The sequence below is a fragment of the Ensifer sp. LC11 genome, from assembly GCF_001695835.1.
Classification (GTDB): domain Bacteria; phylum Pseudomonadota; class Alphaproteobacteria; order Rhizobiales; family Rhizobiaceae; genus Ensifer.
In genome coordinates this window covers 112978-201315 of sequence record NZ_MBSO01000001.1, presented here as the reverse complement: position 1 = coordinate 201315, position 88338 = coordinate 112978, and the positions used below count along the sequence as shown (strand labels likewise).

At 62.1% G+C, this 88338-nt stretch carries 86 protein-coding genes and 1 tRNA gene (1 of these 87 only partly in view); 38 read left to right on the top strand and 49 right to left on the bottom strand.

What is annotated here, in order from left to right; all coding sequences use genetic code 11:
• Window positions 1–70: 70 nt before the first annotated feature.
• The 3 genes from BBX50_RS00975 to BBX50_RS00965 form a co-directional block, all read right to left on the bottom strand.
• Window positions 71–949 carry a DMT family transporter gene (locus BBX50_RS00975; protein WP_065773444.1) on the bottom strand — a complete coding sequence of 293 codons (879 nt, stop codon included), beginning with the start codon at window positions 947–949 and terminating at the stop codon, window positions 71–73.
• 182 nt (window positions 950–1131) lie between these two features.
• Window positions 1132–1587 (bottom strand): GyrI-like domain-containing protein, encoded by a 456-nt coding sequence (locus tag BBX50_RS00970; RefSeq protein ID WP_065773443.1) that lies wholly within the window; start codon window positions 1585–1587, stop codon window positions 1132–1134.
• A 77-nt stretch (window positions 1588–1664) separates the two neighbouring features.
• Window positions 1665–2534, bottom strand: coding sequence for a LysR family transcriptional regulator (locus tag BBX50_RS00965; protein WP_065773442.1), 870 nt, complete (start codon window positions 2532–2534; stop codon window positions 1665–1667).
• Window positions 2535–2614: 80 nt separating this feature from the next.
• On the opposite strand from BBX50_RS00965, the gene BBX50_RS00960 reads away from it, so the two are divergent.
• From BBX50_RS00960 to BBX50_RS00945, 4 genes are all read left to right on the top strand, one after another.
• Window positions 2615–3700: a YeiH family protein gene (locus BBX50_RS00960; RefSeq protein WP_065773441.1), complete on the top strand. Its 1086-nt coding sequence runs from the start codon at window positions 2615–2617 to the stop codon at window positions 3698–3700.
• A 278-nt stretch (window positions 3701–3978) separates the two neighbouring features.
• Window positions 3979–5373, top strand: coding sequence for a circularly permuted type 2 ATP-grasp protein (locus BBX50_RS00955; RefSeq protein ID WP_065791956.1), 1395 nt, complete (start codon window positions 3979–3981; stop codon window positions 5371–5373).
• A gap of 4 nt (window positions 5374–5377) precedes the next feature.
• Window positions 5378–6316 carry an alpha-E domain-containing protein gene (locus tag BBX50_RS00950; RefSeq protein WP_065773439.1) on the top strand — a complete coding sequence of 313 codons (939 nt, stop codon included), beginning with the start codon at window positions 5378–5380 and terminating at the stop codon, window positions 6314–6316.
• A gap of 15 nt (window positions 6317–6331) precedes the next feature.
• Window positions 6332–7186: a transglutaminase family protein gene (locus BBX50_RS00945; RefSeq protein ID WP_065773438.1), complete on the top strand. Its 855-nt coding sequence runs from the start codon at window positions 6332–6334 to the stop codon at window positions 7184–7186.
• 225 nt (window positions 7187–7411) lie between these two features.
• Here the strand turns inward: BBX50_RS00945 and araD are convergent, their stop codons facing one another.
• From araD to chvE, 6 genes are all read right to left on the bottom strand, one after another.
• Window positions 7412–9157, bottom strand: a complete 1746-nt coding sequence (gene araD / locus BBX50_RS00940; RefSeq protein ID WP_065773437.1) for an L-arabinonate dehydratase — start codon at window positions 9155–9157, stop codon at window positions 7412–7414.
• A gap of 55 nt (window positions 9158–9212) precedes the next feature.
• Complete coding sequence (locus tag BBX50_RS00935) at window positions 9213–10646, bottom strand: aldehyde dehydrogenase family protein (protein ID WP_065773436.1); 1434 nt, start codon at window positions 10644–10646, stop codon at window positions 9213–9215.
• A gap of 58 nt (window positions 10647–10704) precedes the next feature.
• Complete coding sequence (araD1, locus tag BBX50_RS00930; RefSeq protein ID WP_065773435.1) at window positions 10705–11700, bottom strand: AraD1 family protein; 996 nt, start codon at window positions 11698–11700, stop codon at window positions 10705–10707.
• A gap of 170 nt (window positions 11701–11870) precedes the next feature.
• Complete coding sequence (gene mmsB, locus BBX50_RS00925) at window positions 11871–13079, bottom strand: multiple monosaccharide ABC transporter permease (RefSeq protein WP_065773434.1); 1209 nt, start codon at window positions 13077–13079, stop codon at window positions 11871–11873.
• Window positions 13079–14614, bottom strand: coding sequence for a multiple monosaccharide ABC transporter ATP-binding protein (gene mmsA / locus BBX50_RS00920; protein ID WP_065773433.1), 1536 nt, complete (start codon window positions 14612–14614; stop codon window positions 13079–13081). Before mmsA ends, mmsB begins: the two co-directional genes overlap by 1 nt.
• Before the next feature lie 99 nt (window positions 14615–14713).
• Window positions 14714–15781 carry a multiple monosaccharide ABC transporter substrate-binding protein gene (gene chvE / locus BBX50_RS00915; RefSeq protein ID WP_065773432.1) on the bottom strand — a complete coding sequence of 356 codons (1068 nt, stop codon included), beginning with the start codon at window positions 15779–15781 and terminating at the stop codon, window positions 14714–14716.
• A gap of 286 nt (window positions 15782–16067) precedes the next feature.
• On the opposite strand from chvE, the gene BBX50_RS00910 reads away from it, so the two are divergent.
• Window positions 16068–17039 carry a LysR family transcriptional regulator gene (locus tag BBX50_RS00910; RefSeq protein WP_065773431.1) on the top strand — a complete coding sequence of 324 codons (972 nt, stop codon included), beginning with the start codon at window positions 16068–16070 and terminating at the stop codon, window positions 17037–17039.
• Between the two features lie 120 nt (window positions 17040–17159).
• A complete protein-coding gene (locus tag BBX50_RS00905; RefSeq protein ID WP_065773430.1) occupies window positions 17160–17609 on the top strand; it encodes a hypothetical protein in 450 nt (149 codons plus the stop codon).
• Between the two features lie 3 nt (window positions 17610–17612).
• Here BBX50_RS00905 and BBX50_RS00900 read toward each other — a convergent pair whose 3' ends face one another.
• Entirely contained in the window at window positions 17613–17861 is a 249-nt protein-coding gene (locus tag BBX50_RS00900; protein WP_065773429.1) for a hypothetical protein, read from the bottom strand.
• A 344-nt stretch (window positions 17862–18205) separates the two neighbouring features.
• Here BBX50_RS00900 and iolG point away from each other — a divergent pair, with 344 nt between their 5' ends.
• Window positions 18206–19198 (top strand): inositol 2-dehydrogenase, encoded by a 993-nt coding sequence (gene iolG / locus BBX50_RS00895; protein WP_065773428.1) that lies wholly within the window; start codon window positions 18206–18208, stop codon window positions 19196–19198.
• 90 nt (window positions 19199–19288) lie between these two features.
• Here the strand turns inward: iolG and BBX50_RS00890 are convergent, their stop codons facing one another.
• Both BBX50_RS00890 and BBX50_RS00885 read right to left on the bottom strand, forming a co-directional pair.
• The gene (locus BBX50_RS00890; RefSeq protein WP_065773427.1) at window positions 19289–21655 is read right to left on the bottom strand and encodes an EAL domain-containing protein; all 2367 of its coding nucleotides are present in this window, start codon (window positions 21653–21655) and stop codon (window positions 19289–19291) included.
• Window positions 21656–21774: 119 nt separating this feature from the next.
• Window positions 21775–23001 (bottom strand): ROK family transcriptional regulator, encoded by a 1227-nt coding sequence (locus tag BBX50_RS00885; RefSeq protein WP_065773426.1) that lies wholly within the window; start codon window positions 22999–23001, stop codon window positions 21775–21777.
• 345 nt (window positions 23002–23346) lie between these two features.
• Between BBX50_RS00885 and xylF the strand changes: the two genes are divergently transcribed.
• From xylF to BBX50_RS00870, 3 genes are all read left to right on the top strand, one after another.
• Window positions 23347–24384: a D-xylose ABC transporter substrate-binding protein gene (xylF, locus tag BBX50_RS00880; protein ID WP_065773425.1), complete on the top strand. Its 1038-nt coding sequence runs from the start codon at window positions 23347–23349 to the stop codon at window positions 24382–24384.
• Window positions 24385–24612: 228 nt separating this feature from the next.
• Window positions 24613–25938 carry a sugar ABC transporter permease gene (locus BBX50_RS00875; RefSeq protein ID WP_065773424.1) on the top strand — a complete coding sequence of 442 codons (1326 nt, stop codon included), beginning with the start codon at window positions 24613–24615 and terminating at the stop codon, window positions 25936–25938.
• Between the two features lie 12 nt (window positions 25939–25950).
• Window positions 25951–26736, top strand: coding sequence for an ATP-binding cassette domain-containing protein (locus BBX50_RS00870; RefSeq protein WP_065773423.1), 786 nt, complete (start codon window positions 25951–25953; stop codon window positions 26734–26736).
• A 66-nt stretch (window positions 26737–26802) separates the two neighbouring features.
• On the opposite strand, the gene BBX50_RS00865 is transcribed toward BBX50_RS00870, so the two are convergent.
• On the bottom strand, window positions 26803–27246 hold the full coding sequence (locus BBX50_RS00865; RefSeq protein WP_161490840.1) for a GtrA family protein: 444 nt from the start codon (window positions 27244–27246) through the stop codon (window positions 26803–26805).
• A 189-nt stretch (window positions 27247–27435) separates the two neighbouring features.
• Between BBX50_RS00865 and BBX50_RS00860 the strand changes: the two genes are divergently transcribed.
• Genes BBX50_RS00860 through BBX50_RS00850 form a run of 3 tightly spaced genes read left to right on the top strand, consistent with a single transcriptional unit; the run spans window position 27436 to window position 30329 of the window.
• The gene (locus tag BBX50_RS00860; RefSeq protein WP_065773421.1) at window positions 27436–27834 is read left to right on the top strand and encodes a hypothetical protein; all 399 of its coding nucleotides are present in this window, start codon (window positions 27436–27438) and stop codon (window positions 27832–27834) included.
• A complete protein-coding gene (locus BBX50_RS00855; RefSeq protein WP_065773420.1) occupies window positions 27797–29269 on the top strand; it encodes a GMC family oxidoreductase in 1473 nt (490 codons plus the stop codon). Before BBX50_RS00860 ends, BBX50_RS00855 begins: the two co-directional genes overlap by 38 nt.
• 31 nt (window positions 29270–29300) lie before the next feature.
• Window positions 29301–30329 (top strand): NAD(P)-dependent oxidoreductase, encoded by a 1029-nt coding sequence (locus tag BBX50_RS00850; protein ID WP_065773419.1) that lies wholly within the window; start codon window positions 29301–29303, stop codon window positions 30327–30329.
• On the opposite strand, the gene BBX50_RS00845 is transcribed toward BBX50_RS00850, so the two are convergent.
• The 3 genes from BBX50_RS00845 to BBX50_RS00835 are packed head-to-tail and all read right to left on the bottom strand — an operon-like array spanning window position 30313 to window position 33601.
• Window positions 30313–31074, bottom strand: a complete 762-nt coding sequence (locus tag BBX50_RS00845) for an HAD family hydrolase (protein WP_065773418.1) — start codon at window positions 31072–31074, stop codon at window positions 30313–30315. The two genes, BBX50_RS00850 and BBX50_RS00845, sit on opposite strands and share 17 nt — an antisense overlap.
• Window positions 31071–32078, bottom strand: a complete 1008-nt coding sequence (locus BBX50_RS00840; protein WP_083213502.1) for a UbiA family prenyltransferase — start codon at window positions 32076–32078, stop codon at window positions 31071–31073. Before BBX50_RS00840 ends, BBX50_RS00845 begins: the two co-directional genes overlap by 4 nt.
• A gap of 56 nt (window positions 32079–32134) precedes the next feature.
• On the bottom strand, window positions 32135–33601 hold the full coding sequence (locus tag BBX50_RS00835) for a glycosyltransferase family 39 protein (RefSeq protein ID WP_065783872.1): 1467 nt from the start codon (window positions 33599–33601) through the stop codon (window positions 32135–32137).
• A 391-nt stretch (window positions 33602–33992) separates the two neighbouring features.
• On the opposite strand from BBX50_RS00835, the gene BBX50_RS00830 reads away from it, so the two are divergent.
• Window positions 33993–34069, top strand: a tRNA-Arg gene (locus BBX50_RS00830).
• A 198-nt stretch (window positions 34070–34267) separates the two neighbouring features.
• Here the strand turns inward: BBX50_RS00830 and BBX50_RS00825 are convergent.
• Window positions 34268–35131: a methyltransferase domain-containing protein gene (locus BBX50_RS00825; protein WP_065773416.1), complete on the bottom strand. Its 864-nt coding sequence runs from the start codon at window positions 35129–35131 to the stop codon at window positions 34268–34270.
• Between the two features lie 31 nt (window positions 35132–35162).
• Window positions 35163–35813 (bottom strand): TetR/AcrR family transcriptional regulator, encoded by a 651-nt coding sequence (locus tag BBX50_RS00820; RefSeq protein WP_065773415.1) that lies wholly within the window; start codon window positions 35811–35813, stop codon window positions 35163–35165.
• A 200-nt stretch (window positions 35814–36013) separates the two neighbouring features.
• Between BBX50_RS00820 and BBX50_RS00815 the strand changes: the two genes are divergently transcribed.
• The gene (locus BBX50_RS00815) at window positions 36014–36907 is read left to right on the top strand and encodes an NAD(P)/FAD-dependent oxidoreductase (protein WP_065773414.1); all 894 of its coding nucleotides are present in this window, start codon (window positions 36014–36016) and stop codon (window positions 36905–36907) included.
• Window positions 36908–37258: 351 nt separating this feature from the next.
• Here BBX50_RS00815 and BBX50_RS00810 read toward each other — a convergent pair whose 3' ends face one another.
• On the bottom strand, window positions 37259–40516 hold the full coding sequence (locus tag BBX50_RS00810; protein ID WP_065773413.1) for an ATP-binding protein: 3258 nt from the start codon (window positions 40514–40516) through the stop codon (window positions 37259–37261).
• Between the two features lie 316 nt (window positions 40517–40832).
• Between BBX50_RS00810 and BBX50_RS00805 the strand changes: the two genes are divergently transcribed.
• Window positions 40833–41984, top strand: a complete 1152-nt coding sequence (locus tag BBX50_RS00805) for a hypothetical protein (RefSeq protein ID WP_065783874.1) — start codon at window positions 40833–40835, stop codon at window positions 41982–41984.
• Window positions 41985–42033: 49 nt separating this feature from the next.
• On the opposite strand, the gene BBX50_RS00800 is transcribed toward BBX50_RS00805, so the two are convergent.
• The 5 genes from BBX50_RS00800 to BBX50_RS00780 all read right to left on the bottom strand — a co-directional run bounded on the left by BBX50_RS00800 (window position 42034) and on the right by BBX50_RS00780 (window position 45338).
• Window positions 42034–42588, bottom strand: a complete 555-nt coding sequence (locus tag BBX50_RS00800) for an OmpA family protein (RefSeq protein WP_065791954.1) — start codon at window positions 42586–42588, stop codon at window positions 42034–42036.
• Entirely contained in the window at window positions 42585–43262 is a 678-nt protein-coding gene (locus BBX50_RS00795) for a L,D-transpeptidase (protein ID WP_065773410.1), read from the bottom strand. The genes BBX50_RS00800 and BBX50_RS00795 overlap by 4 nt, the downstream gene beginning before the upstream one ends.
• Window positions 43263–43704: 442 nt before the next feature.
• The gene (locus tag BBX50_RS00790; protein WP_065773464.1) at window positions 43705–44040 is read right to left on the bottom strand and encodes a hypothetical protein; all 336 of its coding nucleotides are present in this window, start codon (window positions 44038–44040) and stop codon (window positions 43705–43707) included.
• A gap of 199 nt (window positions 44041–44239) precedes the next feature.
• Entirely contained in the window at window positions 44240–44710 is a 471-nt protein-coding gene (locus tag BBX50_RS00785; RefSeq protein WP_065773463.1) for an aminoacyl-tRNA deacylase, read from the bottom strand.
• An 82-nt stretch (window positions 44711–44792) separates the two neighbouring features.
• On the bottom strand, window positions 44793–45338 hold the full coding sequence (locus tag BBX50_RS00780) for a dTDP-4-dehydrorhamnose 3,5-epimerase family protein (protein WP_065773409.1): 546 nt from the start codon (window positions 45336–45338) through the stop codon (window positions 44793–44795).
• Window positions 45339–45527: 189 nt separating this feature from the next.
• Here BBX50_RS00780 and BBX50_RS00775 point away from each other — a divergent pair, with 189 nt between their 5' ends.
• From BBX50_RS00775 to BBX50_RS30195, 10 genes are all read left to right on the top strand, one after another.
• Window positions 45528–46280 (top strand): CmcI family methyltransferase, encoded by a 753-nt coding sequence (locus tag BBX50_RS00775; RefSeq protein ID WP_065773408.1) that lies wholly within the window; start codon window positions 45528–45530, stop codon window positions 46278–46280.
• Window positions 46265–46819 carry a GNAT family N-acetyltransferase gene (locus tag BBX50_RS00770; RefSeq protein WP_244513086.1) on the top strand — a complete coding sequence of 185 codons (555 nt, stop codon included), beginning with the start codon at window positions 46265–46267 and terminating at the stop codon, window positions 46817–46819. Before BBX50_RS00775 ends, BBX50_RS00770 begins: the two co-directional genes overlap by 16 nt.
• Before the next feature lies 1 nt (window position 46820).
• Window positions 46821–47546: a WbqC family protein gene (locus BBX50_RS00765; RefSeq protein WP_065773407.1), complete on the top strand. Its 726-nt coding sequence runs from the start codon at window positions 46821–46823 to the stop codon at window positions 47544–47546.
• A complete protein-coding gene (locus BBX50_RS00760) occupies window positions 47543–48400 on the top strand; it encodes a phytanoyl-CoA dioxygenase family protein (protein ID WP_065773406.1) in 858 nt (285 codons plus the stop codon). The genes BBX50_RS00765 and BBX50_RS00760 overlap by 4 nt, the downstream gene beginning before the upstream one ends.
• Window positions 48397–49548, top strand: a complete 1152-nt coding sequence (locus BBX50_RS00755; protein ID WP_065773405.1) for a class I SAM-dependent methyltransferase — start codon at window positions 48397–48399, stop codon at window positions 49546–49548. The genes BBX50_RS00760 and BBX50_RS00755 overlap by 4 nt, the downstream gene beginning before the upstream one ends.
• A gap of 114 nt (window positions 49549–49662) precedes the next feature.
• Window positions 49663–50772, top strand: coding sequence for a DegT/DnrJ/EryC1/StrS family aminotransferase (locus BBX50_RS00750; protein WP_065773404.1), 1110 nt, complete (start codon window positions 49663–49665; stop codon window positions 50770–50772).
• A gap of 97 nt (window positions 50773–50869) precedes the next feature.
• Window positions 50870–51637 (top strand): glucose-1-phosphate cytidylyltransferase, encoded by a 768-nt coding sequence (gene rfbF, locus BBX50_RS00745; RefSeq protein WP_065773403.1) that lies wholly within the window; start codon window positions 50870–50872, stop codon window positions 51635–51637.
• Window positions 51634–52701, top strand: coding sequence for a CDP-glucose 4,6-dehydratase (gene rfbG, locus BBX50_RS00740; protein WP_065773402.1), 1068 nt, complete (start codon window positions 51634–51636; stop codon window positions 52699–52701). Before rfbF ends, rfbG begins: the two co-directional genes overlap by 4 nt.
• Before the next feature lie 8 nt (window positions 52702–52709).
• Window positions 52710–53942, top strand: a complete 1233-nt coding sequence (locus tag BBX50_RS00735; protein WP_065773401.1) for a class I SAM-dependent methyltransferase — start codon at window positions 52710–52712, stop codon at window positions 53940–53942.
• A 43-nt stretch (window positions 53943–53985) separates the two neighbouring features.
• The gene (locus tag BBX50_RS30195; protein WP_161490839.1) at window positions 53986–54135 is read left to right on the top strand and encodes a hypothetical protein; all 150 of its coding nucleotides are present in this window, start codon (window positions 53986–53988) and stop codon (window positions 54133–54135) included.
• Window positions 54136–54207: 72 nt separating this feature from the next.
• On the opposite strand, the gene BBX50_RS00730 is transcribed toward BBX50_RS30195, so the two are convergent.
• From BBX50_RS00730 to BBX50_RS00705, 6 genes are read right to left on the bottom strand one after another with little or no spacing between them, the layout of a single operon-like run.
• Window positions 54208–54975, bottom strand: coding sequence for an ABC transporter ATP-binding protein (locus BBX50_RS00730; protein WP_065773400.1), 768 nt, complete (start codon window positions 54973–54975; stop codon window positions 54208–54210).
• Window positions 54972–55805: an ABC transporter ATP-binding protein gene (locus BBX50_RS00725; RefSeq protein WP_065773399.1), complete on the bottom strand. Its 834-nt coding sequence runs from the start codon at window positions 55803–55805 to the stop codon at window positions 54972–54974. Before BBX50_RS00725 ends, BBX50_RS00730 begins: the two co-directional genes overlap by 4 nt.
• Window positions 55802–56734, bottom strand: a complete 933-nt coding sequence (locus BBX50_RS00720; RefSeq protein WP_065773398.1) for an ABC transporter permease — start codon at window positions 56732–56734, stop codon at window positions 55802–55804. The genes BBX50_RS00725 and BBX50_RS00720 overlap by 4 nt, the downstream gene beginning before the upstream one ends.
• The gene (locus BBX50_RS00715; RefSeq protein WP_065773397.1) at window positions 56731–57792 is read right to left on the bottom strand and encodes an ABC transporter permease; all 1062 of its coding nucleotides are present in this window, start codon (window positions 57790–57792) and stop codon (window positions 56731–56733) included. Before BBX50_RS00715 ends, BBX50_RS00720 begins: the two co-directional genes overlap by 4 nt.
• A gap of 42 nt (window positions 57793–57834) precedes the next feature.
• A complete protein-coding gene (locus BBX50_RS00710) occupies window positions 57835–59475 on the bottom strand; it encodes an ABC transporter substrate-binding protein (RefSeq protein ID WP_065773396.1) in 1641 nt (546 codons plus the stop codon).
• 47 nt (window positions 59476–59522) lie between these two features.
• Window positions 59523–60578: a dipeptidase gene (locus BBX50_RS00705; protein WP_065773395.1), complete on the bottom strand. Its 1056-nt coding sequence runs from the start codon at window positions 60576–60578 to the stop codon at window positions 59523–59525.
• Between the two features lie 301 nt (window positions 60579–60879).
• Between BBX50_RS00705 and BBX50_RS00700 the strand changes: the two genes are divergently transcribed.
• Complete coding sequence (locus BBX50_RS00700; protein WP_244513085.1) at window positions 60880–62205, top strand: alpha/beta hydrolase; 1326 nt, start codon at window positions 60880–60882, stop codon at window positions 62203–62205.
• Here BBX50_RS00700 and BBX50_RS00695 read toward each other — a convergent pair.
• The 6 genes from BBX50_RS00695 to BBX50_RS00670 all read right to left on the bottom strand — a co-directional run bounded on the left by BBX50_RS00695 (window position 62202) and on the right by BBX50_RS00670 (window position 68556).
• Window positions 62202–63245: a Gfo/Idh/MocA family oxidoreductase gene (locus BBX50_RS00695; RefSeq protein ID WP_065773394.1), complete on the bottom strand. Its 1044-nt coding sequence runs from the start codon at window positions 63243–63245 to the stop codon at window positions 62202–62204. The genes BBX50_RS00700 and BBX50_RS00695 overlap by 4 nt on opposite strands.
• A 5-nt stretch (window positions 63246–63250) precedes the next feature.
• Window positions 63251–64036: a ThuA domain-containing protein gene (locus BBX50_RS00690; protein WP_065773461.1), complete on the bottom strand. Its 786-nt coding sequence runs from the start codon at window positions 64034–64036 to the stop codon at window positions 63251–63253.
• A gap of 107 nt (window positions 64037–64143) precedes the next feature.
• On the bottom strand, window positions 64144–65172 hold the full coding sequence (locus tag BBX50_RS00685) for an ABC transporter ATP-binding protein (protein ID WP_065773393.1): 1029 nt from the start codon (window positions 65170–65172) through the stop codon (window positions 64144–64146).
• Window positions 65173–65292: 120 nt separating this feature from the next.
• On the bottom strand, window positions 65293–66123 hold the full coding sequence (locus tag BBX50_RS00680) for a carbohydrate ABC transporter permease (RefSeq protein ID WP_065773392.1): 831 nt from the start codon (window positions 66121–66123) through the stop codon (window positions 65293–65295).
• Window positions 66123–67106: a sugar ABC transporter permease gene (locus BBX50_RS00675; protein ID WP_065773391.1), complete on the bottom strand. Its 984-nt coding sequence runs from the start codon at window positions 67104–67106 to the stop codon at window positions 66123–66125. Before BBX50_RS00675 ends, BBX50_RS00680 begins: the two co-directional genes overlap by 1 nt.
• A gap of 187 nt (window positions 67107–67293) precedes the next feature.
• Window positions 67294–68556 carry an ABC transporter substrate-binding protein gene (locus BBX50_RS00670; RefSeq protein WP_065773390.1) on the bottom strand — a complete coding sequence of 421 codons (1263 nt, stop codon included), beginning with the start codon at window positions 68554–68556 and terminating at the stop codon, window positions 67294–67296.
• A 360-nt stretch (window positions 68557–68916) separates the two neighbouring features.
• On the opposite strand from BBX50_RS00670, the gene BBX50_RS00665 reads away from it, so the two are divergent.
• From BBX50_RS00665 to BBX50_RS00655, 3 genes are all read left to right on the top strand, one after another.
• The gene (locus BBX50_RS00665) at window positions 68917–69939 is read left to right on the top strand and encodes a substrate-binding domain-containing protein (RefSeq protein ID WP_065773389.1); all 1023 of its coding nucleotides are present in this window, start codon (window positions 68917–68919) and stop codon (window positions 69937–69939) included.
• Between the two features lie 236 nt (window positions 69940–70175).
• On the top strand, window positions 70176–70568 hold the full coding sequence (locus tag BBX50_RS00660; protein ID WP_065773388.1) for a group II truncated hemoglobin: 393 nt from the start codon (window positions 70176–70178) through the stop codon (window positions 70566–70568).
• A 6-nt stretch (window positions 70569–70574) separates the two neighbouring features.
• Complete coding sequence (locus tag BBX50_RS00655; RefSeq protein ID WP_065773387.1) at window positions 70575–70943, top strand: DUF423 domain-containing protein; 369 nt, start codon at window positions 70575–70577, stop codon at window positions 70941–70943.
• Window positions 70944–71021: 78 nt separating this feature from the next.
• On the opposite strand, the gene BBX50_RS00650 is transcribed toward BBX50_RS00655, so the two are convergent.
• The 5 genes from BBX50_RS00650 to BBX50_RS00630 form a co-directional block, all read right to left on the bottom strand.
• Window positions 71022–71336, bottom strand: coding sequence for an antibiotic biosynthesis monooxygenase (locus BBX50_RS00650; RefSeq protein WP_065773460.1), 315 nt, complete (start codon window positions 71334–71336; stop codon window positions 71022–71024).
• Between the two features lie 167 nt (window positions 71337–71503).
• The gene (locus BBX50_RS00645; protein WP_065773386.1) at window positions 71504–71773 is read right to left on the bottom strand and encodes a hypothetical protein; all 270 of its coding nucleotides are present in this window, start codon (window positions 71771–71773) and stop codon (window positions 71504–71506) included.
• A 33-nt stretch (window positions 71774–71806) separates the two neighbouring features.
• A complete protein-coding gene (locus BBX50_RS00640; protein ID WP_065773385.1) occupies window positions 71807–72220 on the bottom strand; it encodes a DUF2325 domain-containing protein in 414 nt (137 codons plus the stop codon).
• Between the two features lie 198 nt (window positions 72221–72418).
• Window positions 72419–73327 (bottom strand): energy transducer TonB, encoded by a 909-nt coding sequence (locus BBX50_RS00635; protein ID WP_065773384.1) that lies wholly within the window; start codon window positions 73325–73327, stop codon window positions 72419–72421.
• Window positions 73328–73390: 63 nt separating this feature from the next.
• On the bottom strand, window positions 73391–73828 hold the full coding sequence (locus BBX50_RS00630) for a hypothetical protein (protein ID WP_065773383.1): 438 nt from the start codon (window positions 73826–73828) through the stop codon (window positions 73391–73393).
• Window positions 73829–74102: 274 nt separating this feature from the next.
• Here BBX50_RS00630 and hemP point away from each other — a divergent pair, with 274 nt between their 5' ends.
• From hemP to BBX50_RS00595, 7 genes are all read left to right on the top strand, one after another.
• On the top strand, window positions 74103–74216 hold the full coding sequence (gene hemP / locus BBX50_RS31015; protein WP_320410495.1) for a hemin uptake protein HemP: 114 nt from the start codon (window positions 74103–74105) through the stop codon (window positions 74214–74216).
• A gap of 10 nt (window positions 74217–74226) precedes the next feature.
• Entirely contained in the window at window positions 74227–75288 is a 1062-nt protein-coding gene (locus BBX50_RS00620; protein WP_065773459.1) for a ChuX/HutX family heme-like substrate-binding protein, read from the top strand.
• 11 nt (window positions 75289–75299) lie between these two features.
• Window positions 75300–76250, top strand: coding sequence for a hemin ABC transporter substrate-binding protein (locus BBX50_RS00615; protein WP_065773381.1), 951 nt, complete (start codon window positions 75300–75302; stop codon window positions 76248–76250).
• Complete coding sequence (locus BBX50_RS00610) at window positions 76237–77355, top strand: iron ABC transporter permease (protein ID WP_065773380.1); 1119 nt, start codon at window positions 76237–76239, stop codon at window positions 77353–77355. Before BBX50_RS00615 ends, BBX50_RS00610 begins: the two co-directional genes overlap by 14 nt.
• Before the next feature lie 8 nt (window positions 77356–77363).
• Window positions 77364–78155, top strand: coding sequence for a heme ABC transporter ATP-binding protein (locus tag BBX50_RS00605; protein ID WP_065773458.1), 792 nt, complete (start codon window positions 77364–77366; stop codon window positions 78153–78155).
• A gap of 201 nt (window positions 78156–78356) precedes the next feature.
• Entirely contained in the window at window positions 78357–78725 is a 369-nt protein-coding gene (locus BBX50_RS00600) for a DUF883 family protein (protein WP_065773379.1), read from the top strand.
• A 73-nt stretch (window positions 78726–78798) separates the two neighbouring features.
• A complete protein-coding gene (locus tag BBX50_RS00595) occupies window positions 78799–79230 on the top strand; it encodes a hypothetical protein (protein ID WP_065773378.1) in 432 nt (143 codons plus the stop codon).
• A 41-nt stretch (window positions 79231–79271) separates the two neighbouring features.
• Here the strand turns inward: BBX50_RS00595 and BBX50_RS00590 are convergent, their stop codons facing one another.
• From BBX50_RS00590 to BBX50_RS00580, 3 genes are all read right to left on the bottom strand, one after another.
• Window positions 79272–80774 carry an HWE histidine kinase domain-containing protein gene (locus tag BBX50_RS00590; RefSeq protein ID WP_065773377.1) on the bottom strand — a complete coding sequence of 501 codons (1503 nt, stop codon included), beginning with the start codon at window positions 80772–80774 and terminating at the stop codon, window positions 79272–79274.
• Window positions 80775–80986: 212 nt separating this feature from the next.
• Window positions 80987–81541 carry an RNA polymerase sigma factor gene (locus tag BBX50_RS00585; RefSeq protein WP_034794051.1) on the bottom strand — a complete coding sequence of 185 codons (555 nt, stop codon included), beginning with the start codon at window positions 81539–81541 and terminating at the stop codon, window positions 80987–80989.
• 8 nt (window positions 81542–81549) lie between these two features.
• Window positions 81550–81744 (bottom strand): NepR family anti-sigma factor, encoded by a 195-nt coding sequence (locus BBX50_RS00580; RefSeq protein ID WP_065773376.1) that lies wholly within the window; start codon window positions 81742–81744, stop codon window positions 81550–81552.
• A 136-nt stretch (window positions 81745–81880) separates the two neighbouring features.
• On the opposite strand from BBX50_RS00580, the gene BBX50_RS00575 reads away from it, so the two are divergent.
• Window positions 81881–82675, top strand: a complete 795-nt coding sequence (locus BBX50_RS00575; protein WP_065773375.1) for a response regulator — start codon at window positions 81881–81883, stop codon at window positions 82673–82675.
• A 339-nt stretch (window positions 82676–83014) separates the two neighbouring features.
• Here the strand turns inward: BBX50_RS00575 and BBX50_RS00570 are convergent, their stop codons facing one another.
• From BBX50_RS00570 to BBX50_RS00550, 5 genes are all read right to left on the bottom strand, one after another.
• A complete protein-coding gene (locus BBX50_RS00570) occupies window positions 83015–84598 on the bottom strand; it encodes an FGGY-family carbohydrate kinase (RefSeq protein WP_065773374.1) in 1584 nt (527 codons plus the stop codon).
• Between the two features lie 249 nt (window positions 84599–84847).
• Window positions 84848–85516: an HAD family hydrolase gene (locus BBX50_RS00565; RefSeq protein ID WP_065773373.1), complete on the bottom strand. Its 669-nt coding sequence runs from the start codon at window positions 85514–85516 to the stop codon at window positions 84848–84850.
• Between the two features lie 93 nt (window positions 85517–85609).
• Complete coding sequence (locus BBX50_RS00560) at window positions 85610–87094, bottom strand: mannitol dehydrogenase family protein (protein WP_065773372.1); 1485 nt, start codon at window positions 87092–87094, stop codon at window positions 85610–85612.
• A 39-nt stretch (window positions 87095–87133) separates the two neighbouring features.
• Entirely contained in the window at window positions 87134–87907 is a 774-nt protein-coding gene (locus BBX50_RS00555; protein WP_065773371.1) for an L-iditol 2-dehydrogenase, read from the bottom strand.
• Window positions 87904–88338: the final stretch of an ABC transporter ATP-binding protein gene (locus BBX50_RS00550; RefSeq protein ID WP_065773370.1), read on the bottom strand. The gene runs 570 nt beyond the window's last position; the window shows 435 of its 1005 coding nt (coding positions 571–1005); the start codon falls outside the window, past its right edge; the stop codon is at window positions 87904–87906. Before BBX50_RS00550 ends, BBX50_RS00555 begins: the two co-directional genes overlap by 4 nt.

The window sequence follows — 88338 nt, the reverse complement described above, 5'->3', positions numbered from 1 at the left end:
CCGCCGTTTTCGTTTTGGTTGTTCGCATGTCGTTATCGCAAAACCGCCGCACACTTTTGCGCGACATGCTTCATGCCTGCTGTTTGCGATTGGTGAGATAGACGCCGGCAACGGCGATGACCGTTCCAATGACCATCGGCAGCGTCAGCGCCTCGCCGAAGAAGAGCCACGCCTGCATGGCGGCGAGTGGCGGCACCAGATAGATCAGCGAGGCTGCGCGCGACACCTGGCCGCGTCTAATGAGATAGAGCAGCAGCGCGATCGCCCCCATGGAAAGGCCGAGCACCGACCAGGCGAGCGCAAGCACGACCTGGAGGTTCCAGGTGACATGCAGATCCTCCAGCATCAGGGCAAGCGGGATCGTCACGATCAGTGCGCCGAGATACTGAAGCGCTGCGATGGTGCGAATGTCGCCACTCTGCAGATGGCGCTTCTGATAGAGCGTGCCATAGGTGACGGCAGCCATGCCGAGCACGTTGACGACAACAGGCAGGATGTGGATCGGCGTCGCGCCGGTATCGATCGCCAGCACCTTCGGCAGGACGGCAAGCGCAATGCCGAAGAAACCGAGGACGAGGCCAAGCTTCTGCGGCGTGCTCAGCCTCTCGTCGATCACGAAAGCCGCCGCGACCGCCGTCATCAGCGGCTGCAGGCCGGCAATGATGCCGGAAATGCCGGCGGGCACGCCCTCGCCGATCGCCCACCACACCGCACCGAGATAGAGACCGTGCAAAAACATGCCCGACACCACCGCATGGCCGGCCACTGTCCAGGACTTTGGCCACCGTGCACCGGTCACAACGCAGAAGAGGATAAAGAGCACGATCGCCAGCGTGTAGCGCAACACCAGAAAGGTCAGCGGATCGGCATAGACGGCGGCGTATTTCGCAACGACCCAGCCGGTCGACCAAAGCAGAACGAAAATGGCGGGAGCCAGACGGGCGAGCATGACGGGTATCCGGACGACGGTGGCAGACTGGCAGTCTACAGCCCACTCCTCGAAGGCGGCTTCAAGTCGCTGTAATACTTTGATCTGCCGGATGATTTCGGCTCAAATCCTGACGAATTGAGCACTCACGCAAGTAGATGCGGAAACGTTGATGGTCAAAGCAATTTTTCTGATGGAAAGGTTCAGCCAATCGGAACCATCAGCCTGAGCGAGGAGAGCGACAGCGACACGAAGCCGGGCTCATACTCCTCGCGATAGTGCAGCAAGGCAGTATCGACCGCGTGTCCCTCGGCCCTGATCCAGTCGAACATTTTCTGGTAGTGGGCAAAGACGTCGCCGCTTTCCGGATGATGCAGGGCGGTGACGAAACGCATGGCCGGCAGGTCGACATGTCCGGGGTGAACCGTCGCCTCGGCCTTTTTGGAAACGTAGCCGACCAGATAGCGGAAGCCGTCCGGGCGATCATTCCAGGAAAGGCCGACAAGGGTTGCATGGTCGCCGGGATGCATGTGCCGATGATGGGCCTGCATCTCGGAAATCAGCCGGCGCACAGCACCGTCGGCTGCTTCGCCGAACGTTCCTTCCCAGAAGGCGCCGGCTACCCGCTGAGCCGGTCTTTGCACAATTTCGAACACCATCGCTACCTCTTCCAGCGAAACACGCGCATCGTCGAACGGCGATGCCCCTGGCCATTACAAACGACAATGCACGCACTTCAAAGCAGTTCCACAAAGGCTCGCGCCGCATGGCTGAATTGCCGTTCGCGATGCGTCAGCAATTCGAAACTGCGCTCTGCCAGCTCAAACGGCAACTCGACCAGCCGGCCGCTGTCGACAAAGGGCTGGGCCGCAAGCCGGGAGACGGCAGTGACGAAGGGGCCACTCCCGACTGCCGTCAGGACGGCCTCGTTCGAAGGCAGCTCGAGCTCGACCTTCAATCGGTCAACGTCCGCTCCATGATCCCTCATCGATTGCAGGAACATTGCCCGCGTCCCTGAGCCTTCCTCGCGCAGGACCCAGCGCGCGGCAAGCAGCATCTGCAGATCGATCGCGGTACCAACGAGCGCGTGGCCGGGCGAAGCATAGACGGCGATGCGGTCGATAGCGACGCAACGATGGTCGAGCTTGACGCCATCGACCCTGCCCTCGACGAAACCAAGCTGGACCGTTCCCTCCTCCACCGCCTCGGCAACGACGGCCGTGTTGCGCACGGTCAATTTGACGTCGACCTGGGGATAGTCGTGGGTGAAGCGGGCGAGCCGCGCCGGCAGCCAGTAGCTTGCGACGGTCTGGCTGGCGGCAATCGAGAGTTCGCCGCGCCGAAGCTGCGAGAGGTCGTTGAGGCAGGTCGTGGCGGCCTTCGCTCTGGCGAGAACTGCCCTTGCCTCCGGCAGGAACGCTTTGCCCGCCTCCGTCAGTGTCAGGCCACGGCCGACGCGATCGAACAGGCGCACGTCGTGTTGCGTTTCCAAGGCCGCGATTGCGGCGCTTGCGGCCGATTGCGTCACGTTCATCGCCTCGGCGGCCTTGGTCATGTGCAGACGCTCAGCGACGGCGACAAAAATTCTAAGCTGATCGAGTGTCATGGCAAATCAATCGCAAAAAGCGATCAGAATGACAAGAATAATCCGTTAGACTGATTCATGGAACGGACTAGGTTGCGGCCATGTCCAGATTGCATTCCCCATCCCGCTCCGCTTTTTCATCCGTCACCGCCCGCCTGGCATCCACTCTTCCGGGCCTCGTCCTCTGTTGCCTCGTGGCCCTTGCAGCCATTGGCCTTGAATGGGTCGAGTGGCGCTGGACCGGTCGGGCATGGCTCGAGGCGCTGGTGCTGGCGATCCTGCTTGGCGCGATCGTCCGCACGTTCTGGACACCCGGTCACCGTTTCGTCGCCGGCATTCATTTCTGCGCGAAGTATCTCCTCGAGGCCGCAATCGTCTTGATCGGCGCGATGCTGAGCTTCGATGCGATTGCCGCGAGCGGGCCCACCCTGCTCGTCACCATCGTCGCCATGGTGCTGCTGTCGATCGCGACCGGCTACCTGATCGCACGCCTGCTTGGCCTGCCAAGGCGGCTCGCGACCTTGATTGCCTGCGGCAACGCCATCTGCGGCAACTCGGCGATTGCCGCCGTCGCCCCGGCGATCGGCGCCCGCGGCGAAGAGGTCGCGGCCGCCATCTCGTTTACTGCCATCCTCGGCATCGCCGTGGTGCTTTCGCTACCGCTCGTCGGCGGCTGGCTCGGCATGACGCCACAGGGCTATGGCGTCTTTGCCGGCATGACCGTCTATGCCGTGCCCCAGGTGCTGGCCGCGGCCAGCCCCTTCAGCCCGCTTTCCGTCCAGGTCGGTACGCTCGTCAAGCTCGTGCGCGTGCTCATGCTCGGCCCCGTCGTCTTCTGTTTTTCGTTGATCGGTGGCCATAGTGCCGAGCCCGCCGCGGCGGCCGGCGAGAGCCCACGCCACGGATCGCGCCTGGCGACCATCGTTCATTTCGTCCCCTGGTTCATCCTCGGCTTTCTGGCGGTCGCGATCGCCCGCAACAGCGGCGCGATCCCCGATGCCCTTGCAACGGGCGCCGTCAAGATCTCCACCTGGCTGACCGTCATCGCCATGGCCGCCCTCGGCCTCGAGGTCGATATCCGCGCCCTCGCCGATGCCGGCCCGCGCGCGAGCGCCGCCGCCATGCTGTCGCTGCTGATGCTCTGCATTCTGTCGGCGCTGGCAATCGCCTGCCTGGGTCTCGGCTAGAGAGCGCCGCCAACAGCGGGGTGGTGCAAGACCCGGATTTGCGACACCGAAAGGCCCGCTCAATTTTAGAGCATGTGCATGTTTTGCAGCCACCCGTTCGCCACGCCTTTCGGCGGCCGGTTGTCACTGCACTGTCATTGGGCAGTTTTCGCCGCGATCGGGCGGCAGGAACCGCGCCAACTTTCTTTTCCGGCGACTGAGCACGCTTCTTGCATTGCAACCAACGTTGTACTCAAATGGTCAAAAATAAGGGGACCACGCCTTTGGCATTTGACGAAATGATGAATGCGGACAGCAGCCCGCGCCAGCCATATTCGACCTATCATGAATGGTATGCCAGCCAGGACAGAAATCGGCTTATAGCGAAATCCAAGGAAGCCGAGAACATCTTCCGGAAAACCGGCATCACATTCGCGGTCTACGGACACGCAGACAGCTCCGAAAAGCTCATCCCCTTCGACCTCATCCCCCGCATCATTTCCGGCCGAGAATGGCGCAAGCTCGCTCAAGGCATCGAGCAGCGGGTCATCGCCCTTAACGCCTTCCTCGACGACATCTACCACAAGCAGGAGATCATCCGCGCCGGCCGCGTGCCGCGCGAGCTGATCGAGAAGAACGTCGCCTTCCTGCCACAGATGATCGGTTTCCGCCCGCCGGGCGGCGTCTACACTCACATCGTCGGCACCGACATCGTGCGAACGGGCGAAGACCAGTTCTACGTGCTGGAAGACAATGCACGCACACCGTCCGGGGTCAGCTACATGCTGGAAAACCGCGAAACGATGATGCAGATGTTCCCGGAACTCTTCCATCAGAACCGCGTGCGCCCGGTCGAAAACTACCCGAACCTTCTGCGCCAGAGCCTGGCGTCGCTCGCCCCTCCCGGCTGCAGCGGCAAGCCGCGTGTGGCGGTGCTGACCCCCGGGATCTATAACTCCGCCTATTACGAACACGCCTTCCTCGCCGACATGATGGGCGTCGAGCTGGTCGAAGGATCGGACCTGCGCGTCATCGACGGCAAGGTGAAGATGCGCACCACGCGCGGCTACGAGGCAATCGACGTGCTCTACCGCCGCGTCGACGACGACTTTCTCGATCCCCTCACTTTCCGGCCGGATTCGGCCCTCGGCATCCCCGGTATCATGGACGTCTACCGCGCCGGCAACATCACCATCGCCAACGCGCCCGGCACCGGCATTTCCGACGACAAGGCGATCTACTCCTACATGCCCGAGATCGTCGAATTCTACACCGGCCGCAAGCCGCTCTTGGAAAACGTGCCGACCTGGCGCTGTTCCGAGCCGCAGAGCCTCAAATACGTGCTCGAACATCTGGAAGAGCTGGTGGTCAAGGAAGTGCATGGTTCCGGCGGCTACGGCATGCTGGTCGGCCCGACCGCCAGCAAGAAGGAGCGCGCCGTCTTTGCCGAAAAGCTCAAGGCCCGCCCGACCAACTACATCGCTCAGCCGACGCTGTCGCTGTCGACCGTGCCCATCCTCGTCAACAAGGGCATCGCGCCCCGGCACGTGGATCTTCGTCCCTACGTCCTTGTCTCCGACAAGGTGCAGATCATTCCCGGTGGCCTGACGCGCGTCGCCCTCAAGGCTGGTTCACTTGTCGTGAATTCCAGCCAGGGCGGTGGGACCAAGGACACCTGGGTGCTGGAGGACTGAGACCATGTTGGGAAGAACTGCAAACGGTCTCTACTGGATGTTCCGCTACATCGAACGCGCCGAAAACAGCGCCCGGCTGATCGATGCCGGTCTGCGCATGGCGCTGACCCGCAGCGAGGCGACGGAGGGCGACTGGGACGGCGTGCTGCAAAGTGCCGGCGTGCGCGAGCTCTACGACGAGGTGCACGAGACGCTGACGAGCATCGACGCGATCGACTTCCTTTTGCGCGACCGCGCCAACCCGTCGAGCGTGATGTCCTGCATCGAGGCGGGACGCCACAATGCCCGCATGGTCCGCACCGCGCTGACGCGCGAGACCTGGGAAGCGACCAACGAATGCTACCTCGAGATGAAGGCGGTCCTTTCCAAGAAGGCGCGCCCGACCGACATGCCGGAGATCATCGACACGATCAAGCGCCGTGCCGGCCTCATCCGCGGCGCCTTCCACGGCACGATGCTGCGGAACGAGATCTTCAACTTCTCGCGCATCGGCACCTTCATCGAGCGGGCCGACAATACCGCCCGCATCCTCGATGTGAAGTATTACGTGCTGCTGCCGGCCGTCGCCGCCGTCGGCTCGTCGATGGACAATGTCCAGTGGGAATCGATCCTGCGCTCGGTCTCGGCGCATCGCGCCTATGGCTGGGTCTACGATGCCGAGCTTCGCCCCGCCAACATCGCCGACTTCCTGATTTCCAACGGCCGCATGCCGCGCTCGCTTGCCTACTGCTACGAAAAGATCGCCAGCAACCTCGGCTATCTCGAACGGGAGTATGGCGAGCGCCACGCAGCCCACGACACGGCCGACCGCACGCTCGCGTCGCTGCGCAGCCAGTCGATCAAAGACATCATGGACGAGGGCCTGCACGAATATCTGGAAGACTTCATCAGCCACAACAATCGTCTGGGACAGGAAATCTCCGACGGCTATAGGTTCAACTGAGTTCGGGAGGATGGCATGCACCTGAAGATCAGCCACACGACCGAATACCACTATGACGAACCCGTGCAATACGCACTGCAGCGCCTGCGGCTGACGCCGCTCACCCAGGCCGGCCAGACGGTGCTCGGCTGGCAGACGCTCGTCGATGGCGCTGCGATCGAAGTGAGCTACGACGATCACTTCGGAAACCGGGTCCATCTCGTCAGCGTCGACGGCGACCGCGAAGCGATCCGCATCACCGCCTCGGGCGAAGTTCATACCGAGGATCGTGCCGGCGTCTTCGGCCCGCACCAATCCTACGTGCCGCTCTGGCTCTATGCTCGCGAAACGCCGTTGACCAAGGCCGGCAAGTTGGTTCGGGAACTGGCCAAATCCGCCGAGGGTGAGACCGACCTCGCCCGCATGCACGCCCTGATGGCGTCGATCCATGACGCCGTGGAGTACAAGCCCGGCGAGACCCATGCGGAGACGACGGCCGAGGATGCGCTCGAAAGCGGCAGCGGCGTTTGCCAGGATCACGCCCATATCCTGATTGCGGCAGCGCGCTCGCTCGATCTGCCGGCGCGCTATATTTCGGGCTACCTGATGACGGAGGGGAAGCCCGATCAGACCGCCAGCCATGCCTGGGCCGAGGTGCACCTCAACGGGCTCGGCTGGGTCGGTTTCGACGCCGCCAACAAGATCTGCCCTGACGATCGTTACGTCCGGATCGCCTCCGGTCTTTGCTACCGCGACGCCGCTCCCATTTCCGGCTTGATCCATGGCGAGGCCAAGGAAACGCTGAAAGTATCGGTGACTGTCGAGCAGCAGCAGCAAGCACAGAGCCAGCGCCAAGATCACGGTGATCAGAGCCAGACACAGAGCCAATGAAGGTGAATGGCATCGACGCCGCAATTTGAAGCGAGCGCGCGCCCTTTATCCGGCCTGCCGGCCTCCTTCTCCCCGCAGGCGGGGCGAAGGAGGCTCGCGGCAAACGGCGCATGGCGATCACCCCGCGTAGGGACAAGTCCCCTCTCGCGCGGGTCAAGGCAGATGGCGAGGGAACTGCCTGGCCGCAAGGCCTGCCCCTCGCCCGCTGGCGCAAGCATCAACGCATCAGTGGCTGTCGCGGTTCATCGGGATCTCCGCCCCGCGCGGGCCGACGAGGAAGTCGAGATCCGCACCCGTATCGGCCTGCATTACGGACTTGACGTAGAGACCGGCATAACCGCCGGAAAGCGGCTTTACCGGCGAAACCCAGGCCGCGCGGCGGCGGGCCAGTTCCTCGTCGGAAACGTCGAGATGGATGGTACGGGCCGGCACGTCGACTGCGATCATGTCACCGTTTTGAACGAGCGCCAGCGGGCCGCCATCGGCTGCTTCCGGTGCCGTGTGCAGGATGACGGTGCCATAGGCGGTGCCCGACATGCGCGCATCGGAAATGCGGATCATGTCGGTGATGCCCTTCTTCAGCACCTTCGGCGGCAGCCCCATATTGCCGACCTCGGCCATGCCCGGATAACCCTTCGGACCGCAATATTTGAGCACCATCACGCAGGTCTCGTCGATGTCGAGATCCTCGCGGTTGATGCGGGCGTGATAGTCCTCGATGCTCTCGAACACGACCGCACGGCCCTTGTGCTGCATCAGGTGCGGCGAGGCGGCCGATGGCTTCAGCACGCAGCCCTTCGGGGCCAGATTGCCGCGCAGGACCGCGATGCCGCCCGACTTGGTCAGGGCCTTCTCGCGCGGCACGATGACGTCGTGGTTGTAGTTGACCACATCCTTGACGTCGTTCCAGATCGTGTCGCCGGTGACGGTCACGGCATCCTTATGAAGGAGACCCATTTCGCCCACGGCCTTGATGACAACAGGCAAACCGCCGGCGTAGTAGAATTCCTCCATCAGGTACTTGCCCGATGGCTGCAGGTTGACGATCGTCGGCACGTCGCGACCGAGGCGGTCCCAGTCGTCAAGGCTGAGGTCCACGCCGATGCGGCCGGCAAGCGCCAGCAGATGCAGGACGGCATTGGTCGAACCGCCGACGGCGCCGTTGACGCGGATGGCGTTCTCGAAGGCTTCCTTCGTCAGGATGTCCGAGGGTTTCAGGTCCTCCTTGACCATGTCGACGATGCGGCGGCCGGAGAGCTGGGAGATCACCCGGCGGCGGGCGTCGACGGCGGGGATCGCCGCATTGCCGGGAAGCGTCATGCCGAGCGCCTCGGCCATCGAGGCCATGGTGGAGGCCGTGCCCATGGTCATGCAGCTGCCGGCCGAGCGGGCCATGCCCTGCTCCGCATCCATGAATTCCGCCAGCGACATCTCGCCGGACTTCACCATTTCCGAGAACTGCCAGATCGCCGTGCCCGAGCCGACATCCTCGCCGCGCCACTTGCCGTTCAGCATCGGGCCGCCGGAAACGAGGATAACCGGGATGTCGACACTGGCAGCGCCCATCAGCAGGCTCGGCGTGGTCTTGTCGCAGCCGCCGAGCAGCACAACGCCATCGACCGGATTGCCGCGGATCGCCTCTTCGACGTCCATGGCCGCCAGATTGCGGAACATCATGGCGGTCGGGCGCAAGGTGCTCTCGCCGACGGAGAACACCGGGAATTCGACCGGGAAGCCGCCGGCCTCATAGACGCCACGCTTTACCCGCTCGGCAAGGTCGCGCAGATGCGCATTGCAGGGCGTCAGCTCCGACCAGGTATTGCAGATGCCGATGATCGGTCGTCCGTCGAACGTGTCGGCCGGCAGACCCTGGTTCTTCATCCAGGAGCGATGCATGATGGCATTCTTGCCCGTGCCGCCGAACCAATCCTGCGAACGCAGCTTGCGCGGCCACTCAGCTTTCTTCTTCATCTTGTCTTTCCTTATGCGGCCCGCGCAGTCACGCAGGGCCCGTAACGGCGCGCGCTCAAGCGAGCGTGTAGGCCGTCTTGACTGTTGTGTAGAATTCGGCGGCGTAGCGACCCTGCTCGCGTGAACCGTGGGATGATCCCTTGCGGCCACCGAAGGGCACATGAAAGTCGACGCCGGCCGTCGGCAGGTTGACCATCACCATGCCGGCTTCGGCATTGCGCTTGAAATGGGTCGCATGCTTGAGGCTGGTGGTGGCGATGCCCGAGGACAGGCCGAACGGCGTGTCGTTGGCCACAGTGAGCGCCTCCTCGTAATCCTTCACGCGGATGACGGCTGCGACCGGCCCAAAGATCTCCTCGCGGGAAATGCGCATCTGATTGGTCGCCTCGGTGAACAGGGCCGGCTGCAGGTAGAAGCCGGGCGTGTCGCGTGTCAGGAGCGCGCCGCCGAAGGCGAGCTTGGCGCCTTCCTGGGTGCCGATGGCGATGTAGTCCGTGTCTTGGTTGAGCTGGCTCTCATCGACGACAGGACCGATCTGGGTGCCGGCCTTGAGCGCGTCGTCGACGACGAGACCTTGGATGCGTTCGCCCATGGCGGCAACGAAACGATCGTGAATGCCCTCGGTGACGATGATGCGCGACGACGCGGTGCAGCGCTGACCGGTGGAGAAGAAGGCGGAGTTGACCGCGGCTTCGACCGCCACCGAAAGATCGGCATCGTCGAGCACGACGAAGGGGTTCTTGCCGCCCATCTCCAGCTGGTACTTGCGATTGTGCTCGACCGAAGCCATCGCGACCCGCTTGCCGGTTCCGGTCGAGCCGGTAAAGGTGATGGCGTGCACATCCGGGCTGTCGAGCATCGCCTGGCCGACGACCGAGCCCTTGCCCATGACCAGGTTCAACACACCCTTCGGCAGGCCGGCGCGGTGGAGAATGTCGACGATGGCCCAGGAACTGCCGGGCACCAGCTCGGCCGGCTTGAAGACGATGGTGTTGCCATAGCAGAGCGCCGGCGCGATCTTCCAGGCGGGAATGGCGATCGGGAAGTTCCAGGGCGTGATGATGCCGACGACGCCGACCGGCTCGCGGGTGATCTCGACGCCGATATTGGGCCTCGCCGATGGCAACACTTCTCCGACCAATCGCAGGCATTCGCCGGCGAAGAAGTCGAAGATCTGGCTGGCACGCACCGTCTCGCCGATGCCTTCGGCCAGCGTCTTGCCTTCCTCGCGCGACAGCAGCTTTCCGAGTTCGTCCTTGCGGGCAAGGATCTCGTCGGCGGCTTTCCGCAGGATCGCGTGGCGCTCGAGGATGCCGGAGCGCGACCAGGCAGGAAACGCCGCCTTGGCAGCGGCGATCGCCGCCCGCGCATCGTCGGCAGACGCACGGGCATATTCGCCGACGACGTCGTTGGTGTTGGACGGGTTGATGTTGGCAACCCCGTCACCACCGACCCATTCGCCGGCAATCAGGTTCTGGTGCAATGTCATGGCCTCAAGGCCTCCTTGATATCAGCGCATACCCACCCGCTGGGGACCGTCGCTGCGGTCAGAGCTGCTGAACGGCGACCGGCTCGTCCGCGGCGATGGCAAGCGCGTTGCGCAACGGCAGGCCGAAACCATCGGCCTCGATCTCGAACACGTCGCCTTCCTCGGTGCGGATGCCGTCGCCGAAGGACAGCGTCGCCGTACCGAACATGTGCACGTGGATGTCGCCCGGCTGGCGAAACAGCCCGTATTTGAAATGGTGATGCTCAAGATTGGCGAAGCTGTGCGACATGTTGGCTTCGCCCGACAGGAACGGCTTTTCCCAGAGCACCTTGCCGCCGCGCAGGATGCGCGACATGCCGCGGATATCCTCAGGCGCAACGCCAATGCGGATTTCCGGGCCGAAGCTCGCCTGCCGGAGTTTCGAATGCGCCAGCCAGAGATAGTTGACCCGTTCTGTCTTGTGATCGGAGAATTCGTTGGCGACGGCAAAACCGATGCGGAACGGCACACCCTTGTCGGAGATCACGTAGATGCCGGCCATTTCCGGCTCTTCGCCGCCGTCCTCGGCAAAGGACGGCGAAACGAGTGCGGCACCCGGCGCCACGGCTGATGTGCCGTTGCCCTTGTAGAACCACTCCGGCTGGACGCCGGTTTCGCCGGCCTTCGGCTTGCCGCCCTCGAGCCCCATGCGGAACATCTTCATCGAGTCCGTCAGCGTTTCCTCGGCCGCCTCGCTGGTCTTCTTGTGCATGGCATCGCGGGTCGCTGCCGAGCCCAAGTGTGTGAGCCCCGTACCGGTCAGGTGCAGGTGCGCCGGATCCGGATGCGTGATCGGCGGCAGGAAGCGTCCCTCCGCATAGGCTCTGTCGAGGTCGACGGCAGCGCCGAGCCCCTTGGCCTCGATCGTCTGCTTCAGGCTCCGCCCGGCATTGCCCGCTTCCAGCGCCAGCGCGTAGACGCTTGTCGCGCCCTTGACCGCATGCGCTGCCTCGCCGGGCAAACGCACCGCCACCACTATCGATCCGTCTTCGTTCCTGACCTGCGAAATCAGCACGATCCTGTCCTTCCTGTCGTCGTTGGGGTCACGGTCTTCGCCTTCTCAAGGCAAAAGCGTCCCCGTGGGTGGCTCGCGCCACCCAATTCCGGCGATCCGAGCCGCCGATCCTGGCAGCCGCGGCTGCCGGTGAATGTTACTGGTTCACGCCGGGTCTTATGGCTTTCACCTCAACCCTTGTTCTTGTTGTAGACATCGAAGAACACGGCAGCGAGCAGCACGAGACCCTTGATCAGCTGCTGGTAATCGATGCCGATACCCATGATCGACATGCCGTTGTTCATCACACCCATGATGAAGGCGCCGATGACGGCACCGATGATCTTGCCGACACCGCCGGACGCCGAGGCGCCGCCGATGAAACAGGCCGCAATCACGTCGAGCTCGAAGCCGACGCCGGCCTTCGGCGTCGCCGAATTGAGGCGGGCGGTGATGATCATGCCGGCAAGGGCCGCCAGCACGCCCATATTGACGAAGGTGTAGAAGGTCAGCCGTTCGGTGTTGATGCCCGAGAGCTTGGTGGCCTTGACGTTGCCGCCCATCGCATAGATGCGGCGACCGATCGTCGAGCGCGTGGTGATGAAGGTGTAGAGCGCTATCAGCACGGCCATGGCGATCAGCACGTTCGGCAGACCGCGATAGGTGGCGAGCTGGAAGCCGATGAACAGCGCGACGACGGCGATGACCGCCATCTGGATCGCGAAGAAGATGAAGGGCTCGTTCTCGGTGCCGTGCTGCTCGTTGATCCGGCGATCGCGAATGCCGGCATAGATGGCGTAGCCGACAAGGGCGACCACCGCCAGAAGCGCCACCATGTTCTGAATAAGCTCGGGCGCCGGGTTGAGGAAATAGAGGAAGTCGGGGACGAAACCGGTCGAGAGAAGCTGGAATTCCTTCGGGAACGGGCCGATCGGACGGCCGCCGAGCACCACATAGGTCAGCCCGCGGAAGACCAGCATGCCGGCGAGCGTGACGATGAACGACGGGATCTTCTGGTAGGCCACCCAATAACCCTGGGCCGCCCCCATGATGCCGCCGACGACAAGACAGGCGGGAATGACGACGAAGGCCGGCAGGCCCCATTTCACCAGCATGATCGCCGAGATCGCGCCGATGAAGGCGACGATAGAGCCGACCGACAGGTCGATGTGCCCGGCGACGATGATCAGCAACATGCCGAGCGCCATGATGACGATGAACGAGTTCTGCAGCACCAGATTGGTGATGTTGACCGGCTTGAACAGCACGCCGTTGGTCACGAACTGGAAGAACAGCATGATCACCACGAGTGCGACGAGCAGGCCGTATTCGCGGATGTTGTTCTTGAGATAGTCCCCGATCGAGGGCTTGTTGTTTTGGGTGCTCGTATCGGCGACCATTAGTGTTTCTCCCCTGAACGCATGATGGCACGCATGATGGATTCCTGGCTCGCTTCTGCCTTCGAGAGCTCGGCGACAATGCGGCCCTCGTTCATGACGTAGATGCGATCGCAGGTTCCAAGCAGCTCCGGCATTTCCGATGAAATCATCAGGATGCCTTTACCCTCGGCGGCAAGCTGGTTGATGATGGTGTAGATCTCATACTTCGCGCCGATATCGATGCCGCGCGTCGGCTCGTCGAGAATGAGAACTTCCGGATTGGTGAACAGCCATTTGGACAGCACGACCTTCTGCTGGTTGCCGCCTGATAGGTTCACCGTTTCCTGATAGATCGAGTGTGAGCGGATGCGCAGCTTCGAGCGATAGTCGGAGGCGACCTTCGCCTCCTTGCGATCGTCGATGACGCCGCTCGAGGCGACCGCCTTGAGATTGGAGAGCGTCGTGTTCTCCTTGATGTTGTTGATCAGCACGAGACCGAGCTGCTTGCGGTCCTCGGTGACATAGGCAAGACCGGCATCGATCGCCCGCGGAATGGTGCTGACGTCGACCGGCTTGCCGCGCATCTTCACCTCGCCGGTGATCTTGTGACCCCAGGACTTGCCGAAGAGGCTCATCGCCGTCTCGGTACGCCCGGCCCCCATCAGACCGGCAATACCGACGACTTCGCCGGCACGCACGGTGAAATTGACATCGTGCAGGAACTGCCGGTCGCGGTGCTGCTGGTGGAAGACGTTCCAGTTCTTCACCTCCAGAAGCGTCTCGCCGATCTTGGGCTCGCGCGGCGGATAGCGGTCTTCCATGGCCCGGCCGACCATACCCTTGATGATCCGGTCTTCGCCGATGTCTTCGCTATGACAGTCGAGCGTCTCGACCGTGCCGCCATCGCGCAGGATGGTGATCTGGTCGGCGACCTTCCGGATCTCGTTCAGCTTGTGCGAGATGATGATCGACGTCATGCCCTGGGTGCGAAACTCCATGAGCAGCTTCAAAAGCGCATCGGAGTCGGTCTCGTTGAGCGAGGCGGTCGGCTCGTCGAGGATCAGGAGCCGCACCTTCTTCGAAAGCGCCTTGGCGATCTCGACCAGTTGCTGCTTGCCGACACCGATGTCGGTGATCAGCGTCGCCGGGCTCTCGCTGAGGCCCACCTTCTTCAGGAGCTCCTGGGTGCGGGCAAAGGTCTGCGGCCAATGGATCACGCCGTTGCTGGCGATTTCGTTGCCGAGAAAGATGTTCTCGGCGATCGACAACAGCGGCACCAGCGCCAGTTCCTGGTGGATGATGATGATGCCGAGGTCTTCGCTGTCGGAGATCGTCGAGAAGCGACGCGCTTCGCCACCGTAGTGGATCTCGCCTTCATAGGTGCCAGCGGGATAGACGCCGCTCAACACCTTCATCAGCGTTGATTTGCCGGCGCCGTTTTCGCCGACGAGCGCGTGGATTTCGCCTTCGCGGACCTTGAAGCTGACATTGTCCAGCGCCTTGACGCCCGGAAACGTCTTGGTGATGCCCCGCATTTCAAGAATGATATTGTCCATGTTCAGTCATTCCAGCGGCAGTCTGCAAGAGAGTACCGGCTCCGTCATCTGGATAAAAGGGCCCGCGCGGTTGCACAGGCCCCTTCCCGTTCAAAAAGCTCAGTTGTTGATCTGATCTTCGGTGTAGTAGCCCGAGCTGACGAGCACGTCCTTGACGTTGGACTTGTCGACGGCAACCGGCTTCAAGAGGTAGGACGGAACAACCTTGACGCCATTTTCATAGGTCTTGGTGTCGTTCACCTCTGGCTCCTTGCCTTCCATGATCGCGTTGACCATGCCGACCGTTACCTTGGCGAGTTCGCGCGTGTCCTTGAAGATCGACGAATACTGTTCGCCGGCAAGGATCGACTTGACCGACGGCAGTTCGGCGTCCTGGCCGGTGACAACCGGCATCGGCATGTCGCCCGAGCCGTAGCCAACGCCCTTCAGAGCCGAGATGATGCCGATCGAAAGACCGTCATAGGGCGACAGCACGCCATCGACCTTGGCGTCGGTGTAGTTCGAAGACAAAAGGTTTTCCATGCGGGCCTGAGCAACGGCACCGTCCCAACGCAGCGTACCGACCTGGTCCATGCCCTTCTGGCCGGACTTGACGACGATCTTGCCGCTGTCGATCAGCGGCTGCAGGACCGACATCGCGCCATCGTAGAAGAAGAAGGCGTTGTTATCGTCTGGCGAACCGCCGAAGAGTTCGATGTTTTTCGGCTCGGTGGCGCCATCGAGCTTGAGGCCCTGAACCAGCGAGGTCGCCTGCTGTACGCCGACCTGGAAGTTGTCGAAGGTGGCGTAGTAGTCGACGTTGCCGCTGTCGCGGATCAGGCGGTCATAGGCGATGACCTTGACGCCGGAATCATGGGCCTTCTGCAGGATGTCGGAAAGCGTCGTGCCGTCGATGGCGCCGATGACCAGAACCTTGGCGCCCTTGGTCACCATGTTCTCGATCTGGGCAAGCTGGTTCGGAATGTCGTCGTCAGCGAACTGCAGGTCCGGCGTGTAGCCGGCGTCCTTGAACAGCTTCTCCATCGTCTCGCCGTCGGAAATCCAGCGGGTCGACGTCTTTGTCGGCATGGAAATGCCGACCGTGCCCTTGTCCTGCGCAAACACCGGCGCAGCGAAGGACGCGATCGAAATCGCGGCAGCTGCGAGAAGCGAAGTCATCAGTTTCATCAGTTCTCTCCCAAAAAAGTTGAAGCCGGCAGGCTATGCCTTCCCGTCTATGCGCAGCAATCCGCCGCCCGAGATCTTCGTCTCCGGCCGCAGATCAAGGTGAAGGAAGATCCTCCCCGCCTCGCATGCTCCCACACGCGCTGGCACATGAGCAAAAACTGGAATCAAAACATATAACTGTCAAATGCAATATAGCTTTAAAGATATACCAAAAATGATATAGCATGCCCAAACAGTGTGATTTTTGAAAATCCTTGAAAACCAAGGAATACGAGAAAGTTTGGAAATGCGCGACCAGAAGCCGGGTGCATCAGGAGAACTCTTCGATTCAGCACTCTTCCGCTCGGGATTGAAGATCAGCCACCTCCGGCTGATTCTCGCGATCGACGATCACAGGCGCATCAGCGCCGCCGCCGAAGCGCTCGGCATGTCACAGCCTGCCGCCTCGCGCATGCTCTCGGAAATCGAGATCATGCTGAAGGCACCGGTGTGCGAGCGCGTCGCCCGCGGCGTCGAGCTGACCCCTTATGGCGAGGCGCTGGCAAGGCGCGCGCGCACCATTTTCCTCGAGCTTCGCGAAGCCTCGCGCGAAATCAACGAGCTGAAAACCGGTAGCGGCGGCTCGGTGTCGCTCGGCTCCGTCACCGGCCCGGCGCTCAATCTTGCCGTCCCCGCGATCCGCCAGGTCATCACCGCCTATCCCGGCATCGAGATCAACGTGCAGATCGAAAACAGCAACGTGCTGGCAAAGGAACTGCTCGCCGCCCGTCACGACTTCATCATCGGCCGCATCCCGGACGACCAGCCGCCGCGGCTCTTCAACATGGTGGAGATCGGCTACGAAGAGGTGTGCCTGATCGTGCGCGACGGTCATCCGCTGCTCGACAAGCCCATTGTCGGCGCCGAGGACCTGCCCATCTACGACTGGGTGTTCCAGCCGCCCGGCACGCTTCTGCGCCGCGCCGTTGAAGACAGTTTCATGTCGGCCGGCGTCAGGCTGCCGGCAACTGTCATCAATACCTCATCGATCATCCTGACGCTGTCGATCGTGCGCAACACCAATGCGATCGCGCCGGTGGCGCTCGACGTCGCCAACCTGATTGCCGGCAACGGCACGCCGGCCGGCGAGATCCGTATCCTGAAGACGGAAATCCCGATCCGCATCAAGCCCTATGGCCTGATCACCGCCGAGGGCCGCGCGCTGCCGCCAAGCGCCAAGCTGCTTTACGACCTGATCCTGAAGCAAGGCCGCGCGTGATCAGTCCGGGCATGATGCGATCAGCCCGGGCATGATCAACGTGACCAGCCCGGGCATGATCAAGTTGATCAGCCCGGGATAATCTCCGAGCGCCATAGTGCCGCGGCAGTCGGAGGCCGCATGTTTGGAATGTCGGTGTTTCAGTCGGTGCTCGAACGGCTGAAGACAGAAGAAGATAGCGAGCAGACATCGCCGGATGACGCGCACGCCGCGGCGCCGCGTTTGCCCGCGTTTGCGCCGGCCTTTGCGGCAGAAAGCGTCGGCCTTACCGCCTTCGGCGCCGTCGAGCGCGCCTATCTCGACGCTGCCTTCGTCGAACCGCCACCTCCACCCGTAATGCCGGATCATCTTGGCCGGACGAGCCTTGCCGAAGTGGCCGAGGAACTGGCCCTCACCGACGGTGAAACCGCGGTGACGCTTGCGGCACGAAGGCGAATCTTTGCCGCCGAGAACCATCCAGACCGCCTGCCGCCGGAATTCCGCGCCAACGCGACGATCCGGATGAAACTTGCCAACATGCTGATTGATGAAGCCGCGCGCCAGATCCGCCAAGCCGGCGCAGCGCCCTGACCGTCAGCCTGCAGTACCATCCTGACCGTCCTTGCCTTCGTCTTTCTCGCCGCCTTCCACCTTTTCGCTCGGCTTGTAAAACACCAGCAGTGCCGCCGAGGCATAGGCTGTAACCGCCAGGAAGATCATGCCCCAAAGCGGCTGCTCGCCAAGAAATTCAACCGCAGTCCAGACGGCACAAAAGACGACGATCAGCAGACGGATCCACAGCGGGCGGTAGAAGGGATGGTCCGGGTCGATGAATTTGAGCATTCTGTCCTCTGGCGGCCTTGTTTAGAGCGTCCCATTTACGGGAAGTTCATCGGCAACGGCAAGCCCGAGAGTGCTCGCTCCCCTTGACGGGCGACACAAAAATGGAATAAAAATTCTGAAATTTATCGCATCGGCCAATTCATTCCGAACACAGTGGCGCGGATTGACCGGCTGAGAGTGGAGGCATCAAGGGAGAGACGCCAGCGCAGCATGGGATCGCGCAATCGTATCGCGGTATTTCTTCGACCCATTCGCGGATAGAGCATTCCGCGGCGCCTTTGCGCGATGAGCGCCGATCATCACGCCCCTTCCCGGTTACGAACCGGAATTCGAGAGAAACAGAGATGACAGTGAGATTTGGTCTTCTGGGCGCCGGACGCATCGGCAAGGTTCATGCGAAAGCCGTCAGCGGCAATCCGGACGCCGTGCTCGTCGCCGTGGCCGACGCCTTCCCCGCCGCGGCCGATGCCATCGCCAAGGCCTATGGCTGCGACGTGCGCACGATCGAGGCGATCGAAAAGGCCGACGACATCGACGCGGTCGTCATCTGCACCCCGACCGACACCCATGCCGACCTCATCGAGCGCTTCGCCCGTGCCGGCAAGGCGATCTTCTGCGAAAAGCCCGTCGATCTCGACGTCGAGCGCGTCAAGGCCTGCCTCAAGGTCGTCAACGAGACCAAGGCCAAGCTGATGGTCGGCTTCAACCGCCGCTTCGATCCGCATTTCATGGCCGTCAGAAAGGCGATCGACGCCGGCAAGATCGGCGACGTCGAAATGGTCACCATCACCTCCCGCGATCCCGGCGCGCCGCCGGTTGACTACATCAAGCGTTCGGGCGGCATCTTCCGCGACATGACCATCCATGACTTTGACATGGCGCGCTTCCTGCTCGGCGAAGAGCCGGTTTCGGTCACGGCAACCGCTGCCGTGCTCGTCGACAAGGCGATCGGCGAAGCCGGCGACTACGACAGCGTCTCGGTCATCCTGCAGACCGCGTCCGGCAAGCAGGCGATCATCTCCAACTCCCGCCGCGCCACCTATGGCTACGACCAGCGCATAGAGGTGCACGGCTCGAAGGGCGTCGTCTCGGCTGAAAACCAGCGCCCGGTCTCAATCGAGATCGCCAATGGCGAAGGCTATACCCGCCCGCCACTGCACGACTTCTTCATGACCCGCTACACGGAAGCCTATGCCAACGAGATCGAGAGCTTCATCGCCGCGATCGAGAAGGGCGCAGAAATCACGCCGTCCGGCAAGGACGGGCTCGCAGCCCTTGCGCTCGCCGACGCCGCCGTGAAGTCCGTTGCCGAAAAGCGCCAGATCAGCGTCGCGTAACGCCGCTGTCGCCAAGATAACAACAAAAGGCCGGGCGCCACATGCCCGGCCTTTTTGCTGCAGTCACTCTTCCAACCCTTGACGCACACCTCAGCCGTCGGCGCGCGCCGGCACTTTCTGCCTTGAGGTCGCCTGTGCCTCCCGACCGATGCTGGGGGCGGCACCCGGCCGGCCCGAAAGAAACCCCTGGATCTGCAGACAGCCTTCCTGCGCCAGGATCTGCCTCTGCCGTTCCGTTTCGACGCCCTCGGTGACGACCGCGAGCCGGAGACTGTGGCCGAGCGCGATGATTGCCCTGACGATCGCCTGCGCCGAAGGGTCCTTTTCAAGCGCGGCGGTGAAGCTGCAATCGATCTTCAGCTTGTCGAAGGGAAATGTCTGGAGGTTGCTCAGCGAAGAATGGCCGGTGCCGAAATCATCCATGACGATCCGGACGCCGAGGATGCGCAGTCGAACCAGCACCGCCAGCACATCATCGCGATTGTGCATCAATGCCGCCTCGGTAATCTCGAGTTCCAGGCGCCACGGATCGAGACCGGTCCGGTGCAATACACCAGCGACCTGGTCGAAGAGATTCGGCAAAAGGAACTGCACCGGCGAAACATTGACGGAGATCGGCAGCGGTTCATTCCATTTGGCCGCTTCCATGCAGGCCTGCTCCAGCACCCATTCACCGATCTGGATGATCGAGCCGCTTTCCTCGGCGATCGGGATGAAGACGTCGGGCCCGATCAGTCCGCGCTGCGGGTGGTCCCAGCGCAAAAGTGCCTCGTAGCCGATGATCCGGTCGCTCTGCACTTCGACCAGCGGCTGGTATTCGAGAAAGAACTGACGACGAAGCACCGCATGGCGCAGGTCGTTCTCGATCTGCCGGCGGGTGCGCACCGCCGCATCCATCGCACGATCGAAGAAGCAGCCGATGCCCTTGCCGCTCTGCTTCGCACGGTAGAGCGCGATATCGGCATTGTTGCGCAACTGATCCGCGACCTGCCCGTCGACGGGAAAGATCGCAGCGCCGATGCTGACGCCGACCGCCGTCGGGTCGCGATTGGTGTCCATTTCCGCGGCAAACAGCGCCAGGATACGGTCCGTCAGTTGACGTGCCGCCTCCGGCTGCTTGCCGCCGACCTGGATGACCGCGAATTCGTCGCCGCCGAGCCGGGCGATCGTGTCCTGTTCCCCGGCAGCCTGGCGCAGGATATCGGCAACCTTCTTCAGGATGCGGTCGCCTTCGCCGTGACCGAAGATGTCGTTGACCGCCTTGAAGCGGTCGAGGTCGAGGCAAAGGATCGCAAGCTCGTCGTTCCTGCTGGACGCTGCCGCCAGCGTCTGGGCCAGCCGCCGGTCAAAAAATGCGCGGTTCGGCAGGTCGGTCAAGGCATCGTGGTGAGCAAGATGCTCGATCGTCCGCTCCGCTTCCTTGCGCGCGCGCAGGTCGCGCACGAAGATCACTTCGCATTCCCGGCCACGGTACTCGATCGTCCGGCACATGAACTCCACGGGGATGGTGCGCCCGTCGGCATTCAGAAGATCGATCTCGCCGGGCCCGTCGCCGCGCCTGTGGCCTTCGAGCCCCTCTTCGCCAAAGACGAAAATCTCCGCCGGCGTTCGTCCGGAAAGCGCCGAGAACGTCCGGCCCGTGAGATCCGAGAACCGCTCGTTCGCCTCGACGATGACGCCATCGAAAACGATCGCCATGCCCTCGAGCGAGGCATTGGCAAGCCCCCGCAGGTCGGTCAGGTGTCGATCGAGGAACAGAGCGCCAAAGGCCAGCACGATCAGCGTTGTCGAGGCGACAATCACTCCGCCCGCAAGCCAGGCGGGATGGATCGTGCCGGTAACGGCGACATCTGCTCCCGGCACCAAGGTGATGCCGCTCATCGACGTAAAGTGCAGCGCGCAGATGGCAAGCACCAGCAGCAGCGACGAAACAACGAGGCGCCGCACGCTCCGCAGGACATTAAAGGCATGCAGGGCCAAACCCGCCAGCAGCGTTCCCGCCAGAACAGCCGAAACCGTCATTTCGGGGGCATAGGAAATATGCCCCTGAATTTCGATGGCCTGCATGCCGGTGAAATGCATCGCCGCAACACCGGCACCGAGCAAAAGGCCGCCACAGGCCATCGAAGTGCCGAAGCGACCGCGGAGCGCGATCGCAAACGCCAGCCATGAAACTCCGATCGCGACGACCACCGACAGGGCCGTGCCCCAGGTACCATAGGCAACCGGGACCCCACCGTCATAGGCAAGCATCGCAATGAAATGCGTCGACCAGACGCCGATGCCGCAGGCAAAACCGCTGGCAGCGACCCACAGGCCGCGTTGACTTCCATCGCTTCGCTGGGCGCGCAATAGCAGCAGCATCGTCGCAACGCTGCCTGCAAGGCAGACGACCGCAGCAGCCAGAATAAGGCGCCAGTCATGATCGTCGCGTATGCATGCAATCACTGAAAACATGAGTGTCTCCCGCGTCATCGTCACATTGACAAGGAGTCGCTAAATAACTGTAAATTGTATTACCAGATCTGTTCGCCTCCGGCACAACCCCAAAAATGGTTGCGCAAAAAAGGCGCTCTTCAGCCGTGCATCACAGAAGCGCCCGCAGTGGCGATTTCGCCGTCGATCACACCCAACGCCCGCTCCAGGTGGCCCTCGAAGACGAGGCGCTGCTCATCGGCGACGATCGATATTTCCGGTGCGCCCTGAAGCCGAACCTGCATGGACTGCTGAAGCCCTTCATCGATCCCCGGCCGCATCAGATCGAAATAGCGGGTGCCCGGTCCCGTGACATGAACCGGCATGCGCTCGTAAAGGCTCAACATGCGCGAGATGCCGTTGCCGAGTGCCACGCCTGCCTGGCGAAAGGCGTAGCCGGCCATGCGGTGGCCTTGCCGGGCGCTGGCTGCAATCTTGTCGAGCTCGGCGACCGGCACGAATTTGGCGGGGATCGTGTCTGGCGGCACTTCAAAGGCGGCACGCAGGATTCCATAAAAGCCGGCAGCCGCCTCGATGCAGCCATAGGCGCCGCAGCGACACAGGCCCGCCGACGGCGCGTGCAACATATGGCCGAAATTCGGCGCGCTGACGTCCATCTCGCCGCTTTGGTTCTTGCGGGCGACACCTAGGCCGATGCTATGACCGAGCGAGATTGCCGCAAGCGCCCTGAACCCGCTCTCCGGCTTTCGCTCGGCTTGCGCGGCAAGCGCCTGTGCGACCAGCAGGGTTTCATTGCTCAGCATGACCTTCGCGCGCCACTCAGGCGCAAGCAGTGCGGCAAAATCCAACTCTTCGCGCCCAAACACCGGCGACCACAAGAGCCGCGCCGCCTCGCCGTCGACAAGGCCCTTGCTGCTGATCGAGACGGCCAGCACCCGATCCCGGTCGAGCCGCGAGCGCTGTAGCAGGCGTTCGAGCGCTTCCACGAACGAACGGGCAAAAGGGGCCGTGCCGCGCTCGTCGTGGTTTCGCGCCTCGTCGAAGCGGTCGAGCAGCGTGCCGCCATAATCGATCAGCGAATATTGCACGATGTCGGATGAGATCCTGACGACGACGAGATGGCCGTAGTCCCGGCGCGGCGTGAAGAGGACCCGCGGCCGCCCTCGCCCGCCTTGAACATGCTGCTCGGCCTTGGCGAGGACCCCTGCCTTCTCCAACTCGGCCGTGATTGCTGAAACGGTCGCCGAGGCAAGGTCTGTTTCTGAAGAAATCTCGGTATGGGAAAGATTGCCGGAACGCCTGAGCGCGGCGAGGACCAGTGCGCTGTTCTGCTGGCGCACGAGCTCAGTGCTGGACTTGGTCAGCATGAGACGTCCCTGTCGGTGGCGGATCCTTCGAACACATGCCCCTCCCAAAGCATCTGTTGAGCAGCGAGACAAGACGCGGTCAGCCTTGTCGACAGCCTTGTGGCATCGAATTTCCTGGCGGTCGAGGAACAATCGACGGGCCGCGTGAGAAGCCCTTTGTTGATGCCGTAAACGCCGTGTCCTCACGATGTTGACAGCCTCCAGAATCCATGACATTCATTTTCTCGACTGTCGAGAAAATAATTCCGCACGGTGTAGCGGCACGATCTTCGACAGCGTTCCAGGCTGGCGGAGGATGGTGCGGGAGGTTCGCACGCTCGGCCGGCCGTCACTCGGGAGGATGAAATGAAATCCGTTTTGAAGCTGATGGCAGGCGTTGCCGTCATCGTTTCCCTGCATTCCGTTGCCCAGGCAAAGGACCTGGTCGTTGGCGTTTCCTGGTCCAACTTCCAGGAAGAGCGTTGGAAAACCGACGAAGCCGCCATCAAGGCAGCACTCGAAGCGTCCGGCGACAAGTACATCTCCGCTGACGCGCAGTCGTCGGCCGCCAAGCAGCTGACCGACGTCGAATCGCTGATTGCCCAGGGCGCCAACGCGCTGATCGTGCTTGCCCAGGACAGCGACGCCATCGGCCCGGCGATCGAAAAGGCCGCCGCCGAAGGCATTCCGGTCGTCGGCTACGACCGCCTGATCGAAAACCCGGCGGCCTTCTACATCACCTTCGACAACAAGGAAGTGGGTCGCATGCAGGCCCGCGAAGTGTTCAAGGTGAAGCCGGAAGGCAACTACGTCTTCATCAAGGGTTCTTCCGCCGACCCGAACGCCGACTTCCTGTTCTCCGGACAGATGGAAGTGCTGAAGGAAGCTGTCGACGCCGGCAAGATCAAGACCGTCGGCGAAGCCTATACGGACGGCTGGAAGCCGGAGAACGCCCAGAAGAACATGGAGCAGTTCCTGACCGCCAACGACAACAAGGTCGATGCCGTTGTCGCCTCGAACGACGGCACCGCCGGCGGCGCGATCGCAGCACTCGACGCCCAGGGCCTCGCCGGTTCCGTTCCGGTTTCGGGCCAGGACGCCGACAAGGCGGCACTGAACCGCGTGGCGCTCGGCACGCAGACCGTTTCGGTCTGGAAGGACTCGCGTGAACTCGGCAAGCGCGCCGCAGAAGTCGCTGTCGAACTTGCCGGCGGCAAGAAGATGGAAGAAGTCGCTGATGTCACCACCTTCAATGGCGGACCGAAGGGCGTGGCCATGCAGTCGGTCTTCCTCGCACCGCTGCCGATCACCAAGGACAACCTGAACGTCGTCATCGACGCCGGCTGGATCTCCAAGGCTGAAGCGTGCCAGGGCGTCAAGGGCGACGTCGCAGCGTGCAAGTAAACCGCTCCGGCAGACCTTAAGCTCTAACCTTTCAAGAGCGCCGCAACGCACACCGTTGCGGCGCTTGCGCAAGGTGAAAGCGGGGCGGACAATGCCGCATGCGCGACCAGCGCATCCCAGGCAAACGTTCGATTTCTGCCGTCGCACCGGACTTGTCGCGTCAATCCCGGCTCTTGGTGCCCTCAGACGCGACAACATCAACAACATAAGTGGGGGGAAGGCACGTCCATGGCCGACATCACACAAGGCAAGACACAGGGCGCACAGGCAAATCGCGCCCGCACAGCGGACGAAAACCCGGTGAAGCGGTTCTTTCGTGCTACCGAAATCGACACCCGGCTGCTCGGCATGGTCGGCGCACTCGTCATCATCTGGGTCGGCTTCCAGATCATGACCGGTGGTCTGTTCCTGACGCCGCGCAACCTTTGGAACCTGACGGTCCAGACCTCCTCCGTCGCCGTGATGGCGACCGGCATGGTGCTGATCATTGTCACCCGCAACATCGATCTGTCGGTCGGCTCCGTGCTCGGTTTCTGCGGCATGGTCATGGGCGTCATGCAGGTGAAATTCCTGCCACAGTTCCTCGGTCTCGAGCATCCGGCCATCTGGATCATCACGCTTTTGAGCGGCATCGCCGTCGGTGCGGCCATCGGCGCGCTGCAGGGCTCGATCATCGCCTTCCTCAACGTGCCCGCCTTCATCGTCACGCTCGGCGGCCTGCTCGTCTGGCGCGGCGCCACCTGGTTCGTGACCAGCGGCCAGACGGTTGCGCCGATGAACGCCACCTTCCGCCTCATGGGCGGCGGCACCGAAGGGTCGATCGGCGCCACGGCAAGCTGGATCGTCGGCATCCTCGCCTGCATCGCCATCGTCGGCGCCATCCTCAATTCGCGCAAGCAGCGCAAGCGCTTCGGTTTCCCGCTCCGTCCTGTCTGGGCGGAGTACTTCCTGTCGATCCTCGGCTGCGTGCTGGTCCTCGGCGCGATCTCGGTCGCCAACCACTACTACTGGCCAACGAACATCGCCCGCAAATTTGCCGACGCCAACGGCATCGCCTGGCCGGACGGCGGTCTGCAGATCTCGCACGGCATCGCCATTCCGGTACTCGTCGCCATCGCCGTCGGCATCGTCATGACCTTCATCGCCACGCGCCTGCGCTTCGGCCGTTATGTCTTTGCGCTCGGCGGCAATCCGGAAGCGGCCGAACTTGCCGGCATCAAGACGCGCTGGGTCACCGTGAAGATCTTCACGCTGATGGGCATTCTCTGCGCCATCGCGGCTGCGATCTCGACAGCCCGCCTCAACGCAGCAACCAATGCGCAAGGCGAACTCGACGAGCTCTACACGATCGCCGCTGCGGTCATCGGCGGCACGTCGCTTGCCGGCGGTGTCGGCACGATCGCCGGCGCCATGATCGGCGCGCTCGTCATGCAATCACTACAGTCGGGCATGGTGCTCCTGGGGATCGACAGTCCGTTCCAGCGCATCGTCGTCGGCGTGGTTCTCGTCGTTGCCGTCTGGCTCGACACCATCTACCGCGCCCGCGCCAAGTAAGGAGTACGATCCATGAAAGACCAACGCACTCCGCTCGTGGAAATGAAGAACATTTCCATCTCCTTCGGCGGCATCCACGCAGTCGACAACGCCTCCGTCGATCTCTACCCCGGTGAGGTCGTGGCCCTGCTCGGCCACAACGGCGCCGGCAAGTCGACTTTGATCAAGATCCTGTCGGGCGCCTACAAGCGCGATGCCGGCGAGATCCTGATCAATGGCGAGGCTGCCGACATCAACAACCCGCGCGACGCCAAGAAATACGGCATCGAGACGATCTACCAGACCCTCGCCGTCGCCGATAACGTCGATGCCGCCGCCAACCTCTATCTCGGCCGCGAACTCAGGACCCCCTGGGGCACGCTCGACGACGTGGCGATGGAGGCCAAGGCCCGCGAAGTCATGGGGCGCCTCAACCCCAACTTCCAGCGCTTCAAGGAGCCGGTGAAGGCGCTTTCCGGCGGTCAGCGGCAATCGGTGGCGATCGCGCGGGCGATCCTGTTCGACGCCCGCATCCTGATCATGGACGAACCGACAGCAGCGCTTGGCCCCCAGGAAACGGCCCAGGTCGGCGACCTCATCAAGCAGCTGAAGCGCGAAGGCATCGGCATCTTCCTGATCAGCCACGACATCCACGACGTCTTCGACCTCGCCGACCGCGTGTCTGTCATGAAGAACGGCCAGGTCGTCGGCCAGGCCCGCACCGAGGACGTGACCAAGGACGAAGTGCTCGGCATGATCATCATGGGCAAGGTGCCGCCAAAGGCGATCCCCGGCCCCGGCGCCATGCAGATGGCGTGAGCGCTGCTCGGTCCCACCGAGGATGCTCGTCCTTTCTCTAATGCCGCGCCCCCGGGCGCGGCATTTTCATTTGCCTGTTTGGGCGGGTTCCGCTGTGGTCGCCGGCCGCGTCGCCGACGCCTCTCCGGGCTCTCTCCTGCGAAAGATCAGCGCACGGCTGATAGCGTAGTTGACCGAGAAGACGAGCAGCAGCGCCAGGGCCTGGGCGATGGCATAGTGCATGACGGTCGCAAGTAGGCTGAAGGCGAGCGCGTTTATTCCGGCGCCAATGGTCGACACCGCCACGAATTTTGGCAGGGCCCGAAGATGTGGCTCGTCGGAGCGGAACGTGTAGCGCCGTTGCAGGAAATAGTTGACAATGACGGCGAAGTAGAAGGCGATGGTGGACGCATAGACGGGACCGAGCCGCCCCACCTCCACAAGCAAAGCGAGTGTCGCCACCTGCAGGCTCGCCGCGATGCAGCCAAAGGCGAAGTAACGGAAAAAGCTCATGTCCCGAAGGCGTCTCATCAGGTGCCCTTCGCATTTGGCGACGTCCTGCGGCCCGCACATCCATGGTCGGCGGCTGGCCGAAAGCAATCTTTATGTAGCTTTTGCTTATAAGAACAGATAGAAATACAAGCAGTAAAGAGCAGGCAGCCGTATTCATCAGCACAGCGTCAGGCTCCAAATGGGGCCAGTTTGATAACGGGCTCGGTCATGTCGCAGCATTTTCAGAAGGCCATCCTGGCGCTCGCCGAGACGATTGCCCATGAACGCGGCTCTATCGATGACCGGCGGGGTGCTCTGGGTGTGCGCGCCGCGGAATTTCTCCTGCGCGTCCACCGGCAGATGCCAGACTATCTGCGTCCGCCCTTTCATATCCTTGTGCTTCTATTCAATGCCTGGCCCCTGCTCAGCAGAGGCAGATTTTTTCATCATCTTCCGCTCGAAGACCGACTGAGCGAACTCGACAAGTGGCGGCGGTCCCGCCTGGAGTTCAAGCGGCGCTTCGTCGAGTTCCATGTTTCATTGGCATTATTCGGTATTTACTCAGACCTTTACGGCCAGGACTATCAGCATGAACCTGTTGCAACCGGAGCGCCGGCCAGCCCCTGAGAGGCTTGTCCCCGACGTCATCGTGATTGGATCCGGCCCGGGGGGGGCGGTGACCGCCACCCGCTGCGCCGAGGCGGGAAAATCGGTGCTGATGCTCGAGGAAGGCCCGCATCTGGCGCTTGAGTCAGCCCCCCACTTCTCACGCGAAGAAATATTGCAGAAGTACCGCAACGCCGGGGTGAACATCGGCTTCGGCGCCACGAAGATCGCCTATGTCGAAGGGCGCTGTGTCGGCGGCGGAAGCGAGATCAACCGGGGCCTCTATCACCGCACGCCGCAGTCGGTGCTTGAACGATGGAGCCGGGACTATCGGGTCGATGCGTTGACGCTTGAGGAGCTCATCCCGCATTTTGACGCCTGCGAGGCAGTGGCACGGGTCGAATACCTGCCTGGGCCGGCGCCGCAGCTGTCGACACGGCTCGACGAGGGCGCAAGGCGGCTCGGCTGGTCATCCCTCGAAGTACCGCGCCTTTATGCTTACGCACCCGGTGCCGTTGGGGGAGCACCGGGTCGAAAGCAATCCATGTCGGAAACTTTCGTGCCGCGTTTTCTGAAGGCAGGCGGCATGCTCATGCCCGACACCTGCGTCACCAAGCTCACCCGATCGAACGGTCAATGGCTGGTCCAGGCCCGCAGCAACGGTGCGACAGGCCCGCGCCAGATCGAACTGAAGGCCAAGACGGTCTTCGTCGCCGGCGGTGCGGTTCAGACCCCGTGGCTGCTGCGGCGCTCGGGCATCACCCGCCATGTTGGCGACAGCCTGCGTTTCCATCCGATGTTGAAAGTGGTGGCCGTTTTTCCCGACGAGCTCAACACACCCGGCGAACTCGAACCCGTCCATCAGATCAAGGAATTCGACCCGCGTTTCAGCATGGGCTGTTCGATGAGCAAGCGGCCGGCGCTGGCGCTCGCTATGGCAGCCCACCCCGAGATGATCGACACGGTCGACCAGGATTGGCGCCGCATGGCGATCTACTATGTGCAAAGCACCGGTGGATCCGGCAAGGTCAGATCCCTGCCCGGCTTTCGCGATCCGCTGGTGCGCGTCGGCCTTCAACCGGCGGACCTGAAGGAGCTGGCCGACGGCCTCGCGCGCCTCGCCGAGGTTCTCTTTGCTGCCGGCGCCCTTGCGGTCTATCCCAGCATTCCCGGCTACCCGGTGCTGAAATCGCTGGCCGATATCGGCAAGCTTCCCGAGACGCTTCCGCCCAAACAGGCGAACGCCACAGCGCTTCATCTCTTCTCGTCCTGCCCGATGGGAGAAGACATGGAGAAGTGCGCGGCGAATTCGTTCGGGCGCGTGCACGGCACCAGCAATCTCTACCTTGCCGACGCTTCGCTTCTGTGTGGCCCGACGGTCGTCAACCCGCAGGGCACAGTCATGGCTGTCGCGCATCGCAACGTCACCCGCGCGCTCGCGGATCGGGCGATCTGATCGGACAATCCCCAAGGGGCTGGAGGGACACATGCGGCATCTCATCACCGGCGGATCGGGCTTCATCGGCAACCTTGCAGCCAGACGGCTGCGCGAACAGGGCGACCAGGTGCGGGTCCTCGACGTCTGGGAGGACCACACCCGGCCGGCGGACATCGAATTCGTCAATTGCTCGGTACTCGATCGCGACGGCGTGCGGGCGGCCATGCCCGACGTGGACATCGTGCACCACAATGCCGCCCTCGTGGCACAGACGGATGCCGGTCGCGACTACTGGAACGTCAATGTCGAAGGCACCCGCATCGTCTGCGAGGAGGCCGCCAAGGCGGGCGTCAGGTCACTGATCCATGTCAGCTCGACCGCAGCCTATGGCATCCCCCCTTCCGGGCCAATCACTGCGGCAACCCCGCTTCGCCCGGTCGAACCTTACGGCAAGTCGAAGCGCGCCGGCGAAGAGGTCGCAGAGGCAATCTGCAACGCTGCCGGGATGACCCTGATTACCATCCGGCCACGCGCCACGCTCGGCGGCGGCCGCCTCGGCATCTTCCAGATCCTCTTCGAGTGGATCACCGAGAACCGCGCCGTCTATGTCATCGGATCGGGCAACATCAAGTTCCAGTTCGTCCATGCCCACGATCTCATGGATTTTTATATGCTGGCGCTGAATGCCGGCCGGAGCGGCACCTACAACGTCGGGACCGATCGCTTCGGCACGCTGCGCCACGATCTGGAAGCCCTGATCCGCTACGCGGGCAGCACATCGAAAGTCAGAAGCCTTCCGACCTCGGCCACCATCAACACGCTGCGGGCGCTCCATTGGCTGAGGATCTCGCCCCTGGTCCCCTGGCACTACCTGACCTATCACAAGGAATGTTACTTCGACGTCGAGCCGCTGCTCGCCATGGGATGGCGCCCAAAATACTCAAACGAAACCATGCTGCAGGAGAGCTACGACTGGTATCGGCAGAGCTCCAAAGTGGCAGCCGCCGTGGCGGCGAAGAGCCCTCACCGCACCCCAATCAAGCAGGGTGCCCTCTGGTTGCTCAAGATGATGTCGTGATGGAGCGTGAGGACGATGCCGTCGTACCGACCGGCCCGAGCCGCTCGATGACGGGGCCGAAGATTTCGTCATCATAGCCGCGGAACGTGTCGACACCCGCAATCGGCCTGGAGCTGCGGATCAGGGCACGCATGCCCAGGCTGTTGGCGACGGCCCAGTCCCGATCCACCCTGTCGCCAATCATGATCGCCGCTCCGGTCGACACCTGTGCGCGACTGAGTACATGGGCAAGGCCGGCCGGATGAGGCTTCAAAGCGCCGACCTCGGGGTCCGTCGCGCAGACGACGATATCCGCATCAAGACCGAGCGCCTTCAGTTTCGCCAGAGCGGGATAGTCGGAGAGAACGGCGAGCGTTTTGCCCTGTGCGGCCAGACCGGCAAACACCCGCTCGATGCTGCGACACCGGCAGGCCTTTAGGATATCGAGGGGCCGGCGCTCGATCCATTCCTCGACCGTCGTCTTGACTGTCTCGGCGGAACGCCCGCACCGCTCGGCAGCAAGCTCGAACTGCCGCGTTGCAATGTCCGCCGCCATCGCATTGCCAAGCTCTTCCCGGCAGTCACGAAACGCCCGCAGAATGCGAATGGTGTCGAGGCTGCGCGCACGCACCGCATCAAGAAGAAGCCGCAGCAGCATCATGGTGCGCAACCGCCGCTGATCGTAGAGCGTGCCGTCAAGATCGAAGACGACGAGGCGCAACTGATCCCAATCGACCGGGCCGTTCGGCAGGGCTGAACGGATCATTGCAGCGACGTTATCGGAACGAGGAACGAGGCGGCCATGAAGTCCAGCACCGGTACGTCAACGAAACTCGCAAACAGGAAAACGACGACGGTCAGGGTCAACATGACGTCCAACCGGCGCGAATGAAACAGCCTTTCCGGCCGCTGCACCACCGAGCCCGGGCGGGTGGCCAGCCAGAGATACACGGCAAAGAGGCCGCTGATGAAAGGAAAGACGAGAATGTATTCGACACGGTATTTGACAAGAAAGACGCCCAGCAGGAACGCCGTCATCATCGCGTAGACGAAGCAGGAAACGGTAAGGCTCTCCTCCGTGTAGTATTCGAACGAACGCCGGTACTTCTTCAGAACGGCAACCCCCGCATGGGCGGCAATGTCGCGGTATTCGCCAAGACGCTTGGCAGCCATCAGGAAGGCGCCGGCCATCCAGTAGGCGGCAAGCACGCTGACCGGCGGCAGGGTTGCCTGGTCGACGATCGCCCAGCCGAGTAGAAAGCGGATCGGATTGTTGAGGCACTCCGTCAGCACGTCGAGATAGGGCTTGTCCTTCGCCCGGATCGGCTCGACGTTGTAGAAGATACCGGAAAGCAGGAAGAGTACCGACGTGACGAAGAACAGCTTGCCGATGACCGAGGCAAGCAGCAACCCTGCGACCGCAAGAAGCAGATACTCGCCGTAGACGATACGCGGCTGCATCTCAACGACGACCGCGCGGCGCTTCGACTTGGTCGGATGGGCCGCGTCCCGCTCCCGGTCCAGCCATTCGTTGATGACATAATTGGCCGACGCGATGCACACCGCGCTGAGCAGGCCCACGGGAATATTGACGACCAGGGCGGTGAGGTCCGGCGTGCTGAGCGCGCAGGCGAGGATCAGCCCCGGCAGGATGAAAACATGTTTGGTGACGTGGTCGAATCGGGCAAGCGACAGGTAATCGGCCATCTGTCCTTGCGGCTGGCCGCCTAGCGTCTCGACACCGGTCGTATTTTCCTGGTTCGCAGGCATGTCCCTCTCCTCGGCTGCAGATCACCCGCTCCTGTCTTCGCGCTCCAAGCGCGCGCTTATTTTTCCGCCTGGTAGATGCGGCCGTCGCTTTCGGAGCGCACCAGCTTCAGCTTGGCGAGCTGGACGAGCTCCTTTTCCGTCACCAGGTAAAATCGCCAGTCGATCGCATCGACGAAAACGACATAGGCATTCCTGTTTGCCAGGTCCTTGCGAAATCGCTCGAGCTGCGCGTTAAGGGGACCTGCGTCACTTTCGAGGCCAGTGCGCCTCTCGCTGTAAGAGGGGATCCAGTCCGTCGACCGGCGCGTCAGAAAGTTGAGCGGGTCGCAGGCATTGGTGAAGATGACCGCGTCTGCCGGCAGCGCGCGCACGGCGCCGACGATCGGTGACGACTTCCACGCCGTGCTTTGAAAGCCGACGCCTTCCCGGAAGGCTTCAGCAGTCTGCGCAGCACTGCGCAGACCGTGGATGGCGAGAAGGCAAAGCAGGATGAGGGCGACCGAGCGCCGGGCGATCGGCAAAGCAACCCGCCGGCCGCAGTAGTCGGCCGCTGCGATCACCACAACGAAGACGATGCTGACGTAGAAGGGAAGCGAGTAACGCGAATTGAGCTGCAGGTTCGCCTCGACGTGCACGGCGAGCACGACGAACAGCAAGTAGAAAAAGCCGAACAGGCCGAAGATAAGCACAAGCAGATCACGATCGTCGGGCCGGCGCTCGGGCCAGTTCCGCGTCAGGGTCTGCACCAGGACCACAGTTGCGACGGCAAGCGTCAGAAGCAGCACCGGAATGCGGATGACCTGCGGTACCTGGCTGGGCAATAGGAAGCTCGCCAGCAGCGAAAGGCCGGCCAGCCAGCGCTCCGCGTCGGCGTTGCCGTAGAACCAGAGCTCACGCCCAACGGCCCGGCCGACAAGGAGCTTGCTGACGATGACCCAGGCAAGAAAGATACCGGCACTGCCAATGAAGAGCAGGACAACGTCGACGAGCCTCTGACGGACGGAACGGGCCGAATTGTAAAAGAGCGCGATGGTCGCGAAGGCGGCACCGATCGGCGGCGCCACAAAGCGGGCGAGCATGGCAAGCCCAATGCAGGCCGACGACGCAAGCAAGGATCCCCGCCCCTGCCCCCGCAGGTAGCGAATGAAAAAGCCGATGGCGAGAAATGACAGCGCGAGGAAGAGCGCCTCTGACATCGCAATGGTGCTCGTCCAGAGAAATGTCGGGTTGACGATGATCAGCAGCGTTCCGACCGTTGAGAAGAACGGCTGATCCGGCAGCGCCGTCTTGAACAGGGAAAAAACGAGAAAGGTATTGAGAAGATAGAGCAGAAACGCAGCGCCCAGCGCGACGTGCTCAAGCTCAAGTCCGAGGGATCCCCCGGCACCCAACAGCCACGCATAGAGCGGCGCGTCATAGGGCGTGCTGACAATCTGCATGTAGCGCGTCGAATCGGGCAATATGCCGATGCCGTTCCAGGTGTTCAGCACAAAGAGCGCTGCAGACAGGACGAGAAGAAGCATCAACGCGGGATCGGAGCGCAGCCTCTCCAATGCCGGTTCACCGGTCGTGAGGTCTCGAATGGCCAAAAAACTGCCCCCTCGCCAAAAAACGTAATCGGAGCATCGGACAATCTAAATTAGTATTTTCTATAATATAGAATTTATAGTGCGCCATCCTTCGTCGCAAGGAAGTTCGCCTGACCAATTCTAGCTACACCAAGCGGGTTATACCGCCTGAGGCAGTTGCGTGCCCGCCCGACGCGTCGTTTGCCCGAAGCGATGCGCCGCGACCACAGCGCAGCGAAGGATAGACGTTTCTACCACAATCTCTTGCAATTGACCATTGAAGCGACACGCAAGCTAGGCTAAGAACCGCTCACAGCCTGCTTCGGCGGCCCTGCCGCCAACGGATGCACCCGTAGCTCAGCTGGATAGAGTGTTGGATTCCGATTCCAAAGGTCACAGGTTCGAATCCTGTCGGGTGCGCCAATAAATTCATCCTGATCGCCACATAATCGCGGACTAGATGCCACTAAGCGCGGACTGTGACACAATAAGTGCGGATCCATACGCATCCTCATCAATCAGACCCCATATTACGGTCTCTGCTCTCGGTGGGCATGATGCCAAAGCTGGGTTTCCAGTTTGCGCCAGTCCTCGCAGCAGTGGTCGTCGTATCAATCCCGCTCAGCTTGCCGGATTGCGGCCGGTGACGATCCACGCCGCGCCGTCGATCATCACTGATCGCTCGCGAGTGAACCCCGCGAAGACGGTGCGAACCGCAACCGCGGCGCGGACGCGGATATCGTCGGGCTGATCAACGAGAGAGCGAGCCAGCAGGCCGACCTCGAGTGTCATCTTCACTGCGTCGTCGAGCGCCGCATCCCGCGTCTCCCCCTTGCCGAACGGGATGGATGCATCGAAGGGCGTGATAGCGACATCGGTGAGGCCCGCCGCCGTTAGAATACGCGCCACACGCCCCTGGTCGCCGAACGAGAACGGGCCGGGCGCTTCCGGATTGGGCGGCGTCATCGGCGGGATGATTCCTTTCATCGCGCCCATCGGCAGGCTCACCCAGTCGTTCTCGGCTATGCTGCGCCAGCAGACGAAAGCGACCCGTCCGCCCGGACGGAGGGCGCGGCGCATGTGAGTGAACGCCGCTGTGGGATTGTCAAAGAACATCACCCCGAAACGCGAGAACAGAATGTCGAACGCCTCCGGCGGAAGCTCGGCGCTGCTGGCATCGGCCACCTGGAACGAGGCGGCCGAATGCTGCGGCGCTAGCGCGCGCGCTTTGTCGATCAGCGGCTCGGATATGTCCATGCCGACGACTTGGCCGCCCGCGCCGACACGGTTGGCCAAGTCTCGACTAGATGCCCCCGCGCCGCAACCGATGTCCAGCACGCGTTCACCCGCGACGGGCGCGGCGGCCTCGATCGCGGCCTCGCCAAACACCGCCACCATCGCATCGAGCCGGGCCTGGTAGGCGACCCAGCGCTCCCCGCCCTGACCTTTCCAGTCGGATACCTGATAAACATCATTCTCTGTCATGGCATGATCCCTGCTCTGATCTTCAAGCGAGCTATCCCCGCGGGTGATCGGTTCGACCGTGCGCCGCGATGAACATGGCGACGGCCGATCGGCAATAGGATTGGATCTCGTTGTCGTCCTGGGCTTTTGCCTCATCGAAGCGTGCGATGAGCAGCAGATCGGAGCCTTTGAAAAGGGCGGCGAACAAGCGGGCAGACTGGAGAGGATCAGGCACGTTTAGAAGTGCCTTCGAGTGCAACTGGCGCAACAGGGCCTCGACTTGGGCAATGATATGGGCAGGCCCGGCTTCGTAATGGAGCTTGCTCAACGACATCTGGCTCGTGACGTCGGCCATGACCATGGCTTCGACCCCGCGCACGTCCGGGCGCAGCAGCGTGCGAAGCAGCGACGATCCCACCGCCATGAGTTGCTCTTCGGCCGAACCGTCGACACCCTCAAAAAGGGCCTGCGGTATTAGCTGCTGGCAGCGAGCCGAAAACGCCGCGCCGAACAGCGCTTCCTTGTTCTCGAAGTGGCGATAGATGCTGAGCTTGGATATCTTCGCTCGCTGGGCGACCTTCTCCAATGTCGTCGCTTGAAAACCCAATTCCGCAAAAAGTTCGCCGGCGGCGTCGACAATCGTTTGGCCAAGCGCCTGGTTGGCGGGCCGGCCGCGCCGTGCGCGGACGTTTTCTTCGGGCACGATAATTAAGATCCTTGACAGTATCGTTATTGCTGAATTACGATACTACGGAGTTACATAAGTTCCAAGCGTGGATTTCATCGTGTCCGTCAACTCAGGTTTCCATTCGACGCACAGCGATATCGAATGCGCGTCACTGAACGTTATTGCGCGCCAGGCCCAGCCTCACCACCTCCATCCACAACACGGAGCCCATCACCATGGATGACGTCATAATCATCGGCGGCAGCTTTGCTGGCCTAGCCGCCGCCCTGCAGCTCGGGCGTGCCCGTCGCAAGGTCACCGTTCTCGATACCGGGGTGCCGCGCAATCGTTTCGCCCGCCATTCGCATGGTCTGCTCGGCCACGATCACAAGCCACCGCTGGACATCCTGGCCACGGCGCGGCAGCAACTGGCGCGTTATTCCACGGTCAAGCTAGTGAACGCTCGGGCCGACAGGATCTCCGGCGTCATCGACGATTTCTCCGTCCTCACTGGCGATGGCGAAAGCCTCGGCGCGCGTCGCCTGATACTGAGCTATGGCGTTGCCGACCAGATGCCTGATGTGCCGGGCTTTGCCGAAAGCTGGGGCACATCCATCGTGCCCTGCCCCTATTGCGATGGCTTTGAAGTCGCCGACCAGCATTGGGGCCTCGTCTGGTCCGGCCCGCCGTCGCACAATTATGTCAGGCTGTACCACGACTGGACCGAAACGTTGACGGTATTCGCCGATGGTCACGATATTTCACCCGAGATTCGCGCCGATCTGGATCGACGCAACATAAGTGTCGTCGAAGGCCGGGTCGTTGAGATCGCACATCACCGGGGCCAAATTACTACTGTCAATCTTGAGAGCGGCCGCAGTGCCGCGGTTGACATCCTGTTCGCACATCCGCGCAACAAGCCGTCCGCGAGCCTTCATGACCCACTGGGCCTCGCCACGGTCAATACGCCCTTCGGCATCGCACTCAAGGTAGACGAACGCCGCGAAACCAGCATGCCCGGCATCTATGCTGCCGGCGATCTTGCAAATCCAGCCATGGCCTCGGTCACCACGGCAATATCGCAGGGAGCGACGGCGGGCATCTCGGCCCAGCAGTCGATGCTGGTCTGAGAAGAAGCAGGCGGATTTCGAGCGTCCATCGACCGTAGTAGCCTGGCGGCGGCGCTTTTTCCGAGGACTCGGCCAATCAAAGGACTCGATGGAGTTTTATGGTTAAAGAACCGTAAACAGCCGAAATTTTCGCTCTGACGAGCTTCTCACAGAAAGAGGCGATGGAGACAATCAAAAGAGCCACATCTGGTGCACGAGCAACAACATTGTTGCGGGGTTCGCAGACGATCGTAGCGCGTCGAAAAAATACTTGAAACATGCGGCGATCGATTCCGTCTCGAGTCGAAATGACGCCTTGACCGATTGCGCGCCTAGCTAGCGAAACTCAGATGAATTCCGCTAGCCTTTCCCTCAGGCGATTGTTTTGAGCGAGGAGTTTATGCGGTCAAGGGCAACATCACGGGAGACTCTCCATCCTTCGATGTTCATGGTGCCTTTAACCAGCGGGCATTTCATCCATTCGTTCCAATCGCCGACAACGTATAGACGCCGCTGAGCTCGAGTGACGCCAACGTTGAAAATGTTCGGGGTGGAAGCCGCCCATCGTACGGCGTTGAACGTTGATCCCCCCAGCAGGAAGATGACACTTTCAGCCTCTTTCCCCTGGAATGTATGTACGGTTCCGACCGACCGTTTAACCCACTTGTCAAACTCTTTCGTCGGGATATGGGATGCCCACTCCCTTCGCGTCCGCTTCAGATCTGTCCGCATGCCCGAGGCCGCGGTCTTGAACGGCGAAATGACAAACAGGTTTGGCATGCCCGTCTTTTCATTGACCCACCCGTTGGCCAAGTAGGTCTTCACCAGTCCGAGGGCGATATCCGCTTGAGCTGGAATATAGTGTTTTTCGCATCCTTCCGTCCCCTGAACGTCAATCCAGGAGCTTGGGCCGAACAATGGGCTGGGAGCTCGCGCGTTCTTGGCATCGCCTTCGGTTAGCCTTACCTCCTCCTCGGACTTGCCTCGCCCGAGAACCATCGTTTTGTTGTAGGCAATCTTGTTGGATATGGAGAACATCGGCTCGACGCAGCGTCGATGCACCTTCAGCGGGGAACCAACCCACACCCGCTCTCCCGTATGGGAATCGAGGTATGTGCCGAACTTATTGTTCTGATCGGCAATCACCTGCAGAGACGTTGCAGTCGACTGGTGCCTGACACGGGCGCCGTGACGCTCCAGAAGTTTCGCATCAACGTTCTTGTCGAGCGTAATGACAGGCTCCACTTGCAGCGGATCCCCAACGATAAGGGCCCTTTTTGCCCGCGCCAGCGCCCCGACCGCGTGTTGGGGTACGGCCTGACCAGCTTCGTCTACAAACAACCATCCGATCCCGCCACGGGGCATATGCGCGAAGCAACGTGCAAATGATGCGAACGTGGTCGACACCACCGGTACCAGCAGCGACAAGGTCGTCCAAAGATCCCTGCCGGCGGCGTTAATGATAGGGGCCAGGTTCCTGTCCCCTGTCAGCATGCCAAGGGCTCGCTTCAGATTTCCGGAGAAGGCATTTCCCGCGCCGAAAACAAATGCGCGATGTAGAGCCATTGCCTTGACGAACACCATTGCGCGGGCGTCATTGAGAGCATCGCACATGCGCGGCAACATCTGCTGACGGTCATGTTCCGAAGCGGAGGTGAGGTCGTTAAAGCTAACGAGACCGGTCAACTTGCCCCTCAGGGTCTCGAGCTGAGTGTTCTGTGTTGCGAGTGATTGTTTCGCGGACTCATGTTTTTGTTGAGCTTCGCTCACGGCGCCGGCCTTGGCTTTCAGGAGCTGCTCAGATTGCCTCGCGGCGGTGCGGGCGCTGTTTCGTGCGGCCTCGCACTGTGTTCGGTGTTCGATCGCAGCCTCGAACAAGGCAATCCGATTTCTGGCAGATCTGGAGATTTTCAGTGTCGAAGGGAGAAGCGCCAAAATGTACATCACCCCGCCAGGCCGCCGTAAGTCGGCTCCTTTATCGGCGGAACGAAACTCCTCTTCGCAGTCTGCAAGTGCAGAGGCGGCTGCCATGCCGGCTGCTTTCGCGACCTCCGCGGCCTCATGACGCGTCTTTAATTCTTCTGCCCAATACGCTGCGGCTTTTCGCAGATCGGGGAGAGAGCTCGATACGGACTCGAAATTCGCAATCGCGTCTTTGAGACGGGAAACCAGCGCGAGGGAGTCAGTGAATTCCCTTCGGGCCGTACTCCAGTCGACAGTTCCCGCCTCCTCGTCCAACTGACGAAATATGTTCGCTGGACTGCGTGCTCCGTCGCTTGTTTTTGCGTTCAGGACGTTGGCAAAGCTGGTCCTATTCGCCATCTTGCCGAGGACAGCTGAAATCAATCCCCAAGCCTTGACCTCATCCTGTTCTTCAACAGCGTCATCGTCATCGCCTTCTGTGACCGTATTCAATAAGGCGGTTGCCGTCGGTGAGAAATAGTTGGCCCTGTCGCGGTACCGAGGAGCGACTTTGGTACCGTTGGGAAACTCACGCGTGACGTTCTCGACCGCGCCGTTGTTGGCGCTGGCAACCACCATCGTGAAGTCATGCAGTCGACCGTCGAGAGCATAGACGTTGGCCGGCTTCTTGCCCTGATATTGAACCTGCCATCGTCGTTCGAAAGCATCCCTTGGATTCGAGTAGCTGGCGAGAATTTTCGCGCGCTCGACAATTACCGCGGCCACGACATCCATCAGCAACGTCGTTTTTCCGGTTCCCGGCGGCCCGTTGAGAGAGAACATTCCGCCGGGCCGCAGCGTCCGCAAACCTTCGTTCACCGCGACCTGCTGCATCAGCGTCAGCGGGAATTGGGCCGGCCAGCGACCATCGGGAAGCAGATCCAGGGAGAGTTTCGCGTCTATGGACTCGATTTTGGTGCAGTCAATCCGGCCACTGTCGCTCGGCTCGGCCAGATAAGGGACCACCAGACCGGTTGGCTCCTTATTGCGGATACCGCTGATCACCGCATCGATCTCTTCCAGGAAGAACCCGTTCACTGGATCGATCTGCGGGTTTCTCGCTCTCCTATCCTCACCGATAACCGCCTTGCTGACGACGATGACGCTTGGCCCGTCTTTCATGCCGGCAGGTGTCCAGTTCAGCAACGATATCGCCTTTCCCGCCAACCTGTCGATAAATGCCCCATCGACGGAAATCGGCTCGGCAGCCAATCGCTGAGCTTCCTTGTCAAAATATTCGGTGAGCGTTTCGTGGTAGGTGCGAAACTCCAACTGCCCGCTGTTCTTCAGGCGAGAAAACGCGACCGCGAAAGCCGACATCTGCAGGGTGCCAACCTGAGCATATCCCTTGGCGTCAACTTCGAAGACACCCAAGAAGGTGTAGGCCTTCTTGTCCTTTTGTCCGCCGGAATCATAGTCCGGTGCTGACGCTGTTTCCAACGCGGTGAGGAGTTCCTGTTCATACGATGTCCTCGGAACGATCCCGAAGCGAACGAAGTGCTTGTGGGGCCGCTGGGGTTGTCGAAATCGTGGCTCCCAAGGAAGCGTAGCGTCTCTGACGTAGGTGACGAAGTGATCCGCCCCCCTGTCATTATCCTCTTCGGCATTTGGGGTCGTGAGCGCCTCCACATCAAACCAATATTTCAATGTTTGAAGCGCTTGTTGCACTGCTGTTTCCCTTCTCGTATTTCACAAATGTTCGGGTGGTGAACCCTGGGCACCGACCCCCGGGCAACACTCACGAGTTTCGCTGCACGGTCTTTCTTTTCTGCCGAGCGCCAGACCGCTTACGGAGCATTCCCATTTACGCCGGCTCAGCAATCCTGAGTTTATAAAAACGCCTGAATAATTGATTAATATAAAAAATTCCTCACTCGCGCGAACAGCGAGCGCTTCAAGCCGTGCGGGAAAACGGCTTAGCCGGGCCGAAAACGCCATGCGAACCTTCCCGCGGTAATACAAGGAATTCCCGTCGATCGCTGTGTTGCCGTTCGCCAACACGAGCGATGACCCGGAACAGGACTATTTCGCTGAAGGACTGGTCGAAGATCTGATCACCAGTCTGTCGAAGGTCTCAGGCTTTTTCGTCATCGCCAAGAATTCCACTTTCGCTTACAAACACACGAATGTGGATCTACGCCAGGTCGCCAAGGAACTCGGCGTCCGCTACGTGCTAGAGGGAAGTGTCCGCAAGGCCGCAAATCGGTTGCGCATCACGGGACAGCTGATCGAGGCCGCCTCCGCGACCCATCTTTGGGCCGACAAGTTCGAGGGCGCGGTCGAGGACGTTTTCGATCTGCAGGATAGTCTGACAGAGACCATCGTCGGCGCGATCGAGCCCTCGCTGCGACGTGCCGAGATCGACCGGGCGCGCCGCAAGCGACCCGGCAATCTCAATGCCTATGATCTGTATCTTCGCGCCATGCCACATGTGCACGCGAACACTCCCGCCGATACCGACGAGGCCCTGCGTCTGCTGGGCGAAGCGCTGAGGCTCGACCCAAACTACGTCGCGGCGCACGGCTATGCAGCATGGGGTCATGAACAGCGCTTCTTCCGCGGCGGTTTCCGTCCCGAGGACAGGGCCGCGGCGCTGGAGCATGTCGATATTGCGTTGAGAATCGGCGCGAATGATGCGCAGGCATTGAGCATCGCGGCTTTCGTCCACGCCAATATCACGCGTGACTATGAAGGAGCGATCGGGGTGCTCGAAAGGGCGCTAAGACTGGACTGCAATTCGGCGCTGGCGCTCGGATTCAGCGCGCTCGCAAACGCCCACGGCGCACAGTGCGAACGGGCGGTTGAGCACGCTCACAAGGCGCTGCGGCTGAGCCCCTTCGATCCTTTGAACTATCACCCCTATTGTGCGCTTGCGATCGTCAATTTGTTCAGCAGCCGCTTCACCGAGGCCGCCGCCTATTCGACGCTGGCAATCCAGTCCAACCCGCACTTCAGCGTGTCCTATGCCTATCTGGCGATAAGCCAAGTCAATCTCGGCAACCTTACCGCGGCACATGCCACGGTGCAGCGGCTGCTGGAGGTCGCACCGGGCTTTACGGTCGGTGTGTTCGAAGGGGGACCGTCGTCCACGAAAGCGCTCGCCGACGCATTGCGAAAGAGCGGGCTGCCCGAATGAATCGCGGCATTCCGCCCCCGCGCAAATCGGCGAACAGACACCCCCGCATTCAGAGCGCGTCGCGTTCCGTCCTCAAATTGGAAACGACGCGGCGGTTCTGCACCTTACAGGAGCGCTCGGTGCAGTCGCGGACCTCGCGGTCGTTGCCGTAGCCCTTGGCCCACATGCGGTTCGCGTCCACGCCCTTCGAGACGAGATAGGCCAACACCGCGTCGGCGCGCTTCTGCGACAGCGTTTCCATCTTGGAACCGGAGCCGCTGTCGTCGGAAAATCCTTGCAGCTTCACCAGCCAGCGCGGGTTGCTGTTGAGCCAGATCGCCTGCTTGTCGAGCGTTGCCTTGGCAACGGAATCGAGCGCGGACGAATCCTGCGTGAAGTAGGTCCGGCGGCCGACATTGAGGATGAAGTCTTCTTCGGTGCCGGCAGATACGGTTTCGAAGCCGGGCGCCGGATCGTCGGTTTTTCCGGTCATCGGCACCACAGCCGGCTCTTCGACCGCAGCAATCTCGGTGGTGTTGCAGGCAGTCAGCGTCAGCAGAATGGCCGCAACAGACAGCAGCCTCGTATATCCGGGCATAGCGGGCATCAGGGTGATATTCCTCATTCGACCGGGGTTGCGACCGGGGTTGCTTGGCTGACCTCGGGGGCCTTTTCGGCGATGTGCGGCAGGACTTGCACGGCGGTACCGATGGGGCAACGCTGATAAAGATCGATCGCATCTTCGTTGAACATGCGGATGCAGCCGCTCGAGGCATCCTTGCCGATGCTGCCGGGTTCGAGCGTGCCGTGGAAGCGATAGCCGGTATCGACGCCATCACGAAGCAGATACATAGCGCGCGGGCCGAGCGGGTTCTTCGGCGAACCGCCGTCGACGAATTCGGGCAGTTCGGGATGGCGCTCGCGCATTTCCGGCGGCGGCGTCCAGCGCGGCCAGAGCGATTTCCGGTCGATCGTGGCGCGGCCATACCACTTGAAGCCGTCGCGCCCGACACCGACGCCATAGCGGATAGCCGTCTTGTTCTCCATGATCAGGTAGAGAAAATGGTGCCTGGTATCGACAACGACAGTGCCGATTGGCTCGCTGCTGAAATACTTGACGACCTGGCGCTGCCATTTCCGATCGATCTTGGCGAAATTCGTGCTGCGGTAGGTCACGCCATTGTCGACGGCAGGGCCGGAAAAATAGGACGTCGCCGCAGCAGATGCGGGTTTGTGAACCGCGCCGGCGCTAAGCAGCGCCAAACCACCAAGCATAATATCCCTGCGGGTGAACTCCATCGGCAATATCCCCTCAAAGCCAAGCAGCGGGTGGCAGTAAATCAGATTTTTTGATTGCTACAACAGAAAATTATGCGGTTTCGTTTCTGCGAACGGCTGACGCGCAAGGATCGTCCTGTCCGAAACCACCTTATTTCAGGAGGTTTTGCATTCTTTCCAACGAAATATCACCTGAATAGATGAGCTGTTCTCAACCGCGGAAAGGAAGGCCACGACAGCTATTTCCAAGTATCGGTATAATCGCAATTTATATCTTGATTCCAATCCGATAAACGCCCCCGCATTCCTAACGCGCAGACGATTGCGAGCGAGCCCAGCTTCAACGCAAAGCGGTACTCCATCGGGCTCAGGGTCTGCCGGAAACCGGCGATGGCCGCCGACCCAAGGCCGAGACAGCAGTTCTCAGATGGATGAAGCCCACGCCGGAGCCGAGCTGAGGCAGCTAGTTGGCCCTGATGTCCCGCGCCTGGCCGGACGCCCTCAATTCCTCGATCGTCTTTCCAAGGCAGGTTCCGCCCTCTTCGGCACCGACCGCCTTCGCTTCCCCCGTCAGCGTGATGGTACCGGCAAAATTGTCCGACGCCATGTAGGTCGCCGTGCCGTCCGCTGTCACCTTCGACAGATAGAACGCGTGGTGCGTGCCCTTGTACTCGCAAGCCACCACAATCGGAAACTGGTCGAAAATACTGTTCTGCGCCAGAGCTTGAGCGCAAAGTGCCGGTGCGGCGCTTGCAACCAAAAGGACTGCGAGAATTCTGGTCAAAGTCCTCGGCGTCATTATCGCCTCCCCCAACCCGACAGATCGATGTCTGTCCAGGCGATGGTGCCGCCAAGTCCGGACTTTGGCAAGGTCTCGCCGGCGCATTCCAGCCAGAGCGCCAGTCGACCACTGGTTGACGGCCAGCCCTTCACACAGCGACATGCGCCGCCTCCGCCGGGAAAACCAGCGGTGGTGGAGGAACCGATCAACCCGATCCTCACGCCGGATGGCTGAAGCGGGCGACGCGCGCATCCTTCATCAGATTGCGGAAGTTCGGTCCGCTCATGTGCACCAGCGTCCTGTGGTCGCCGCCCTCGAAATAGACGTCGTTCACCTCGCCCAGGCTTTCATCCAGCAGCACTGGCACGTCATAGGCCGATCCAACGGGCGGCACCGCGCCGATATCGCAATCGGCAAAGAGCGAGCAAACCTCCTCTTCCGAAGCGAGCCCGAGGCGGCGGTCCATCACGTCCTGTAAGGTGGAAAGCTCAACCCGATGCGTGCTCGGAACCACGGCGAGCACGTAGCCCATCTCGTGGTGGACGACCACGGATTTGGCAAGCCTGCTGCCGGGCACGTGTGCTGCCCTTGCGGTCTGACTGGTGGTGGCCGTGCGGTGGTGGTCAACGGTGTCGTAGGCGACCCCCGCACCATCGATATAGTCTTGAAGTTTTCTGGCGATCGTCATCGTCGACACCCCTTCTGTCGTGGTGGCGCGGAGATTTCATTCTCCTCCCATCCATCGTGAAGTCAACGATGGACAAAGGCAGTCAGCTCGCCATCGGCAGCACGGGCAGGGCCTGGTCACGCGCCGACATCTGCGCGACCGGCAACGGCCAGGCGATGGCAAGTCTCGGATCGAGCGGGTTGAGCCCGCCCTCGGCCTCGGGTGCATAGGGCTTGTCGTGCAGATAGATCAGCTCGCAATCGTCTGCGAGCGTTTGAAATCCGTGGGCAAAACCGCCGGGGATCATCATCGAGCGACCGTTCCGTGCGCTCAGCACCTCGCCATGCCAGTGCAGATAGGTCGGGGATCCCGGCCGCATGTCGACCGCCACATCGAAAACGGCGCCGGCCAAACACGAGACGAACTTGGCCTCGTCGTGTGGCGCGCGCTGGAAGTGCAGACCGCGGATCGTGCCCGCCGCCTGCGTCATCGTGTGATTGATCTGCGCAACCGTGCCGCCCACGCCGAAATCGGCAAGCGCGTCACGACAGAAGAAGCGCGAAAAGAAGCCGCGATCGTCGCCCCTGCGTTGCCGCTCGACAACGGTAAGACCCGCTATAGGTGTAGAAATTCGATCGAATCGCGACATGGAACCTTCCGCCAGAACCAAGATCTACCCGTCTTTTCGCCCTTAAGAAACCGGCCTTGACCGTATTTGCAATTGCCGACATGAAAGCGTTCACAGGAAAGCGTTACGAATCGGTGAAACCGCCGTGGATCGCGATTCGCAACCGATGGCGCATCCGTAGATTGCATCAAGATAGGGTGTCAGGCAGCAATGACAGTAGCAGACGATCGTCTCGCATTCGAAGCCCACAAGACGGAAATGGCGCTTGCGCTCGGCAGGGATCAAGCCGCTTTCCAGCAAGCGCACGAAACCTTGGTAACGCTCGACAAGTACGACTACTCCTATCTCTGGTCCTTCATGGGCGTGCCGATCATCCAGATGCCTGCCGATGTCATGGCGACCCAGGAAGTCATCTGGAACACCAAGCCTGATATCATCATCGAGACGGGCGTGGCGCGTGGCGGCTCCGTGATCTTCATGGCCGCGATGCTGCAACTGATCGGCAAGGGCAAGGTCATCGGCGTCGACATCGACATCCGCGCCCACAACCGCGACTCCATCGAAAAGCATCCGATGTCCTCGCGCATCACGCTGATCGAGGGCCCCTCGACATCGGCTGAAACGATGGCGAAGGTGAAGGCCGAGATCCCCGAAGGCGCTTCGGTCATGGTGGTGCTCGACAGCGACCACAGCCGCGACCACGTGCTTGACGAGCTGCGCACCTACGGCCCGCTCGTCACAGAAGGGCAGTATATCGTCGTTGCCGATACGTTGCTCGGCTGGGGAGACGCATCGCAGACGCCGACCAAACGCTCGAAGGTCTGGCATCCGGGCGACGAGCCCTATGCCGCGCTCAATGCCTATCTCAAGGAAACGGATCACTTCGAAACCGACCCTGTGCTCAACGGCAAACTGGTGCTTTCCAGCTCCCCTGGAGGTTATCTGAAGTGCGTGCGCAAGTAGAAACCGGGAACATCGCCGTCACGCCAAAGGACGACGCTCGCCTGCGTGCCCTTTCCGATAGCGATCTTCCTCTTCTGTTTGCACTGCGCCGTGATCGGGACCTGCAATCGCTGTTGTTGACCGTGCCTGACGGAACGACTGATGCCGACCTTACGGCTTGGGTGGAGCGAAGAAAGAACCAGCCTTGTGAAACCTTTCTTGCGATAGAGGACACGGCGACCGCAAAGGCGGTTGGCTATGTTCAGGTGACCCAGATTCACCGCAGGAACGCAACCGGCTATGGCGGCATCGTACTTGCCGCACACGCGCGTGGGCGCGGGCTCGGCCGCTCGGCGCTCCGCCAGTTGATCGCGCTCGGCCGGGAAAAGCTTGGCCTGCGCAAGCTTCTCGCCGAGATCAGGGTGGATAACGACCTCTCCATGAAGCTTCATCTGTCGCTCGGATACCGCGTCGTCGGCAAGATGGAGAAACACTTCGCTGACGCCGGCGGGCAGCACCACGATGTCGCGCTGCTCGAGCTCCTGCTGGGTGAGGCCTGACATGACAGCCGTCGTCATCTCCCAGCCGATGCTCTTCCCCTGGCCGGGCTTCTTCGAGCAACTGATGCTCGCCGACGGCTATATCTACCTGGACGACGCGCAGTTTTCCAAAGGCAGCTTTACCAACCGCATTCAGCTCCTGAACGGCAACGACCGAAGCTGGATGACGATACCGCTTGCTGGCAAGGGTAGCTTTCACAAGATCCACGACCTTTCGGGCACCGGCGACAACTGGCGGGCAAGCCATCGCTCGCTGCTGCGCCAATCTCTGAGCGGCGCCCCGTATATCGACGATGCGCTGGCGATCTTCGACGAGGTCTATGCCACGGAAACCGTCTGCGATCTGCTGATCGCCAGCATCGAGGCCCCTGCCCGCTACATGGGCATCGGCGCCAATCGCATTGTCCAGCGCTCCAGTGAAATGTCGGTCGACGGAACGTCGTGGCAGCGGGTGCTCGACCTGGTGCTGCGGGCGGGAGGAACGCGCTACCTGACCGGGCACGGCGCGGCCAACTACCTCGATCACCAGGCATTCGAAGCCGCCGGCGTCCACGTCGAGTACATGAGCTACAGTTGCACGCCGTGGCCCCAGCCCCGCGAAACCTTCACACCCTATGTTTCCGTCCTGGACCTCATAGCACGCACCGGTCCCGATGCGCGCAAGCATTTGTTACCGAAGACTATTTCGTGGCGGGAATTCCTGAAGGAGGAAGCAAGCGTATCATGAAGAACGGCACCATCATTTCCGAAAGCGCGCGCCAGGAATTCGAAACCAAGGGCTACCACGTCGTGCCCGGCTTCTACGACATCCAGTCGGAGGTTGCGCCGATCCAGGAAGGCATACGTCAGACCCTCGAACTGATCTGCAAGAAGTATGGCGTCGACGCGCCGACAGGCACGGCGCACGAAGCGATGACGATCGCCTATCGCAAGCTGATCGCCGTCAACCGCTCCTGGGGTGGCGAGGTCTATGATGCGGTCAAGCAGATCCCCGCCTTCATGCGGCTCGTCAGCTCGGCCGCCAACGACGAGGTCTTCAAGGCGCTTCGGCCCGGCAGCATCCCCGGCATCGCTGCCGGCGGCTACGGCATGCGTATCGACAATCCCGGCGAAGAGAAGTTCCGCGCGCAGTGGCATCAGGAATTCCCCTCGCAATTGCGCAGCATCGACGGCATCGTCTTCTGGACGCCACTGCTGCCGGTCACCGCAGACATGGGTCCCGTCCAGATTGCGGAAGGTTCGCAAGCCGAAGGGCTCGTGCCGGTCTATGAGGACGACGCCGGCGCCGGAAAAACCGGCGCCTATGCGCTGCATCTCCACAGGGGCGAGGAGCGGCTGGCGCGCTACAAGCATGTCGCACCGCTGAGCAAGCCCGGCGACCTGATCCTTATGGACTTCCTGACCTTGCATCAATCCGGTCACAACGTCTCGCAGACCCCACGCTGGAGCATCCAGTTCCGCTACTTCAACTTCGCCGAACCGGTCGGTATCCGCATCGGCTGGAAGGGCTCGTTCGCCGCAGGCGTGAAGTTCGCCGAGGTTCTGCCGGAACTGGTCGCGCCGCAGGGAGAACCGGCATGACGACCTGCCGTGTGTGCGGCGACCACATTGGTGCCCCGACCTACGACGTGCCGGCGCCGGCGCTGACATCGATGATGACGCTGCTCGACGTGCCGACACGCGTCTTCGTGTGCGCAGCCTGCGGCCATGCCCAGAGTGACGACATTCCCGATATCCAGGCCTTTTACGACACGGGCTACCGGATCTCGCTCACCAGCGAGAACCATGACCAGATCTTCGCGGTGGCGAGTGATGGGACGATTACCTACCGCACCGACCATCAGGCTGCACTGGCGCTTCGGTTGCTGGATCTGCCTGAGGGCGCCTCGATCCTCGACTACGGTGCAGCCAAGGCTGTTACGCTGCGCAAGATGACCGCGGCCCGCAGCGACCTGAGGCCTCACGTCTTCGACGTCAGCTCCGACTATGTATCTGCCTGGCAGGGGTGGGTGCCCAAGCAAGCACAAGCGGTCTACGCGGCGCCCGAAGCCTGGCGGGCGACCTTCGACGCTGTCATGAGCCACTTCGTCATCGAGCACGTGGCAGACCCGGTCGCGTTCATGCGCGACGTGCGCGAGCTTCTGCGGCCGGACGGAACGTTCCTGTTTTCGATCCCCGATGTTGCCGGCAATCCGGGCGACATGGCCGTGGTCGATCACCTCAACCACTTCAGTGAGGCGTCGATTGCTCAAGCACTGGCAAGCGCTGGCTTCCAGTTGCAGGTCATCGACAAGGCTTCGTTCCCCGGTGCATTTTTCGTCGTGGCAAGGCGCGCGGAAGCGCTTGCAGAAGCGTCCGCGCCCTCGGCTGCGGCAGCCGGCGCCGCCAAGGAGGCCCGCGACATTTGCGCCTTCTGGGACCAGGCATCCGAAAAGCTCAACGATGGCGCCGAGCGTTACGCCAAGCGCAAGGTCGCAATCTATGGCGCCGGTTTCTACGGAAGCTGGATCTATGGTCGCATCGGCGAGGCCGTCGATGTCGTGGCGTTCCTGGATCGCAACGAAAACATGAAGGGCGCCACGCACTTCGGCATCCCCGTTCTTTCGCCTGAGGAGCTGCCAGAGGAAGCCGAAGCCCTGTTCATCGGCCTCAATCCTTTGAAGGCCCGCGCCGCCATCGCCGCACAACCGTGGCTGCAACGGGCGGGACTCGACCACGTCTGGCTCTGACGCGGGTCGATCACAACAAGCGGTAGCGGGAGAAGGAAGCCCTGTGCTTTGCCTCTCCCGCTCTAACATTCGCGGCTTCCGACCAACGTCCCAGTCTTTACGAACGGCGTCCCTATGAAACCCCGCATTCTCTACACCAAGCCCTCGATCACAGAACGCGAAGTCGCCTATGCAACGGACGCCGCGGCAAATGGCTGGGGGGAGCGCTGCTACGACTACATCAACCGCTTCGAGGCCGCGTTTGCCGCGCATCTCGGCGTCACACATGCGATCTCGACATCGAGCTGCACCGGCGCGCTGCATATGGGCCTTGCCGCTCTCGGGGTCGGACCGGGCGACGAAGTGATCCTGGCGGACACCAACTGGACGGCGTCGGCCGCCCCGATCGTTCACCTCGGGGCAAGACCGGTTTTCGTTGACGTTCTTGCCGACAGCTGGTGCATCGACCCGGAAAAGGCCGAAGCTGCGATCACGCCAAGGACGAAGGCGATCATCGCCGTCCACATCTACGGCAACCTTTGCGACATGGACCAGCTGCTCGAAATCGGCGCGCGGCACAACATCCCGGTCGTCGAGGACGCCGCCGAGGCACTCGGCTCGGAATGGCGCGGCCGCAAGGCCGGCGCTCTCGGTGCCTTCGGCGCCTTTTCCTTCCATGGCACCAAGACCGTGACGACAGGTGAAGGCGGCATGTTCGTCACCAGCAACAGCACGCTTTATGAAAAGGTCCTGACGCTTTCCAATCACGGCCGCGCCCGCGGACAGAAAAAGCAGTTCTGGCCTGACGAAATCGGCTTCAAATACAAGATGTCGAACCTGCAGGCTGCCGTCGGTCTGGCGCAGATCGAGCGCGTCGGCGAACTGGTCGAGCGCAAGCGCGAGATTTTCTATGCCTATCGGGAGCAGCTCGCAGGCGTGAACGCCGTCGCCATGAACCCGGAGCCGGAGGGAACGAAGAACGGCTTCTGGATGCCGACGGTCGTCTTCGCTCCGGAAACCGGCGTGACGCGGGAGACGCTTCAGGAGGCATTCTCGGCCGAAAACATCGACGCCCGCGTCTTCTTCTGGCCCTTAAGCTCGCTGCCCCCCTTCGAGGAGGTTGCGGCCAACACCACCGCCTATGATCTTCCCGGAAGGGCGATCAATCTGCCGAGCTATCACGACATGACGGCCGACGAGATCGGCCGCGTGGTAGAGGTCCTGCGCGGCTGCCTCGCCGCCTGAGTTCGACCAAACGGAGACCACCTCCGCGCAAGGTCACTCGGATATTAGGACTTTGAAATGCGCCGAGCCAGCGTCGGCGCAAACACGAGGCGGTCGCATGAAAATCGTCATTCTCGCGGGTGGCTACGGCACACGCATCTCCGAGGAGAGCCATCTCCGGCCAAAACCGATGATCGAAATCGGCGGGCGGCCGATCCTGTGGCACATCATGAAGATCTACAGCCACTACGGCTTCTCGGATTTCGTGATCTGCCTCGGCTACCGCGGCTACATGATCAAGGAATACTTCGCCAACTACGTGCTGCACTCCTCCGACGTCACCTATTGCATGGCGACCGGGGAAACGCTGTTTCATTCGAACAAGGCCGAGCCCTGGCGCGTAACGCTCGTGGACACCGGCACGGACAGCATGACCGGCGGACGTCTGAAGCGCGTGGCCGATCATCTCGGCGACACGTTCTGCCTCACCTACGGCGACGGCGTTGCCGACATCAACATCAAGGCGCTGACCGATTTCCATCGCCATCATGGCCGTCAGGCGACGGTGACCAGCGTCATCCCGCCGGGTCGTTATGGCGCCCTTGCCGTCAGCGACGGGCGCGTGAGAAGCTTCATCGAGAAACCGGCCGGCGACAACGGCCACATCAATGGCGGCTTCTTCGTCCTGAACCGGTCGGTGCTTGACCGCATCGAAGGCGATCACACGCCGTTCGAAGCGGAGCCGTTGGAAGGACTGGCCGCAGAGGGCCAGCTGATGGCCTTCGAACATGCGGGCTTCTGGCGGCCGATGGATACGCTGCGCGACAAGAACCAGCTCGAAGACCTCTGGCAAAGCGGCGCGGCACCCTGGAAAGTCTGGGCATGAGCCGGCTTGCAAACCCGTCCTTCTGGGCCGGTAAGCGGGTTCTGTTGACGGGCCATACCGGCTTCAAGGGAAGCTGGGCCCGCCTCTGGCTCACGCAGATGGGAGCCCTTGTTACCGGTTACGCCCTGCCACCGGCAGCAGAACCTTCCCTGTATGCGCTGCTCGGATCGGGCGAAGCCGCAGGCGAACATCTCTGCGACATCCGCAGCGGCGATGCGCTTGCCGCGGCCTTCCGCCAGTGCGACCCGGAGATCATTCTCCACATGGCGGCCCAGCCGCTGGTGCGCGAGAGTTACCGGACGCCGGCCGAAACCTTCGACATTAACGTCATGGGAACGGTGCGCCTGCTTGACGCAGCACGTGCAGCGCCCGCTCTCAAGGCGATCGTCGTCGTCACCACCGACAAGGTCTATCGCAACGACGAAAGCGGCAGGCACTTTCCGGAAGACGCAGTACTCGGCGGCCACGACCCCTATTCCGGTTCGAAGGCGGCCTGTGAACTGGTCGTTTCGACCTGGCGGGATTCGTTCCTGCACGAACGCGGTGTCCAGATGGCAACCGCGCGCGGCGGCAACGTGCTCGGCGGCGGAGATTTCTCGGTTGACCGACTGGTTCCCGACATCGTGCGCGCGGCGCAGTCGGGCAAAACCCTTGATATCCGCAGCCCGATGGCAACGCGGCCGTGGCAACACGTGCTCGATTGTCTCAATGGCTACTTCGTCTTTGCCGAAGCGCTTCACGCCGGCGAAACCAACGTCAGCGCCCTGAACTTCGGCCCCTCCCCGACCGAGCGGCAGATCCCCGTCCAGGACGTGGCCAGGGCCATTCAGACCGCCATGGGCCTGCCGACCGAGTGGCGTGACACCTCATCCGAACAGCAGCCGCGCGAGATGATGACGCTCGGCCTCGACCCGGCGCTCGCCGCGAGGACGCTGTCCTGGAGCGCCCGCCTTTCGCAGGACGAGGCGATCGACTGGGCCGCGCGCTGGTATGACGGCTGGCGCCGCGGCACCGATGCCCGTGACCTGACACTCAGCCAAATCGACGCATTCATGAGAGGCTAAAGACTTCGATGTCCCACAATTGCCGTTTCTGCTCGACCCCGCTCAAGACCGTCGTCGCCGACTTGGGCTCGACCCCCTGGTCGAATTCGTTTCTCGAGCCGACCGAAGAGGCGATCGCCCGTGAGCGCTCGTTTCCGCTGAAAGCGATGGTCTGCTCGGAATGCCTGCTGGTGCAGACGACAGAGAACGTGCCAGCGGACGAAATCTTCACCGACGGTTACGCCTACCTCTCCTCGTTTTCGACCAGCTGGCTTGAACATGCCCGCCGCTATGCCGACAGCGTGACCGAACGGTTTGGGCTGAACAGCGGCTCGCAGGTCGTCGAGATTGCCTCCAACGACGGCTATCTGCTGCAATACTTCGTCGGCAAGGGCATTCCAGTGCTCGGCGTCGAGCCTGCCGCCAATGCGGCGCGCCTCGCCGAGGAACGCAAGGTTCCGACCGAGGTCGCCTTCTTCGGGCGGGAGACCGCGACGGAACTCGTCAAGCGCGGCATCCGCGCCGACCTGACGGCCGCCAACAACGTGCTCGCCCATGTGCCTGACATCGCCGACTTCGTGGGCGGCTTTGCCATTCTCTTGAAGCCCGATGGCGTGGCGACGTTCGAATTCCCGCATTTTCTGCGCCTGATGGAGGGCGTGCAGTTCGATACGATCTACCACGAACACTATTCCTATCTGTCGCTGGCGGCCGTCGAGCGCATCTTCGAAAGTTGCGGCCTGAAGGTCTTCGACGTCGAGGAATTGCCGACGCATGGCGGCTCGCTGCGCGTCTATGCCCAGCTGGCATCCGGCGTGCGGGAGACCACGCTGCAACTTGAAACCATCCGGGCAACAGAGGCGCTTGCCGGCCTGATGCGCATGGAAACCTATTTGGCATTCGACGACCGCATCGCCGCCGTGTGCAAGGATTTTACGAACTTCCTGGCAAGCGCCAAGGCCGAGGGAAAGACCGTGGCCGCCTATGGCGCCGCCGCGAAAGGCAACACCTTCCTCAATGTCTGCGGGCTGTCGCCAAGCGAAATCGCCTTTGCGGTCGATCGTAATGACCTGAAGCAAGGCAAGCTCTTGCCCGGAACCCATATTCCGGTGCATGCGCCGGCGCTGATCGAAGACGTAAGACCCGACTATCTCGTCATTCTGCCTTGGAACCTGAAGGCCGAAATCGTCGCCGACAATGCCGCGATCCGCGACTGGGGTGGCCGCTTCGTCGTCGCCATACCGGAGCTCAAGGTCTTCTGAGCGCGATCCGGAGAAGCAGTTCTATTCCGGCGTGAACCCGGCGATGGAAGACTATGTTGGACGACGTCGCAACTACATCTTCTCGCCGGAGGCGCGTCCCGTGATCAAGGACACGGGACGAAAGTGGCGCGAACAGCGACGCATTCAGAGGGTGATCACCGGCGCCACCTCCTTCTGGCGGGAAAGCGCCTGAGGAGCCGTCCGTCGGCACGGCACATTTCACGAGGGGCAGGCAAGCGGGAGCGATCCCGCTTGCCGTCATCCGTCACGCCGTCGCGGCGGCGTCCTTGCGCTGGAAGCCCTTGCTTGCGACCATCAGGCTGCGCGTATAGTCCTCGCCGATGTTCCCGGCAACGAGATCCGCGGAGGACAGGCGTTCGACGACGCGTCCACCCTGCATCACCGCCAGCCGGTCGCACATATGGGTGACGACGCCGAGATCGTGGCTGACCATGATGAAGGTCAGCTTGTGGTCGCGTCTGACCTGCTCCAGGAGGTTCAGGACTTCCGCCTGCACCGAAGCGTCGAGCGCCGATGTCGGCTCGTCGAGGAGCAGGATTGAGGGCTCCAGGATCAGCGCCCGGGCAATGGCGATACGCTGGCGCTGCCCGCCGGAAAGCTGATGCGGATAGCGGAAGCGGAATCCCGATCCGAGACCGACTTCGTCGAGCGCCCTTAGAATGCGGCGCTCGCCATCGGCCACGCCATGGATCGCCAGCGGTTCCAGCAATTGCCGGTCGATCGTCTGGCGCGGGTGCAGCGAGCCGTAGGGATCCTGGAACACCATCTGCACGGCGCGGTAGAAGGCCTTGTCGCGCTTGGCGCCTTTGAGCACCCGGTCGTGGACACGGATGGCGCCCGCGGACATCGGCGCAAGACCGGCGATTGCCCGAAGCAGCGTCGACTTGCCCGATCCGGATTCGCCGACAAGCCCGAAGGATTCGCCCGGTGCAATCTCGACGCTGACGTCGTTCAACGCCTTGAACTCGTCATAGGTGACGGAAAGGTTGGATACGGAAACGGCTGATGTCATTGAGCCCACTCCGGTTTGCGGTCGAGAACCGGCAGGGGATGACGATTGGAGCCGATCGCCGGCATACAGTTCAGCAATCCTTGCGTATAGGGATGCTTGGCATTGGCGAGTTCGGACGCCGCCAGCTCCTCGACGATCTTGCCGGCATACATGACGATGACCCGGTCGCAGAAGGACGAGACCAGGCGCAGATCGTGCGAGACGAAGATCAGGCCCATGCCGCGCTCGGCCACCAGCTTGTCGAGGATACCAAGCACTTCGAGCTGTACCGTGACATCAAGCGCCGAGGTCGGCTCGTCGGCGATCAGCAGCTCGGGGCCAGCAACCAGCATCATTGCGATCATCGCACGCTGGCCCATACCGCCCGAGACTTCGTGCGGATAAAGATCGTAAACGCGCTTCGGATCGCGGATCTGCACCGCCACGAGCATGTCGAGTGCCCTCTCCCGGGCTTCCGCGCGGCCGACATTCTCGTGGCGCTTCAGCGTCTCGACGATCTGCCGGCCGATGCTCATGACCGGGTTCAGCGAGTACTTCGGGTCCTGCAGGATCATCGCAATGCGCTTACCCCTGAGATCCCTTCGCACTTTCGGCGAGGCGGACAGGAGATCAATGCCGTCGAAGGCCAGCCTGTTTGCCGTTACCTGCGCGTGGCCGGGCGTAAGCCCCATGATCGCGCGACCGGTCTGCGACTTGCCCGAGCCGCTTTCGCCGACGATGCCGAGCCGTTCGCGACCGAGCGTGAAGGAGACGCCGCGCACCGCCTCGACGAGGCCGGTGCGCGTCGGGAACGAGACCTTGAGGTTTTCGACTGTCAGAAGCGCACTCATTGACCGCTCTCCCGGGGATCGAGCGCATCGCGCAGGCCGTCGCCGAGCAGATTGAAGCCGAGGCTGACGATCAGGATCGCGACGCCGGGCATGGTTGCCACCCACCACTGATCAAGGATGAAGCGGCGGCCAGACGCAATCATCGCGCCCCACTCCGGCAGCGGCGGCTGGGCGCCGAGACCAAGGAAGCCCAGGCCCGCGGCCGTCAGGATGATGCCGGCCATGTCGAGCGTGACACGCACGATCAGCGACGACATGCACATCGGCATCACATGGCGGAAAACGATGCGGATCGGCGACGCCCCCATGAGCTGCACGGCAGCGATATAGTCGGAGTTGCGCACCGTCAGCGTTTCGGCGCGCGCGATGCGCGCATAGGGCGGCCAGGAGGTGATGGCGATCGCAAGAACGGCGTTTTCGATGCCCGGCCCGAGTGCTGCGACGAAGGCGAGCGCCAGCACCAGCTTCGGAAAGGCAAGGAAAATGTCGGTGATGCGCATCAGCACGGCGTCGACCCAGCCGCCGGCATAACCGGCGACAGCGCCGACGATCAGGCCGACGGGCGCTGCAATGACCGCAACCAGCAAAACGACGGCAAGCGTCAAGCGCGAGCCATGGATCAGCCGCGCGAGGATGTCGCGGCCGAGATCATCCGTTCCGAGCAGGTAGCCGGGGCTCCCCGGCGGCAGCAACCGGGCGTTGGCGAGATCACCGATATAGGGCGAATGCGGTGCCAGGAAATCGGCGAAGGCTGCAACGAAGACCAGCGCCAAGAGGATGATAAGGCCGAGAACGGCCAGTTTATTGGCGGCAAAACGCTGCCAGGTCATGTAGGCGCGGCCAAGGCGGGCCTGGGTGCGCGACTGCGGGCGATCGGACAGCAACCACTCGCGGCGCGTCATCGGACGTGTCTGGGTAACGGTGCTCATCGCTGGCGCGTCCTCGGGTCGAGTGTCCGGTAGAGAAGGTCGGACAGGAGATTGATGCCGATGAAGACCGAGCCGATGACGATGGTGCCACCGAGGACGGCGTTCATGTCGGCATTCTGCAGCGAGTTGGTGATGTAGAGGCCAAGGCCCGGCCAGGCGAAGACGGTTTCCGTCAGCACCGAGCCTTCAAGCAGTCCGGCATAGGAAAGCGCAATCACGGTCACGAGCGGCACCGCCGCGTTTCGAAGCGCATGTCCCCAGATGATCCGGGTCTCGGACAAGCCCTTGGCGCGCGCTGCGACGATGTACTCCTGCTGCAGCTCGTTGAGCATGAAGCTGCGCGTCATGCGGCTGATATAGGCGAGCGAGAAATAACCGAGCAGCGACGCCGGCAGGATGATGTGACGGAAGACGTCCCAAAGCACATCCCATTGCCGCTGCCAGAGCGCGTCGAACAGGTAGAAACCGGTGATCGGCGTGAACGTGTATTCGAAGACGATATCGATACGGCCTGGATAGGCGACCCATTTCAGCCGCGCGTAGAAGACGAGCAGCGACAGCAGCGCCAGCCAGAAGATCGGCACGGAATAGCCGACAAGGCCGATGACGCGGACGATCTGGTCGGCGATGCTGCCGCGCTTGACGGCGGCAAGCACACCGAGCGGCACGCCGAAGATGGCGCCGATCAGAGTGCCGAGCGTCGCAAGCTCCATGGTCGCCGGAAACACGCGGCGAATGTCGTTCATGACGGGATTGGTCGTCAGAACCGAGACGCCGAAGTCGCCCGTCAGCGCCTGTCGCACATAGATGAAGAATTGTTGATACAGGGGCAGGTTCAGCCCCATCGCCTCACGCGTCCTTTCGACGACATGCGTCGGCGCCCGGTCGCCGAGAACGGCCAGAACCGGATCGATCGGGACCACCCGCCCGATGAAGAAGGTGACGGCCAGCAGGCCGAGATAGGTCGTGACGACAACGATGAAAAAGCGCAGCACGGCTGCCGCGATCTTGCCGGGACGGGCGCGTTTGCGCCCGTCCACGGTCCCTGTTCCGCTCATGCTCAAGGGAACGATCCTTTCGGTTTATTCCTTCGAGACCGCTTATTCTTTTGTGATACCGGCGACGAAGTTGGTGTCGAAGCTCGGGCCGAGCTTCAGGCCCTTGACGTTGCCGCGGTAGCCGGCGACTTCGGTCTGCTGGAAGATGATGACGAACGGGCTTTCGCCAAGCACCGTCTTCTGCAGCTCCTTGTAGGTCTCCGCACGCTTGGCGCTGTCACGCTCGAGCAGGGCGTCCTTGGTCTTCTTCGTCAGCTCCGGAACGTCCCAGGCGTTACGCCAGGCAAGTGTCTTGTTCTTGCCTTCGTCGGAATTGTCAGGGTTGCTGGTGAAGGTTTCGGCGTTGGAGTTCGGATCGAAATAGTCCATGCCCCACTGACCGATATACATGTCGTGGTTACGGGCACGGTACTTCGTCAGCGTCTGCTTGCCGTCGCCCGGGATGATTTCGAGCTTCACGCCGGCCTGGCCGAGCGTCTGCTGGAAGGATTCGGCAATGCCGGTAACCGGCTGGTTGTTGCGAACGTCCATGGTCACGGTGAAGCCGTCAGCGAGACCGGCCTTGGCCAGCAGTTCCTTCGCCTTGGCGACATCGAGCTTGTAGGGGTTCTCGTCGAGGGCACCGAGCACGCCCTTCGGCAGGAAGCTCTGGTGGATTTCGCCGATGCCCTTGATGATCGTCGAGCCGAGTGCATTGTAGTCGACCAGATACTTGAAGGCTTCGCGCACTTCGGGCTTTGCGAGGTTCGCATTCTTCTGGTTGAGGCTGATGTAGTAGACGGTGCCCTTTGCCGCGTTCGTCGTGCCGAGATCGGCATTCTTCGAAACGGCGTCGAGATCGCCCGGCTCCAGGTTACGCGCCACGTCGATATCGCCGGCTTCGAGCGCCAGGCGCTGGCCGGAGCTTTCCTTCATGTGGCGGTAGATGACGCGGGCAAGCTTGGCCTGTTCGCCATAGTAGTTGTCATTGCGCTCGAGAACGATGACTTCGTTGGCGCGCCATTCGCGCAGCTTGAACGGACCGGAGCCGGCATAGCCGGTCTTCAGCCATTCGTTGCCGAAGTCGTTATCGTACTTGTAGTCGTCGGTCGGCGTGACCGGCTTGACATTGTCGAGCACCAGCTTCTTGTCGAGCACGGCGGCAACCGTCGCCGTCAGGCAGTTCAAGACGAAGCTCGGAGCATAGGGTTGGTCAACGGTGAAGACGAAGGTCTGCTCGTCCGTGGCCTTGGCCTTTTCCGTTACGTTGTCGCCGTTGAGGCCGAACTGGGTGAGGATGAAGGCCGGGCTCTTGTCGAGCTTCACGGCGCGCTCGAACGACCAGGCGACGTCCTCAGCGGTCACCGGATTGCCGGAGGCAAACTTCAGGCCGGACTTGAGCTTGAAGGTGTAGGTCAGACCATCATCCGACACGGTCCAGCTGTCGGCGAGATCGCCAATGACCTTGGTCGTGTCGTTGATGTCGAGGCGCACCAGCATGCTGTAGGTGTTGCCGGTGATTTCCGCAGCGGTCAGCTCGAAGGCTTCGCCCGGATCCATGGAAATAACGTCGTCGATGGCAAAGGCTTCGACCAGCGTGTCCTTCGGCGTTTCGGCGAAGGACGGTGCGGTCGCGGCCATCACCATGGCCAACGCCGCCGAAGCGGTCAGAAGACGAAGACGTCCGTTGAGCTTGTGCATCATTTTTTGCAGTTCCCTCGTTTGCGCCCTTTTGGGCCCTTCTTCATGGTTCAGGCGGCCTCGTGCCAAGCCTGTCCCAGAACTCTCCACCAGTTCTCCCGGCATATCTTTGCCAGTTCGGCGTCACCATATCCGGCACCCCTGAGTGCCGCAACGAGCACCTGGTTACCCGCCGCGTCGGCAATCTCCTCAGGGATCGTCGCCCCGTCGAAATCCGAGCCGAGCCCGACGCAATCGATGCCCATGCGCTCAACCAGATAATCGATATGGCGAACCATGTCGGAAAGTGGCGTTGCGGCATTCTCCTGGCCATCGGCGCGCAGCATCGTCGTTGCATAGTTGAGCCCGACGAGACCCTTGCTTTCCCTGACGGCGTCGAGCTGCCTGTCGGTCAGGTTGCGCGCGACCGGCGTCAGCGCATGCGCGTTCGAGTGGCTCGCCACCAACGGCTGGTCCGTGGTCTTTGCCACGTCCCAGAAGCCTTTTTCGGTGATGTGGGCGAGATCGATGAGGATGCCCAGGCGATTGCAGGCGCGCACCAGCTCGAAGCCCGCCTCGGTCAGTCCCGGCGCCGTGTCCGGCGATTTCGGATAGGAGAACGGCACACCGTGACCAAAAACGTTGTGGCGGCTCCAGACCGGCCCGAGCGAGCGCAGGCCGGCCGCATAGAAGGTCTCGAGCGCCGAAAGATCAGCACCGATCGCCTCGCAGCCTTCCATGTGGAGCACCGAGGCGAAGACGCCTTTCTCGACTGCCCTGCGGATCTCGGCGGTCGACCGGCAGAGCTTCCAGGCCCCTGCCCGGTCGAGGCGCACGGCGATATCGGCGAGTTCGATGGCGATCGCCAGCGACGGCAGGTGTTCGAGCGGCGCCGAAAGCGGCGTTTCATAGTGCCCGTTCTCGTTCGGCGGCTGCAGGATCAGATCGCCCGAGGGCACGTAGATCGCCGAGAGGCCGCCGACAAGACCGCCCGTCTTGGCCCGCGGCGCGTCGATGTGACCCTGGTCAATACCGTCGACGAATTCACGCACGGGATCAGAGCCCTTCCGGGCGTTCTGCCACAGGCGCAGAAGCACGTCGTTATGGCCATCGAATACCGCCTGCATTCCTGAATTTCCTTCATCATTTCAGGGAGATCGGATGCGTCATTTTTCGGTCGCATCCAAGGAGAAGTTGTGGCGATGCTATTGAAAGCCCAAAGCCTTTTCAATGAATATAAGGGGGTTTTACCCAGTCCTGCCTGTAGCGAAATGTTGCATGATTGTCGCATCCGCGATGGCAAAAGCCGGCGGATCGCCACCGTGACGCCAGCCGAGGGGTGAAAAGCTGGCATTTCTGATGCAAGGAGAATGGGTCGGGCCCAATGGGCGGGCCGTCGCGCCGCATGATGCGGCATTGGGAGGTTGGTTGCTGCGTCCGTTTTCTATCGCAGGCCCGAAGGGGCATTGGAGCCGTATCGTCGCGACACTTCTTCTGGCGGTAACGCTTGCGGCCTGCGCCGGCCGTCCCGTCGGTGTGCTCGTCCCCTCCGGTACGACCAGCGGCGCCTCCAAGGTCGACCTCATGGTCGCAACGACCCGCGCGCCGTCGGCGGAACCAGGCGTGCTTTTCAGCGGCGAGCGGTCGGACGAGCTTTCGCTGACCGAAATTGCTGTTTCCATTCCGCCGGAAAAGAACCGCCAGGTCGGCCAGGTCCAATGGCCGAAGAAGCTCCCCGCCAATCCGGAGCGCGATTTCTCCACCGTCAGCGTCACGCCGCTGCATGAGGGCAACGACGTCCAGAGCTGGCTCAAGGGCCACCTGCCGAAGACCCGGCGCGTTCTGATCTTCGTTCACGGCTTCAACAACCGTTACGAGGACGCCGTATACCGCTTTGCCCAGATCGTCCACGACAGCGGCACGGACGTTGCCCCCGTCATCTTCACCTGGCCCTCGCGCGCGAGCATCTTCGATTACAATTACGACAAAGAGAGCACCAACTATTCGCGCGACGCGCTGGAGGAGCTGCTGAGGCGCGCCTCGAGCAACCCTGCGGTTGGCGAAATCACCGTCATGGCCCATTCCATGGGATCGTGGCTGACGGTCGAGGCCCTGCGCCAGATGGCGATCCGCGATGGGCGCATCGCCCCCAAGATCACCGACGTCATCCTCGCCTCGCCCGATCTCGACGTCGACGTCTTTGGCCAGCAGATCCGCGCCATGGGCGAAAAACGCCCGAAGTTCACGCTGTTCGTGTCGCGCGACGACCGGGCGCTGACGCTCTCCAGGCGCATTTCCGGCAATGTCGACCGCCTCGGGCAGATCGATCCGACGGCCGAACCCTACCGCACGCAACTGGAACAGGCCGGCATCAGCGTCATCGATCTGACGGCGCTGAAGGGCGGCGACAAGCTCAACCACGGCAAGTTCGCCGAAAGCCCGGAGGTCGTGCGCCTGCTCGGCAACCGCCTGATTGCCGGCCAGACCGTGACCGATTCCGATGTCGGTCTGGGTGAACGGCTCGGCGCCGTCACGCTTGGCGCCACGCAGACCGTCGGCAGTGCCGCAAGTCTGGCGGTATCGACGCCGATCATGATCTTTGACCCCAACACCCGCAAGAACTACGACGCACAGCTGCGCCGCCTGGGTCAATCGATGGAAAACACAGTCGGCTCGGCGGTGACGCCTTGGGCACCACCGCCGGAAGGTGGGAAAGCTGCTAAAAGCAACTCCCCCGACCGCCACTCTCGTTAAACCGGTAGCTCGCGCCGCTCGGCTTCCGTCACCATCGCGAGGTCCAGCACCTTCTGCAGGTTTGCCGCATGGCGGAAGCCCGGCTCCTCGGTCTTGCCCTCGCGCACAGCCGCCACGAAGCGCTCATAGTTCGTCGGCACGGTGCCGGCGTCGACATCACGCCAGGTGGCTGTCTCGACATCCGCGCCGAGGCAGGCACGCAGCGTCGAGCCATCGGGCGTGTGCACCACTTCGAGCGCGCCCTTGTCGCCGTGCAGCCTCAGCCGCAGCTCATTCAGATGCCCGGTTGCCCAACGGCTGGCGTGAACGACGCCCATGGCGCCATTGCCGAACTCCGCCGTCATGACGAAGCTGTCATTGGCATCAAGATCGTACTCGCCGATGCGGTTATCAGGCGCCTTGTCGAAGGTCTTCAGACGAGCGAAGACCCGCGACGGGTCGGTGCCGGCGCCGTAACCGGCGAAATCGAGGATATGGATGCCGACGTCGCCAAGCACGCCGTTCGAGCCGTGCTTGGTCGAAAGCCGCCACAGCCATTGCGATTCCGTTGCCCAGTCGCCCCAGGCCTTGGAGACAAGCCAGCTCTGCAGATAGGACGCCTCGAGATGGCGCAGTTTGCCGACATCGCCGGCAAGCACCATCGCCCGCGCCTTTTGCAGCGGCGCGACGTTGCGATAGGTGAGATTGACCATCGTCACCAGGCCGGAACGCTCGGCCGCGTCCGCCATCTCCGCCGCCTTGGCGTAGTTCTCCGCGAGCGGCTTTTCGCAAAGCACATGCTTGCCGGCGGCGATGAGAGCCAGCGTCGTCGGGTGATGCGCCTTGTCGGGCGTCACGTTCGTCGCCGCATCGAACTTGCCCCAGGCGATCGCCTCGTCAAGCGAGGTGAAGGTCTCGGCAATGCCGTGCTTGTCTGCAAAAGCGCGGGCGCGCTTCGGATCGACATCGACCGCGCCCACCATCTCGACGCCTTCGATCTTGGCAAAGGCCTGGGCATGGCTGTTCGCCATGCCGCCGGTTCCAACTACAAGAAGACGCATGGTTCTCACCTGTATCCTGCTTCGCCGGCCTGGTGCAGCCGGGGGCCACGCTCGACGATCGGCTCCAGCGCCTTTTCGACCGGCACATTCGGCGCATCATGGATCGCCGTATAGCGGTTGTCGGCGTTGTAGGCCCACTTCACCGAATTGCGCAGCACCTTCTGAACGTTGGCGTCATGATAGGTCGGGTAGGTCTCATGGCCGGGGCGGAAATAGAAGATGTTGCCCGCACCGCGGCGCCAGGTCAGGCCGGAGCGGAACACTTCACCGCCGGCAAACCAGGAGATGAACACGGTTTCGAGCGGCTCCGGCACCGAGAACTGCTCGCCGTACATCTCTTCGTTTTCGAGGACAAAATTCTCATCGAGTCCTTCGGCGATCGGATGGCGCGGATTGATCGCCCAGACACGTTCGCGCTCTCCGGCCTCGCGCCACTTCAGCGCGCAGGGCGTGCCCATCAGGCGCTTGAAGATCTTGGAGAAGTGGCCGGAATGCAGCACGATCAGGCCCATGCCTTCCCAGACACGCTTGGCGACCCGCTCGACGATCTCGTCGCTGACGGCGCCGTGGTCCTTGTGGCCCCACCACAGGAGCACGTCGGTATTGGCAAGACGCTCGACGCTAAGCCCGTGTTCTGGCTCCTGCAGCGTCGCCGTCGTCGCCTCGATTGCGCCTTCGGTGTTGAGCGCCGCCGCGATCGTGTTGTGCATCCCGTTCGGATAGATGCTGCGGACCACTTCGTTGGTCTGCTCGTGGATATTCTCGCCCCAAACAACTGTTCTGATAGGCACGTTCATTCTCCTTAGCGTTCGCCCTTGCGGGCATGTCGTCTTACGATTGATGGGGCCGCCATCAATGGCGACTCCGAAACTCAAAGTTTCTCGGTATTCAGGACTTATCAGGCCGCCCCTTTCATCAGCGCACGGCCAAGTGCCAGCCCCGACGCATCGAAGCGGTGAATGTTGTCACCGAGCGGCGAGATTTGTACCGTCTCGCCCGGCCGGTGAAGCGAGGTCCCGCCTTCCCGGACAATGACCGGTTCAGCAGCGCCGATATCGAGATAGATGTAGCTGTCGGATCCCAGCATTTCGGAATGCACCACCGTGCCCGACCATTTGCCATCGCCCGCTCTGATCTCCAGATGCTCGGCTCTGATGCCGATCGTGTGGGCATCATAGGGAGCAGCGAGTGCGCCGGTCAGAAAGTTCATCTTCGGCGAACCGATGAAGCCGGCGACGAAAACCGAGTTCGGGCTCTCGTAGAGCTCCAGCGGCGTACCGATCTGTTCGACCAGACCATCCCGTAGCACGCAAATGCGATCAGCCAGTGTCATCGCCTCGACCTGGTCATGCGTGACATAGATCATCGTCGTCTTGTGCATGCTGCGATGCAGTTTGGCGATCTCGATCCGGGTCGCGACACGCAGCGCTGCATCGAGATTGGAGAGCGGCTCGTCGAAGAGGAAAACCTTGGGATCGCGCACGATCGCCCGGCCGATCGCCACGCGCTGGCGCTGGCCGCCCGAGAGCTGGCGGGGCAGACGCTGAAGGTACGGCGTGAGTTGCAGCATCTCGGCCGCCGCCTCGACACGTTTCCTGCACTGCTCCTTGTCCTTGCCTGCAAGCTGCATGCCGAAGGACATGTTCTCGAAGACGGTCATGTGCGGGTAAAGTGCATAGGACTGGAACACCATCGCGATGCCGCGCTTGGACGGCGTCAACTGGTTGACCAGCTGCCCGTCGAAGGAAAGCGTGCCCGACGAGATGTCTTCAAGACCGGCGATCAGGCGCAGCAGCGTGGACTTGCCGCAACCGGACGGCCCGACGAAGACCATGAACTCGCCGGCACGGATATCCATGCTGACACCCTTGATGACCTCGAAGGCGCCGAAGGACTTGCGGACGTTGCGCAATTGAAGTTCTGCCATGTTTTCCTCCACAGATCACGATTGTTTCGGGTCTGGACCCGAAACAATAAACGTGATCGATTCCAAAAAGTTAGAGCGGGATGCGGGCGGAAAACCGCGTACACTTTTCCTCATCCCGCTCTATCCTTTGACGCCGCCGGCCGTGAGCCCGGAGATGATCCGTCGCTGAAAGATCAGGACGAGGATCACCAGCGGCACGGTGACGATGATCGATGCGGCCATGATGTTGCCCCACGGAATTTCGTGCTGGCTGCTGCCCGAAAGCATCGCGATTGCCACCGGCACGGTGCGCTGGCTGTCCGATGACGTGAAGGTCAGCGCGAACAGGAACTCGTTCCAGGCGGCGATGAAGGCGAGCAGCCCGGTCGTCACCAGCGCCGGCCACATCAGCGGCATGAAGACGCGGGTGATGATCACCCAGGGCGTGGCGCCATCGACGATCGCCGCTTCCTCGATCTCGACCGGCAGATCCCGCATGAAGGTGGTGAGCACCCAGACGGTGAAGGGCAGCGTGAAGATCATATAGGAAAAGATCAGCGCCAAGGGCGTGTTGAAGATGCCGACACTGCGGATCAGTTCGAACAGGCCGGCAAGCACGGCGATCTGCGGGAACATCGACACCGACAGGATCGTCAACAACAGCAGCCCGCGCCCGCGAAACCGCACGCGCGCCAGCGCATAAGCTGCAGTGACCGCAAGCAGCAGCGAGACGCAGACGACGATCGTCGCCACCATGAGCGAGTTCACAAGGTTGCGCAGGAAGGTGCTGCTCGAGACGATGCCCGCATAGTTCTCGAAGGAGATTTCAGTCGGCCAGTAGTCGACCCGGAAGAGTGCGGTTCCCGATTTGAAGCTCGTCAGCACCGCATAATAGAACGGGAAGACGGCCATAAGGATGATGGCGGCGACGAGGGCGTAGAACGCCGTGCGCCTGGCAAGAGTGGCGACCATCAGCGCTCTCCTCCCTCAAGATTGACCCGGCCGAACCACATGTAGGCGACGGTGATCGCCGCGATGATCAGGAACAGCATCGTCGAGGCGGTGGCGCCATAGGCGAACTTGTCGAAGTCGAACAGGTTCTCGCGCGCCAGCACCGACATCGTCTTGGTCTGGGCGTTGTTGGGTGTCAGCACGTAGATGAGGTCGAAGATGCGCAGTGCATCGAGCATGCGGAAGATCACCGCGACCATCAGCGCCGGCCGGATCAAGGGCAGCGTCAGCCGCCAGAAAACCTTCAGCGGATGCACGCCGTCGATCTTGGCCGCCTCATAGATATCGGAAGGTACCATCTGCAGCCCGGCGAGGATGAGCAGCGCCATGAACGGCGTCGTCTTCCAGACGTCGACGATCAGCACGGCGACCATCGCGGTCTCCGGATTGGCCGTCCAGGCGACCTTCTGGCTGATGAGGCCGAGGCCGAGCAAGAGGTCGTTGAGAATGCCGAACTGGTCGTTGAGCATCCAGGCCCACATCTTGGCGGAAACGATGGTCGGGATCGCCCAGGGGATGAGGATCGCCGCACGCACCAGCCCGCGGCCCGGAAAATTGGCGTTCAGCACCAGGGCAACGATCAGGCCGAGCACCGTCTCGATGGTGACGGAAAGGGCGGAAAACTTCAGCGTGTTCCAGACGGCGTTCCACCAGGCAGGATCGGCAAGCAGGCCGTTATAGACCGTGCGCCCGCTCTTCAGCGTTATCCAGGTAAAGTAGTTCTTGAAGCCGACGAACTCGGCACCCTCAAGGTTGGTCAGCGACGCATTGGTGAAACTGAAATAGACGGTGCGGATGAGCGGCCAGCCGGCAACGAGTGCCAGCACCAGCAAGGTCGGTGCGAGAAAGATCCAGGCGGATCGGATGCGCTCGGCGTTGAGATCGGAGCGGACCCTGCCGCCGCTCTCGAGTGCGGAAGGCTCCGCGAGGGAAAGATCGGTCATGTCTATACTCACCCTAGCCATTCGGCACATGGCCGAGCGGTTGAGAGGAACGGCGCCGCAAAGGCAATTCCGGGAAGTCTGAAACGGTATTCCGCCGGGAATTGCCTGCCTTCAAGGAGTGTGCCGTCGGCGGTGGCTCGGTGGAGCGAGGGAAGGCCCGGAGGCACTCCCTTCGCCCCCGGGAGGATCACCAGCTGTCGCCTTTCATGTCCGTGAGTTCGATTTCGAGCAGTTCGAGATTTTCCGCCGCCGTGCCGTTGCCGGACAAGGAGTTGTGAACCGCATTCCAGAACTTGGCCGAAACCTCGTTGTACTTGACCTTGGTGACGGCCGACGGACGCGGCACGGCGCTTTCGAAGATCGGTTTCCAGGCCGGCATGAACGGCTGAGCCTTGGCCACCTCCGCATCATCGTAGAGCCCGGCAACCGTCGGAAGCTGAGAGAGTTGGATCGCTCTTTGCTTCTGCACCTCAGGCGAGGCGAGGAACTTGGCAAGGGCGATTGCCGCTTGCTGGTCGTCGGAATACTTGGAGACGGCAAGATTCCAGCCGCCGAGCGTCGAGGACGGTTGATCGCCGTCGGTTGCCGTCGGCAGTGGTGCTACGGCGAACTTGCCCTTGACCGCGCTGTCATCGCCATTGCCGAGCGCATAGGCATAGGGCCAGTTGCGCATGAAGACGGCATTGCCGGTCTGCCAGACGCCGCGCGATTCCTCTTCCTGGTAGGCGAGCACGCCTTGCGGCGAAATTGTGCCGATCCAACCCTTGATCCGGTCGATGGCTGCGGCCGCCTTGTCGTTGTTGATCGAGATCTCGCCATCGGGCTCGACGATCTGGCCACCACCCGAAGATTTGACCCATTCGAGCGCATTGCAGGTCAATCCTTCATAGGCGTTGCCCTGGAAGACAAAGCCCCAGAGATCAGCCTGGCCGGCGGCACGCTCCTTGTCCTGGATCTCCTTGGCGGTCGCCGCAAGCTCGTCCCAGGTCTTCGGTGGCGCCTTGCCGTATTTTTCCAAGAGATCCTTGCGATAGAATAGCGCCGGGGCATCGGTAAAGATCGGCAGCGCCACGAGGCGGCCGTTAACCGTCTGCGAGGCGATGATCGACGGGAAGTGCTGACCCGCAACGTCCTTGGCTGCTTCCGTCAGGTCTACGAACTGGTCGGCAAGCTGCGGCGCCCAGACGACGTCGGTCTGGTAGACATCAACGTCCTTGTTTCCGGCGGCAAGCCAAAGGCGGTACTGGCTGAACTGCTCGCTGCTCGACGGCGGCATGGTGACCAGGCTCACCTTGTGCCCCGTCTGCTTCTCGAAAATGTCGAGCTGCTCGCGGATGAAATTGACGTTCTTGCCCGTCGTGTTGGCTGCGAGCGAAAGCTCGGCAGCACTGGCCGTTCCGGCTGCAACGATCGCGGCACAAAAGCTCAAGGCACTGAGCGTGGTTTTCATGGTTGGGCTCCTCCTTCTCCCCTCGACCGTTCGATTGCTCCTCCGCAAATTCGAAAACGGTTTGGCTGAGAAAAAGTTGGCAGAAGACGGAAAAACTGTCAATCCACATGACTGAAAAAGTGATCTAGCGCCAAATAGACGCGTGAACCTATTATATTTCAACAGCTTAAATAAACTAGGTGACCCGCAAGCCTCAATAGGGAAGACCCATAAAATCGAAGGGGATTTGGCAAAATTTAAAACGGTTTGGTCGTTTGCCTCTGAAAAATGAGGTGGTGTGCGATGCTGACAAACCGATTGTGAGCACGAGAGAAGGTGTATATTTCTGGGACCGGGCCAGGTTGAGGATACGCATACCGAATGAAGCTGAGGGAGTTCGCACAACAACTGGGCCTTTCGCCGACCACCGTCAGCCGTGCGCTGAGCGGTTATCCCGAAGTCAGTGAAAAGACGCGCAAGCGGGTCGCGGAAGAGGCGGCACGCCTCGGCTATCGCCCCAACATCAATGCTGTCCGCCTCGTCACTGGCCGAGCCGGCGCCATTGGCGTCGTCATGGGCCGGTCGGGCGAGTTTCATTTCTCCGAATTCATGGGCGGCCTGGCCGAGCGGCTCGGCGCCGAGGACATCGACATCCTGGTCAGCCCCATGGATGACAAGGATCCCAAGGGCGAAATCCAGCTTTACAGCCGGCTCGCCGTCAGCGGCCGCGTCGACGCCGTGATCGTGCATTCCCCCGAACCGAACGACGAGCGCATTGCCCTCCTCCACAAGCTCGGCATGCCCTTCCTCGTGCACGGACGATCCGATACCGACGTCCCGCATGCCTGGCTCGATATCGACAACGAAGGCGCCATCCGCCGGGCGACTTCACATCTCATCGACCTCGGCCATCGCCGCATCGCCATGATCAACGGACGGCAGGGCCGAACCTTCTCGCTTCACCGTGACAAGGGATATCGTGACGCCCTGCAAGCCCGCGGCATCCCCTTCGACCCGCGTCTGGTGGCCCACGGCAATTTCACCGACGAGCTCGGGTTTCGCTTCGCCCGCTCCTTCCTGGAGCAGACGCCGCGCCCGACCGCCTTCGTCGCTGGCTCGATGATGACGGCACTCGGCATCTACCGGGCAGCGCGATCGATGGGGCTTGAAATCGGCCGCGAGGTCTCGGTCATCGCCCATGACGACGTCTTCCCCTATCTCACCGCGGACAATATGGTGCCGTCGCTCTCGGCGACGCGCTCTTCGATGCGCGCTGCCGGCGCGCGCTCGGCCGATCTGGTGCTGCAGCTACTGGCGGGGCGCCCCACGTCCGAAGTGCAAGAACTCTGGCCGGTGGAACTGATCCTGCGGGAATCGACCGCGCCGCCGCCGCAGAGCAAATGACGTCTGGCGGCTCGCCCCAGCCGGGTGAAGTGCAGCGCCACCTGCATCGCCGAGGCGCCAACCTCAAAGACGATCGCCGCGTCAGCAGCAGCCAGCCTTGCTGACGCCCGCCGCCTAGGCGGTTTATCCAGACTGGGATCGCGAATTGCGATGAAACGCCGCAAAGCGATTGCCTCAATAACCGTTGTCCGGACGGGCGCCGCAGGTTAGGACCGACGGAACGAAGGACATGGAACATGGCCGAAGCGGAAACCACCACACTTTATGAAGCAATCGGCGGCGATCCAACGGTTCGGGCGCTGACGCGCCGCTTCTATCAGTTGATGGACACATTACCGGAAGCGGCACGTTGCCGCGCCGTGCATCCGCCTGACCTTTCTGGCAGCGAAGAGAAATTCTACGAGTACCTGACCGGCTGGCTTGGCGGACCGCCCATCTACGTCGAGAAACGCGGCCACCCGATGCTGCGCCGTCGTCATTTCGTCGCCGAGATCGGCCCCGCGGAGCGCGACGAATGGCTGCTTTGCTTCACGCGGGCGCTTGAGGAAACGATCGCCCATCCGAAGCTGCGGCAGATAATTATCGAGCCGATCACCCGCCTCGCCCTTCATATGCAGAACAAGGAATGACCTGACATGTCGCACAGCGGATTTCGCGCAACGACGCTTCTTGTTGCCGGCCTGATGGGCCTGACCGGCGTTGTCAGCGCGGCCGCCGCTTCGCACGGCGACGATCCAAGATTGCTCGCCGGTATTTCCGCAATGTGCCTGGCCCATGCTCCGGCGCTGGTCGCGCTCTACGCAGCCTGGCCGGGCTTTCGCACCGCGCCGGTCGCGGCTCTGCTGATCGCTCTCGGGACGGCGCTGTTCTCGGCAGATCTCGCCATGCGCCACGTCTCGGGTTCCGGCCTGTTTCCGATGTCGGCGCCGCTCGGCGGCACGACGATCATGGCGGGTTGGCTCGCCGTTTCGCTCGGCGCCTTCCTGCCGCGAAAGACAGCCTGAGAAAGAACATTCACCTCCCAGATCGGCCCATCCGGGAGGTGAATGGCATATAAAATCAAACGCGGCTGGGCCGCCTGATCAGGCGCCCTCGACGGCCAAAAAGCCTTCGAACTTCGGCGGGCCGAGATACATCGCCCTGTTGTCGCCGGCATTTCTGTGGGCAGCGCGGAAGTTCTCGGACTTCGTCCAGGCCGAAAACGAGTCGCGATCCTTCCAGACCGAGTTCGAGACGAAGAGCGTATAGCCCTCCTCAGCGACGCTGTCGCCGCGCAAGAGATGGAAGGAAACGAAGCCCGGCATCTCCGAAAGGCTGGAATCGCGCCCCTTCCAGACGGACTCGAAGGCTTCCTCCTGCCCGATGGCAATGCGGAAACGGTTCATGGCAACGTACATCTTGACCTCCCAGGACATTTCATCGTTTCACCGAAACAGGTGAAATGATCCAACTCTTTGAAACGGCGCAACGCCGGACGGAAAACCGCTTCACACTTTTCCTGGAGTTGCTCTCTTTTGCGCAACGCCGGACGGAAAACCGCTTCACACTTTTCCTGGAGTTGCTCTTAGGCGCTTTCTTTCTTGCGGGCGGCGTCGTTTGCAGCGCGCGGAAAGGCGAGAATAATCGCATCTTTCGGCTCCACAAGCCCGAGAGGATCGCGCACCGGCGGGCGGGTCTGCCAGCCCGGAAACTCGGCGACATTGGCATTCTCATCCAGCATCCGCGCACGGCGCGTCAGGATTTCATAGAGTTCAGGCACCAGGCCATCGCCCTGCTGCGCCGCCAGCTTGTGCAGACCGATCATCATGGCGAGGTCGGGACGCTCTTCGTTCATTGCACGCTCTCGTCTTGTCTTGTCCTGGGAGGATTACCGCTCGTCGCGGCTGGTGGTCAGGTCCTGCAGCGCCCGCTCCAGGCTCGATTTCGAGCCGTTGCGCAGCGGCACAAAGGCCTTGCCCCACTTCTTGCAGCCGGTCTTCACGCGAAGACATGCATCATGGCTGATGCAGTCGATCGGGCAGAAGACACAGTCGACGGACGGAAGCACGCGGTCGATCCGCGATACGGCTTCACGCAGGCCGCCGTCATGGTGAAGCAGCTCGGCGCCGAATGAGCTGGCGATCTCACGCAGATGCGCCACCTGACAATCACGGCCGCCGACATAGAGAAAACTGCGCCCTTCGAGCGTTGCCTTGCCAGCCTCCTGGCGGATCGCGGCCGGCTCGGAAGCCGCACGACCCTTGCCATTCTTCGCTGCATTCTGGTGACGCTTGCCGCGCATGCAATTCTCTCCGTCTGATCGTGCGACAAGGGCCACAACGGGCAGCCGGTCGCATCGGGACATCATCTCGACACACGCCCATCGGCTGCGTGACGAGGGCAACCTATTAAACTTGATAATCAGAGTAAAGTATAAACATGAGTTTTTTCATCATATTTTTTCAGCGCGCCGGTCCACCATTGCGGATGCACCTTGGCGTCAGCGAACGCTGGCGACGACTGGAAGCGCGTAAGACTTGGAATTCATGCCGGAACCGTTCGGGAATGGCGGGAAAGGTGCCGCTCGTTGAACCGCCTCAAGCGCTGCGCTGTCGAGCACGGGGTGACCCGAGCTTCCGGCAACCCTCACCCGCGACACAGCTCCGTCCGCAGTTACCGTGAAACTGACCGTCGTCGTCCCGGAAATACCCTGGCGCCGAGCCTCCGACGGGATCTTGTAGCGGCGATTGATCTTGGCGCGCACCTTGCCATCGTAGTTGGACATGTTGGCATTACCGACCTGCGATGACTGGCTCTTGCCGGTCGCATTCGCGGAGTTGCCTTTTTCCTCACCGTCCAACTTGCCCTTGACCTGATTTTGCGCCTGCTCGCCCTGGTCTCCCGCCTTCTTGCGGGTCACTTTCTTCTTCTTGACCGGTTCCTTCTTCGGCTCCGGCTTTTCGACCTTTTCCTTCTTCGGTTCCTCCGGCTTTACTTCCGGCACGACGGTTTCGACCGGCGCCACGCTCGCCGTCACCACGGCTTCGGCGACCTGCAAGGTCGGCATCTCTTCAGCCGGCAGAATGACGTCCGCCTCCGTGGCCGTCAGGTCCTGGGTTTCCTCGGCAGCAATCTCCTGCGTCGGCGCCACATCTTCCACGGGCTCTATCTCCGCGGGCTGGACCTCTTCGGGAACATCTTCCGTGGGCTCGACAACATTGGACGGAGCGCCGGCCTGAAGCGTTTCTTCGAAGGCATCGCCGAGTAGGGCTACTTCGACGTTCTCTCCGCCCTCGATCAAATCCAGCTGCGCCTCCTGAGGGTTAGAGCCGAACAGGGTAGCAAGAACGACGCCATGCGTTGCAAGCGAGAAGACGGCGGCCCCAGCCCATATAACGATACGCTTCATTACAGCCTTACCTTCGCCGCGCCAGGCGACGCAAATTCCATGCCCATGACGAGCGAGCCTGCCTCAACCCTTGAGTTCCACCGTCGACTTCGATCCGGTCTTGATGCCGCTCATGCAGGCGGCCGGTTGAACGCCGTCACCGACACAGGCCGGTGCATCGTTGATCAGCAGGCTCTTCACGGCGGCGCAATTGGTACCGGGCAAATCGAACTGCCGTACCTTGGTCTTGCCGGCAGGCAGATCGCGGAAATCCAGCACCGCCATGCGCTCGACCAGGCCCTTCTGGTCAAAGATCACGAATTCGAAGGAGACCTTGCTCAGTGATTGCGCAAATTCGTTGCCGGCAACGAAGGTCAGCTTGCAGCCCTTCTGCGATGGGGCGACCTCGTTGAGCTCGATGGTCAACCCGCCTGCCGGCGCCGCCTCCTGGGCGTTGACACCGCTTGCCGCGACCAAGGCCGCAACAGCAACGGGAACAATCGGGAGGCTGGAAAACTTCATATCGACACCACTCCAGAGGTTGCAGCAAAGCACCGAACGGGGCCGCGCGCCCTTGTCCACAAGCCGGCACTAACTAACTTGAGAATAAAAGTCCGGTATTGCGTCCATAGATAAATATGAGTAATGAAGTCAAGATAGTAAACGAATTGCATGGCAGGAAATGCGGGGAAATCAACGCGGCCTGCCTTCTCGAAACGGCCGAACCGCAGTGACCAACGACCACGAACGCGCACGTCCATCCGATCCGCCCTTTCCGGCGGGGCGCGCGCAACGGATTATCGAAAGTCGTGAGCTCTTCGGCGGTGACAACGAGATCCTCATTTCCCACGACGGCGCGATCTACCGCATGAAAATCACCCGTCAGGGCAAACTGATCCTGAACAAATAGGCAGATGAAAATGACCGAGAGCCTCCGCCCCACTCCTTCCGAAATCCGCGCCTATCGCGCCGAAAACCCGAAGATGCGCGAGCGTGACATCGCAGCCCAGCTCGGCGTTTCCGAAGCTGCGCTCGTGGCTGCCGAATGTGGGCTCACCGCCGTGCGCATCGATGCCGATGCCAATCGGTTCCTGTCGCGGGTCGAGGAACTCGGCGAAGTGATGGCGCTGACCCGCAATGAAAGCGCGGTCCACGAGAAGATCGGCGTCTATGAGAAGATCACCACCGGCGAAATGGCGAGCATCGTGCTCGGCGAACAGATCGATCTTCGCGTCTTCCCGAGCGCCTGGGCCCATGCCTTCGCGGTGACGAAAACCGACGAGAAGGGCGAAGTCCGCAAGAGCCTGCAGTTCTTCGACAAGTGGGGCAATGCCGTCCACAAGGTGCATCTCCGTGCTGCATCCAATGTCGAGGCCTATGACAGGATCGTCGCCGATTTCCGTCTCGATAACCAGGCGCAGGACTTCACCGCGGACACCAGCACTCCGTCCGGCGACGACAAGCCGGAAACCGTGGTCGACGTCGTCGAACTGCGCGACCGCTGGGCGAAGATGACGGACACCCACCAGTTCCACGGCATGCTGCGCAAGCTGAAGATCGGCCGTCGTCAGGCGCTGCACAACATTGGCGAAGACTTTGCCTGGCAGCTTGATCCGTCCAGCATCGAAGCGATGCTGCATTCAAGCGCCGAAGTCGAGTTGCCGATCATGTGCTTCGTCGGCAACCGCGGCATGATCCAGATCCATTCCGGCCCGATCGCCAAGATCGCGACGATGGGCCCGTGGCTGAACGTCATGGATCCGACCTTCCACCTGCACCTGCGTATCGACCACATCGCCGAACTCTGGGCCGTGCGCAAGCCGACCGCCGACGGCCATGTGACCTCGATCGAGGCGCTTGATGCCAAGGGCGAGATGATCATCCAGTTCTTCGGCAAGAGGAAAGAGGGTCTTGCGGAACGCCCGGAATGGCGTTCGATCGCCGAGGGCATGCCGCGCCTCGACACCACGGTTGCCGCTTAAGGACGCCCAAGATGATCAACGGTCTCGATTTCCGCCGCCTTCGCCGCTGGGAACTGGCACTCGCAGCCTTTGCCCTGTCGGCGCCCTTCCTTCTGCCGGCTGTAGCGCCTGGCGCCCCCTCCTTCGTCCGGCCGGCAATGGCCGAGGACATGCAGAAGGCCGACGTTTCGCGCGTCGTTTCGGTTGGCGGAGCGGTCACCGAGATCATCTATGCACTCGGCGAGGAAGGCCGCCTGGTTGGCCGCGATTCCACGAGCACCTATCCGGAAGCGGCGAAAAAGCTTCCGGATGTCGGCTATATGCGCCAGCTCGCGCCGGAAGGCATCATCGCCGTCAACCCCAGCGCGATCGTCGCCGTCGAGGGTAGCGGCCCGCCGGAGGCACTTGCCGTCCTGAAGGAGGCCAACATCGCCTTCACCAGCGTGCCCGAGACCTTCGACAAGGCCGGCATTCCCGCCAAGATCCGCGCGGTCGGCACTTTCCTCGGCGTTGAGGACAAGGCCGAAACTCTTGCCAAGAGCGTCGAGGCCGACCTGGATGCGGCGGTCGCCGAAGGTGCAGCCCGCCCCGAAAGCGAGCGCAAGCGCGTGCTCTTCATTCTGAGCACCCAGGGCCGAAAGGTCGTGGCATCGGGACAGGGGACCGCCGCCAACGGCATCATCGAGCTCTCTGGCGCCGTCAACGCCGTCGGCACCTTCCCCGGCTACAAGGCGCTGACCGACGAAGCCATCATCGAGGCCAAGCCCGACGTGGTGCTGATGATGGATCGCGGCGGCGAGCATTCCGCCAAGGTCGACGAGCTCTTCGCCCTGCCGGCGCTGAGCTTGACGCCGGCTGCGAAGAACAAGGCGCTCGTCCGCATGGACGGCCTGCACCTGCTCGGCTTCGGCCCGCGCACGGCAAGTGCAGTTCGCGACCTTAATGCCGCCATCTACGGGAAGAAGGCCAATGCCTCGCAGTGAGGCATCGGATCGCGGCATGGGCCTGACGACTTTCGCCGCAGAGATCCGCAGCGAGTGGCGCTCCGGCAACCGCGCGCGGCTGGCGCGTCTTGTCATCATCGCCCTTTCGGCCGCCGCTATCGCGACGTTCATCGGCTCGATCATGACCGGTGCCGCCGATGCATCGCTGTCGAACGTCTGGTACTGGCTGATTGGTGAAGCCGATCAGGCGCTGAGCGTGCGCGACCGGATCATCATTCTCGATATCCGGCTGCCGCGCGCGGTGCTCGGCATGCTCGTTGGCGCCTCGCTCGCCGTTTCCGGCGTCGTCATGCAGGGCCTCTTCCGCAACCCGCTGGCCGACCCTGGTCTCGTCGGCGTCTCCTCGGGCGCGAGCCTTGGCGCGGTCCTTTTGATCGTGCTCGGAACCGCCACCTTCGGGCCGCTCTTCGCCCTGTTCGGTTTCTACGCGCTGCCGGTGGCGGCCTTCTTTGGCGGCCTCGTCACGACGCTGCTGCTCTACCGCATCGCCACCCGCGGCGGACAGACGTCGATCGCCACCCTGCTGCTGGCAGGCATCGCGCTTGGCGCGCTCACCGGCGCCGTCACCGGCGTGCTCGTCTTCTTGGCCGACGACAAGCAATTGCGTGATCTGACCTTCTGGGGCCTCGGCTCGCTGGCGGGCGCCAACTGGACGAAGATCCTGGCGTCAGCGCCCATCATTCTGCTCTCGCTCGCCGTCACCCCGTTTCTGGCCCGCGGGTTGAATGCGATCACGCTTGGCGAGGCCGCCGCTTTCCATATGGGCATTCCCGTACAGCGGCTAAAGAACGTCGCGATCGTCAGCGTCGCGGCCGCGACCGGCGCATCCGTCGCCGTCAGCGGCGGCATTGGCTTCGTCGGCATCGTCGTCCCGCACCTCCTGCGCCTCGTCATCGGCCCGGACCATCGCTACCTTCTGCCGGCTTCAGCACTCCTCGGCGGGACGCTGTTGATCCTCGCCGACATGATCGCCCGCACGATCGTTTCCCCGGCCGAGCTGCCGATCGGCATCGTCACCGCCTTTATCGGTGCGCCGTTCTTCCTCTGGATCCTGCTGCGCGGCCGTTCGAACATGGGACTGTGAACGAAACCATGATCAATGTTTCCAATCTCACCGTGCGCCTCAGTGGACGACCGGTCATCAACGGGGTCTCACTCGAAGCGCCGCCTGGCGCGCTGACGGCGATCGTCGGCCCGAACGGCTCCGGCAAGACCACGACGCTGAAGGCAATTTCCGGCGAACTTTCGCCATCGGGCGGAACGATCCGGATCAACGGTCGTGACCTGCGCGGCCTGAAACCCTGGGAGCTTGCGTCAATGCGCGGCGTGCTTCCGCAATCGACCGTGATCTCCTTTCCCTTTACGGTGCGCGAAGTCGTTCGGCTGGGCCTTGCCGCTGGCGCAAACACCGACCCGGCGGTTCATGACCGGATCGCGGCCGACGCACTGGAAGCCGTCGATCTGGCGGGTTTTGCCGGCCGTTTCTACCAGGAGCTATCGGGCGGCGAACAGCAACGCGTGCAGCTGGCCCGTGTCCTTTGCCAGATCGCCGAACCGGTCATCGACGGGGAACCGCGCTATCTTCTGCTCGACGAACCCGTGTCCAGTCTCGACATCCGCCATCAGCTTGGGATCATGCAGCTCGCACGCAAGTTCTGCGAACGCGGCGGCGGTGTCGTCGCCGTGATGCACGACCTCAACCTGACCGCCATGTTCGCCGACCATATGGTGATGATGAAGGCCGGCAAGGTCCGCGCCAGCGGCGCGCCCCGCGAGGTCTTGACGGACGAGACGATGGAGGCCGTCTTCGGTTGCCGCATGCGGGTGGGCGTTGCACCGGCACCGCCAGTCCCGTTCGTTCTGCCGCAGACGGCGTCGCTCTGACGCCACCTGCGGATCGGGCAGCGATCGCCTCAAGATCCGCAATTCCTCACGCCCCCAACAACAAGATTTATCGAAACAATTTCCGCATCTGCGCGTTGTCCTCCCGAAACGCCGGCACGGGCCCGTGGTTGTGCCCGCCGGTTCTTGTCAGGTAGCGCCGACCGTTCACGGCCGGCGCATGTGTGAAAGGGAGTATTCATCATGACGCCAGGCCTCTTTTCCGGCTCGAGCTCGCGCTCGACAAAAAGCAACGGCAAGCTCGCCGATACCTCTATCGAGGAACAACTGGGCGAACTGCGCCATGATGTGGCAACGCTGGTCGCCTTGTTGGCCGATCGTGGATCGGCGGCATCGAAGCAGGCCCGCAGCAAGGCGCAGGATGCGCGTGAACAGGCTGAGGCCGGCATAAGCGAGCTGTTGGCAAGTGGAGAAGATCTGCTGGCCGAGCTTCGCGACCGCTACGCCGGCACCGAAAAGCAAGTACGCCACGCCGTCCGAGAACATCCGATTGCCACGCTTGGCGCCGCCGCCCTGATCGGTCTTGCGGTCGCAGCGCTTCTTCGACGCTGACCAACATGTGGACCGTTGAAACGGATGGGTGGTCGACCGCCAACCCATCCGTATTGATGATCGGGGGCAATGCATGGGACCATTGACGGCAGCTCTTGCGGCGCTGTTGGCCGCCGACATCGGCGCCACCGCCGCACGCGTAAAGCGCAATGCTATTCTGTGGAGCATCATAGGGCTGCTGCTCACGACAGCCTATGTCTTCGCGCTCGCAGCCACGTTCCTCTATCTCAGCGCCCACTACTCTGCGATCGCCGCCGCGACCGCGATCACCATCGCCTTGGTCGTGACCGCCCTGGTGCTGATCGGTATCTTGGTAGCGCTGCAAAATCGCGACCGCCGACGGGCCGAAGAACGCCGTCGCCGAACCCAGATGCAAACCAATCTGACGCTGCTTGCTGCTGCCGGTATCCTGCGCAAGCAGCCGCTGCTTGCGGTCGCAACCGCTCTTGCGATCGGTGCCCTGGTCGGCACCGGCAAGAGACGCGCGCGCCGACGCGAAAACTGACACCCCAGGACCGGTCTTCGTGAACGCGCACTCGGCGCCGGCTAGAGCGGCAAGCGAATGAGCGCAGTAACGCCAGCGGCAAGGTATTCCACCTTGACCGAGCTGCCGAGCACCTTGTCGAGGCTGCGCTCGATGAGGATCGAGCCGAAGCCACGCCGCTTCGGCTCACGCACCGGCGGCCCTCCGACTTCCGTCCAGGTCAGATGGAGAACGTGATCCCCGTCCTCGACCATGTTGCGCGCCGTCAGAACAACCTTCCCCTTCGGCACCGACAACGAACCGTACTTGACCGCATTGGTCGCAAGCTCGTGCAGAACCAGTCCGAGGCCAACCGCCTGGTCGGGGCCGAGCGATACCTCGTCCTTGTGGATCTCGACCTGCTCCGAATAGCAGTTGACGTGGGGCAGCAATTGCTTGGCGATCAGGTCGGCAAGCCGGATGGTTCCCCATTCGTGGTCCGAAAGCAGGCCGTGCGCTTCGGAGATCGCCTGCAACCGTCCGGCAAAGGCGGTCATGAATTCGGCCGGGTCGCTCGTCTGGCGAAGCGTCTGGCGGGCGAGCGATTGCAGCATCGCCAGCGTGTTCTTGACCCGGTGATTGAGTTCCTTGAGCAGGAGCCGGGTCCGCTGGACCGAGGCCTGCTGGTCGGTAACGTCGATCGTCACGCCGATGAAGGTGAGTGGCTCGCCCTTTCCGTCACGCTCGTGCACGCGACCACGGCCGAGCAGCCAGCGGCCGGTGTCACCGATGCGGAACATGCCGTCATATTCTTCATCGGCCTTCATCGCCTGGCGAAGCCTTGAAAAGGTCGCGCCGCGGTCGTCCACGTGGATGGCGCCGAAGATCTCCTTGGCACTGACGGAACCGCCGGCCGGCAGGCCGAACATGCGTTTCATCGCGCTGTTGCCGGCGATCGCCCCGGAGCGGATATCCCAAAGCCAGCTGCCAATATTGGCGGCTTCGAGCGCCATGGCATGGCGCTGCTCCTCGCGCGACAACGCAGCCTCTTTCAGGGCGCGCTTACGTGCCTCGTCCTTAAGCTTGAACAGGGACGCGGCAAGACCGGCAAGCCGGCCCAATTGCTCGACGAGGTGTTGTGCAACGCCGTCGCGCGGCTTGACATCAAGAACGCACACCGTGCCCACGGTCTGTCCATCGAGCACTATCGGCGCGCCGGCATAAAAGCGCAAAAACGGCGAGCCTGCGACGCGTGGGCGGCGCATGAACCGCGGGTCAGCCGAGGCGTCCAGCACGACGAGACTGGTATCGGCTTCTGCGACCACATAGACGCAGAACGATTCTTCCGATGAGGCGCGGGTCTCCGTCGTCCCGATGGCAGCCTTGAACCATTGCCATTCGCGGTCGATCAACGTCACCAAGGCAATCGGCGCATCGAAGAGACGGGTGGCGATTTCGACGATCCCGTCGAAGTCCGGGTCGAGCTCGGCCATGTCGGGCACAGTCGCGTGCAACACGCTCAGACGCTCGGGCGCGTCGAGCAGTCTCGTCACGGGCGGGTCTATCCTCTCTGTTCTCAGGCGCATTCGGTCTCAATTCCCACTCTGAGCGAGACCCGGCAAGGCCACGCAGGCTTCTGCCGGCACCCCGCTCAATTTCGGGGTGCTTTGACCCGAAATCATCGTGGCCGCGCATTCGTCGGCCGATCCCCCCGCCACGGCCATCCCCTTCGGGATCGCGCCGCCAGTGAAAGCAGGACACCACCGCTTTTGCAACGGTGCCGGCCTGGAATCTTTCATCAGGAAACGAAGGCGCGCGAGGTAATCGGAGCAGAGGTCTCATCCGGCCCGTAATCGTTTTCGCCCTTCACCTGAAGAATGTCCTGCAAGCGCTGGCGCGCGCGGTTGACGCGGCTCTTGATCGTCCCCAGCGCACAGCCGCAGATCGTCGCCGCTTCTTCGTAGGAGAAGCCGGAAGCGCCGACGAGAATGATCGCTTCGCGCTGATCGGGCGGCAACATCTCGAGCGCCTTGCGGAAATCCTGCAGGTCGAGCGAACCGTATTGCTCGGGATGGTGAGCGAGCGACTCGGTGAAATGTCCATCGCTGTCTTGGACTTCGCGCCCGCGTTTGCGCATCTGGCTGTAGAGCTCGTTGCGCAGGATCGTGAAGAGCCAGGCTTTCATATTGGTGCCCATCTCGAAATGATCCTGCTTCGCCCAGGCCTTCATGATCGTGTCCTGCACCAGGTCATCGGCACGGTCGTGACGGCCGATCAGCGACATGGCGAAGGCACGCAGGCTCGGCAGAGCGGCCAGCATCTCTCGCTTGAAATCATTTTTTTCCGATGACATTCCGGGACTCACTCCCTGCCCTGCAGCGCAGATTGCTGCTCGGCCGCGTCGAGTTTTTCCAGAAGATCGAGAAAACGCGCGGGTATCGCCTCTTCCTGCACGGACTGATAAAGCGCCTTCAGCTTTGCTGCGATCTGCGCATTTGGGTCTTCTGTCCATAAGGTCGTGCCGGTGCTCCGCCCTGCCCCTGTTTTATATTTCATTTTCAAACTGTCGCCTTCGAGTGTCCATAGCCGCCATAACGCCGCTGAAAATTGAAATGTTCCCTCGCGGAACCTTTTTTTACGATCAGCGTTCTCGCAACGTCACCGTAAAACGATATTCGAGGGAGTTCACCCTATGACATTGTCCACGCGGATCGCACCGCTCCTGCCGTATCTGCGCCGCTACGCGCGCGCACTGACCGGCTCGCAGACGTCCGGCGACGCTTATGTGGCAGCCGTTCTCGAAGCGCTGATCGCCGACACGTCGATTTTCCCGGAAGCAAGCAACGATCGGGTTGGCCTGTTCCGGCTGTTCACCTCGCTTTTCGGCTCCTCGTCCGTCCTGGTGCCGGAACCGGTTTCTCCCTTTGCCTGGGAACAGCGGGCATCGATCAACCTTGCGACCGTCTCGCCCCTTGCCCGTCAAGCTTTCCTTCTGGTCTCGGTTGAGGGTTTCCGGCCCGAGGAAGCGGCCGAGGTTCTCGATCTCTCCACCGACAAGGTCGGCGGCCTGCTCGATCGCGCCTCGCAGGAAATTTCCAGGCAGGTCGCAACCGATATCATGATCATCGAGGACGAACCGCTGATCGCCATCGACATCGAGCAGATGGTCGAAAGCCTCGGCCATCGCGTGACCGGCATCGCCCGGACGCGCGACGAGGCGATTGCCCTCTACAAGAAGACCCGGCCAAGCATGGTGCTTGCCGATATCCAGCTCGCAGACGGCAGCTCGGGCATCGACGCCGTCAACGACATCCTGAAGACAAGCGCCATTCCGGTGATCTTCATCACCGCTTTCCCCGAACGGCTGTTGACCGGCGAACGCCCGGAACCGACGTTCCTCGTCACCAAGCCGTTCAATCCGGACATGGTCAAAGCGCTGATCAGCCAGGCGCTGTTCTTCAACGAAACGACCAAGGCGGCGGCCTGAGCAGACAGGTCATTTCGTTGTTCCACGAGGGCAGCGAAATGACCTGGCTCCGCTGAAAGCATCCATGGTCTGCGCCGGTGGCACCTCCGCCGGCACTTTTCTTTGGCGGCAACCTCATTGCTGTTTGGATATTCCCACTTTGCCCCAGAAACACGACAGCCAGTGCCGAGGGAAGGCACTGGCTGGTATGTGCAACTCACTCGGGGAGTGTGAGTTGTAGGCCGGCGGTCTGCCTCCGGCGCCGCATTGGGGGCGATGCGCGCCACCGTCCGGTCGATATTAGAATGCGCGGCGCGGCAAAAGGTTCCAATCGGCCGTGGCAACCTCTGCACGCCGTCGTCACAGCATGCTGTCGAGCTCGTCGCGGTGCCGATAAAGCGCCAGAAAGCGGCGATAATCGCGATCATAGGCGTCGCGAACCTCGGCATTCGGCAAGTGTTCGTGCCCATCCGATGCCATTTCCGCGCCTGCTGCGGCGAGATCCTGATGCATGCCCCCGGCAACCGCCGCCGCCATCGCCGTTCCGAGCAGCACTGCGTCCGGCGCTTGCGGCGCCACGACGCGGCAGCCGGTGACATCGCAGTAGAGCTCCATCAGCAGCGCATTGCGGACATGGCCGCCGGTGACGTGCAGCGTGTCGAGCTGATAGCCCACCTCCCGCATCATCTCCAGAATGTGGCGGATGCCGAGCGCGATCGCGACACAGGTGCGCCAGTAGAGGCGGCAGAGCGCGTCGAAGGAGGAATCGAGCGGCAGGCCGCTGATGACGCCGAGCCCGTGCGGGTCGGCGAGTGGCGAGCGGTTGCCATGGAAGTCGGGTAGTACGTGCAGGCGATCGGCGAAGGCAGTCCCCTGCTCTGCTCGCAGTTCCTGCACCCGGGCGATGATCCGGCCATGGGTCTCGGCGGTCGGCTCAAGACCGCCGCCATGCAGCCGCACGATATGGTCGAGCAATGCGCCGGTCGCCGATTGCCCGCCTTCGATCAGCCAGGCGCCCGGAAGAACCGCCTCGTAATAGGGACCCCACATGCCGAAGCCCGGTTTCATGTCCTTGGAAAAGGCGACGATGCAACTCGACGTACCGGCGATCAGCGCCAGTTGTCGTTCAAGCTTTTCCGGCGCACCGATGAAACTGCCGACGACGCCAAGCGCGCCGGCATAGGCGTCAATCAGGCCCGGCGCCACCTGGCAACCCTCGTCCAGCCCAAGTTCGGCCGCAGCCGCTGCACTGAGATGGCCGACCGAGCTTCCGATCGGCAAACTCGCTTCCGGCAATCCGCCACGCTCGATGAGATCTTCCAGGCCGATCTTTTCGAGATAGTCGGGCTGCCAGCCCCGCGTCTCATGGGCGAGATAGTTCCATTTCGCCGTCAGCGTGCAGCGCGAGCGTGCGGCACTCCCCGTCGCCCGCCACGACAGATAGTCGGCGAGATCGAAAAAGAAGCCAGCCTTCTGCCATTGGGCCGGCAGATTGCGCTTCAGCCACATGAGCTTCGGCATTTCCATTTCCGGCGACATCACCCGCCCGGAAAAATCGAGTACGGGATGGCCGGTCGCCGTGCAGAAATCAGCCTCGGCGAGCGCCCGATGGTCGAGCCAGACGATCGTGTCCCAGCGCGCTTCGCCCTTGCGGTTGACGGATAGCGGCCTGCCTTCACGGTCGCGCACTACCAGCGAGCACGTGGCGTCGAAGCCGATTGCCGCAACGCTTTCCGCAGCGATGCCGGCCTTGCCCTTCGCCGCCCTGACCGCGCCGCAGACGGCGCGCCAGATATCTTCGGAATCGTGTTCGGCGTGGTTTTCTTCCGGCCGGTTCATGGCAATCGGCAGGTCGGCACGCGCAAGCAGCGTGCCCTTCCGGTCAAAGATACCGGCGCGCGCACTGCCGGTACCGACATCGACCGCAACGACGTATTCACGCATCAATGAAAGTCCCGCCCCCTGGATCACGATGATTTTGGGCCGCTCGGCGCGAAATCAGAACCGCGATCGATTATCATATCTCAGAGCGGGTATGCGGGCGTAAAACCACTCGCACCTTTCCTCATTCCGCTCCACTGCATGTTTCCTTTAATCTTAGCCGATTAAAGGAAAAAAACATGCAGCACTTCAAAGTGCTACGGCGACCTTTGCGCGTCTCACAAGACGCGCGGCGCCGTAGTTCCGTCCCTGCTATCTGCCGACAAACTGTAACAATTCGCTCATGTCGTCAAACAGCACGTCTGGGCTGAGTTCGGACAGACTTTGCCGATGTTTGTCCGTGCGCGCGTGGCTGCCGCCCGTAAAAGCGAAGACCCGCATTCCCGCCGCCTTTGCCGCTTCGATACCGGCTGGACTGTCCTCGACGACGACGCAATCCCTCGGCGCGAAACCCATTTGTCGGCTCGCATGCAAAAAGAGATCGGGCGCCGGCTTGCCGTGTTTCACCATGGTGGCGGAGAAGATGTTGGGCTCGAAGAGGTCGATAAGCCCGGTGACGGTCAGCGACAGGCGGATGCGCTCCGGCTGGCTGGACGAGGCAACGCAGCACGCACCGCTGAGGCCCTCGACCGCCTGGCGGATGCCCGAGATCGGCTGCAATTCGGTGCGGAAACGCTGGTAAAGGCGAAGGCGCATGCCTTCGAGAAAGGTGTCGTCGGTGGCAAGCCCGTATTCGTCGTGCAGGATCGCCGACATGCTTTTCAGGCTGCGGCCGAGGAAGCGCTCGGTCGCCTCCTCGGTGGTCATCGAAACGCCGGCTGCGGAGAGCACATCCACAAGCACTTCCAGCGAGATCGGTTCGCTATCGACGAGCACCCCGTCACAGTCGAAGATCACCAGCCCGGACGCCGCATCGGCCATCGCACACTACCTCTTACAGCATCGCGCCAAGGCCGCTGTAACGCTATGAATTGGCGCATAATTTCATCCTTGTATCGAATCCGATCCAAGGAATTATGCGGTAAGCTTGCCGTCCAGATAAAGCTGGAGCGTAGCGCGCGTACCCTTTTCCCAGAGGGTTTTCAATGCATGGGCGAAACGGCGGCGGAAGAGATCGGACTGCGCGACCTCGCCGAAAATGTCGCCGAGCGCCAGAAAGGCCATCGGATCGTCCTTGGCGGCCAGCGCGGCCCTGTGGAGCCGGTCGGCGCTCTGGTCGTTGAAGTCGATCGGCCTGCCGGTGTCGGAGGTGCCGGCAAAGTAACGGCACCAAAGCGCCGATACCAGCGACAGCCCGACGACATCCTCGCCGCGCGCCAGCCGATCGGCGGTCGACGGCAGGATGAATTTCGGCTGCCGGTTGGAACCGTCCTGCGCCAGCCGCGGGATCGTGTCGCCGATCTTCGGATTGGAAAAGCGCGTCTCGATCAGTTTGTAATAGTCACCAAGGTCCGTGTTCGGCACCGGTGGAATGACCGGGATGATCTCGTCCTGTTCGAGTTTGGCGAGAAAGGCGCGGATCAATGGCTCTTCCATCGCCTCGTGCACGAAATGGATGTCGAGCAAGGCGGCGGGATAGGCGATCGCCGCATGGCCGCCGTTGAGGATACGGATCTTCATGTGCTCATAGGGTGCAACGTCGGGGACGAACTGGACACCCACCTTCTCCAGCGCCGGCCGGCCGAGCGGGAAGTGATCTTCGAGCACCCATTGCTTGAATTCCTCGCAGAACACCGGCCAGGCATCCTCGATGCCGTAGTCGTCGGCGACGATGCCGATCTCGCGCGCGCCTGTCGCCGGCGTGATCCGGTCGACCATGCCGTTCGGGAACGCGACATTGGCGTCGATCCAGTCGGCAAAGGCAGGATCGAAGAGACGGGCGAGCCCGGCAACCGCCGCATGGGTAACCTCACCATTGCCCGGAATGTTGTCGCAGGACATCACGGTGAAGGGCGGCACGTTTGCGGCCCTGCGCGCGTTGAGGCCGGCGACGATCAGGCCGAACACCGTCTTCGGCGCTGAAGGGTTCTGCGCATCGGCGACGATTGCCGGATGGGTCGGGTTGAAGACGCCGGAGGCCGGATCGATGAAGTAGCCACCTTCGGTGATCGTGAGCGAGACGATGCGGATTGCCGGATCGGCAAGCCTCGCGACGATCGCCGGGACATCTCCGGGCTGCAGATAGTCGATCATGGCGCCGGTCACATGAGCGCCGGTGCGGTTGTTGTCCTGCTCGACGACGGTCGTCAGGAAATCCTGCTCCGCGAGCTTGGCGCGCATCGCCGCATCCGAGGCAAGCACGCCCGCGCCGATGATCGCCCAGTCGCGGTCATGCCCGGCATTGAAGAGATCGTCGAGATAGACGGCCTGGTGGGCCCTGTGAAAATTGCCGACGCCAAAATGCACGATGCCTGCCGTCAGTTGCGACCGGTCGTAGGCAGGCACGCCGGCTTTGGCCTTGATCGTGTCGAGGGCGGCAGTTGAGAGTTTGGTCGTCATGATCCCGTATCCTTTCGAGGCCTTACCCGTGTAACGGGTTCAGCTCATCCAATTGCCGCCGTCGACGTTGTAGGTCTGCGAGACGACATAGTCGCTCTCGGCTGACGCGAGGAAGATCGCCATGCCGGTCAGGTCCTCGGCCGTTCCCATCCGGCCGAAGGGCACTTCCGCGCCGACGAGCTTCTTCTTTTCACCGAGCGGGCGGTTCTCGTATTTGGCAAACAGTGCATCGACACCGTCCCAGTGCTCGCCATCGACGACACCGGGCGCGATCGCGTTGACGTTGATGCCGTGCTTGATGAGGTTGAGGCCGGCCGACTGGGTGAGGCTGATGACGGCAGCCTTGGTGGCGCAGTAGACGGCGACCAGGGCCTCGCCGCGCCTGCCCGCCTGGCTCGCCATGTTGATGATCTTGCCGCCCCTGCCCTGATCGATCATCTGCCTGGCTGCCGCCTGCAGCGTGAACAGCGTTCCGGAAACGTTGATCGCAAACAGCCGGTCATAGCTCGCGCGGCTGATTTCGACGATCGGCGCGAGGTCGAAGAGCGCGGCATTGTTGACGAGGATGTCGAGCCCGCCCGCTTGCCGGACGACGGCGGCGATCGCCTCGTCGATCGATGCCTGTTGCGTTACGTCCATCTCGACCGCATAGGCGCCGGTGCCGATCTCGGTTGCCGTCTGGCGCGCGCGCTCGACGTTGATGTCGGCGATCGCGACCGTGGCGCCCTCGCGGATATAGGCCTCCGCAAAGGCACGACCGATCCCTCGCGCCGACCCGGTGATCAGCGCGCTCTTTCCTTCGAGTCGTTTCATCGAACTGCCAGCCCCTTGTCGTCGAACCGGTGCACCCGCTGCGGATCCGGTGTCAGGAACACCCGGTCGCCATGGGTGACGGCAAAGTCGCCGCTGACCCGTGCCGTCACCGTGCCGATGCCATCGTCGACATTGACGTGCAGGAAGGTGTCGGAGCCGAGGTGTTCGGCAACGCCGACCGTGCCCTGCCAGGCGCCGCTTTCCTTGGAAAGCACCAGATGTTCTGGGCGAATGCCCATGGTGTGTGCCTGGTAGGCGGAAGCAGCAGAACCGCTGACGATGTTCATGCGCGGCGAGCCGATGAAACCGGCGACGAACAGGTTGTCCGGCTTGTGGTAGAGATCGAGCGGCGAGCCCACCTGCTCGATGCGGCCGCGATTGAGCACCACGATCTTGTCGGCCATGGTCATGGCTTCCACCTGGTCGTGGGT

Coding starts and splice junctions, on each gene's coding strand:
- BBX50_RS00635 (WP_065773384.1), bottom strand. CDS start 73,327: ATGAAGCGTATCGTTATATGGGCTGGGGCCGCCGTCTTCTCGCTTGCA.
- BBX50_RS00755 (WP_065773405.1), top strand. CDS start 48,397: ATGACGACCTGCCGTGTGTGCGGCGACCACATTGGTGCCCCGACCTAC.
- BBX50_RS00870 (WP_065773423.1), top strand. CDS start 25,951: ATGAAAGACCAACGCACTCCGCTCGTGGAAATGAAGAACATTTCCATC.
- BBX50_RS00580 (WP_065773376.1), bottom strand. CDS start 81,744: ATGAAATATAAAACAGGGGCAGGGCGGAGCACCGGCACGACCTTATGG.
- BBX50_RS00640 (WP_065773385.1), bottom strand. CDS start 72,220: ATGCGCGGCAAGCGTCACCAGAATGCAGCGAAGAATGGCAAGGGTCGT.
- BBX50_RS00795 (WP_065773410.1), bottom strand. CDS start 43,262: ATGGAGTTCACCCGCAGGGATATTATGCTTGGTGGTTTGGCGCTGCTT.
- BBX50_RS00760 (WP_065773406.1), top strand. CDS start 47,543: ATGAAGAACGGCACCATCATTTCCGAAAGCGCGCGCCAGGAATTCGAA.
- BBX50_RS00945 (WP_065773438.1), top strand. CDS start 6,332: ATGCACCTGAAGATCAGCCACACGACCGAATACCACTATGACGAACCC.
- BBX50_RS00605 (WP_065773458.1), top strand. CDS start 77,364: ATGATCAATGTTTCCAATCTCACCGTGCGCCTCAGTGGACGACCGGTC.
- BBX50_RS00575 (WP_065773375.1), top strand. CDS start 81,881: ATGACATTGTCCACGCGGATCGCACCGCTCCTGCCGTATCTGCGCCGC.
- BBX50_RS00750 (WP_065773404.1), top strand. CDS start 49,663: ATGAAACCCCGCATTCTCTACACCAAGCCCTCGATCACAGAACGCGAA.
- BBX50_RS00630 (WP_065773383.1), bottom strand. CDS start 73,828: ATGAAGTTTTCCAGCCTCCCGATTGTTCCCGTTGCTGTTGCGGCCTTG.
- BBX50_RS00645 (WP_065773386.1), bottom strand. CDS start 71,773: ATGAACGAAGAGCGTCCCGACCTCGCCATGATGATCGGTCTGCACAAG.
- BBX50_RS00865 (WP_161490840.1), bottom strand. CDS start 27,246: ATGAGACGCCTTCGGGACATGAGCTTTTTCCGTTACTTCGCCTTTGGC.
- BBX50_RS00675 (WP_065773391.1), bottom strand. CDS start 67,106: ATGACCGATCTTTCCCTCGCGGAGCCTTCCGCACTCGAGAGCGGCGGC.
- BBX50_RS00610 (WP_065773380.1), top strand. CDS start 76,237: ATGCCTCGCAGTGAGGCATCGGATCGCGGCATGGGCCTGACGACTTTC.
- BBX50_RS00730 (WP_065773400.1), bottom strand. CDS start 54,975: ATGACATCAGCCGTTTCCGTATCCAACCTTTCCGTCACCTATGACGAG.
- araD (WP_065773437.1), bottom strand. CDS start 9,157: ATGAAGAAGAAAGCTGAGTGGCCGCGCAAGCTGCGTTCGCAGGATTGG.
- BBX50_RS00955 (WP_065791956.1), top strand. CDS start 3,979: ATGATGAATGCGGACAGCAGCCCGCGCCAGCCATATTCGACCTATCAT.
- BBX50_RS00685 (WP_065773393.1), bottom strand. CDS start 65,172: ATGGCAGAACTTCAATTGCGCAACGTCCGCAAGTCCTTCGGCGCCTTC.
- BBX50_RS00670 (WP_065773390.1), bottom strand. CDS start 68,556: ATGAAAACCACGCTCAGTGCCTTGAGCTTTTGTGCCGCGATCGTTGCA.
- BBX50_RS00860 (WP_065773421.1), top strand. CDS start 27,436: ATGTCGCAGCATTTTCAGAAGGCCATCCTGGCGCTCGCCGAGACGATT.
- mmsB (WP_065773434.1), bottom strand. CDS start 13,079: ATGGTCGCCGATACGAGCACCCAAAACAACAAGCCCTCGATCGGGGAC.
- BBX50_RS00975 (WP_065773444.1), bottom strand. CDS start 949: ATGCTCGCCCGTCTGGCTCCCGCCATTTTCGTTCTGCTTTGGTCGACC.
- xylF (WP_065773425.1), top strand. CDS start 23,347: ATGAAATCCGTTTTGAAGCTGATGGCAGGCGTTGCCGTCATCGTTTCC.
- BBX50_RS00790 (WP_065773464.1), bottom strand. CDS start 44,040: ATGACGCCGAGGACTTTGACCAGAATTCTCGCAGTCCTTTTGGTTGCA.
- BBX50_RS00875 (WP_065773424.1), top strand. CDS start 24,613: ATGGCCGACATCACACAAGGCAAGACACAGGGCGCACAGGCAAATCGC.
- rfbF (WP_065773403.1), top strand. CDS start 50,870: ATGAAAATCGTCATTCTCGCGGGTGGCTACGGCACACGCATCTCCGAG.
- BBX50_RS00660 (WP_065773388.1), top strand. CDS start 70,176: ATGGCCGAAGCGGAAACCACCACACTTTATGAAGCAATCGGCGGCGAT.
- BBX50_RS00655 (WP_065773387.1), top strand. CDS start 70,575: ATGTCGCACAGCGGATTTCGCGCAACGACGCTTCTTGTTGCCGGCCTG.
- BBX50_RS00775 (WP_065773408.1), top strand. CDS start 45,528: ATGACAGTAGCAGACGATCGTCTCGCATTCGAAGCCCACAAGACGGAA.
- BBX50_RS00725 (WP_065773399.1), bottom strand. CDS start 55,805: ATGAGTGCGCTTCTGACAGTCGAAAACCTCAAGGTCTCGTTCCCGACG.
- BBX50_RS00720 (WP_065773398.1), bottom strand. CDS start 56,734: ATGAGCACCGTTACCCAGACACGTCCGATGACGCGCCGCGAGTGGTTG.
- BBX50_RS00555 (WP_065773371.1), bottom strand. CDS start 87,907: ATGAAACGACTCGAAGGAAAGAGCGCGCTGATCACCGGGTCGGCGCGA.
- BBX50_RS00590 (WP_065773377.1), bottom strand. CDS start 80,774: ATGCGCCTGAGAACAGAGAGGATAGACCCGCCCGTGACGAGACTGCTC.
- BBX50_RS00600 (WP_065773379.1), top strand. CDS start 78,357: ATGACGCCAGGCCTCTTTTCCGGCTCGAGCTCGCGCTCGACAAAAAGC.
- BBX50_RS00825 (WP_065773416.1), bottom strand. CDS start 35,131: ATGACAGAGAATGATGTTTATCAGGTATCCGACTGGAAAGGTCAGGGC.
- BBX50_RS00695 (WP_065773394.1), bottom strand. CDS start 63,245: ATGCGTCTTCTTGTAGTTGGAACCGGCGGCATGGCGAACAGCCATGCC.
- BBX50_RS00785 (WP_065773463.1), bottom strand. CDS start 44,710: ATGACGATCGCCAGAAAACTTCAAGACTATATCGATGGTGCGGGGGTC.
- BBX50_RS00595 (WP_065773378.1), top strand. CDS start 78,799: ATGGGACCATTGACGGCAGCTCTTGCGGCGCTGTTGGCCGCCGACATC.
- rfbG (WP_065773402.1), top strand. CDS start 51,634: ATGAGCCGGCTTGCAAACCCGTCCTTCTGGGCCGGTAAGCGGGTTCTG.
- BBX50_RS00900 (WP_065773429.1), bottom strand. CDS start 17,861: ATGCTCAAATTCATCGACCCGGACCATCCCTTCTACCGCCCGCTGTGG.
- chvE (WP_065773432.1), bottom strand. CDS start 15,781: ATGAAACTGATGACTTCGCTTCTCGCAGCTGCCGCGATTTCGATCGCG.
- BBX50_RS00905 (WP_065773430.1), top strand. CDS start 17,160: ATGTTTGGAATGTCGGTGTTTCAGTCGGTGCTCGAACGGCTGAAGACA.
- BBX50_RS00560 (WP_065773372.1), bottom strand. CDS start 87,094: ATGACGACCAAACTCTCAACTGCCGCCCTCGACACGATCAAGGCCAAA.
- iolG (WP_065773428.1), top strand. CDS start 18,206: ATGACAGTGAGATTTGGTCTTCTGGGCGCCGGACGCATCGGCAAGGTT.
- BBX50_RS00570 (WP_065773374.1), bottom strand. CDS start 84,598: ATGCGTGAATACGTCGTTGCGGTCGATGTCGGTACCGGCAGTGCGCGC.
- BBX50_RS00845 (WP_065773418.1), bottom strand. CDS start 31,074: ATGATCCGTTCAGCCCTGCCGAACGGCCCGGTCGATTGGGATCAGTTG.
- BBX50_RS00565 (WP_065773373.1), bottom strand. CDS start 85,516: ATGGCCGATGCGGCGTCCGGGCTGGTGATCTTCGACTGTGACGGGGTG.
- BBX50_RS00950 (WP_065773439.1), top strand. CDS start 5,378: ATGTTGGGAAGAACTGCAAACGGTCTCTACTGGATGTTCCGCTACATC.
- BBX50_RS30195 (WP_161490839.1), top strand. CDS start 53,986: ATGGAAGACTATGTTGGACGACGTCGCAACTACATCTTCTCGCCGGAG.
- mmsA (WP_065773433.1), bottom strand. CDS start 14,614: ATGGACAATATCATTCTTGAAATGCGGGGCATCACCAAGACGTTTCCG.
- BBX50_RS00765 (WP_065773407.1), top strand. CDS start 46,821: ATGACAGCCGTCGTCATCTCCCAGCCGATGCTCTTCCCCTGGCCGGGC.
- BBX50_RS00680 (WP_065773392.1), bottom strand. CDS start 66,123: ATGGTCGCCACTCTTGCCAGGCGCACGGCGTTCTACGCCCTCGTCGCC.
- BBX50_RS00960 (WP_065773441.1), top strand. CDS start 2,615: ATGTCCAGATTGCATTCCCCATCCCGCTCCGCTTTTTCATCCGTCACC.
- BBX50_RS00965 (WP_065773442.1), bottom strand. CDS start 2,534: ATGACACTCGATCAGCTTAGAATTTTTGTCGCCGTCGCTGAGCGTCTG.
- BBX50_RS00780 (WP_065773409.1), bottom strand. CDS start 45,338: ATGTCGCGATTCGATCGAATTTCTACACCTATAGCGGGTCTTACCGTT.
- BBX50_RS00885 (WP_065773426.1), bottom strand. CDS start 23,001: ATGCTGACCAAGTCCAGCACTGAGCTCGTGCGCCAGCAGAACAGCGCA.
- BBX50_RS00715 (WP_065773397.1), bottom strand. CDS start 57,792: ATGAGCGGAACAGGGACCGTGGACGGGCGCAAACGCGCCCGTCCCGGC.
- BBX50_RS00970 (WP_065773443.1), bottom strand. CDS start 1,587: ATGGTGTTCGAAATTGTGCAAAGACCGGCTCAGCGGGTAGCCGGCGCC.
- BBX50_RS00710 (WP_065773396.1), bottom strand. CDS start 59,475: ATGATGCACAAGCTCAACGGACGTCTTCGTCTTCTGACCGCTTCGGCG.
- BBX50_RS00800 (WP_065791954.1), bottom strand. CDS start 42,588: ATGAGGAATATCACCCTGATGCCCGCTATGCCCGGATATACGAGGCTG.
- BBX50_RS00850 (WP_065773419.1), top strand. CDS start 29,301: ATGCGGCATCTCATCACCGGCGGATCGGGCTTCATCGGCAACCTTGCA.
- BBX50_RS00910 (WP_065773431.1), top strand. CDS start 16,068: ATGCGCGACCAGAAGCCGGGTGCATCAGGAGAACTCTTCGATTCAGCA.
- BBX50_RS00620 (WP_065773459.1), top strand. CDS start 74,227: ATGACCGAGAGCCTCCGCCCCACTCCTTCCGAAATCCGCGCCTATCGC.
- BBX50_RS00735 (WP_065773401.1), top strand. CDS start 52,710: ATGTCCCACAATTGCCGTTTCTGCTCGACCCCGCTCAAGACCGTCGTC.
- BBX50_RS00840 (WP_083213502.1), bottom strand. CDS start 32,078: ATGCCTGCGAACCAGGAAAATACGACCGGTGTCGAGACGCTAGGCGGC.
- BBX50_RS00935 (WP_065773436.1), bottom strand. CDS start 10,646: ATGACATTGCACCAGAACCTGATTGCCGGCGAATGGGTCGGTGGTGAC.
- BBX50_RS00665 (WP_065773389.1), top strand. CDS start 68,917: ATGAAGCTGAGGGAGTTCGCACAACAACTGGGCCTTTCGCCGACCACC.
- BBX50_RS00815 (WP_065773414.1), top strand. CDS start 36,014: ATGGATGACGTCATAATCATCGGCGGCAGCTTTGCTGGCCTAGCCGCC.
- BBX50_RS00615 (WP_065773381.1), top strand. CDS start 75,300: ATGATCAACGGTCTCGATTTCCGCCGCCTTCGCCGCTGGGAACTGGCA.
- BBX50_RS00890 (WP_065773427.1), bottom strand. CDS start 21,655: ATGTTTTCAGTGATTGCATGCATACGCGACGATCATGACTGGCGCCTT.
- BBX50_RS00835 (WP_065783872.1), bottom strand. CDS start 33,601: ATGCTTCTTCTCGTCCTGTCTGCAGCGCTCTTTGTGCTGAACACCTGG.
- BBX50_RS00650 (WP_065773460.1), bottom strand. CDS start 71,336: ATGTACGTTGCCATGAACCGTTTCCGCATTGCCATCGGGCAGGAGGAA.
- BBX50_RS00855 (WP_065773420.1), top strand. CDS start 27,797: ATGAACCTGTTGCAACCGGAGCGCCGGCCAGCCCCTGAGAGGCTTGTC.
- BBX50_RS00705 (WP_065773395.1), bottom strand. CDS start 60,578: ATGCAGGCGGTATTCGATGGCCATAACGACGTGCTTCTGCGCCTGTGG.
- BBX50_RS00585 (WP_034794051.1), bottom strand. CDS start 81,541: ATGTCATCGGAAAAAAATGATTTCAAGCGAGAGATGCTGGCCGCTCTG.